We start from the raw sequence: 94,232 nt of genomic DNA on the forward strand, positions 1-94,232 counted from the left end.
AGATGATGGCAGAACTAACGATCAGCCCCGATGAGATCCGCGACGCTCTCCAGGACTTCGTCAAGTCCTACGAGCCGAGCAAGACCGCAACCACCGAGGTCGGCTACGTCACCACGGCGGGCGACGGCATCGCCCACGTCGAGGGTCTTCCCAGCGTGATGGCGAACGAGCTCATCAAGTTCGCCGACGGCACCCTGGGCCTGGCCCAGAACCTCGACGAAGACGAGATCGGCGTCGTCGTGCTCGGCGAGTTCGCCGGCATCGTGGAGGGCATGGAGGTGCACCGCACCGGCGAGGTGCTGTCCGTGCCCGTCGGCGACGGCTACCTCGGCCGTGTCGTGGACCCGCTCGGCGCCCCGATCGACGGCCTCGGCCCGATCGAGACCGAAGGCCGCCGCGCCCTCGAACTGCAGGCCCCCGGCGTCATGCACCGCAAGAGCGTGCACGAGCCGATGCAGACCGGCATCAAGGCGATCGACGCGATGATCCCGATCGGCCGCGGCCAGCGCCAGCTGATCATCGGTGACCGCCAGACCGGCAAGACCGCCATCGCGATCGACACCATCATCAACCAGAAGGCCAACTGGGCCTCCGGCGACGTGAACAAGCAGGTTCGCTGCATCTACGTCGCCATCGGCCAGAAGGGCTCCACGATCGCCGCCGTCAAGGGCGCGCTCGAGGATGCCGGAGTCATGGAGTACACGACCATCGTCGCGTCCCCGGCCTCCGACCCGGCCGGCTTCAAGTACCTCGCCCCGTACACCGGCTCGGCCATCGGCCAGCACTGGATGTACGCCGGCAAGCACGTCCTCATCATCTTCGACGACCTGTCCAAGCAGGCCGAGGCCTACCGTGCCGTGTCGCTGCTGCTGCGCCGCCCGCCGGGACGCGAGGCCTACCCCGGTGACGTGTTCTACCTGCACTCCCGCCTGCTCGAGCGTTGTGCCAAGCTCTCCGATGAGCTCGGCGCCGGATCGATGACCGGCCTGCCGATCATCGAGACCAAGGCCAACGACGTCTCCGCGTACATCCCGACCAACGTGATCTCGATCACCGACGGCCAGATCTTCCTGCAGTCCGACCTCTTCAACTCCAACCAGCGGCCCGCGGTCGACGTGGGCATCTCGGTGTCGCGAGTCGGCGGCGACGCCCAGGTGAAGTCGATCAAGAAGGTCTCCGGAACCCTGAAGCTCGAACTGGCGCAGTACCGGTCGCTCGAGGCCTTCGCGATGTTCGCCTCCGACCTCGACGCGACCAGCCGCCGCCAGCTTGCCCGTGGCGCCCGGCTGACCGAGCTGCTCAAGCAGCCGCAGTACTCGCCGTACCCGGTCGAGGACCAGGTCGTCTCGATCTGGGCCGGCACCAACGGCAAGTTCGACGAGGTCCCGGTCGAAGACGTGCTCCGGTTCGAGCGCGGTCTGCTCGACCACCTCGGCCGCAGCACCGACGTCCTCAAGACGTTGCGCGAGACGAACGTGCTCGACGACGCCACCGTCGCGACCCTCGAGCTCGAGGTCGACAAGTTCAAGCGCGAGTTCCAGACCGGTGAAGGCAAGCCGCTCGCCTCGGTCGGCAAGGAAGAGTTCGAGGCGATCGCCGCCGAAGACGTCAACCAGGAAAAGATCGTGAAGCACCGGCGCTAAGCCACCTGGGGACCTTTCGAGGGCCCCATGCACGGCCGCACCGGCACATTCACCCACAGACAAGGAAGCACAGGAGACACATGGGAGCGCAACTTCGGGTCTACCGGCAGAAGATCAAGGCTGCCCAGACGACCAAGAAGATCACTCGGGCCATGGAGTTGATCTCCGCCTCGCGCATCCAGAAGGCCAAGGCGCGCGTCGCGGCGTCGACCCCGTTCGCCCGCTCGATCACCCAGGCGGTGTCGGCCGTCGCGACGTATTCGAACGTCGCGCACGTGCTCACCACTGAGCCCGAGAAGATCGAACGGGCCGCGGTCGTCATCTTCGCGTCCGACCGTGGCCTCGCGGGTGCGTTCAGCTCGCAGGCCCTGCGCGAAGCCGAGTCCCTGACCCAGCTTCTGCGGGCCCAGGGCAAGGATGTCGTCTACTTCCTGGTCGGACGCAAGGCCGCGGCGTACTTCAACTTCCGTCGGCGCCCGTCCGAGCGGGTCTGGACAGGTTCCACCGACCAGCCCCAGTTCGAGACGGCACGCGAGATCAGCGACGCTCTGCTCGAAGCGTTCCTCCGGGACGCTGACGACGGCGGAGTCGATGAGATCCACGTGGTCTTCAACCGCTTCGTCAGCATGGTCACGCAGACCCCCCAGGTCGTGCGCCTGCTGCCGCTCGAGGTCGTCGAAGGCGTCGAAGAACCCGGTGAAAGCCAGATTCTGCCGCTGTACGAGTTCGAACCCGACGTGGAAACGGTGCTCGACGCGCTGCTGCCCGTCTACATCGAAAGCCGAATCTTCAACTCCATGCTGCAGTCGGCCGCCGCAGAGCACGCCGCACGTCAGAAGGCCATGCAGTCGGCCTCCGACAACGCGGACAAGCTCATCAAGGACTTCACCCGGTTGTCGAACAACGCCAGGCAGGCCGAGATCACCTCGCAGATTTCCGAGATCGTGGGTGGAGCCGACGCGCTCTCATCCGCCAAGAACTAAACCAGAGAAGAGAGAGCAATGACTGACACCGCAACCGCGCCAGTCCACGCACCGGTTGAAACCGTCGCCGTCGGCCGGATCGCCCGCGTCACGGGCCCGGTCGTCGACATCGAGTTCCCCCACGACTCGATCCCGGGCATGTACAACGCGCTGAAGACCACGATCGTCATCGGGGATGTGTCGACCGTGATCACCCTCGAGGTCGCCCAGCACCTCGGCGACGACCTGATCCGCGCCATCGCGCTGAACCCCACCGACGGTCTCGTCCGCGGCCAGGAGGTCCGGGACACCGGATCTCCCATCACGGTCCCGGTCGGCGACGTCACCAAGGGTCGCGTCTTCAACGCCATCGGTGAAGTGCTCAACGCTGAGCCCGGCGAGAAGATCGAGATCACGGAGCGCTGGCCCATCCACCGCAAGCCGCCGCCCTTCGACCAGCTCGAGTCGAAGACCCAGCTGTTCGAGACCGGTATCAAGGTCATCGACCTGCTCACCCCGTACGTCCTCGGCGGAAAGATCGGACTCTTCGGGGGAGCCGGCGTCGGCAAGACCGTGCTGATCCAGGAAATGATCCAGCGCGTCGCGCAGGACCACGGTGGAGTATCGGTGTTCGCCGGTGTCGGCGAGCGCACCCGTGAGGGCAACGACCTCATCCACGAGATGGAAGAGGCGGGCGTCTTCGACAAGACCGCCCTTGTCTTCGGCCAGATGGACGAGCCGCCGGGAACGCGTCTTCGCGTCGCGCTCTCCGCGCTGACGATGGCGGAGTACTTCCGCGACGTCGCCAAGCAGGACGTGTTGCTCTTCATCGACAACATCTTCCGCTTCACCCAGGCCGGCTCCGAGGTTTCGACGCTTCTCGGTCGCATGCCGAGCGCCGTCGGCTACCAGCCGACCCTGGCCGACGAGATGGGCATCCTCCAGGAGCGCATCACGTCCACCCGTGGCCACTCGATCACGTCGCTTCAGGCCATCTACGTGCCTGCCGACGACTACACCGACCCGGCCCCGGCGACCACCTTCGCCCACCTCGACGCGACGACCGAACTGTCCCGCGAGATCGCGTCGAAGGGCCTCTACCCGGCCGTCGACCCGCTCACCTCGACCAGTCGTATCCTCGACCCCCGCTACCTGGGTGCCGACCACTACACCACGGCCGTGCGCGTCAAGGCGATCCTGCAGAAGAACAAGGAACTCCAGGAGATCATCGCGATCCTCGGTGTTGACGAGCTCTCCGAGGAGGACAAGGTCACGGTTTCCCGTGCCCGCCGGATCCAGCAGTTCCTCTCGCAGAACACCTACATGGCGAAGAAGTTCACCGGCGTCGAGGGTTCGACCGTTCCGCTCAAGGACACCATCGAATCCTTCACCGCCATCGCCAACGGTGACTTCGACCACGTGGCCGAGCAGGCCTTCTTCAACGTCGGCGGCATCGCCGACGTCGAAGAGAAGTGGGCGAAGATCCAGAAGGAGAACGACTAACCATGGCTGCGGCCCTCAACGTCAGCGTCGTCTCGGCGGACCAGGAAGTCTGGTCCGGCGAGGCAACCATGGTCGTTGCCCGCACCGTGGAGGGCGAGATCGGCATCCTCGCCGGCCACGAGCCGATGCTGGCCATCCTGGCCAGCGGCGAGGTTCGCGTCACCCTGCCCGATGGGAAGAAGATCGTCGCCGAGGCGGCGGACGGCTTCCTCTCGGTGGCCAACAACCTGGTCACCATCGTCGCCCGCAAGGCGGGGCTCGTCTAACCGATTGCTAGTCCTGCTGCCGCCGTCCGAGACCAAGCGTCTCGGCGGCACCGGCGCACCGCTTGACCTGCGCACCCTCACGTACCCGTCGTTGCACTCCAGCCGGCGGGTACTTGTGCGTTCGCTGGTGGGTCTGGCGAAGCATCCGGATGCCATGATGGCCGCCCTCAAGCTCGGCCGCACCCAGGCGGCGGAGGTCGGTCGCAACCGCACCCTCGCGACGTCGGCGACGATGCCGGTACTCGACCGTTACACCGGCGTGCTTTACGACGCCCTGGACGCGGCGACCCTGACCCCGTCCGCGCGGGCCTGGGCCGGGGAGCATGTGCGGGTGCACTCCGCACTGTTCGGCCCGGTCGGCGCCCTCGACCTGATCCCCGGCTACCGGTTGTCGCACGATTCCCGGCTGCCGGAGCTCGCCCTGAAGAAGCACTGGAGCGGCCCCGTCGAGAAGGCGCTGCGCGGTGACGGGCTCCTGCTCGACCTCCGCTCGGCCGGCTACGCGGCCCTCGGGCCGGCGCCGGTGCGGCCGGACTCGCTCTACCTGCGGGTCGTCACCCAGGCGTCCGACGGTCGCACCCGGGCGCTCAACCACTTCAACAAGACCGCGAAGGGCGCCTTTAGCCGCGCCCTGATCGAGCACGCGGAGTCGTTCGACAGCGTGACCGCGCTGCTCGACTGGGCCGAGTCGGCGGGCTTCACCCTGCGCCCCGGGGTCACCGGAGAACTCGACCTGGTCGTCGACCAGCTGATCGGCGCATCCCGGGGCTGACGGAGGCGGCATCCGGCCATAGGCTGGCATCGTGCCCACACCAGCGATGAACGTCACCGTCACCGGCGCAGCCGGCCAGATCGGCTATGCCCTGCTCTTCCGCATCGCGTCCGGGCAGTTGCTCGGGCCGACGACGCCGGTCAACCTGACCATGCTGGAGATCACCGAGGGGCTCGCCGCAGCAGAGGGCACCGCTCTCGAGCTGCAGGACTGCGCGTTCCCACTGCTGCGCGCCGTCAGAGTCACCGCAGACCCCGTGCGGGCATTCGACGGGGTCAACATCGCCCTGCTGGTCGGCTCCCGGCCGCGAGCCGTCGGGATGGAACGGGTCGGGCTGCTCGAGAGCAACGGGCGCATCTTCGGCCCGCAGGGGGCCGCCCTGAACGCGGGCGCGGCCGCGGACGTGCGGGTGCTCGTCGTCGGCAACCCCGCCAACACGAACGCGCTCGTCGCGAGCGCGTTCGCCCCCGACATCCCGGCCGAGCGGTTCACCGCGATGACCCGGCTCGATCACAACCGCGGGGTCGCGCAACTCGCCGTGAAACTGGCCGTGCACGTCGATCAGATCCGCGGGCTGAGCGTCTGGGGCAACCACTCCGCCTTGCAGTACCCGGACGTCAACCACGCGACCGTCGGCGGCACGCCGGTCAGCGACCTCGTCGACGAGGCCTGGCTGGTGGACGAGTTCATCCCGCGGGTCGCGGGGCGCGGCTACGAGATCATCAAGGCCCGCGGGGCATCGTCGGCGGCCAGCGCGGCCAGTGCCGCGATCGACCATGTCTACGACTGGGTGAACGGCACCGGCGAGCAGTGGACCTCGGCCGCTGTCGTCTCCGACGGTTCCTACGGCGTTCCCGCGGGGTTGTTCTCCTCGTTCCCCGTGCGCGCCGTCGACGGCCGCTGGGAGATCGTCCAGGGCCTGTCGATCAACGCCTTCGCCCGGGCCCGGATCGACGCGTCCGTCGCCGAACTGATCGAGGAGCGCGAACACGTGGCGTCGCTCGGCCTGCTGCCCTGACCGGCCGCGGCCCGGTGCGTGAGCGCCGGTGGTTGAGCCTGTCGAAATCACGCTGACCGGGTCGCCCAAGGCTCGACCACCGTCTCGCCCATTGACTTGGCAGGTGCGATACGTAGTCAGCGCCGCCGACCGCGCCGACCGCGCCGACCGCGCCGACCGCGCCAATTGCGCCGCTGCACGACACGTGCGCCGCTGCGCGACACGTGCGCCTGGTGCGTAGCGGCTGAAGTGGCGCGCTCGCGGTTGGGCGGATGCCGCTTGCCAGTCCCCGCCGATTGGATGCCGCTGACGCGTGCCGCCGACCGCGCCAATTGCGCCGCTGCGCGACACGTGGGCCTGGTGCGTAACGGCGGAAGTGGCGCGCTCGCGGAGGACTGCGCCCGCCGCCGCCGACTGCGCGCCGACCGAGCACGCGCCGCCCATTTGGATGCCGCGGCCGCGACGACGCAGCGGCGCAGCCGAGGCCGGCCGCTCAGCGCTCTGGGAGGACGATCCGAAGTTCAGCCGGCGGCGCGGTGGCAGCCGATGACATGGTCGTCGACCAGCCCGGCGGACTGCATCAGAGCGTAGACGGTGGTCGGCCCGACGAAGCGGTAGCCGCGGGCGCGCAGTTCCCGGCTGAGCGCCGTGGACTCCGGCGTGACCGCGGGGATGTCGCCCAGCCCGGACAGCCTCTCGGTGCGGGGCTCTGGCGCGAAACTCCAGATCAGCGCCGCAAGGCTCTCGCCGAGATCACGGGTGACCCTGGCGTTGCCGATGGTCGCCTCGATCTTCCCCCGGTGGCGGATGATGCTCGCGTCGGTGACGAGCCTGGCGACATCCGTCTCGTCCATCGCCGCGACCCGGTCGACGTCGAAGTCGAAGAAGGCGGTGCGGAAGGCCGGGCGTCGCCGCAGGATGGTGAGCCAGGACAGGCCGGCCTGGAAGCCCTCCAGGGACAGCTTCTCGAACAGGAGCCGGTCGTCCCGCAGCGGGCGGCCCCATTCCTCGTCGTGGTACCGGCGGTACTCCGGGTCGGAGCCGGCCCAGCCGCACCGGGGGACCCCATCGTCGGCCACGGCCGGAGTGGAGGTGGTCACTCGTCGGTCACCGAGGACCCGGTCCCCACGTGCTGGATGCCCTCGTGGTCGAGCAGCCAGGCCTTGGTCCGGATGCCGTTGCCGCCGCTGTAGCCGGTGATCCGCCCGTTGGCGGCGAGCACCCGGTGGCAGCCGATCAGGATCGGCACCGGATTGGCGCCGACGGCGCCGCCGATGGCCCGGCCGGAGCCCGGCCGCCCGATGGACGCGCCCAGCTCGCCGTAGGAGATGACCTCGCCGAATCCGAGTCCGGCCAGTCCCTGCCACACGCTCCGCTGGAAGGCGGTGCCGCCGGTGAGGCGAATCGGAAGGTCGAAGCCGGTGCGGGTGCCGGCGAAATACTCCGCGAGCTCGGTCGCCGCGCGCTCGAGCAGCGGGGACGGCGACTCCGGCGACTGCTCGAGCGGAAGGTGGCCGGCGCGCTCGATCGAGAGCGAGAGGATGCTCTCGGAATCGGCGGTGAGTTCGAGCCGGCCGATCGGGCTGGGGAGGCGAATCAACGAGGGTGCGATGCTGTCCATGTCTCGACTGTAGTCGGCGCCGCCGGCGCGTTCTGGCGGGTTTCGGACACGGCGGGAACGCGCCCGCGCCGGGTCTGGGGAGGGATGGCCGCCGCCGGTAGTCAGGCCAGCCGCGGATGCGGGTAGTCCCCGGAACGCCCCTGGAAGGCCAGGATTGCGGGGTTCTGGATGACGCCCTCGCGGATCTCGATCGCCCGCCGGAGCGTCTCGTTCGCGTCCCAGGCCGCGTCCCCGCCGAGGAGCTCCGGCAGGTAGGGGAGCAGGGCCTCGCTGATCTCCCAGGTGGCGGAGTTCCACAGGTAGGAGGGACTGTGGTCGACGGCGTAGTAGGTCACGTTGTCACCGACCGGGAAGGTCGGGTGGTCGAACGACGTGGGCTTCGCCCAGGAGAAGCCCATGCCGGAGTCGCAGGAGACGTCGATGATCAAGGAGCCGGGCATGATCAGCGCCAGGTCGTCTTCGGTCAGGAAGACGAGCGGGGCGTTCGGGTCCTGGAGCACGCAGTTGACGATGATGTCGTAGCCGGCGAGGTACTGCGGCAGGGGCGCCCGGGTGCCGTCGGGGAGGGCGAAGTTCTCGTGCGGGCCCGACCCGTGTTCGAGCTGCACGATCTGGGCGGAGTGGATCGGGGAACTGACCGCCGTGACGTCGCGACTGGTCAGCACGGTCACGTCGTAGACGCCGAGGGCGTTCAACGCCGTCACCGCGCCCCTGGCTGTTGCGCCGAAGCCGATCACCGCGGCCCGGAGCCGGCGGCCGTAGTCGCCGGTCGACCCGGTCAGCGCCAGTGCGTGCAGCACGGAGGAGTAGCCGGCCAGCTCGTTGTTCTTGTGCAGCACGTGCAGGTGGAAGTCGCCGCCGCCGGTCCAGTGGTTCATCGCCTCGAATGCGATCAGGGTCAGCCGCTTGTCGATGGCCAGCTGGGTGAGCGCGGCATCCTGCACGCAGTGCGGCCAGCCCCAGAGCACCTGCCCGTCGCGCAACTCGGCGACATCGCGCAGCAGCGGCTTGGCCAGGAGGATGACGTCGCAGTCCCGGATGAGCTCGTCCCTGGTGCCCAGCCCGCCCACCAGCGGCGCGAGGTGGGCATCGGACACGCCGAACTGCTCGCCGTAGCCGGCCTCGAGGAAGATCTGCCGGCGCAGGGCAGGGTCGATCCGCTCCAGGTGCTGCGGATGAAGGGGCAGCCGGCGTTCGTTCGGCTTGCCCGAACGAGACATTACTCCGAGCGTGAGTGGACTCACTGGCACCCCTTTGATTGTTTCCTGTCTAGCACAGGCGTGCGGCCCTAGTCTGGGGTGATGGCAGAGATCGAGTACCGCTCCCTCGGGAAGTCCGGACTCATGGTGTCCACGATCGGCCTCGGCTGCAACAACTTCGGCCGGGCCGGGACCGCAACGGCCGGGCAGGCGGGCACCACCGCGGTGATCGATGCCGCCATCGCGGCGGGCGTCACCCTGTTCGACACGGCCGACATCTACGGCGCCGAGCGGGGCCTCAGCGAGACCCTGATGGGCCACGCCCTGCGCGGCAACCGGGACAAGATCGTGCTCGCCAGCAAGTTCGGGATGGACATGAACGGCCTGAACGGGCCGGACTGGAACGCCAGGGGCTCCCGTCGCTACATCCGACGCGCCGTGGAGGGCTCGCTCCGGCGCCTGCAGACGGACTGGATCGACCTGTACCAGCTGCACCAGCCTGACCCGAACACGCCGATCGAGGAGACGCTCGACACCCTCGATGACCTGATCGGCGAGGGCAAGGTCCGCTACATCGGCCACTCCAACCTGGCCGGCTGGCAGATCGCCGAGGCCGAATTCACGGCCAGGCTCGCGCAGCATCCGCGGTTCATCTCCGCCCAGAACGAGTACAGCCTCCTGGTGCGCGACGCGGAGGACGAGGTGCTGCCGGCCGTCAATGCGTACGGCGTCGGTTTCCTGCCGTTCTTCCCGCTCTACAACGGGCTCTTCACCGGCAAGTTCACCCGCGAGGGAGGACCGGCCGACAGCCGGATCATGATGATCCGGCGCCACCTGGTCGACGACGCCCCGTGGGACCTGATCGAGGCTTACCAGGTCTGGTGCGACGAGCGCGGGGTGACGATGCTCGTTGCGACCTTCGCCTGGCTGCTCGCCCAACCCGGGCTCACCAGCGTCATCGCCGGGGCAACCAGGCCGGAACAGATCATCCAGAACGCGGATGCCGCGACCGCCTGGCAGCCCAGCGCGGCCGAGGTGGCCTGGATCTCGAGCCTCTTCGCCGTGCCGGCCGCCTGAGCCGCGTGCACCCGGAGATCCTGATCGAGCAGCATCTTCCACGGGCCGGAGCCGAGCGTCGTCCACCGGCTCCCTCTCCGGACGGACGCGGTGGCCCGGTCCTCCCAAGAGAGGACTTCCGAGTCGAGGGCGTCACGGCGAGACTTGAATAGGACGTTGAGGCACGGAAGGTCGGCCTCCCCGCGGGCGGCCTGTCGGGCTGCCGGACGTCCTGAGAATCGAGGCGAACGTGATGTCGCAATCTTCGGTCAGGTCCGGGTCGATCCACGCCGTGTCCACGGTCCCTTCGCGCTCCGCGGATACCGTGTCGGTGCGTGTGCCGTGCTGGGACGACGTGACCAGGACGCTCCGCCTCGACGTCGTCGACCTCGACGCGAGCACCGACGAGATCCGGTTCCACGGCCACGTGATCGGGTTCATCAGCAGGGACGGCCGGCTCTTCCGGGCCAACGCCGGCACCCGCTTCGAGTCGTCGACGGAGTGTGGACACTACTTCCTCTGGGACGAGGCCGCCGCGATGCTGATCAACGCGTTCGGCATCCCGCTCGACGCCTGACTGTCCTCGTTGCCGGTCCTCCCGACCATTTCGCCTGATCCGATCTTGTGAGTGAGCGCTCACTCATCTAGGATCGAGGGCATGGCCGTCAAACCCGCACGAGCGAAAGCACTGTCCGTCGAGGACCGCCAGGCCATGCTGATCGACGCTGTCACGCCGCTCCTGCTCGAACACGGGCAGGCCGTCACCACCCGGCAGATCGCCGACTGCGCCGGGATCGCCGAGGGCACCATTTTCCGCGCCTTCGGGAGCAAGGACGAGCTGATCCAGGCCGCCGTGGCCCGCCACCTCGACCCCGAGCCGTTCCGTCGGCAGTTGCGGGCGATCGACCCGCTCCTGCCGCTCGAGGACCGGATCCGCGCGATCGTCGCCGTGATGCGCGCCCGGTTCACGACGCTGTTCACCCTGATGAGCGCGCTCGGCCGGCACGGCCCCCCTCCCGGGCACGAGAAGGGGCACCACGTTGCCGGCGAATTCGCCGGGATCCTGGCCGGCATCCTCGCCGACGACCTCGAGCGGTTCCGTGTTCCGGCCGAACGGGTCGGCCAGATCGTGCGGATGGTGACGCTCGCGGCATCCGTGCCCCAGATCCGCGACGGCCCCGACTTCGACGACGCGGAGATCACCGCCCTGATCCTGCACGGCATCATGGGCGCGCCCGTCCAGCACCACTCCATCGCTACCCCGCACCACGCCCCCTAGGAGAGCCCGATGTTGTGGAAACTGCTCGTGAAATACCTGCGGCCGTACCGGCGCCTGCTGGCGGCGGTCGTCGTCTTCCAGCTGGCGCAGTCGATCGCGTCGCTCTACCTGCCCACCCTCAACGCCGACATCATCGACGAGGGTGTCGCGAAGGGCGACACCGGCTACATCCTCCGCGTCGGCGGGATGATGCTGCTGATCACCTTCGCCCAGATCGTCTGCTCTATCATCGCGGTCTACTTCGGCGCGAAGGCGGCGATGGCGCTCGGACGTGACCTGCGCGGCGCGGTCTTCTCCCGGGTCGGCGAGTACTCCGAGCAGGAGGTCACCCGGTTCGGCGCCCCGTCGCTGATCACCCGCTCCACCAACGATGTGCAGCAGGTGCAGATGCTCGTGCTGATGACCTCCACCCTGATGGTCTCCGCGCCCATCCTCTCCATCGGCGGGGTGATCATGGCGATCCGCCAGGACGTGCAGCTCTCCTGGCTGATCGCGGTGAGCGTGCCCGTGCTCCTGATCGCCGTCGGCCTGATCATCGTGCGAATGGTGCCCCTGTTCCGGGTGATGCAGGCGAAGATCGACACCATCAACCGGGTGCTGCGCGAACAGCTCACCGGCATCCGGGTCATCCGCGCCTTCGTGCGCGAGGACCGCGAGCAGGCCCGCTTCGCCGTGGCCAACGAGGACGTCACCGACTACGCGCTGCGCGCCGGCCGGCTGATGGCGTTGATGTTCCCGATCGTGATGCTCGTGCTCAACGTCTCCAGCGTGGCCGTGATCTGGTTCGGGGCGTTCCGGATCCAGGACGGGTCGATGCAGGTCGGCACCCTGATCGCCTTCCTGTCCTACCTGATGCAGATCCTGATGGCCGTGATGATGGCCACCTTCATGGCCGTGATGATCCCGCGGGCGACCGTCTCCGCCGACCGGATCGGCGAGGTGCTCGGCACGGCCTCGAGCGTGGTTCCCCCGGCCAACCCGGTGAACGCGACCGTCGGCCACGGTGAACTCGCCCTGCTCGACGTGGGCTTCGCCTACCCGGGCGCCGAGCAGCCGGTGCTCAGCAATGTGAGCTTCCTGGCCCGCTCCGGCCAGACCACCGCGATCATCGGCAGCACCGGCTCCGGCAAGACCACCCTGGTGAACCTGCTGCCCCGGCTCTTCGACGCCACAAGCGGCTCGGTGCTCGTCGACGGCGTCGACGTGCGCGAGCTGAACCCCGACCTGCTGTGGGGGCACATCGGCCTCGTTCCGCAGAAACCGTACCTGTTCTCCGGCACCGTGCGCAGCAACCTGCAATACGGCAAGCCCGACGCCACCGAAGAGGAACTCTGGCGGGCGCTCACGATCGCCCAGGCGAAGGACTTCGTCGCGGAGATGCCGGAAGGACTCGATTCCCCGATCGCCCAGGGTGGCACCAACGTGTCCGGCGGCCAGCGACAGCGACTCGCGATCGCGCGCGCGCTGGTCAAACGCCCGGAGATCTACATCTTCGACGACTCGTTCTCCTCCCTCGACCTGGCAACGGATGCCCGGCTGCGCGCCGCCCTCAAGAGCGGCACCGACGGGGCGACGATGATCATCGTCGCGCAGCGGGTGTCGAGCATCATCGACGCCGACCAGATCCTGGTGCTCGAAGACGGCCGCATCGTCGGCGCGGGCACCCACCATGAACTGCTCGACAGCAGCAGGACCTACCAGGAAATCGTGTCATCACAGCTCACAGCGGAGGAAGCAGCATGAGCGAGGCAACCAGGGAACGGCCCGCCGCGGACCGGCCGCCGGCCCGCGGACCCGGCGGCGGGCACGGCCCGTTCGGCGGCATGAGCGCCCCCGCCGAGAAGGCGATGACCTTCGGCCCGTCGGCCCGGCGGCTGATCGGCAAGCTCAGGCCCGAACGCCTCTGGCTCCTGCTCGTGCTGGTGCTCGCCGTGGTCAGCGTCACCTTCTCGGTGATCGGCCCGCGGCTGCTCGGCGAGGGCACGAACCTCATCTTCTCCGGCATCGTGTCCAAGGCGCTCCCCGCCGGCGTCAGCCAGGTTGACGTCATCGCCGGCCTCCGCGCGGCGGGGGACACGGCCAAGGCGGACATGCTCAGCGGCATGACGCTCACCCCGGGGCTCGGCATCGACTTCGCCGCGCTGTCCGCCGTGCTGCTCTGGGCGATGATCCTCTACGTGCTGTCCTCCGCGTTCAGCTGGATCCAGGCCTACGTGCTCAACGGTGTCGTGCAGCGCACGGTGTACCGCCTGAGGGACGAGATCGAGGCGAAGATCAACCGCCTGCCGCTGCGCTACTTCGACTCTGTTCAGCGCGGCGAACTGCTCAGCCGGGTCACCAACGACGTCGACAACGTGTCGCAGAGCCTGCAGCAGTCTCTCAGTCAGATCGTCACCTCCCTGCTGACCGTGATCGGGGTCATCGTGATGATGTTCCTGCTCTCGCCGCTGCTGGCCGTGATCGCCCTGGTCACGGTGCCGCTCACCCTGGTGACCACGATGCTCATCGCCAAGCGCTCGCAGAAACTCTTCGTGGGGCAGTGGAAGAACACCGGCGAGCTGAACGGCCAGATCGAGGAGACCTTCACCGGGCACGCCCTGGTCAAGGTCTTCGGCCGCCAGAAGGAGGTCGAAGAACGCTTCAGGGTCAGGAACGAGGAGCTCTTCCAGGCCAGCTTCGGCGCCCAGTTCATCAGCGGCATGATCATGCCGGCGATGACGTTCATCGGCAACCTCGTCTACGTCGGCATCGCCGTCGTCGGCGGGCTCCAGGTGGCGTCCGGCGCGATGCAGCTCGGCGATGTGCAGGCCTTCATCCAGTACTCCCGCCAGTTCACCCAGCCGCTCGCCCAGCTCGGTTCGATGGCCAACCTGCTCCAGTCCGGCGTCGCATCCGCCGAGCGCGTCTTCGACCTGCTCGACGCCGAGGAGCAGAGCCCAGACCCTGAACCGGCCGAGACCCCGGAGGTCGTGCACGGCCGGCTCGCCTTCGAAGACGTGTCCTTCCGCTACACCGCCGACCAGCCGCTGATCGAGCACATCAGCCTGGTCGCGGAACCGGGACAGACGGTCGCGATCGTCGGGCCGACCGGCGCGGGCAAGACCACCCTGGTCAACCTGATGATGCGCTTCTACGAGCTGGACTCCGGCCGGATCACCCTCGACGGCGTCGACGTGGCGACGATGACCCGCGTCGACCTGCGCGGCCGGATGGGCATGGTGCTGCAGGACACCTGGCTGTTCGGCGGCACCATCCGGGAGAACATCGCCTACGGGCGTCCGGACGCCTCGGAGGAGGACATCCAGGCCGCCGCGCGGGCGACCTACGTCGACCGGTTCGTGCACTCGTTGCCGGACGGCTACGACACGGTGCTCGACGACGAGGGCGGCAACGTCAGCGCCGGCGAGAAGCAGCTGCTCACGATCGCCCGGGCGTTCCTGGCCAGGCCGAGCGTGCTCATCCTGGACGAGGCGACCAGCTCCGTCGACACCCGCACCGAGGTGCTCGTGCAGAAGGCCATGAGCGCCCTCCGCGCCGACCGCACCAGTTTCGTCATCGCGCACCGCCTGTCCACGATCCGCGACGCCGACCTCATCCTCGTGATGGAGGCCGGCCGGATCGTCGAACTGGGCACGCACGAGGAGCTGCTCGCGGCCGGTGGTGCCTACCACGCGCTCTACAACGCGCAGTTCGCGGCCCCCGTCGCCGACGAGGTCTAGGCAAGACGAGGTCCAGGCAAGACGAGGGCCAGACGAGACGAGGGCCAGGCGAGACGAGGGCCACGCGAACGGGCTCGCCGGTCAGGCCCGCAGGCGCGCCTCCGCGTCGCGGGCGCAGTCGATGCACAGCTCGGCAGCGGGCCGGGCCTCGAGCCTGGCCCGCCCGATGGGCTCGCCTCCCCGCACGCACAGTCCGTAACTGCCGTCGATGATCCGGGCGAGCGCCCGGTCGATGGTGGCCGCCTTCGCCTCGAACTCGCTGTGCACGCCGGAGATCCGCGACCACTCCATCGTGAGCGTCGGACCCTCCGGATCGTGCTCGTCGTCGGCGGTGCCGTTGTTCCGGGCTTCGATCACATCGTCGAGGGTGTGGGTGATCCGGCCGAGGGCGACGTCAAGGTCGCGGCGCTCCTCCAGCAGCAGTCCCTCGAAGTGCCGCAGGTCAGCGGGGGAGAGCTTCGTCTGGGTGCGCATGGCTGTCCTTTCGAGCGGCTCGCTGCAGGGGCGGAAATGCCACGTCGCGAGGATTGTGCTGTTGAGGATACGCCCAGCCGGCCGCCCTGTCGCGGGGCAGGCGGAGGCCGGTGGACAAATCAGCCGATCGTCACCGGCACCTGGTGCAGCCCGGTGGCACCGTCGGGGATGACATCGCGCACGACCGAGGTCTGCACGAGCCCGGCCGCGTCGGTCGCCCGCACCCGGATGGTGTGCCGGCCGGCGGGGGCCGTCCACTGCCAGCTCCACTGGCGCCAGGTGTCGGCGGAGATCGCGTCGGCCAGGGTCGCGTCGTTCCACGGGCCGTCGTCGACCTGCACCTGCACCGAACGGATGCCCACGTGCTGCGACCAGGCGACGCCGGCGACCGTGACCGGTCCGGCCGGTGCCCGGGTGCCCGCGCGGGGCACGTCGATCCTGGAGGACAGTTTCACCGGGCCGCGTTCGGTCCAGCCGCGGCTGGTCCAGTATGCGCTCTCCCGGTCGAACCGGGTCACGTTCAGCTCGACCACCCATTTGGTGGCCGAGACGTAGCCGTAGAGGCCCGGCACGACCATCCGCACCGGGTAGCCGTGTTCGAGGGGGAGCGGCACGCCGTTCATGCCGACGGCGAGGATCGCGTTGCGGTCGTCGGTGAGCACCTCCAGCGGGGTGCTCGCGGTCCAGCCGTCCTCGCTGCGCGAGAGCACCATGTCGGCGCCGGGCCGTGGTTTCGCCCGGGCGAGCAGCAGCCGGATCGGATAGCCCAGCCAGGTGGCGTTGCCGATCAGGTCACCGCCGACAGGGTTGGACACGCAGGTGAGTGTGGTCGTGCTCTCTTCCAACGGCAGGGCGAGGAGCTCCGCGAAGGTCAGCTCGACCTCGTTCTCAACCAGGCCGGTGACCTTCAGCGTCCAGGTGGCCGGGTCGATCCGGGGCACCTGCAGCGCCGTGTCGATCCGGTAGAAGCCGAGGTTCGGCGTGATCACGGGGGAGAGGCCGTCGATCGCGAGGTCGGCTCCGGGCGGGATCGGGGCCGGCGCGGTGGCCGGGGCAGGCAGGGTGAACCGGGCGCGGGCGGCATCCGTGGCCCGGGTGCCGGCCGACACCAGCTGGCCGCCGATCACGGCCAGGAGTCCGAGGCCGGTGCTCGCGCCGGTCCAGGCCAGGAAACGCCTGCGGTCGACGCCGGAGGAGTCCGGGTGCGGGTCCGCGATGGTGCGCGGCAGCCGGGTGGTGAGCGCCGTGAGCAGCACCGCCGCGACCACCATCGCAGTGACCGAGGGCAGGGCATCGAAGGTGGCGGCGCCGGACCGGGTCAGCACCGCGACCACGGCGAGTGCGCCCGCCGCGACGACGAGCGCCCGGCCGAACGGCGGACGACGGGATTCGAGCACCCCGGCGACGGCGGCCAGCACGAACGCCCCCAGAGCGACGCAGACGATCAGCACCGCCTTGTCGCCCGTGCCGAACAGGCCGATGACCAGCTCCTTGACCCAGCCCGGGACGAGATCGATCACGAGGGCGCCGACGGCCAGGATGGGGCTGCCCGCCGGGGCGAGGATCGCGGCGACAAGCTCGGCCGCGCCCAGTCCGCCCAGCTCCGCGGCGACACCGGCAGCGACGGGGCGCCACAGCCGGGACCCGCGCGAGGCGGTGCGGGATCGGGGAGGAGCGTCGGGGGTGGCCATCCGTTCAGCATAGGTTCGGGGGCTGCGAGGCGCGCCGGTCAAGTCCTTACGATTCGCTGCGGCTTTCGGCCGGCCGAACGCGATCCGCAGCGAAGCGGATGTGTCCTCGCGCGCAGGACGGGCTGGCGCCGGGCCCTGCCGCGGCTCAGGCCGGAGCGGACGCCCAGTGGAATAGGGCAGGATCGAAGGATCATGGCTACTCTCACCGCGCTCCCGCACGTCACCGACCCGGACATCCTGTTCGAGGCGTTCGAACTCTGGGCAGGGGAGCAGGGCCTGGCGCTCTACCCGGCCCAGGAGGAGGCCGTGATCGAGATCGTGTCGGGGGCCAACCTCATCCTGAGCACCCCCACCGGCACGGGCAAGTCGCTGGTCGCCGTCGGAGCGCACTTCGCCGCCCTGTCCGCCGGCAGGCGCACCTTCTACACCGCCCCGATCAAGGCGCTCGTCAGCGAGAAGTTCTTCGCCCTCGTCGACATCTTCGGCGCCGAGAACGTGGGCATGATGACCGGCGACTCCTCGGTGAACTCCGACGCCCCGATCATCTGCTGCACGGCGGAGATCCTCGCCAACCTCGCGCTGCGCAGCGGCGAGGACACCCAGGTGGACCAGGTCGTGATGGACGAATTCCATTTCTACGGCGACCCCGACCGCGGCTGGGCCTGGCAGGTGCCCCTGCTGCTGCTGCCGCGGGTGCAGTTCATCCTGATGTCGGCCACCCTGGGCGACGTCACGGTCATCGCCGACGACCTCTCCCGGCGCACCGGCCGGCCCACCGCGGTCGTCACCGGCGTGGAACGGCCCGTGCCGCTGCACTACTTCTACGAGACCACGCCCGTGCACGAGACCGTGGAGGACCTGCTCAAGACCGGGCAGGCTCCGGTCTACATCGTCCATTTCGCGCAGGCGGCCGCCCTGGAACGCGCGCAGGCGCTGAGCAGCGTGAAGGTGGCCACCAAGGAGCAGAAGGAGGCGATCGCGGAGCTGATCGGCGGGTTCCGCTTCACCACCAGCTTCGGCAAGACCCTGTCCCGGCTGATCCGGATGGGCATCGGCGTGCACCACGCCGGGATGCTGCCCAAGTACCGCCGACTCGTCGAGCAGCTCGCCCAGCGCGGCCTGCTCCGGGTCATCTGCGGCACCGACACGCTCGGCGTCGGCATCAACGTGCCGATCCGCACCGTGCTGTTCACCGCGCTCACCAAGTACGACGGCGTCAAGATGCGCCAGCTGAACGCGCGCGAATTCCACCAGATCGCCGGGCGGGCCGGCCGGGCCGGCTACGACACCGCCGGCACCGTCGCCGTGCAGGCGCCCGACCACGAGACCGACAACCTCAAAGCGACCCTGAAGGCGGGCGACGACCCGAAGAAGAAACGCAAGATCATCCGCAAGAAGGCGCCGGAGGGCTTCGTCTCCTGGGGCGAGCCGTCGTTCCAGCGCCTCGTCGCGGCCGAGCCGGAGACCATGCAGTCGAGCATGCAGATGACCGCGGCGATGCTGATCAACGTGATCGGGCGCGGCGGCGACGCGTACGCCCACGTCCACTCGCTGGTCTTCGACAACCACGAGCCGTGGAAGCGCCAGCTCGCGCACGCCCGGCGGGCGCTGGGAATCTACAAGACGCTCCGCGCGGCGGGAGTCGTGGAGCAGAACGTCGACCCGCGGACCGGGCGCACGGACATCCGCCTCACCGTGGACCTGCAGCCGAATTTCGCGCTCAACCAGCCGTTGTCCCCGTTCGCGCTCGCCGCGTTCGACCTGCTCGACGTGGAAGACCCCGGCTACGCGCTGGACATGATCTCGATCGTCGAGGCGACCCTCGACGACCCGCGCCCGGTGCTGATGGGCCAGCAGTTCGCCGCGCGCGGTGAGGCTGTGAACGCGATGAAGCGGGAGGGGATCGAGTACGACGAGCGGATGGCGCTGCTCGAGGAGATCACCTGGCCCAAGCCGCTCGAGGAACTGCTCACCTACACGTTCGACACCTACAAGGAATCGCAGCCGTGGATCGCGGACTTCGCCCTGCGCCCGAAGACGGTCGTGCGCGACATGTACGAGCGGGCGATGTCGTTCGGCGAGTTCATCGCCTTCTACAAGCTCGCCCGCAGCGAGGGCGTCGTTCTGCGCTACCTGTCGGACGCCTACCGGGCCGCCCGGCAGACCATCCCGGACGAGGCGAAGACCGAGGACCTGCTCGATCTGATCGAATGGCTCGGCGAGCTCGTTCGCCAGGTCGACTCGAGCCTGCTCGACGAGTGGGAGGAGCTCATCCACCCCGACCTCGCTGTGCACGAGGCCGGGGCCCATTCGGTGCTGCCGCCGGCCCCGCGCCGGCTGACGACGAACACCCGGGCCTTCCGGATCCTCGTGCGCAACGAGCTGTTCCGCCGGGTGCAGCTGGCGGCGCTCGAGCACTACGACGAGCTCGGCGAACTCGACCGCGAACACGGTTTCACCGCGGATGCCTGGGCCGACGCCATGGACGGCTACTTCGCCGAGCACGACGAGCTGCTCGCCGGTGCGAATGCGCGCGGGGCGGGCCTGCTGATCCTCGACGAGGGCGCCACCGAATGGACCGCCCGGCAGATCTTCGACGACCCGGCCGGCGACCACGACTGGGGCATCAGCGCCACGATCGACCTGGCCGCCTCCGACGAGCTCGGCGCGGCCGTGCTTCGGGTCACCGGGGTCAACCGGCTGTAAGGCGGCCTCCGGCCTCCGGCATGCGGCGGCACCGGAGTACGGTGGGGGCATGCCAACGACCCACGTTCCTGATGCCCCGATCCGCACCGGCCTGATCGGTTTCGGCACCTCCGGCCGGCTCTTCCACAGCCCCTTCATCGACGCGAACCCCGAGTTCTCCCTCGACCTGATCGTGACGAAGGACCCGGCCCGGCGCGCGGTGGCCGGCGAACGGTATCCGCGGACCCGGCTGGTGGACAGCTCCGACGACCTCTTCGCGGAGGCCGCGAACCTCGACCTGGTCGTGATCGGTTCGCCGTCGGCCACCCACGTGCCGCTCGCGCACGCAGCCCTCGACGCCGGGCTGGCCGTCGTCGTCGACAAGCCGTTCGCGGTGACGAGCAGGGACGGCCGGGCGCTGATCGAGAAGGCCAACCGGCTGGGGCTCCCGCTGACCGTGTTCCAGAACCGGCGCTGGGACGGTGACTTCCTCACCCTGAAGGCCCTGCTGGATGCCGGGAGGCTCGGCACGGTGCGCCGGTTCGAGTCGCGGTTCGAATGGTGGAAGCCCGAGCAGTCGAAGTCCTGGAAGGCCGCCGCGACGATCAAGGAGGGCGGTGGCGTATTGTTCGACCTCGGCGCGCACCTGATCGACCAGGCCCTGGTGCTGTTCGGCCCGATCGACGACATCTACGCCGAAACCCTCACCCGGCGCCCGGGCGGAACCGCGGACGACGACACCTTCGTGGCCCTGCACCACGGCTCAGGGGTGCGTTCACACCTCTGGATGAACGGGATCGCGGCGCAGGCCGGCCCGCGGTTCCACGTGCTCGGCTCGGAATCCGGCTACACCAAGTGGGGCCTCGACGGCCAGGAAGAGGCGCTCAAGGCCGGCGCGCGGCCGACCGATCCCGGCTTCGGCGTCGACGACGAGTCGAACTGGGGAGTGCTCGGGATCGACGGGGCCCTCACTCCGGTGCCCGCCGAGCGGGGCAGCTACGTGTCGTTCTACACCGGGCTGGCGGATGCCCTGCTCCGGGGAGCGCCGGTGCCGGTCGACCCCGAGGATTCGCTCAGGGTGATCAGCATCATCGAACGGATCAACTTGCTCACGCACTAGCTGCTCACGCACTGGCTGCTTACGCACTGGCTGCTCCCGCACTGGGCGCGGGCGCCCCGCCCGGGCGTCAGCGCTTGGCGGTCCAGTCGAGATTGATGATGTTCCTGATGTAGATGTTCTCGCCGAGGCCCGAGACTGACGGGTTCATCCGCAGCAGCTGCTGCACCGGCAGGTCGAAGCGTTGGGCGATGGCGAAGAAGTCGTCGCCCTCGACGACCGTGTACGTGCTCAGGTTGCCGGCGGCATCCGTGGCCGGGGCGCCGCGCGCGCCCGCGGTGGCACCCTGGTCGACTGCCGGCCCGTCCGGGAGCGGCACGGCCGGCCCGGCCTCGGCGTTCGGGGTCGTCTCCGGCGCCGGCGGGTTGGGGATGATCACCTCCGGAACCGTGGGTGTGGGCGTCGGCGTGGGGGTCGGCGTCGGCGTCGGCGTGACGAGCACGGTGGCGGTGACGACGGGCGCAGGGGGAGTGGAGCACCCGGCGAGGGCCGGGAGGAGAACCGCGACGGCGAGGCCGGTCAGCGCAACCCGGCCGAGCCTTCGGGCCGCGGTGCCCGGCCCAGGCTGCGTCCGGCGCGGCCGAACGCGGCCGTGGTCGTGCCTGTCGTGCCTGTCGTGCCTGTCGTGCAACGTCGTGACGGTGCCCATGCTCATCCCCCCGGAAACAGGTCGGCGTCTCGGCCGGCGTCCGGCCAGTTTAGGCCGTCCGGGCCGGCATCGGCTGACTCGGCAGCAAAAGCGGGCTGCCGATGGCTGTTTCAGTCGCTCAGCATTCGATCACGTTGACGGCGAGGCCGCCCTCGCTGGTCTCCTTGTACTTGGTCATCATGTCCAGGCCGGTCTGGCGCATGGTCTCGATCACGGTGTCGAGGGAGACGAGGTGGGTGCCGTCGCCGTGCAGGGCGAGCCGGGCCGCGGAGACGGCGGTCGACGACGCGATCGCATTCCGCTCGATGCAGGGCACCTGCACCAGACCGCCGACCGGGTCGCAGGTGAGCCCCAGGTGGTGTTCCATGGCGATCTCGGCCGCGTTCTCGACCTGGCGGGGGGTGCCGCCGAGCACGGCGCAGAGCGCACCGGCGGCCATGGCGCAGGCGGAGCCGACCTCGGCCTGGCACCCGCCCTCCGCCCCGGAGATGGAGGCGTTCGCCTTGACCAGGGAGCCGATCGCGACCGCGGTGAGCAGGTATCGACGGATGCCGGCGGCGTTCGCCCCCGGCACGAATCGCAGGTAGTAGTGCCCGACCGCGGGGATGATGCCGGCGGCTCCGTTGGTCGGGGCCGTCACGACCCGCCCGCCGGAGGCGTTTTCCTCGTTCACGGCCAGGGCGAACGCGTGCAGCCACTCCGTCGACGTGTCGCGTTCACGCACCGGCTGACTCTCGTATTCCTCCAGCTGCATGCGAACGGCGGCGGCCCGCCGTTTCACCTTGAGACCGCCGGGCAGGATGCCGGTGGCGACGAGTCCGGCCTCCACGCACACGTGCATGGCGTCCCAGATCGCGTCGAGGCCCGCATTGAGGCGGTCGGGGCCGTGGATGGCCTCCTCGTTGGCGCGGGCGACCTCGCAGATGGAGGCGTCGTGCAGGTCACAGAGTGCCAGGAGTTCGGCGCTGGACGCGTACGGCATGGGGGCGGCGGCGAGGGTGCGCACCTGCGGCTGGTCGCCGTCGCGACGGATGAAGCCGCCGCCGATCGAGTACCAGGTCTCGTCGAAGAGGGGCGCGGCATCCGTCTCGCCCCACGCCCGCAGGGTCAGCGCGTTCGGGTGGCCGGGCAGCCGGGTGCGCGGTTCGAAGCTGATGTCGTCGCGCCGGACCGGGATGGGGTGGCTGCCGGCGAGGAGGAGCGTCGCACCCTCGGCGAGGCCCGACCAGGCGTGGCGGACCGCCTCAGGGTCGCAGCTTTCCGGCTCGAGCCCGGCGAGGCCGGCCAGGATCGCGTCCGGCGTGCCGTGGCCGAGGCCGGTGGAGCCGAGCGACCCGTAGAGCGAACAGCTGATCCGGGCGACGTCGCCCAGCTTGCCGGATTCGGCCAGGTGGGTGGCGAAGGTGAGGGCGGCCCGCATCGGGCCGACCGTGTGGGAGCTGGATGGACCGATCCCGATGGAGAAGAGGTCGAGAGCCGACACGTACGCTGTCATCCGACCATCGTACGGCGCGGGTCGGGCTTCGGCGGGAGGCGGTCGCCGGGAGCGGCGCCGGGCGCTAACCGGCTGTGCGTGCCCCGCCGAGGAGCCGGGCGTGCTCGATCTTGATGCAGCGGTCCATCACGACGGTGAGGCCCGCGGCCTCGGCGGCCCTGGCGGCGGCCTCGTTCCAGACGCCGAGCTGCAGCCAGACGGTGGACGCGCCCGCCGCGATGGCCTCGTCGACGACCGGCGGCACGTCGTCGGCGCGGCGGAAGACGTCGACGATGTCGGGGACCTCCGGCAGCGACGCCAGGTCGGGGTAGGCCTTCTCGCCGAGGATGACGTCGGCCCGCGGGTTGACGAAGTAGACCCGGTAGGCGCCGGTGCCCTGCAGGTACGCGCCGACCTCGTTGCTCGGCCGGTCCGGCCGCGGGGACGCCCCGACGATCGCGATCGAGGATGCGCCCCGCAGGATTCGGCCCACGGTGTCGTCGTCGGGTTCGGGCCAGGTGCTCGTGGTCATGGTGTTCCTCCTTGTGCCGGCCGGGACCGGAGCGCTGTCGCCGATCTGCCGTTTCATTATCGGCAACGCCCGCGCCAGGGTCGTCCATTCCCGCACGGGCCGCGCGGCTGACAGGATGGGTGCATGGTGCAGTCAGTGGAGACAGTTGTCGTGGGCGGCGGGGCGATGGGGTCGGCGACCGCGTGGCAGCTTGCTGGGCGGGGCCGCTCGGTGACGCTGCTCGAACGTTTCGCGCCCGGGCACACCAACGGAGCGTCGCACGGCGCCTCCCGCAACTTCAACACGGCCTACTCCGACCCCACCTACGTGGCGATGCTGGCTGAGGCGCTGCCGCTCTGGCGGGAGCTGGAGGCCACCACCGGATCCCGGATGCTGGAGCAGGTCGGTGTCGTCAATCACGGGCCGAACCGCGACTTCGACGCCGTGGCCAAGGCGCTGGCCGGTGCGGGGCTCGGAGCCGGGTTCCTCTCGGTGGAGGCCGCGGCGGAGCGGTGGCCGGGCATCCGCTTCGACGGACGGGTACTGCACACCCCCGACGCCGGCCGGCTGAACGCGGATGCCGCGGTGAGAGCCCTGCAGACCGCCGCGGCCGCCGCCGGCGCCGAGATTAGACACGAGTCCCGGGTGCTGCGCCTCGAGGTGCTCGGGGACGACCGGGTGCGGGTGACCACCGAGGCCGGCACCATCGAGGCGCGGCGCGCCGTCGTGACCGTCGGCGCCTGGACGAGTTCGCTGCTGGGCGGAGTGCTCCCGGTGCCGCGGCTCCGGGTCACCCAGGAGCAGCCGGCACACTTCGCGCTGCGGGACCGGTCGACGGATGCCGCGACCGCCGCCGAGACCTGGTGGCCCGGCTTCAACCACGCCTTCGATCCGGCCGAGGCTCGGTACGGCTACTGGTACTCGCCGGTCTACGGCATGTACACGCCGGGCCAGGGCGTCAAGGCGGGCTGGCACGGCGTGGGGGAGGTCACCGACCCCGATGCTCGCAGCTTCCGGCCAGAGCCGGTTCAGCTCGCGGCCCTGCAACGCTATGTGCGCGACTGGCTCCCCGGCGCCGACCCCGACGTCTGCGACCCGGTCAGCTGCACCTACACGACCACGGTCGACGAGGACTTCGTGCTCGACCGGGTCGGACCGGTCGTCGTCGGCGCGGGATTCAGCGGGCACGGTTTCAAGTTCACGCCGACGGTCGGCCGGATTCTCGCCGACCTGGCCACGGACACTGCCGCGGCCCCAGCCCTGTTCGCTCTGTCCCGGGAGCCCGGCCCCGGCCCGGGCGGCTGGCTCGTGCGGCGCTAGCGCGGATCCGCGCGCATCCGCGCGGTTCTCGCGTGCCTGGGGTCAGGCCAAGTGCACGGCGACCAGGGCGAGGGCCGCGATCAGGGTCCAGGAGAGCAGGCCGACCGCCAGGGCGCGGCCGCCGGTGCGGAGGATCGTGCCGAGGTCCACCGCCGCGCCGAGGCCGAACAGGGCGGTCGCGAGCAGGTAGGTCTGTAGGAGGTCCGCGCCGGCGAGCAGCCCGCCGGGGAGCGGCACGAACGTGCGCAGCAGCACCGCGGCGAGGAAGCCGGCCACGAACAGGGGCAGGATCGGCGGCCGGGCGACCGGGGCATCCGTCGCCGGGCCGCGCGCGTCACGGCGCCGCTCGCGCACCGCCACGGTCGCCACGATCGGCGCGAGCATGAGCACCCGGGTGAGTTTCACGACGACGGCCACGGCGAGGGCGGCCGGGCCGGCCACCTGGGCGGTGGCGACGACCTGGCCCACGTCGTGCACGCCCGCACCGACCCAGTGCCCGAACTGCAGGTCGGTCAGGCCGAGCGGATGCCACAGCACCGGCAGCACGGCAATCGCCAGGGTTCCGCACAGGGTGACCAGGGCGATCGGGGTCGCGGTCTCCTCATCCTTCGCCTTGACCACGCCGCTCATCGCCCCGATCGCGGAGGCGCCGCAGATCGAGAACCCGGTCGCGATCAGGAGCGGCTGGTTTCCCGGCAGGCCGAGCCTCCGGCCGAGCCAGAGGGTGCCGGCGAAGGTGAGCAGCACGATCGCGACGGTGGTCGCGATCGTCAGCCAGCCGAGCCCGAGGATGTCGACCAGGCTGAGTTTGAGCCCGAGCAGCACTATGCCCAGTCGCATGATCCGGGTGGCCGCGACGGAGAGTCCCGGGGCCAGGACGCCGGCCAGGGCCGGGCGCAGTGCCGGCAGCTGGCCGGCCGCAATGCCGAGCACGACCGCGACGGTGAGCAGCGGGAACCCGGGCACGACCGCGTGGATGATCCCGGCGAGGACGGCGGCGGCGGCCGCGACAAGCACACCCGGCAGCCACATTTCTCCGAGCCTACGCCGCCGGGCGGTCCGCCCGGAACCGGCCTGGTGCCCGCGTCCCGCCCGCGGAGCCTCGTCACCGCCCCGTCGATCCCCGCCGAGATGCGAGAAAAGCCGCCTTTTCCTCGAGGAAAAGACGGCTTTGCTCTCAGTTCGGCGGAGTGGTCGGCGGGTGTTGGAGGGCGCCGAGCGGTCAGCGGTGGTGGAAGCGGGCGACCATCGGGCAGTCGAACGGGTCCCTGGCGGAGAGCCCGACCTTGTTGAGGTAGGCGATCACGATGCCGTAGGACTGGAACAGGCCCGTCTCGGTGTAGAGGATGTTGTGCGACTGGCAGTATTCCTTGGTGATCTCCTGCGCCTTTCGCAGGTGCGGGCGCGCCATGTTCGGGAACAGGTGGTGCTCGACCTGGTAGTTCAGGCCGCCCATGAAGGTGTCCATGAACGTGCCGCCGCGGATGTTCCGCGAGGTCAGCACCTGGCGACGGAGGAAGTCCACCTTGCTCTCGTGCGGCAGCTGCGGCATGCCCTTGTGGTTGGGCGCGAAGGACGCTCCCATGTACACGCCGAAGACGGCGAGCTGCACGCCGATGAAGGCGAAGGCCATGCCGAGCGGCAGGAAATAGAAGATCACGGCGACGTAGAGGATGATGCGGGTCGACAGCATGCTGATCTCGAGCCAGCGCTTGTCCACCTTGCCGCGACCGAAGACCGTCTTGAAGCCCTGCACGTGCAGGTTGAACCCCTCGGCCATCAGCAGCGGGAAGAACAGGTAGCCCTGCTTGCGGGTGACGAACGAGCCGAGCCAGCTGACCTTCGCAGCGTCCTCCTCGCGGAAGACGATGAAGTCGGGGTCGATGTCGGGGTCCTTGCCGACCACGTTCGGGTTGGCGTGGTGGCGGCTGTGCTTGTTCATCCACCAGGCGTAGCTGATGCCGACGAACAGGTTGGCGAGGATGCGGCCGGCGCGGTCGTTGGCGGGACCCGACTGGAAGACCTGGCGGTGCGAGGCCTCGTGGGCGAGGAACGCGAACTGGGTGAGGATGATGCCGAGAACCGCGGCGATGATCAGCTGGTACCAGCTGTCGCCGAGCAGCACGAAACCGGTGGCGGCGCCGGCGGTGGCGAGCACCAGCAGGGAGAAGACGAACCAGTAGAACCCGGTCGCGCGCTTCAAGAGCCCCAGGTTGCGCACGGTGTGCAGCAAGGATGAGTACTCGGTCGTGGGATTCTTCGAGTCGCCACCCGGGCGGGTCTTGACGATGCGCACCGTGGGTGCGACGGTTGCTTCCGACATGAGGCCTTTGGTCTGAATCTGGACTTCTCAGTCGGTAGTGGAGCAATTACTCGTAAAACAGATATCGCAAGTGTACGGGCGGGACCCCGGCCGATGGTGTTAATTCACACGTGTTTCCCAGTCGCTATATGCCATCCGAGGCATATCAACGCGGCTTCAATGCGACTTTCGGAACCAAGGATTCGGGATGGAATCCGTTCGCGTCAGCGCCAGCTGGGCAGCCAGATGTGCAGCTGCCAGAACAGGAACGATGTCTGCGTTCCGGTCCAGAGCGGATAGAAGTAGGCGCTCACCAGTGCGGCGGCGACGAGGGAGCCGACGAGGACGCGGATGCCGGTGCGCCGGCCGCTCGCACCGTCCCCCAGCCCGGGCACCAGGCCGAGGAAGATCCCGATCGCACAGGTCAAGCCGAGCAGCAGGTACGGCTCGAACGCGATCGTGTAGAACTGGAACACGGTGCGGCCGAGGTACATCAGCCAGGGCAGGTAACCGGCGACCATGCCCATCAGGATCAGGCCCACCTGCCATTCGCGGTAGCGCGCGAGCCGGTAGACGAGGTACAGGATCGCGGCCGTCGCGGCCCACCAGATCAGCGGGTTGGCGATCCCCGTGATCGCCTCCGAGCAGGTGCTGAAGTCGCAGCCGTTCTCGCCCAGCGACGAGCCCCGGTAGTACATGCTCGTCGGGCGGATCATGAACAGCCAGGTCAGCGGGTTGGCCTGGTACGGATGCGGCGTGGCCAGGCCGACGTGATAGGTGTACGCGGCCACCTGGTAGTGCCAGAAGCTCTGCACCGAATCGGGCACCCAGGCCAGGGCCCCGGTCCAGGCGGCACCGGGGGAGGCCGCCCAGTTGCGGTAGAAACCCGCGGAGGTGACGAACCAGCCGGTCCAGGAGAGCAGGAACGTGGTCACCGCGACGGGCACCAGCAGGAGGAAGGTGGCCGGCGCCTGTTTGAGCACGGCGGCGCTCCACCAGAACGCGACGCCGGCCCGCCGGCGGGCCAGCGCATCCACGACCACCAGGTAGACGCCGAACGCGGCGAGGAAGTAGAGGCCTGACCACTTGACGCTGCAGGTCAGCCCGAACGCGAGGCCGGCGGCGAGCAGCCAGGGCCGCCACCAGAGGGTCGGACCCCAGCCTGGCTCGCGCCCGGCCTCCCGGCGCCGGGCCATCCACTCGTCGAGCCGGCCGGCGTGCCAGTCCCGGTCGAGGAGCACGGCGCCGAAGCCGAGCAGCGCGAAGAACATGACCGAGTTGTCGAGGAGGGCGACCCGGGACATCACGATGGCGTTGCCGTCGATCGCGAACAGGAAACCCGCCAGCACCGCGAGCACCGTCGACCCGAAAAGCTTCTTCGCGATCAGCATCAGGAGCACGACCGCGAGCACGCCGATCACGGCGGTGACGATCCGCCAGCCCCAACTGCTGTCCGGGCCGAAGGCGGCCATCCCGAGCGAGATGAGCCATTTGCCCAGCGGCGGGTGCACGACGAAGGCCGGGTTCATCGTGAAGATGTCGGTGTGCCCCGACGCGAAGAGCGCATCCGCCTTGTCCGGCCACGTCGATTCGTAGCCATTGGTGAAGAGCGTCCACGCGTCTTTCACATAGAAGGTCTCGTCGAAGACGAGGGAGCGCGGGCTGCCGAGGTTCCAGAGTCGCAGGATCGCGGCCAGCGCTGTCACCGCGAGGGGGCCGGCCCAGGAGAACCAGCGGCTATTGAGGAGCACCTGACCATCGTAGTGAGCCGCGACTGCGAGACTGGGAGCATGATCATCCTCGCTGCCACCCCGATCGGAAACCTCGGCGACGTCTCCCGTCGGCTCGTCGAGGCCCTCACGACCGCGACGGTGATCGCCGCCGAAGACACCCGCGTCACCGTGCATCTGCTCAAGGCCCTCGGCATTGAGAACCGGCCGAAACTGATCAGCCTGCACGACCACAATGAACGCGGCAAGGCGGCCGAGCTGGCCGAGCTGGCCCGGGACACGGATGTCCTCGTGCTCAGCGACGCGGGGATGCCCACCGTCTCCGACCCCGGATTCCATCTCGTCGACGCGGCGGTCGCGGCCGGCGTGGTCGTCTCGGCGCTGCCCGGCCCGTCGGCCGTGCTCACGGCGCTCGCCGTGTCGGGGCTGCCGACCGACCGATTCACCTTCGAGGGCTTCCTCCCGCGCAAGCACGGCGACCGGGTCACCGCGCTGCGCGAGGTGGCGGCCGAGCGGCGCACCATGGTCTTCTTCGAGTCGCCCAACCGGCTCGCGGCGTCCCTCACCGACCTCGGAGCCGTGCTCGGCGCCGACCGCCGTGTCGTCGTGTGCCGGGAGCTGACCAAGTTCTACGAGGAAGTGAAACGGGGCACGGCGGCCGAACTGGCCGAGTGGGCCGCGGCGGGCGTCAAGGGCGAGATCTGCATCGTCGTCGCCGGCGCCGAGGCGCGCGTGCTCGATCTGCCGACTGGAGTCGCCGAGGTGCTCGCCCTGGTCGCGGCCGGCGCCCGGCTGAAGGAGGCCGCTGCGGATGTCTCCGCCGCGTCCGGCCTCGGCAAACGCGACCTCTACGAGGCGGCGCTGCAGCAGAAGTCCGGCGGGACCGCGCCCGACAAGCCGGACTACTCGGACCTGCCGCTGGGCTGACCTGCCCCGTCCTGCTGCGTCCTGTCGTGAGGGCCGCCAGGTTCGCACTGGGGAACAAATGAGGGATGCTCATGGTTAACCACGATAGGTGACAGCCTGACAGGCGACACCGGAGGTGACCGATGACACACGCGGTGAGGTTCTCCCAGTATGGCGGCCCGGAAGTCCTCGGGATCGTCGAGATTCCGGATCCTGTTCCCGGCCCCGGCGAGGTCGTCGTCGACGTTGTCGCGGCGGGATTGAACCCGGTCGAGACGGCCATCAGAGAGGGGCGTCTCGACGTGGAATGGCCTGCGCGTTTCCCGGCCGGACAGGGCAGTGACTTCGCCGGAATCGTTCGGCGGCTCGGCACCGGCGTCACCGGATGGAAGGTCGGCGACGAGGTGATGGGGCACACCGTCCGCGGCGCACAGGCCGAACTCATCGCCGTTCCGGTGACCGACATCATCCGCAAGCCCGATTCCCTGGCCTGGGAGGTGGCCGGCAGTCTGTACGTCGCCGCGGCCAACGCGTGGCGGGCCGTGCAGGACGTGAACCCCCGCCCCGGCCGCACCGTGCTCGTGCACGCCGCCGCGGGCGGGGTCGGCGGCATCGCCGCCCAGCTTGCCCGGCTGCGCGGCGCCACCGTGATGGGGACGGCCAGCCCGGAGAGCTTCGACCGCCTCCGCCAGCTCGGGGTCGTGCCGGTCGAGTACGGACCGGGCCTCGCCGAGCGGCTGACCAGGCTCGCACCGAACGGAATCGACGCCGAGTTGGATCATCGCGGCGATGCCTCCCTCGCCAACCTCCGCTCCGCCGACACGACCGACACCGTGCTGCTCGCCAAGATCGCCCGGATGGTGGCCGACCGTCAGATCGTCGTGCCGGTCGCGGCGATCTACCCCTTCGACCAGGTGCAGGACGCCTACCGCGAGCTCGAGGCCGGGCACGCCCACGGCAAGATCGTGCTCGGCCTGCACCCGGTCGGATACACCCGGCAGAAGGTGCGGGGTCTCACCATGCGGGAATCCGAGGCCACCGTGGACAAGCCCGGCCGGGTCGCCGGGCCGCCGGCCCGCGAGGTGCTGCCGCCGGTGTTCGGGCATCCGCGGCATCGCCCCGCCGACCCGGCGACCGACCCGGCGACCGAGTTCACCGGTGTTCCGCTCCGGTGAGGGCCGCCGGGGGCTCGCGCCGTAACAGGGCCGGCGCCATCCGCTGCTCCCAGTAGGCTGGAGGGCATGTCCGACGGCTCATCCTTCTACATCACCACGCCGATTTTCTACGTGAATGATGTCCCTCATATCGGGCACGCCTACACCGAGGTGGCCGCCGATGTGCTCGCGCGCTGGCACCGGCAGGCCGGTGAAGACGCCTGGCTGCTGACCGGCACCGACGAACACGGGCAGAAGATCCTGCGCACCGCCATCGCCAACGGCGTCACGCCGAAGGAATGGGCCGACCGCCTGGTCGAGACCGCGTGGAAGCCCCTGCTGCAGACCGTCGACATCAAGAACGACGACTTCATCCGCACAACCGACGAGCGCCACGAGGTGAACGCGCAGAAGTTCCTGCAGCACCTCTACGACGCCGGGCACATCTACACGGGTGAATACGAGGGCTTCTACTGCGTGGGCTGCGAGGAGTACAAGCAGCCCAGCGACCTCATCGACGGCACCGGCGAATTCGCCGGAGTGCAGGTCTGCGCGATCCACTCGATCCCGGTCGAACTGCTGCACGAGAAGAACTACTTCTTCCGGATGAGCACCTTCGCCGACCAGCTCCTCGCCCTCTACGAGGACAACCCCGATTTCGTGCAGCCCGCCGCCGCCCGCAACGAGGTCATCTCCTTTGTCAAGCAGGGCCTGTCCGACCTGTCCATCTCCCGCTCCAGCTTCGACTGGGGCATCAAGGTGCCCTGGGACGACACCCACGTCGTCTACGTCTGGTTCGACGCGCTGCTCAACTACATCACCGCCGCGGGCTACGGCCACGACGACGAGAAGTTCAGCCGGCTCTGGCCCGCCACCCACATCGTCGGCAAGGACATCCTCCGTTTCCACGCCGTGATCTGGCCGGCCATGCTCCTCGCGGCCGGTATCGAGGTTCCCCGCCGGGTCTTCGGACACGGCTGGCTGCTGGTCGGCGGCGAGAAGATGAGCAAGTCCAAGCTCACCGGCATCGCCCCGAGCCAGATCACCGACACCTTTGGCTCCGACGCGTTCCGCTACTACTTCATGCGGGCGATCAGCTTCGGCCAGGACGGGTCGTTCTCCTGGGAGGACCTCTCCGCCCGCTACCAGTCCGAGCTCGCCAACGGGTTCGGCAACCTCGCCTCCCGCGTGATCGCCATGGTCGTGCGCTACTGCGACGGGGAGATCCCGACCCCCACGGTGTTCTCCGAGGACGACGACCTGATCCGCGCCACCGAGAAGCGGGCCACGGATGCCGCGGGCGAGGCCATCTCCCGCCTGGCCATCCACGAGGCGATCGCCGCGATCTGGGAGCTGGTCGACGAGCTCAACGGCTACATCACCAGCCAGGAACCGTGGGCCCTCGCCAAGGACCCGGCCAACCGGGCCCGGCTCGAGGCCGTGCTGTTCACCGCCGTGCGCGGGCTCGGCACGCTCGCCGTGCTGCTCTCGCCGATCGTGCCCCAGGCCACCGGGAAGCTCTGGCAGGCGCTCGGCGGCAGCGGCGAGCTCACCGACGTGCGCATCGACCAGGCCTGGCAGTGGACCGGCGGCACCCACGTGTCCCCGCTCGAGGCGCTCTTCCCCCGCATCGAGGCCACGGTTGGCTGACACTCCGGGCTTGGCCACCGAACCGGTGCGCCGCCGGGAGCAGACCGCGGGCCGCGACCTGCGCTACCCGCCGCTGCCGGAGCCGCTCGTCGTCCCGGTCTACGACAACCACACCCACCTCGAAATCGCCGACGGCGACGAGGGGCTGAGCGTGGCCGAACAGCTCGACCGGGCCTCCAGCGTCGGCGTCCGCGGCGTCATCCAGGTCGGGGGGGACCTGGCGACGTCGCGCTGGTCGGCGGCGGCCGCGGCAGCCGAGCCGCGCATGCTCGCGGCCGTCGCCATCCACCCCAATGAAGCCCCGGTCTATGAGGCCGCCGGCACCCTGGACGACGCCCTGGCCGAGATCTCGGCCCTCGCCGCGCTGCCCCGGGTCGTCGCCGTCGGCGAGACCGGCCTGGACTTCTTCCGCACCGGTCCGGAGGGGCGCGCCGCCCAGCACCGGTCGTTCGAGGCGCACATCGAGATCGCCAAGCAGCACGGCCTCGCCCTGCAGATCCACGACCGCGACGCCCACGCCGACGTCATCGAGACCCTGCTCCGGGTCGGCGCCCCCGAACGCACCGTGTTCCACTGTTTCTCCGGAGACGCCGAGATGGCGAGGATCTGCGCCGACAACGGCTGGTACCTCTCCTTCTCCGGCACCGTGACCTTCAAGAACGCGGACGACCTGCGGGGCGCCCTCGCCGCGCTACCGCGCCGGCTGATCCTGGTCGAGACGGATGCCCCGTTTCTCACCCCCGTGCCCTTCCGCGGCCGCCCGAACGCCCCCTACCTTCTGCCGCACACGCTCCGCGCCATGGCCGACCACCTCGAAACGGATGTCACCATGCTCGCCGCCCAGATCTCCTCGAACACCGAGCTCGTCTACGGGCGGTGGGACGCCGAACCGGTGACCGCGCCCGACGCCGTGACCTCCACCCGGACCACCCCCCGGGGAGGCATCGCGTGACCGAACCGAGGCACGGCTACCCGGCGGGCGAGGAACCCGCGGCGCCGATGGTCGACCCGCAGGCCGGAACCGCGGACCCGGACGTCGACGCGGACCGCGTCCCGGGGCGTCACGCCGCCCCGGCCGAGCCGGCTCCGGTGGTCGAGGAGCCGGCCGAGCCGGCTCCGATGGTCGAGGAGCCGGTGGTCGAGGAGCCGGTGGTCGGGCGACCCCGCACCCTGCTCGGCCCCGCCGAGATCCGCGACCTCGCGGAGATGCTGGGCGTCAACCCCACCAAGAAGCTCGGCCAGAACTTCGTCATCGACGGCAACACCGTGCGCCGGATCGTCAAGGTCGCCGCCATCAGCGCCGCCGACACCGTCGTGGAGGTCGGCCCCGGCCTCGGTTCCCTCACCCTCGGCCTGCTCGAGACCGGCGCCCGGGTCGTGGCCGTCGAGATCGACGAACGTCTCGCCGAGCAACTTCCGCTCACCGTCGAGCTCATGCACGAGGGCGCGCCGCTGACCGTCATCCGTGCCGACGCGCTCAAGATCACCGAGATCCCCGACGCGCCGACCCGACTGGTCGCCAACCTGCCCTACAACGTGTCCGTGCCGGTGCTGCTGCACCTGCTCGAGCACTTCGCCTCGATCCGCGCCGGCGTGGTGATGGTGCAGGCCGAGGTCGGCGAGCGCCTCGCCGCCCCGCCCGGTTCGAAGGTCTACGGCAGCCCGAGCGTCAAGGCCGCCTGGTACGGACAGTTCCGCACCGCGGGCAAGGTCAGCCGCCAGGTGTTCTGGCCGGTCCCGAACGTCGACTCGATCCTGATCGCGTTCGAACGACGTGCCGTGCCGCTGGAAAGCGAGGAACTGCGCCTGGCCACCTTCGCCCTCGTCGACGGAGCCTTCCAGCAGCGCCGCAAGATGCTGCGGCAGTCGCTGTCCAGCGTGCTCGGCGACTCGGCGAGAGCGTCGACCATCCTGGCCGAGGCCGGGATCGACCCCACCGAGCGCGGCGAACAGCTCACCGTCGACGACTTCCTCGCGATCGCCCGCGCCTGGCGTTCCGGGGCACGAGAAGCCGATGCGGCTGGGCTAGGTTAGTCACATGACCAACGCGGCCGCATCTCCCATGGTGCACGCGAGGGCACCGGGCAAAATCAACGTCTTCCTCAAGGTCGGCGCCGTGCTCGAAGACGGCTACCACGAGGTGGCAACCGCCTACCAGGCGGTCTCCCTCTACGAAGACGTGCGCGCCTACCCGGCCGACGACTTCTCGGTCGAGTTCAGCGGATCGATCGACACCTCCGGCCTGGCCGTCGACGGCAGCAACCTCGCGATCAAGGCCGCCCGGGCGCTGGCCCGCAAGGCAGGCTTCCGCGGTGGTGTGCGCCTGTCCATCGAGAAGAACGTCCCGATCGCCGGCGGCATGGGCGGCGGGTCCGCGGATGCCGCGGCCACCCTCCTCGCCTGCGACGCCCTCTGGGGAACCGAGGCAAGCAGGGACGACCTGCTCGGCATCGCAGCCACCCTCGGCGCCGACGTCCCGTTCTCCTTCACCGGCGGCACCGCGATCGGCACCGGCCGCGGCGACCGGCTCAGCCCGGCCCTGGCCAAGGGCCAGTTCCACTGGGTCCTCGCCCTCGCCGAGTTCGGCATGTCGACGCCCGCCGTCTACAGCGAACTCGACCGGCACCGCGAGCGGCACGCCCAGGACATCTTCCCGGCCCAGCTCCAGCCCACCGTCGACGCCAACGTGCTGCAGGCGCTCCGCGCCGGCGACCCTGCCATGCTCGCCGAATCGCTGCACAACGACCTGCAGGCGCCGGCGCTGCACCTCGCCCCCGGACTGGCCCGGGTGCTCGAACTCGGCGAGGCGAACGGGGCGCTGGCGGGCATCCTCTCGGGCTCCGGCCCCACCGTGGCGTTCCTGGTGCAGGATGCCGACAGCGCCCTGGAGCTGCAGGTCGCGCTGAGCGCCTCCCGGCTGCACGTGGTGCGTGCCACCGGCCCGGTGCACGGCGCGCGCATCATCCACGACTAGCTTCCGTTTGCCGCGCGGGGCTCACAGCCACGCCAGCTAAACTCGAAAGCTATGGCACATTTGCTCGGGGCCGAGTCCCTGCACCTTGAATTTCCCACCCGCGTCATCTTCGACTCCGTCACCGCCGGTCTCAACGAAGGCGACCGCATCGGCGTCGTCGGCCGCAACGGCGACGGCAAGTCCACCCTTATGCGTCTGCTGGCGGGGCGGATGGAACCCGACGCCGGCCGCGTCACCCGTCGTCGCGGCGTGACCATCGGCATGCTCGACCAGGCTGACGACCTCGCCTCCGGCCAGACCGTCGGCCACACCATCGTCGGCGGGATCGACGAGCACGTCTGGGCGGGCGACTCCAAGGTGCGCGACGTCATCGCGGGTCTGGTTCGGGACATCCCCTGGGACGCCCTCGTCGACGACCTGTCCGGTGGCCAGCGCCGCCGGGTGGCCCTGGCCGCCGTGCTGATCGGCGACCACGACGTCATCTTCCTCGACGAGCCCACCAACCACCTCGACGTGGAGGGCATCGCCTGGCTGGCCGGCCACCTCAAGACCCGGTGGGCGACCAACTCCGGCGGGCTCGTGGTCGTCACCCACGACCGGTGGTTCCTCGATGAGGTCTGCAACATGACCTGGGAGGTTCACGACCGCCTGATCGAACCGTTCGAGGGCGGCTACGCGGCCTACATCCTCCAGCGGGTCGAACGCGACCGGATGAGCGCGGCCTCCGAGTCCAAACGGCAGAACCTGATGAAGAAGGAACTGGCCTGGCTGCGCCGCGGAGCCCCAGCCCGCACCGCGAAGCCCAAGTTCCGCATCGACGCCGCCAACGAACTGATCGAGAACGAGCCGCCGCCCCGCGACACCGTCTCGATGCAGTCGATGGCGATGCAGCGCCTCGGCAAGGACGTCGTCGACCTGATCGACATCTCGGTCAAGTTCGGCGCGAAGACCGTGCTGAACGACATCACCTGGCGGATCGCGCCCGGGGAGCGCACCGGCATCATGGGCGTCAACGGCGCCGGCAAGTCCACCCTGCTCAACCTCGTCGCCGGCACGCTCCAGCCGACCACGGGCACGGTCAAGCGCGGCAAGACCATCAAGGTCGCCGTGCTCACCCAGCAGCTCTTCGAACTGGACGACATCCAGAATGACCGGGTCAGCGAGGTCATCGGCCGCCAGAAGACGAGCTACATCGCCGGTGGCAAGGAGATCACCCCCGGCCAGATGCTCGAGCGGATGGGCTTCATGAGCGCCCAGCTGACCACCCAGGTCAAGGACCTCTCCGGCGGCCAGAAGCGCCGCCTGCAGCTGCTGCTGATCGTGCTCGACGAGCCCAACGTGCTCATCCTCGACGAGCCCACCAACGACCTGGACACCGACATGCTCGCGGCGATGGAGGACCTGCTCGACTCCTTCCCCGGCACCCTGCTCGTGGTCTCGCACGACCGGTACCTGATCGAACGCGTCACCGACAACCAGTACGCCGTGACGGAAGGCGCGTTCCGGCACCTCCCCGGCGGCGTCGACCAGTACCTGGAGATGCGCAAGCGCCAGGTCAGCGGCAACGACAAGCCGGCGGCCGCGAACGCGGCGAACACCTCGGGCGGCAAGGCGACCCGCAAGCTCGCCATCGGCGGCGCCGACCTGCGCAACGCCCAGAAGGAGCTTGCGTCGATCGACCGGAAGGTCGCGAAGCAGAACGCGCGGATCGCGGCGCTGCACGAGAGCCTCGCCACCCACGACCAGGCGGACTACGACGGGCTCGGCGCGCTCGGCACCGAGCTGCAGGGACTGGAGACCTCCATCGCCGGCTTCGAAACCCGCTGGATCGAACTCTCTGAGCTGATCGAGGGCTGAATCGCAGATGCTGTTACCGCGTGTGTCGCAGCGGCCCGCGCGGTGCAGCATCCGTCGATAGCCTAGAAGTGTGCCTCGCAATGCAGCGGCACAGACTCCCCACCTCGCCCGACGTGGTTTCCCTGTGCCCGAATTGCCCCGGCAGAAACTCCGAACACAGCAAAAGGGGAACCCATCGTGAAAAAGAAACTTCTGGCCGCCCTCGCGGTCCTTCCGCTCGTCGCCCTGCTCGCCGGCTGCTCAGGCGGCGCAGCGGACGCGTCCGGCTCCGCGGCATCCGGTGACGACAAGGTCGTGAAGATCGGCGTCGTCGGGGCCAGCGACCCGTACTGGGCCGTGTACACCAAGGCCGCCGCGGCCGAGGGGATCAAGGTCGAGGTCGTGGACTTCGCCGTGTTCGAGCAGCCCAACCCGGCGCTCTCCGCCGGCGAACTCGACCTCAACCAGTTCCAGCACATCGTCTACCTGGCCGACTACAACGTGTCCAGCAAGCAGGACCTCGTGCCGATCGGCGCCACCGCGATCTACCCGCTCGGCCTCTACTCGACCAAGCACAAGAAGGTCAGCGAGATCAAGAAGGGCGACACCATCGCCGTGCCGAACGACGCGAGCAACCTGGCCCGCGCCCTGCTCGTGCTGCAGTCGGCCAAGCTCGTGACGCTGAAGGACGGCGGCACGATCTTCTCCACCCTCGACGACATCGACACCGGCAAGTCCAAGGTCACCGTCACCGCGCTCGAGGCCTCGCTCACCGCGACCTCCCTGCCCGACGTGGACGGGGCGGTCATCAACAACGACTTCGTCGAGAAGGCCGGCCTCAAGTTCAGCGACGCCCTCGCTCAGGACGACCCGGCCGACCCGAACTCGCTGCCGTACGTGAACGTCTTCGCGGCCCGCGCCGAGGACAAGGACAACCCGACCTACCAGAAGCTCGTCAAGATCTACCAGACCACCAAGGCCGTGCAGGATGGCGTGCTCGAGGTGTCCGGCGGTTCGGCCGAACTCGTGCAGACCCCGGTCGCCGACCTCGTCTCCTCCCTCGCCAAGGTCGAGAAGGACACCAAGGCTCAGAAGTAGCCCCGCCCGGACCGCGGTCCGGTCGAGCGCCCGTTCCCCGCACGTCAGTTAGGACTCCCATGCCTGCCCCCAGCCCCGTCGTCGAGCTCCGTGACGTGAGCAAGGTGTACCCGCCCACGGTCAAGGGGGGTGCCGAGGTCGTCGCGATCGACGGCGTCAGCCTCACCGTCGACGCCGGCGACGTCTACGGCATCATCGGGTATTCCGGTGCCGGCAAGAGCACCCTCGTGCGCCTGATCAACGCGCTCGAACGCTCGACCAGCGGGGAGATTCTCGTCAACGGGCAGGACATCGCCCGGCTCCCCGAGCGGGAACTGCGCCCGGTGCGACTCGGCATCGGGATGATCTTCCAGCAGTTCAACCTGCTCGGGTCCCGCACCGTGGCCGCGAACGTCGGCTACCCGCTCGAGGTGGCCCGTCAGCCGAAGGACACGCGCAGGGCGCGCGTCGCCGAGATGCTCGATTTCGTCGGCCTCAGCGACAAGGCCCGCGCCTACCCCGACCAGCTCTCCGGCGGGCAGAAGCAGCGGGTGGGCATCGCCAGGGCCCTCGCGACCCAGCCGGGCATCCTGCTCGCCGACGAGGCCACCAGCGCGCTCGACCCGGAGACGACGCACGAGGTGCTCGACCTGCTCGGCCGGGTGAACAAGGAGTTCGGGGTCACCATCGTCGTCATCACGCACGAGATGGATGTCATCCAGACCCTGGCGACCAAGGTCGCCGTGATGGACCAGGGCCGGGTGATCGAACGCGGCGACGTGTTCGACGTCTTCTCGAACCCGCAGCAGCCGGCATCCGCCCGCTTCGTCTCCACCGTTGTGAAGGGTCTTCCCTCGGCGGGGGAACTGGCGGTGCTGCGTCACCGCCACCCGGGCCGGATCGTCACGCTGGCCTTCCGCGACAGCAGCGTCGACCAGGCCAGGGTGTTCGGCGAGTTCGCTGCCGCCGGCGTCACCTTCGAGGTCGTCTACGGCGGGATCAACGAGATCCAGGGCCGCTCCTTCGGGCACCTCACCTTGGCACTGACCAGCGCCGGCGGAGATTCGAGCATCGACGCCGTGCTCGACCGGGTGCGAACGCTCACGACCGTCACGGAGGTGCGCTGATGGATTCCCTGATCGCCCTCATGCCCGAATTCTGGAAGGCCGCGGGGGAGACCCTGTACATCGTCGGCTTCACGCTCTTCTTCGGCGGCCTCGGCGGACTGCTCGTCGGCCTCGGCCTCTACCTGACCCGGGCCGGCAGCATCCTCGCCAACAAGCCCGTCTTCGTGGTGCTCAACCTGTTCGTGAACATCGTGCGCCCGATCCCGTTCATCATCTTCCTCGCCGCGGCGCAGCCTCTGGCCCGGATGGTCGTCGGCACCGGAATCGGCAACAACGCGATCATCTTCACCATCTCGCTCGCGGCCTCCTTCGCAATGGGGCGGATCGTGGAGCAGAACCTGCTCACCGTGACGCCCGGGGTGATCGAGGCCGCCCGCAGCGTGGGGGCCGGTCCGCTCCGGATCATCTTCACAGTGCTGCTGCCGGAGGCGCTCGGCCCGCTCATCCTTGGCTACACCTTCATCTTCGTCGCCCTGGTCGACATGTCCGCGGTCGCCGGCTACGTCGGCGGCGGCGGCCTCGGAAACTTCGCCCTGCTCTACGGCTACCGCCAGTTCAACCCGGTCGTCACCTGGGCGGCGGTGCTGCTGATCATCGTGCTCGTGCAACTCGTGCAGTTCCTGGGCAACTGGCTGGCCCGGAGGGCCTTCCGCCGCTGACGCCCGCGACACCCGAACGAGGGGAGAGCGCCACGGACTGTTCCCTGCCCGGACCACCCTTGTTCACCTCCGCGTCACACGCGTCACCCAGGCCAGACACCCACCGGCTGGACAGTTCTCGCGGGGCAGAACGCCGACCCGTCGGCGCTGCCCCGTCTCCATTTGTCTTCATGCCCTGGGAGTCATCGTGTCACCGAGCCCGCTCATCGTGTTTTCAGCCTTCGAATCCACCGCCGACCCCCGGCTGCAGGGCTGGGCGACCTTCCGCCAGAGTGTCCAGACGGGGTCGTTCGCGACGGCGACCGCGCCGGAAGCCCCGGCCCGGCCTCGGGCACGGGCCCCCGGCGTTCCGACAGGCCACTCCGGGATCTGGCGCCTGCTCGCACCGAACAGCCGCGAATTGGGACGCAGCTCGTCCGTGTACGGTTCGTTCTCGGGCGCGCGCGCACACGTGCTGGAGCTCAAAACCGTGGTGGAGGACATGGTCGCGACGACGGTGACCGGACCGGTCGCCGGCACCCACGGCTGGATGATCGCGGTCGGCGGGGTCGTCGTCATGACGTCCGGGCGCTGGTACGGGGCCGGGTCCTCCAGCCGGGAGGCGGCATTCGGAACGATCGAAGCGTTCCGGAAGGCCGTGGTCGCGGAGGATGCGCGGTACAGCCCCGGCCCAGGGCGACGCGGAAATATGGTGCTCACTGAGGAGGAAAGAGCGTCGCTGTGGTGAGGGATGCCGCGGTGACTGCGAGCGCGGCCCCGCCGGCCGCCGGTCGGAAGCGTGCCCGGCATGCGTGAGCGGCTCGGCGTCTGGGCCTGCGCCCTCTCCATCCTCGCCGTCGGTGGCTGGATGATGGTCGGCGCACACACGCCGGAACCGTCCCCGTTCACCGTCGCTGTCGCAGCGGCGTTACCCGCCGCCGTGATCGTGCCCGGCACCGCACGGCCGGGCGTGGTATCCCCGGCCGCCGAGGGGCTCCAGCCTGCCGCCGCGGGCAGCGCGCCCGTTTCCCTGGAGACCGGCAACGCCGGTCTCGTCTCACCCGAGTGGGTCCGGGATACCGCCGCGGCGACCCTGATCCCCGAGCGGGCACTGCTCGGTTACGCCGGCGCAGCCCTCCGCATCGCGGCCGAAGTACCGTCGTGCCGGCTCGGCTGGACCACCCTCGCCGCCCTCGGCTCAATCGAATCCGGCCATGGCACGAACGCCGGATCCGCGCTCGCCGCCGACGGGGTGGACAGACCCGCAGTCTTCGGCCCGCTCCTCGACGGCGCAAGCTACGACGCCGTTGCCGACACCGACGGCGGCACCTGGGACGCCGCCGCCAACGCCGACCGGGCCGTCGGACCGCTGCAATTCATCCCCTCAACCTGGCGGGCGTGGGGCGCCGACGGCAACGGCGACGAGGTGACGGACCCCCAGCAGATCGACGACGCGGCCCTCGCCGCCGGGCACTACCTCTGCCACTACGGTGACCTGTCGCAGCCCGTCGACTGGCGCGCGGCCGTCTTCGCCTACAACCACGTCGACTCGTATGTCGACAGTGTCGCGGCAGCCGCGAACGCCTACGCAGCGCAGGCAGGGTGAGGAGGTGCCCGGCATGGCGTACGGACTGATCTCAGGACGCTTCCGCCTCGGCGAGCTGCTCGGAACCGGCGGCTCGGCCTCCGTGTTCGCGGCCGTCGACACCGAGAACGAATTCGGACGTCCGGTCGCCCTCAAGATCCTGCACCCGCACCTCTCCAGGGCCGCGTTGAGCAGGGAAGCGTTCTTCGCCGAGGCCACGGCGGCCGCGGTGCTGAGGCATCCGAACATCGTCGCGGTGCACGGCGTCGGCGTTCACGACCCTGACCGGGAACCGCTGGCCTGGATCGCGCTCGACCTCGCGCCGGGGGTGAGCCTGGCCGAATACGTCGAAAAATGGGGAGCGCTGCCCGTCCCCGACGCGCTCACCGTCGCGGCGGGAGTGCTCGCGGCGCTCGAGGCCGCGCACCTGGCGGGACTCATCCACCGGGACATCTCGCCCGCCAACATCATGATCGACCCTCAACACGACGGCACCCTGACAACGGCCGGCGTACTCCTGCTCGACTTCGGGCTCGCGGATGCCGCGGGCCGGCCTGCGCTCGGCGCGGATGTCGTGCGTACCCCCGCATCCGTGCGGGCGGTGCGCGGCGGTCCCCTGGCCGTGCTCGGAAGCGCCCACTACCTCGCTCCGGAGCAGGCCAGGGGAGAGAACGTCGACGAGCGAGGCGATGTCTATCAGCTCGGCGGCGTGCTGCACTTCGCCCTGACTGCCAGGCCACCGTTCCTGCGGGAGTCGACCGCGGCCGTGTTGCGCGCCCACCTGGACGCCCCGCCACCCGTGATGTCGGTGCTCCGGTCCGGCATCCCGCGGGGCGTGGACCGGATCGTCGTGCGGGCCATGCTCAAGGACCCGGCCGCCCGGTTCCAGTCCGCCGCGGAGATGGGAGCGGCTGTCGCCGAGCAACGCTCGGAGAGCGACGGGCGCGGTGACCGGCAGCGCCTGGGCGACCCGACCCGCACGACAGCATTCTCCACGAACAACACGACCGCCTTCGCCACCACGGATTCCGTCTCCGGGAACGACCTCACCCGCACCACCGTGCTCGTCCCTCCGGCGGCAGCGCCCGGACCGCCCCAACCGCCCACGACCCTGCGGCCGACCACGCTGCCGGCCGGGGCGCGTCGAACCGCGGCCCGTGCGCCCGGCGCCCAGGGCAGGGCCGGGCGGTCACGGGCCGGCAGTTTGGTGGCCGGGCTCATCGTCGCCGGCATCATCGCACTCGCGTGGGCCAACGCGTCCGACGACACCGCGCGATCGTCCGTCGCCGTGACCAGCACCCCGTCGGCAACGGCGACCCCGGTGGCAACCACGACCGCTCCGGCCACCCTCGCGCCCCGCGCATCCGTGCGGGTGCCCGAACTCACCTCCATGTCGCTCGCCGAGGCCCGGGCGGCCCTCGCGGGGTCCGGCCTCGAGGTGGGCCGGCTCGCGACCCAGGAATCGGTGCGCGCCGGCGACACGGTGCTTGGAGTCACTCCGGTACCGGGCTTGCGGGTGTCGCCCGGGGCGTCCGTCGACCTCGTCGTCGCCTCGGGGTCGAACGCCGTCCCGGAGGTGTCCGGAATGACATCGGGCGAGGCGATCGCAGCCATCCAGAGCGCGGGCTTCGTGACCCTGACCGAATCGCGCAGCGACGCCGCGAGGGTGCCCGGCACGGTGCTGGGCAGCGCGCCCGGCGCGGGAACCGTGTTGCGGCTCGGCACCGCCGTCACCGTGACCGTGGCGGCGGCGCCCACGCCGAACCCGGCACCGTCGACCTCCTCCCCGGCCCCGACGAGCGACCCCACGAGTACGCCGTCGACACCTCCGGCCAGCCCCGCGCCGTAGGGCTGAAAGCGCCGCCAAGACAACACACGGTGTCCACGTCTCGGTGGCGAAACCGACGCCCAATGTTCACCCGCGGACCCAACCATGTCATTCGGACGCGATGCCCTAGCTCACGTTCTTCCCGCATCGAGTCTGCCCGAGGACAACCATGTCAATCACGACCCTGCCTTCACCGCGCCCGGGGATCTCCCCGGACGGCGTGGAGGCACCCGCCGACCAGGACGCCCCGCGGCGATCCCTGGATTCGCGGCCGTCGGTCTCGGACACCGTCTTCCGCTCGGTCGCCTTCGGCTCCGGCGCGATCACTGTGGCCATCATGCTCGCCGTCGGGGTCTTCCTCTCGATCCGGGCCTCCGATGCCCTCGGCGTCGCCGGCCTCTCCTTCCTGACCGAGCAGGAATGGTCGCCGGAGAGCAAAACCTTCGGCATCGCCTCAGTGCTGTTCGGCACGATCACGATCGCGCTGATCGCCATGTGCGTGGCGGTGCCGCTCGCCCTCGGCACGGCGCTGCTCATCTCCGAGGTGGCGGTGGGCAGGATGCGCGCCACGCTGGTCACCCTCGTGGACCTCATGGCGGCGGTGCCGAGCGTCGTCTTCGGCCTGTGGGGAGTCTTCTTCCTCCAGGCGAACGTCATCCCGGTCGCCACCTGGATCTCGACCTACTTCGGCTGGATCCCGTTCTTCCGGGTCACGGATGCCACCGGCAACGCCCTCACCGAAGCCAGCGCTTTCACGTCGTCGGCCTTCATCGCCGGCATCGTCGTCGGCCTCATGGTCGTCCCCACCCAGACCTCGGTGATGAGGGAGGCCTTCTCCCAGGCACCCGTCGGGGAACGGGAGGCTGCGTTCGCCCTGGGGTCGACCCGCTGGGGGATGATCCGGGCCGTCGTGCTCCCGTTCGGCCGCGGCGGCATCATTGGCGGCACCATGCTCGGCCTCGGCCGCGCACTCGGAGAGACCATCGCGGTGTACATGATCATCTCGCCGATCTTCACCATCAACTGGGAGGTGCTCAAGACGGGCACGAACTCGGTGTCGGCCCTGATCGCCCTGCGCTACGGCGAGTCCAGCGCCTTCGGGCTGTCGGCTCTCATGGCCGCCGGGCTCGTGCTCTTCCTGATCACCCTGGTGATCAACTTCTCCGCGTCGTCGATCGTCGCCCGATCCCGCTCCGGGGCAGAGAGCAGCTGACATGACGCTGACCATGACACCAACGGTCGATGCCGGCGGCCCTGCCACGGACATCCGCCGGGCCGACCCCACCGGTGGGGAACCGGACCCCCGGGCCTCGGCCCAGACCACCCGGATCCACTCCGTTGAGGGCGTCGAGGTCGGCCCGCGGCGCCGGGTACGCTCGGCACGCCTCGACGACCGGTTCAATGTGCTGGGCGCGGCCGCCGCCGGAATCGCCGTCGCCGTGCTCCTCTTCGGATGGTTCACCCCGCTCTCCGGCGGGGTCGGCTGGGTGCTCGTCGCCTTCGTCGCGTTCCTCGGCTTCTACGCCCTGCTGGTGAGCCTCAGCTCGGACTGGCAGGAGGTGAAGGACCGGGTGATGGCGGTCCTGCTCACGAGCGCCGGGGTCATCCTCTTCGGATCCCTTGTCTTCGTGGTCGCCTTCACGATCACCCGCGGCCAGGAGGCGCTGCCGCACCTCAACTTCTTCACCCAGAGCATGGAACTGGCCGGCCCGCTCGACGGCCTGGACCTGGGCGGTATCGCGCACGCCATCCTCGGGACCCTGATGCAGATCACCATGGCACTCATCGTCACGGTCCCGCTCGGTATCGTCACGGCGCTCTTCCTCAACGAGGTCGGCGGTCCGTTCGCCCGTTTTGTGCGCACCATCTCGGATGCGATGACCGCGCTGCCCTCGATCGTCGCCGGCCTCTTCGTCTACTCCGCGATCATCGTGCTGATCACCCACCAGCGCTCGGGTTTCGCCGCATCCATGGCGATCACAGTGATGATGCTCCCCATCGTTATCCGGGCGTCCGACATCGTGCTCCGGCTGGTTCCCGGCAACCTGCGCGAGGCGGCCTATGCCCTCGGCTCGACCAGGTGGCGCACCGTCTGGCACGTGGTGCTGCCGACGGCCCGGCCAGGCCTGGCCACGGCCGTCATCCTCGGCACCGCACGAGGCATCGGGGAGACGAGCCCGGTGCTGCTCACCTCGGGCGTGACCGCAGTGGTCAACCTCAACCCCTTCGAGGGACCGATGATCTCCCTGCCCCTCCAGGTCTTCGACTTCGTCAAGTCGCCGGAGCCCACAATGATCGCGCGAGGGTTCGGCGCGGCGGCCGTTCTCCTTCTCCTGGTCCTCGCCCTGTTCTACATCGCGCGGGTGATCGGCGGTCGCGGCCCAGGCCAGCTCAGTCGCCGCCAGCAGTTGCGGGTCGTCGCCGCGTCGGCACGGGACCACCAGCGCATCACGGTCCGCAGCGCGCGTGGCCGGGCCGCCGGGCCGCCGGAATCCTCGTCCCCCCTCGCCTCACCGCCAGCCGCCTCATCCCCGAGCGCATCCGCACAGAAGGAGACGTCGTCGTGACGCCGCACAACAAGTGGATTCCCGCAATCCGCGCCCTCGCAGTCCTGGCCGTGGTCTTCGCAAGCGTGACGAGTACGGTGCCGGCCCAGGCCGCCAGCTACGACCCCATCACCGGCACCGGATCGACCTGGTCCCAGAATGCGCTCGACCAGTGGCGCAAGAACGTCGCCTCCAACTACGGCATGACCGTCAACTACTCGGGCGTCGGCTCCTCCGCCGGACGCCGCGACTTCGCCGCGGGCAGCGTCGACTTCGCCGTGACGGAGATCCCGTTCCAGACCGCCCCCGAGGACGGTTCGGCTCCCGAGACTCCGACCCGCGGCTACGCGTACATGCCGATCGTCGCGGGCGGGTCCTCCTTCATGTACAACCTCAAGATCGGCGGGGTGCGGGTGTCCAACCTGCGGCTCAGCGGCCCCGTCATCACGAAGATCTTCACCGGCGTGATCACCAAGTGGAACGACCCGGCCATCCAGGCCGACAACCCGGGCCTCGCGATGCCGGACAAGGGAATCGTGCCCGTCGTCCGCTCCGACGGTTCCGGTTCGAGCGCGCAGTTCACGCTGTGGATGTCCAAGCAGCATCCCGACCTGTGGAACGCGTTCTGCGCATCCGTCGGCCGGAAGGTGCCCTGCGGGCTGACCTCGCAGTACCCGACGTTCGGCAACGCCAAGGCGCAGAGCGGCTCCTCCGGCGTGGCGGGTTACGTCAGCCAGGACTACGGGGAAGGAGCGATCACCTACGTCGAGTACTCGTACGCCCTCGAGGCCGGTTTCCCGGTCGTCAAGGTGCTCAACGCGGCTGGTTACTACGTGGAACCGACCGCGAACTCGGTGGCCGTCGCACTGCTCCAGGCACAGATCAAGACGGATGTCCCCGTCACCAGCCCCGACTACCTCACCCAGATCCTCGACGGGGTCTACAACAACCCCGACCCCCGCACCTACCCCCTGTCGAGCTACTCGTACATGGTGGTGCCGACCCAGGTCGGCGGAGTGTTCACGGCGAAGAAGGGCACAACACTCGGGGCCTTCGCCAACTACATGCTCTGCGAGGGACAGCAACAGGCGGCCGACCTCGGCTACTCGCCGCTGCCGATGAACCTCGTGCTGGCCGGCTTCGACCAGATCAAGCGTGTGCCCGGCGCCGACACCAGCGGGGTCGACATCAACAAGTGCAACAACCCGACATTCAAGCCGGGTGATTCGCCCTCGAACAACCAGCTTGCGCTCACGGCTGCCCAGCCGCAGGACTGCGACAAGGTCGGGGCGAACCAGTGCACGACCGGCACGGCAGGCTCCGTCGCCGACACGCCGATCTCGGGCAGTGGCGCGGGCGGCAGCGCCGACGGAGCGGCTGACGCCGTCGGCGCCGCCGACGCCGCGGCAGCTGCGGGCGCTCCCGTTACCGCCGCGAGCTACGACGAAAACGGGGCCCTGATCTCCGGCGGCACGGCCGTCGCCGGCGCGGCCGTCGCCTCACCGTTCACCCTGGCCGACACAGGCTGGAGCGCACAGCAGTCGATCATGCTCTTCGCGGGGATACTGCTCGTCGCCGCCTCCGTGCTTCCGCCGGTGTTCTGGCGCCGGCTCACACCGCGCGGCGCGAAGGCGGCCACGAAATGACGCGGCTGACCTTCAACCAGGACTCGCTCTGGACCCGCGCCGGCGCGAGCGGACTCGTCGTCGGCCTGTTCGTGGGCGTCGGCGTCGCCCTGCTCGGCTCGCTCGCCCCGCAGGCGGCGGTCGCTGACTCCTCAAGCGCGGTCACCGTCACGGCGGCCGCCCAGGACTCCGACGTTGCATCCGCGCCGTTCCCCGCGCTCTCCGTGACGGTGTCCAAGACCGCAGACCTCACCTCGGAGGGGATCCTAGTCAGCTGGACCGGCGGCAAGAAATCGACCGCGCCGCAGGGATCGGTGGGGGGTGCGAACTTCCTTCAGATCGCGCAGTGTTGGGGCGACGACCCTCTGCACCCCGGGCACCCTGACCGCACGACGTGCCAGTACGGAGCGTTCGCGAACGCCGGTCGCGAAGCGGACGTGCACGAGAACACCGAGGAGAATCCGAAGAACATCGCGCAGCAGGACGCGCAGTACACGTCCCCGCGCACTGGTATCTTCACCGGTCCGTACACGGCAATTCCTTTTCGAGCGGTGTCCGGTGAGATGGTCGCACCCGTCCACGAGAAAGACGGCGTCCTCGTCCACGACACGACCGTCGACCTGGTCAACAACCAGTTCTTCACCCAATTCACATCCAATGAAATCAAGTGGGCCGGGTCGGACGATTCCGGCGCCGGCTCGGTGAAGTTCGAGGCGCAGACCTCCATGCAGTCCCCGGGGCTGGGCTGCGGTGCGCCCGTCATCGTGACCGGCCAGCCCACGACCGGCCAGTCGTGCTGGCTCGTCGTCATCCCGCGCGGAACCGGCGACTCCGGTGTCGGCCAGATCCTCCGGCCCGGCCTTTTCTGGGATGCCTGGCAGCACAACGTGGCGGTGAAGCTCGATTTCAAGCCCGTCGGCATCCGCTGCGAAATCGGCAGTGCCGAGAGTCGGCTCTCGGGCAGCGAGCTCATCGCCGGTGCGATCTCTTCGTGGCAGCCGAACCTCTGCGGCGGCAGTGCCGGCTCGGCCTTCGTCCTGGGCACTGGAAACGAAGCCGATGTTCTCGCCGTGGCTGCGAAGACCACTCCTAGCCCGCTCGCGCTGACCTCCCGGCCCCTCGCGACGACCCAGAGGGATCCGCTGCAGTACGCGCCCGTCGGCATCTCCGGCCTGGCGATCTCCTTCTCGATCGACCGTCGAGTTAAACCTGTCGACGGAGTACCGCGGGCTTATCAAGACGCGGAGACCCAGGCTTTCACGACTCTGAAGCTCACACCCCGTCTCGTGGCCAAATTACTCACGGTCTCCTACGTTTCGGCGCTCCCGCCCGGCGCCGACCTCACGCACATCGGCTACAAGAGTTTTTCGGACCCAGGGCCCAACGCCCGCAACATCTCAGGTGACAAGGACTTCCTCGAGGCCAACGACAGGGAGTGGGCGTATCAGGACCTCAACAGCATCTCGATCGCCGACGCGCTTGCCCCGTCTGGCCGTTCGGACATCGCAACGCAGCTCTGGCGCTACGTGATGGCGGATGCCGATGCGGTCGCATTCCTCAACGGAACCCCGGACCCGTGGGGCATGAGAGTCAATCCGTATTACTCCACCAACGCCGCGATCAACCCCACCGGGATCGGACTCATGCTGCCGCGTGACACCTTCCCGAAGGCCGATCCCGTTGAGAAGGCGGCGACCACCGGCGGCAATGGCGTCGGGGCCGTGAACCTCGTCACCTGGCGTCCCTTCACCTCCGACTTCGAAAACGGCGCCTATCTCACGTTGCGCGGCGACGGTCAGTTGCTCGGCGGCTGGGATTCGACGGCTACCCCGCCGAAGTACCTCAAGACCGCACGCAGCCTCGTCGGCCAGCAGGGTGTGATCGGGCTCACCACGACGGCCTCGGCGGCCCGTTACCAGAACGTCACCGCTTCGCTCAGAAACTCCGCCGGCACGTTCGTGGCGCCGAGTTCTGCCTCAATGCTGGCCGCGGCTGCGGCGATGACCCCCACGGCAGCGCAGGCAAAAGTGCTCGAATTCGACCCGAAGTCGACCGCGGCCCTCGCCGCGACCACCGCCTACCCGTTGACTATGCCGGTCTACGCCGCCCTGAATCCGCTGCAGACGGATGCCTCGAACCGTGCGAAGTACGCCGCGCTGATTACCTACGGCGTCACTGCCGGCCAGGTCCAGGGCACGTCCCTCGGCCAGTTGCCCGCAGGATACGCCCCGCTTCCGAAAAGCTGGGTTGACCAGGCGCTCCTGGCCGCCGCGGCGATCAGGGACGGCGTCAGCCCGATCGCGGCGACCGTGCCGACGGTTCCCTTGGCCGTCTCGCCGTCGACGCCGACGACGGCGGGCGTCCGAAGCGCTGCCGCGGCGGTCGCCGATGCTGCCGCGACTGCGGTTGCCGACGCCGCCGACCCCGTTGCCAGCGGTGCTGCCGCCGGGGCGCTCGTCGGGAAGCCCACACCCGCAGACCCGGCCAGCCCGGTGGCAGCGGCTGTTCCGGCCGGACTGCTCTCAGGGCTTCTTGCAGCCGGAGCGTTCCCCCTGTTCTCACGAATCAGAAGGAGATTCTGATGCGTCGCAACTTGACGAGCCGGCCTGGGGCTCTAGCCCAGACCGCTGTCGTCGGGAAATGCGGGCCCGCCCGGGTTCGTTTCGTTTCACCCATCCGAAAGGCTCCACAGTGATTTCGAAGAAGGCTATTGCGCTCTGCGCAACTGTCGGCGTTGCCATCTCCGGCATTGCCATTGCGACACCGGCCAACGCCGAGCCCGTCTCCAACAGCTACTCCATCGTCGGTTCCGACACCCTCGAAGACGTCGTCGGCGCACTCGCCAACGGCACATCCATCACCGGTTCGTCAGTGCGCTCCACGATCAACGGTGCCACGATCGGCTCCTTCGACGCTACAGGGTCCCCTTACATCACGACCAAGAGCGCCGGTGTGCGTTTCGGGCGTCCCAACGGTTCCGGCGATGGAGTCAAAGCGCTCAGCCGTTCGATCGACGGCGCGAGCTACACCGCCGGAACCGCCGGTAGCCCGACGGCGGCGATCACCGGCCAGGTCGACATCGCCCGGTCTTCCAGCGGGGGGACGGCGAACGCCGCAGGCGAGCTCCTGTATGTGCCCTTCGGCCGCGACGCGATCGCCTACGCCTACAAGGGCGCCGCATCCGGAATCGACACCCTGACGGTGTCGCAGATGAAGAGCCTCTACGAGTGCTCCGCCGGCTTCCAGATCGGCGGCGTCACCGTCACCCCGATCATTCCCCAGGCAGGCTCGGGAACCCGCAAGGACTTCCTATCGAAGATCGGCTCGACCGAGGCTCTCATGCTCACCGTTGGTGAGGGCGGCTGCGTCGTCGAAGGCCAGGAACACGACGCCACCACCCTCACTGCCGAATCGGTCATGCCGATGGCCGTGTCCCGTTGGATCGCCATGAACACGGGCGCGAGCTACGACAAGCGTGGCACCGGAACGCTCGGTTCGCTCGTCTCCGGCGTTGTACCGGTCACAGGGACGGGGACGGCCATGGTCCCGAACGCCGTTTACTACGCCGACACCACCTGGGGCCGCGACACGTACCTCGTCGTGGAGTATGCCCGAGTGAACAGCGCCGATGCGAAGTACGACGCCAACCTCGCTGCATTGCTCGACCCGAATCAGTCAACAGCCCTGACCAACACGTCGCCCGTCGTCTCCCGCGCGGGCGCCGTCAAGAAGAAGTTCGGCTTCCTCGCTCCCACGGTCGGCGTCGTCGCCTACCGCGTCGCCAAGACTGCTTAGCCCACCGACTCACCTCTGAGAAAAGGTTCGGAAAATGAAGCTCACTAAGAAAATGCGCTTTGCCGCCGTCGGCATTGTGTCCCTCTCCCTCGTCGCCGGTGCCGCGGCCGTTGCCTCCGCAGCCGTCCAAACCAACGGTTCGGATGGCCCGTTCTACGTCTTCGATAGAAACATTGCCCTCGTCACCGATCCGACAACCGTCTTCCAGTGGAACTCGGACAACTTCGCCTCCGGTGCAGCCACCAGCTATGACGTGCCGACCATGTGCCCGATCGCTTCCACAGGAGCGAGTATCTTCTTGTCAGACGTCGGCAGCGAGCGCACGGTGCTCTCCTGGAAGGCGACCGCACTTAGCGCATTCAACCCTCAGCCGGCAGTCGCCGGCACGAAAGAGGTCATCGCGGCGACCCTGACGCCGATCACCCTCATCAATGGCCTTCCTGGGCAGGCCGCGGTGAAGGCTGCGGGCGGCACCTACAGCCTCGGTATGGCGTGCACCACTAACAATGGTGTGACCGTTGTCGGTGCCTTCTACCGCACGATCCACGTGACGGCCGGTACCGGCGCCTACACGGTCGACGCCCAGGCCGATGTCGCCGTGACCCCGACCCCGACGCCCACGCCAACGGCCCCGGCCGGCACCACGGGCGACGTGGCGCTCGCGCCGACGGTCGCAGCCGCCAGTAACGGCGTGCTCAGCTTCTCTGTTCCGGCGGGCGCTGCGGCAACCTTCGGCGCTCCGACGCTGGTCAACAACAAGTCGACCACCGTGGGCACCCTGGGTGCCGTCACGGTAGCCGACGGCCGCATCGTCACGCGCAACGGCTGGGACCTCACCGCGAACGTCGCTGACTTCAAGAAGAGCACCGACGCCGCCAACACCATCAGCAACAAGCAGCTCGGCTTCGTCCCGACGGTCACCGCCGTCGGCACAGACGCGACCGGCGTCACCGCCGCGGCTGCCCAGACCGCGGGCACGGCCAGCTACCCGGCGGCCTTCGCCTCCGGCGCAGCCGCCAACACGGTCGGAAACACGGTGCTGAACGCCGCACTGACCTTCGTCGCACCCCAGGAGAAGGCGGCCGGTACCTACACCTCCGTCATGACCCTGACGGTCGTCTCGAAGTAACAGCCGGCGGTGGGGGAGGGGCGGCGTCCGCGTCGTCTCTCCTTCACCCCCCCCGTTTCGTCACCACTCTCCACAGGTTTCCCCCGCAGAAATGAGAATGCCCTCGTGACCCCCACCGCCTCCGTCACCCACCGACTGCTCGCCGCCGCGAGCGTGCTCCTGACCCTGGGACTGACCCTGACCCTCGGCGCCACGGGCGCCTGGGCCGAGGATTCCGACGGCATCGCGGCCGCCCCTGCCGCCGATGGCGGCGTCGACCAGTCCAGGTCTCGGTACAGCTACCAGGTCGAACCCGGCCAGCAGGTGGCGGACGAGTACCTCGTCGAGAACACCGGCACCACCGTGCAGTCGGTGACCGTGTACGCCACTGACGCGTTCAACGCAGAGGACGGCAGCTTCGCCCTCCTCGACGGCGGCGTCGAAGCGACGGGCGCCGGGCGCTGGGTCAGTTTCGACGGCGGGGCCGACCGGATGCAGCTCACCCTTCAGCCGGGAGCGTCCCAGGTGGTGCCGTTCACCGTGATGACGCCGGCTGACGCGGGTCCCGGCGACCACGCCGGCGGCATCATCGTCTCGGCGCTCTCGCCGGCCGGCGAAGTGTCCGTCGACCGGCGCGTGGCAATTCGGCTCTACGTGCGGGTTAAGGGGCTGCTGCAACCGGGACTCACGATCAGCAGCATCGCGACCTCCTACCGCCCCGAACTGAATCCCTTCTCAGGGGAGCTGACGGCCACGATCAGCCTGAGCAACACCGGCAACGTCGCCCTCGCGGCCAACACGGTCACGCAGGTGCGCGGCCTGTTCGGCATCCCGCTGTCCGGCCTGACCGACGTCAAGGTTTCCGAGATGCTGCCCGGCAGCAACCGCACGGTGACCATCACGATCCCGGGTGTCGGCCCGTGGGTCTACCTCGCCCCGCACGTCTCCCTCGCGGCGACGGTCGAGCCGGGAGCCCTCGACGCCGGGGTGCTGCCCGCGGCCGAACGCGACGCCACCCTGTTTGTGGTGCCATGGGGCGTCCTGCTCGTGCTGCTCCTCGTGGGCCTGGCCTGGCTCATTGCGCGGCTCCGCCGCCGGCGCAACGCCACCCGGGCGCAGGCCTGGGTCGAGTACACCGAGGCCGAAGCACGACGCAGGGCCCTCGAGGACGCCCCGGCGGAGACAGAATCAGCGGGGATGCCCGTGCACTGACCTTGGCTGGCACTGCCGCCGGTTTGCCTCTCGTTTGCATTCCCTTCAGCTTCACGAAACCTCGGTTGGACTAACTTGACTGTGCTCACCACCCACCCCGCGCTGCGCCTGCTGCTCGTGGCCGTTTTCGCCTTCGTCCCGCTCGCCGGGCTGGTCGGCGGCACCCCCAGCGCACAGGCCGGCAACGATTCAGATGGCGTCGGCCTCACCGTGGACGTAGCCCAACCGACCGCGAGTCCCCGGCCCGACGCCAGCTGCGAGCTGCCGTTCGGTAAGCCAGCCGGCCACGCTCAGGTCCGGGTCCGGGTCAGGCACCTCAAGCTGGGATCCCTGGCGCAGGCCCACGTGCACTCCACGCCGACCCTGCTCGCCAGCGGCACCGCCGACGCCGACGGAAGTGTCGTGCTGAACGGCACCCTCCCGGATGACCTCGTGGTCGGCAGCCACAGTATCTCCCTCACGGGCATCGCGGTGGACGGTCAGGCGTTCACCCAGACCGTGCTGACGTTCACGGTTACCGCGGGCGGACTCCTCGCCGCCGAGGCTCCGCCGTCGGCCGTCGCGGCGTCGGTGCGTACCGCTGCCACGCCGGCACGCGTCGCACAGGCGCCCGTGACCGGGCCGGCCGCCGTCGCCGCGGCGCTCGGCTCGGAGGCCGTGGCGCTGGGCGGCGTGCTCACCGTCAGCGGTCTCACGGTCCGCGCGGTCCCGGCCCTCACCCCGGACGGCGGCGACGTCATCCTCGATTTCACCATCCGCAACGTGTCAGCGGTGCCGATCACATCGAGCCTGAACTTCTGGATCGACAACGCCGTCGGCCTCCCGATCGCGCAGGTCGACGACGTCGCCGTCGCCGACCTAGCGGCGGGGGAGACCCGCACGGCCACCGCGACGCTCTCTGACGTGGGCCAGTGGACCGTATTCAGCGGCCACGTCACGCTCACCCCGCCGGCCACGGTCGGTGGCAACGATCTCACCCCGGTCTCCCGTGATGCCTTCATCATCGTGCCACCGTTCTTCCTCCTGCTTGTCGTAGCCCTCGCCGCGGGACTCAGCCTCGCTGTGCGATTCGTGCTGCGTGCACGCCGCGCCATCCGTGCCGTGCCGGTCGCGGCCGCATCGTGACCGAGCTCAAGCCGTCGAAGGGACGCCGTTCGCGCATGCCGGCGACTCCGGATCGACCGGAGATCGGCCCGAAACCGGCACGGAGTCGGATCCCGCGCGCGGCCGCACCCCCGCGTGGCTGGAAGCCGGGCCAGGTCCCACCCCGGCCGCCGCGCCGCCCCCCGGTCTCCGTCCGGCCCCCGGTCGTCCTGACCGCCCGGGACGAACTCGTGCGCACCTCTCTCGCGATCCTGGCCGCCGTCATCTTCGGGATCCTCGCGAATGTCACGGTGCTCGGCCAACTGCAGCACATCGTGGCCCAGCAGCAACTCACCGACACCCTCCGGGTCGAACTGGCCGCGGGAACGGCACCCGTGAGCGAGGGCACGATCGACAAGGTGCTCCTCACTGACGGCACTCCGCTCGCCGTGGTCGACATTCCCTCGATCGGCGTGCACGAGGTCATCGTCGAGGGAACCGATTCCGCGACGACGCGCACCGGCCCCGGCCACCGGCGCGACACCGTGCTGCCCGGGCAGGCGGGTGTGAGTGTCGTGATGGGCCGTGCGGCGGCGTTCGGCGGCCCGTTCGCACGGATTCAGGAGCTCCGGCCCGGCCAGAAGTTCACGGTCACCACCGGGCAGGGCAGGCAGACGTTCGCCGTGATCGGGCTGCGCTACGCGGGCGATCCGGCCCCGGCGCCCCTGACGGCCGGCCACAGCCGGCTGATCCTCGAGACGGCCCGCGGCCCCGCCTTCATCCCGGGCGGCATCGCCAGGGTCGATGCCGAGCTGACGAGTGAGACGAAGCCCGCGGGCATCCGCCAGACGACGTATGCCACCCTGCCCGCCGCCGACCTTGAACTCGCCAACGACACCTCGACGGCGTGGGCGCTCGTATTCGCCCTGCAGTTCTTCCTCGTGATCGAACTCGCCGCGGTGTGGGCGTTCAGGCGCGTCGGAGGCCGGAAGACGTGGATCGTCTTCATCCCCGTCGTCACTCTCGGCGGGCTCCTGGTCGCCGACCAGGTAGTCAGGCTCCTTCCCAACCTGCTTTAGCCCGGAGGGGCCGTTGACGGCGGCCGCCCAGGAACAAAACACGAACATGAGAAATGAGTGGCCATGATTGACGTGCAACTGGACGACGTGACGCAGCTGCTGCCGGTCCAACGACCGCGGCGGCGGACGCCGTGGCGCAGGGGCGACGCGGCGTCGTCCGCGCCACCGGCGCCGGCCGCGGCACTCGCCCTCAAACCCCTGGCAACGCTCGAGGGTCGCAACGTGTCGGCCTGGTTCGGAACGCACCAGGTCCTCGACCGGGTGTCGCTCACCATGCCCGCCGGAGTCATCACCTCCCTGATCGGGCCGTCCGGGTGCGGCAAGTCGACCTTCCTGCGCATCCTCAACCGGATGCACGAGCTCGTCCCGTCGGCGAGCCTCGCAGGCGAAGTGCTCCTTGACGGCGAAGACATCTACGACCCGGAGCGTAAACTCGTCGACGCCCGCAAGCACATCGGCATGGTCTTCCAAAAGCCCAACCCGTTCCCGGCGATGTCGATCTACGACAACGTCGTCGCAGGTCTCACCCTCACCGGCACTCGCGCGACCGCCGACGAGAAGGACTTCCTCGTCGAGAGCTGCCTGACCAAGGCCGGCCTCTGGAAGGAAGTCAGGGACCGTCTCCGCGCCCCGGGTGGCGGACTGTCCGGCGGCCAGCAGCAGCGTCTGTGCATCGCACGGTCCCTCGCCGTGACCCCGCGCATCCTGCTTATGGACGAACCGTGCTCGGCGCTCGACCCGACATCGACGCGGGTGATCGAGGAGACGATGCTCGAGCTCGCCCACGAGGTGACGATCGTGATCGTCACCCACAACATGCAGCAGGCCCAGCGGGTCTCCCAGAATTGCGCGTTCTTCCTCGCCGCGCAGGGAACCCCCGGGGGGATCGTCGAGCACGGTCCGACCGAGGCGATGTTCGGGGACCCGATCGACAGCCGCACCGCCGACTACGTCAACGGCCGATTCGGCTGACGCGCGGGCGGTCGCACCCTCCGGCTGCGTGACACCCGCGGATAAGATGAGGCATGACTTCCGAGGGCTTTGCCGAGATCGAGCGCAAATTCGACGTGAACCCGGCGACGCCGTTGCCGCCCTTGCACGACCTTCCCGGGGTGACCCACGTCGCCCCGCCCGTCGAGCACCACCTCGACGCCCTCTACTTCGACACCGCCGACCTGGCGCTCGCCGGCCGCCGGATCACCCTCCGGCGGCGCGCCGGCGGCGATGACGCCGGCTGGCACCTCAAGCTCCCCGTCGCTGCCGACGAACGCCGCGAGATGCGCGAACCCGTCGGGGCCGACCCCGACGTGATTCCCGAGGCGATCCTCCGCCTGGTTCGGGTCTACCTGCGCGGCCGGCCGCTGATGCCCGTCGTGCGGCTCCGCACCCTGCGCGTCGTGCACCACCTCGTCGGCCGGGACGACGCCGTGCTCGCGGAGGTCTGCGACGACTCGGTGCAGGCCGAACGGTTCGGCTCCGAACCGCTGAACCAGGCCTGGCGCGAATGGGAGATCGAACTCGTCGACGGGTCCCGAGCCCTGCTCGACGCGGCCCAGGAGCGGTTGTCGACCGTGGGAGTCGAGCCGGCCGCAAGCCCGTCCAAGCTCGCCCGAGCCCTCGGAGACCTCGCCCCAGCCGGCACGCCCGTCGCGCCGGAACGGCCGGGGCCCGACAGCTCGACCGCGGACGTGCTGCTGGCGTACCTGCGGGCGCAGGTGGAGGCGGTCACGGCCGAGGACCCCCTCGTTCGCGAAAGCGATGTTGAGGCCGTGCACCGGATGCGCGTGGCGACCAGGCGGCTGCGTTCGGCCCTGTCCACCTACGGTCCGCTCCTCGACGCGGGGGTCGCCGACCCGCTCCGGGTCGAGCTGCGCTGGATCGCGGGCGTGCTCGGCGGAGCCCGGGACGCCCAGGTGATGCGCCGGCGTCTCACCCACCGGCTGGACCTGGAGCCGACGGGCCTCACCGCCGGACCGGTCGCCCCGCGGATCGACGAGCATTTCTCCACCGTCGTGCGGATCAGCGAGGCGGACACCCGGTCCGCCCTCGACTCGGACCGCTACTTCCGGCTCCTCGACACCCTCGACGAGCTGCTCGCGTCCCCACCGCTGTACCGCACAGCCGACAACCCGGCGCGGAAGGTCGTCCCCGGCCTGGTCCGCGCAGACTGGAAGCACCTCCGCGCGGCGGTGCGCGCGGCCCGCCGCACCGCGACCGGCACCGAACGCGACGCGGCCCTGCACGAGGCCCGCAAACGCGCCAAGCAGCTGCGCTACGCGGCGGAGACGGCCGCACCTCTTCGCAGCAAGCGCGCCGCACGGCTCGTCGCCGCGGCCCGGCAGGTGCAGGAGATCCTCGGAGACCACCAGGACAGTGTCGTCGCGCGCGGCGAACTGCTCGGCCTGGGCATGAAGGCGTTCCTGTTCAACGAGAACGCCTTCACCTACGGGCGGATGCACGCGGTCGAGGAGGCGGGCGCGGCCGGCACCGAGGCGCGCTTCTTCACCGCCTGGAAGGACTTCCCCTCCGCCTCGATCGACAAGTAGAGGCCACGGAACGTCGAGCCGGCCGCCGGCGGGGAGCGGGCTCAGTCGAAGTCGAGGCTGAGCTTGCGCAGCAGCCCGGCCAGCCGGTCCTGGTCGCTCGCCGACAGGGTTGAGAGCAGCTCGGCCTCCGCATCGACCAGTCGGGTGATCGCGGCATCCACCCGGGTCAGGCCGGCCGGGTTCATCCCGACGAAGATGCCCCGCCCGTCATTGGGGTCGGTGCGGCGGGTGACCAGCCCGCGCTCGACCAGACGGTCGATCCGGTTGGTCATCGTGCCGCTGGAGACCAGGGTCTGCTGCAGCAGGGCCTTCGGGCTCAGCTCGTAGGGCGCGCCGGCGCGGCGCAGGGCCGAGAGCACGTCGAACTCCCAGGACTCCAGTTCGGAGCGGGAGAACGCGGTGCGCCTGGCCCGATCCAGGTGCTTGGAGAGCCGGCCGACCCGGGACAGGACCTGCAACGGAGCGAAGTCGAGGTCGGGGCGTTCGCGCAGCCAGGCGTCTACGATCCGGTCGACTTCGTCATGGGCGGGCATCATTCCATTATCCGGCCTCGGGGAGGCCGAGGTTGCTCGCTGCGCGCCGGGCACGATACTTCTGGCAGACTTGACACCGTTGGTCGGCCCCGGGCCGGCGAATTCCGCCGTGGTGTAATGGCAGCACGACAGCCTTTGGAGCTGTTAGGTCCAGGTTCGAGTCCTGGCGGCGGAGCACTGGTTGCAGACCAGTGAAGCTTCTCCGGTCTCCCCGGCCGGCAACACGAAAAGCAAAGAGGAAACCCCGTGACCGATTCCCGACTCGCTATCGTCGTGCTGGCCGCAGGCCAGGGCACCCGCATGAAATCCAGCACCCCGAAGCTGCTGCACGAGCTCGCCGGGCTGCCCATGCTCAGCCATGTCCTCGCCACCTCCCGTGCGCTGGACGCGGCCCACGTGGTCACGGTCGTGCGCCACGAACGCGACCTGGTCGCGGCCCTCGTGGCCGAGGACCTGCCCGAGAGCCTGATCGTCGACCAGGACGAGATCCCCGGCACCGGGCGTGCCGTGGAGCTCGCCGTCGCGGCCCTGCCCGAGGACTTCGAGGGTGACGTGCTCGTCGTCTCCGGCGATGTGCCGCTGCTGAACTCCGCCACCCTGGCCAGCTTCGTCGCCGCGCACCGCGAGCGTGAGGTCTCCGCCACCGTGCTCTCCTCGTTCCCCGAGGACTCCACCGGCTACGGCCGCATCGTGCGTTCCGAGACGGGCGGCTTCGACCGCATCGTGGAACAGAAGGATGCCTCGGCCGAGGAACGCCAGATCGCCGAGACCAACGCGGGCGTCTACGCCTTCAGCGTCGCCGAACTCCGCGAGCAGCTCGCGCTCCTCACCACCGACAACGTGCAGGGCGAGAAGTACCTGACCGACGTGATCGGGCTCCTCCGCGACGCAGGCTCGTCCGTGCGGGCCGTGCCCGTCGCGGATGCCTGGCTCGTCGCCGGCATCAACGACCGCGCCCAGCTCAGCGAGACCGCCCGCCAGCTCAACGGTTTCATCGTGCACGGCTGGCAGCTGGCCGGCGTCACCGTTCAGGACCCGGCCACCACCTGGATCGACCTCAAGGCGCAGCTCGCGCCGGACGTGACCATCCTGCCCGGCACCCAGATCCGTGGCGCGACGGTGATCGAGACCGGCGCCGTGATCGGCCCGGACACCACCCTCGTGGACTGCGAGGTCGGCGAGAACGCGGTGGTGAAGCGCACCGACGCAACGCTCGCGGTGATCGGCGCCGGGGCATCCGTCGGCCCGTTCTCCTACCTGCGGCCCGGCACCATCCTCGGCGCGGACGGCAAGATCGGGGCGTTCGTCGAGACCAAGAACGCCACCATCGGCGCCGGCAGCAAGGTGCCGCACCTGAGCTATGTCGGCGACGCGACCGTCGGCGACCAGTCCAACATCGGGGCAGGCACGATCTTCGCCAACTACGACGGCGTGAACAAGCACCGCAGCGAAATCGGGTCGCATGTGCGCACCGGGTCGCACAACGTGTTCGTCGCGCCGATTAGGATTGGGGACGGGGCATACACGGGAGCCGGCACAATCGTCCGCAAGGACGTACCTGCCGGGGCGTTGTCCCTGAGTGTTGCTCCACAACGCAATATGGAGGGCTGGGTCGAAACCCACCGTCCAGGAACCGACGCGGCGGTGGCCGCGGCAAAGAGCGGAGACTAGGTGTCTGGAATCAAGACCAGCGGCGAAAAGCGACTTGTATTGGTTTCGGGGCGAGCTCACCCGCAACTGGCACTGGACATCGCCACGGAGCTTGGTACCGAACTCGTCCACACGGACGCCCGCACCTTCGCGAACGGCGAGATCTACGCCCGCTTCGACGAGAGCGTACGCGGGAGCGACACCTTCGTCATCCAGTCGCACACCAACCCGATCAATGAATGGCTGATGGAACAGCTGATCATGGTCGACGCGCTCAAGCGGGCCTCCGCCAAGCGGATCACCGTGGTGGCGCCGTTCTACCCCTACGCCCGGCAGGACAAGAAGGGCCGCGGCCGCGAGCCGATCTCGGCCCGCCTCGTCGCCGACCTGTTCAAGGTCGCCGGCGCCGACCGGATCATGGCGGTCGACCTGCACGCCGCCCAGATCCAGGGCTTCTTCGACGGCCCCGTCGACCACCTCTTCGCCATGCCGGTGCTGCTCGAGCACTTCAAAGAGAAGCTCGACCCGGCCACCCTGACCGTCGTCTCGCCCGACATGGGCCGCGTCCGCGTCGCCGACATCTGGAGCGACAAGCTCGGCGCCCCGCTGGCCATCATCCACAAGCGGCGCGACCCGCTCGTGCCCAACCGGGTCTCCGTGCACGAGATCGTCGGCCAGGTCGAGGGCCGCGTCTGCCTGATCGTCGACGACATGATCGACACCGGCCGCACGATCGTGCTCGCCGCGGAGGCGCTGCGCAAGGCCGGCGCCATCGGCGTCGTCGTCGCCGCAACCCACGCCGTGTTCAGCCACCCGGCACTCGAACTGCTGCAGAACCCGGCGATCTCCGAGGTCGTCGTCACCGACACCCTGCCGATCCCGATGGAGAAGCGCTTCCCGACGCTCACCGTGCTGCCGATCGCGCCGCTGCTGGCGCGTGCGATCCACGAGGTGTTCGACGAGGGGTCCGTCACGTCGATGTTCGAGGGCGCCGCATAGGGGCACCGAACGGCTTCCGGCCGGTCGTCGACGGATGTCGGTGGCCGGCCATCGGTCTGTCCGGGCTCGGTCGCGGGTTCGGTCGCGGGGGGAGCCGGAGCCCGTGTTCTGCGCCGCCCCGGCCTACGCCGGGATGCCGGACTCCGGCGCCCGCGGCGCCGAGGGGATGATCCCCAGGGGGACGACGTAGGTCTCCCGTTCGTTGCGGTCGACCGCGTAGCACTGCCAGCCGAGCCCGCCCGGCCCGGTCAGCTCGAAGCGGGCGTCCGACCCGACCGCATACGGGTAGAAGTGCTGGGTTGCCAGCCGGCAGGTGTTCGCGGCGGTCGTCGTCGCGACCTGCAGCGTGGTCAGGATGCCGGGCACGACCAGCGCCACGAGCCCCAGCACGACGACGATGCGCATGAGCGTGAGGGCGCGCCGACTGCGCAGGGGCCGGTCGGCATCCTGCGGTTCGTAGCCGGAGAGTTCGGGGTGCTCGTCGCTCATGTCCGTCCCAGTATCGCAGTCCCCGGACGACCGGAGATGTTGCCGGAGCGGACGACTGTTGCCCGCACACCGGCGACAGTCGTCCGCTCCGGTGAATCGATGAGTCGCGCGGCGATCTTCGAACTGGGTTTCCCCGATCCACTGCTTCAGACGTGCCATCTCAACCCCCGCGGCGGCTTCTACTTCACCGACTTCGAATGGCCGGCCTATCGCCTGATCGGGGAGTTCGACGGGAAGGGCAAGTACGTGAAGGACGAGTACCTGCGGGGTCTGACTCCCGGGGAAGCGGTCCATCGTGAGAAGGTTCGCGAGGACGACCTTTCGCGCGGAAGGCAATGGCGTGGCGCGCTGGGGTCCGTCCGATCTGCGCCGGCGCCAGTCGCTGCTGCGCATCCTCACGACCGCGGGGCTCCCGGTCCTCCGCTGACCGGCCGCTGACAGACAGAACTGTTGCCGGAGCGGACAACTGTTGCCGGGATGCCGGCAACACTCGTCCGCTCCGGCAACAGTTGCCCACCGGAGGTGCTAGTGCGAGGAGCCCTCGGTCTCGACCTCGGTGCGGTCGCCCGACCACAGGGTGTGGAAGGTGCCGGGCCTGTCGACGCGCTTGTAGGTGTGCGCGCCGAAGAAGTCACGCTGGCCCTGCACCAGGGCGGCCGGCAGGCGCTCGCTCGCGAGCGAGTCGAAGTAGCTCAGCGCCGACGCGAACCCGGGAACCGGGATGCCGGAGAGCGCCGCGGTCGACACGACCCGGCGCCAGGCCGACTCGCCGTCGGCGACGGCCTTGGCGAAATACGGGTCGACGAGCAGGGTCGGGATCGACGGGTCGTTCGCGTAGGCGTCGACGATCCGGTTGAGGAACTGGGCGCGGATGATGCAGCCGCCGCGCCAGATCGTGGCGATGGCGCCCTTGTCGATCTTCCAGCCGTACTTCTCGGCGCCGGCGATGATCGCGTCGAAGCCCTGGGCGTAGGCGACGACCTTGGAGGCGTAGAGCGCCTGGCGCACATCGTCCTGGAAGGTGTGGCCGACCACGGCGATCTCCGGGCGGGCGACCAGGGCCGCGCGGAGCGGCACACGCTGCTCCGGGTGGCTGGACACGGCGCGGGCGAACACGGCCTCGGCGATGCCACCGACGGGCACGCCCAGGTCGAGGGCGTTCTGCACGGTCCAGACCCCGGTGCCCTTGGAGCCGGCCTCGTCGAGCACGATGTCGACGAAGGGCAGGCCGGTCTTCGCGTCGACCTGGCGGAGCACCTCGGCGGTGATCTCGATCAGGTAGCTCTCGAGGTCGCCGTCGTTCCAGTCGGTGAACACGTCGGCGATGGCGGCGGGGGAGTGCCCGCCGACCTTGCGGAGCAGGTCGTAGGCCTCGGCGATGAGCTGCATGTCGGCGTATTCGATGCCGTTGTGGATCATCTTGACGAAGTGGCCGGCGCCGTCCGTGCCCACGTGCGTGACGCAGGGCACGCCGTCGACGACGGCCGCGATCGACTCGAGGATCGGGCCGAGGGTCTCGTACGCCTCTGCCGAGCCGCCGGGCATGATGCTCGGGCCCTTGAGGGCGCCCTCCTCGCCGCCGGAGATGCCGGCGCCGACGAAGTTCACGCCGGTGGCGCGGACGGCCTTCTCCCGGCGGATGGTGTCCTGGAAGTCGGCGTTGCCGCCGTCGACGATGATGTCGCCGGGCTCGAACAGGGCGGTCAGCTGGCTGATCACGGCATCCGTGCCCGTGCCGGCCTGAACCATGATGATCGCGGTGCGCGGCTTCTGGAGCGACGCGGCGAACTCCTCGATCGTCTCGGAGGCGACGAAGTTCGCCTCCGGGTGTTCGCCCGTGAGCAGGCGGGTGCGCTCGGGGGAGCGGTTGTACACCGCCACCGTGTTCCCCGCCCGGCTGGCGAGGTTGCGGGCCAGATTCGACCCCATCACCGCCAGTCCTACTACGCCAATGTTTGCCTGTGCTGCGCCGGTTTCGGCCACGTTTGCTCCTTCAGGTGATTGTTCTCAAACCTCCGTCAAGGCTACTGCGTCGGCCCGAACGGTTACGTGGCGTGACCGGCGGCCCTCGGGCGACGGATGCCCGACGCCCGGTTCGCCCCGGCCCGCCCGCTCCGCTAGACTCACTAGTTGAACTTCGGCGAGGGCTGTCGGCGGCGGGAAACCGTCCACCGGCATCCGTTATCGACGCGGCGGGATGCTTCACGGCCTTTCCTCACGCGCACACGCGTTCGAGTTGAACCAGTACCCACGATTCCCGGGCTTCGGTCCGCGAAACCAGACTGGGCCGTCCAGGCCCGCAAGGAGAAACATCATGGCTGAGGCCAAGAAGAAGGTTGTCGCAGACAACAAGATTTCCGCCGACCTGCGCGTCAAGTTCGGCAAGGGCGCTGCCCGCAAGCTGCGCGTGCTGGGCAAGATCCCCGCCGTCATCTACGGCCACGGCACCGACCCGGTGCACGTCGCCCTCCCGGCCCACCAGATCGGCCTGCTGCTGCGCCGCGCCAACGCCGTGCTCGAGCTCGACGTCGAAGGCACCACCCACCTCACCCTGGTGAAGGATGTCCAGAAGGACCCGTTCCTGCAGATCATCGAGCACCTCGACCTCATCGTCATCCGCAAGGGTGAGAAGGTCCAGGTCGAGGTTTCCGTGCACCTGACCGGCGAGGCCGTTTCCGGCACCATCGCCGACCTGGACTCGAAGGTCCTCATGCTCGAGGTCGAGGCCACGAGCATCCCGCAGAACGTCGTCGTCTCCATCGACGGACTCGACGACGGCGCGCAGATCCACGCGAAGGACGTCGTGCTCCCGGGCGGCGCCACCCTCATCTCCGACCCCGACGCCGTCGTGGTCTACGTGCACCTGCCCGCCGCCGAGGAAGAGGAAGAGCCGGCCGAAGCCGAGGCCACCGAGGCTCCTGCCGCCGAGTAGTCTTCCCCACCTGGCTTCGTCGACCGCGGAGGAATTCCCTGGACGAGAATCTCTGGCTCGTAGTCGGGCTCGGTAACCCCGGGCCCGGCTACGCCGGCAACCGACACAACGTCGGCCACATGGCGGCGGCCGTGCTCGCCGACCGCCTGTCGGCGAACTTCAAGAACCACAAAACCAATTCGGCCGTCGCCGAGGGACGCAGCTTCCCCGGCGGACCGAAACTGGTGCTCGCCAAGCCGAGCACCTACATGAACGTGTCCGGCGGCCCGGTCGCCGCGCTCCTGCGCTTCTACTCGCTCGAGCCCGACCGGCTGATCGTCGTCCACGACGACCTCGACCTTCCCTTCGACACCATCAAGATCAAGGTCGGCGGCGGCCACGGCGGCCACAACGGCCTCCGCGACATCATCGCCGCGACCGGCACGAAGGAGTTCGTGCGGATCCGGATCGGCATCGGCCGCCCGCCCGGGCGCCAGGACGCCGCCGACTTCGTGCTGCACGATTTCAGCAAGGACGAGCGGGCGGTCCTGCCCAACCTGTTGACGGATGCCGCCGACGCGATCGAACTGATCGCGGCCGAGGGCGTCACCGCCGCCCAGCAGAAGGTCCACTCCCCGTAGCTCTTCGCCCGTTCCGCTGCCCGTGCCGGCGCTGCGTAGACTTGACCGGTGACTCTCCAGGGCTTAATTGCCACACTTTCGCGCGCCTCCACATTCGACAACGCCCTCACCTTCGCGAACCGCGACGCGGACTTCTCGCTCACCGAGGGCCTGCGGGCGCCGCTGATCGCGGCCATGCTCGAGCAGCGCGGCCGGCTGGAGAAGGCCCAGGCCCTGCTCGTCATCACCGCGACCGGGCGTGAGTCGGAATCCCTGCACGAGAACCTGGCCTGCTTCGCCGACGGCGCCGAGATCGTCGACTTCCCCGCCTGGGAGACCCTCCCGCACGAACGGCTCAGCCCCGGCGCGGAGATCGTCGGCAAGCGGCTCTACGCGCTCCGGCGGATGCGGGACTGGGAGGAGTTCGACCCGGCCGCCCGGCGCCCGCTGATCGTCATCGCCTCGGTGCGGGCCGCCCTCCAGCCGGTGGCCGACAACCTCACCGACTATGAGCCGATCGAACTGGCCGCCGGTGGCCGCGGCCACGACCTCGGCGCCATCGCCCGGGAACTGGTCGGCCTCGCCTACACCCGGGTCGACATGGTCACCCGCCGGGGCGAGTTCGCCGTGCGCGGCGGCATCCTCGACGTGTTCCCGCCGGTGGCGCCGCATCCGTACCGGGCGGAGTTCTTCGGCGACGAGGTCGAGCAGATCCGCGCCTTCTCGGTCGCCGACCAGCGTTCCCTGCCCGAGCCGATCGAACGGGTGTCCCTGCCGCCGAGCCGCGAGCTGCTGCTCAGCCCGGCCGTGCGCCAGCGAGCCAGGGAGATGCAGCACGAGTTCCCGAGCCTGGCCGGGCTGCTCGCCAAGATCGCCGAGGGAATCCCCGTCGAGGGGATGGAGAGCCTCGCGCCCGCCCTCGTCGACCGGCTCGTGCCGATCACCCACTACCTGCCCCGAGAGGCGGCCGTGGCCGTGATCTCGCCCGAACGGGTCGCCTCCCGGGCGATCAGCCTCGCCGAGACGAACCGCGAGTTCCTCGGCGCCGCCTGGAGCGCCGCGACCGCCGGCGCGGAGGCGCCGATCGACCTCGAATCGGGGGACTTCCTCACCCTCGGCCGGCTGCGCGAGTCGGTCACGTTCAGCGCCCCCGGTGCCCCGCCGTCCGCGCACGTGTGGTGGACGTTCAGCTCATTCCAGGCGGCGCCGACGGATGCCCCGGTGCTCCCCGAGCACCGCGAACTCGATGAGCTGCTCACCGTGCGCGTCGACGGCGACGCCGTGCCGAGCTTCCAGGGCAGTGTGGAGGGCGCCGTTGGGCACCTCGCCGCCCGGCTGAAGGACGGCTGGACCGTCGGGATCGTCGCCCAGGGCGCCGGGCTGGTCGAACGCGCCGCCGACGTGCTCGCCGAGCGCGAACTCCCGGCCCGGATCGTCTCCGAATGGCCAGGCGTTCCGGAACCCGGCATCGCCTACCTGCTCAAGGCATCCGTCGACCACGGCTTCGAAATCCCAGAGACCAGACTCACCCTGGTCAGCGAGTCCGAGTTCTACGGCCGGGTCGTCGGCTACGACGCCCGCCAGGTCAAGAAACTGGCCAGCCGGCGCAAGAACGTCGTCGACCCGCTCCAACTGAAAGCCGGCGACCACGTCGTGCACCAGACCCACGGAATCGGCCGGTTCGTCGAGCTGACCCAGCGCGAGGTCTCCAGCGGCGGCCGCAACCCGGTCAAGACCAAACGTGAATACCTGGTGCTTGAATACGCCCCGTCGAAGCGCGGCCACCCCGGGGACAAGCTCTACGTGCCGACCGACCAGCTCGACCTGGTCAGCCGGTACGTCGGCGGGGAGGCCCCGGCGCTCAGCAAGATGGGCGGCAGCGACTGGTCCGCCGCGAAGACCAAGGCCCGCAAGGCCGTGCGCGACATCGCCGTCGAACTGGTCAAGTTGTACTCGGCACGGATGGCCAGCAAGGGCCACGCGTTCGGGCCGGATACCCCGTGGCAGCGCGAACTGGAGGAGGCGTTCCCGTTCGCGGAGACCCCCGACCAGCTCACCACCATCGACGAGGTGAAGGCCGACATGGAACGGCCCATCCCGATGGACCGGCTGCTCTCCGGCGACGTCGGCTTCGGCAAGACCGAGGTGGCCGTGCGGGCCGCGTTCAAGGCGATCCAGGACGGCAAGCAGGTCGTCATGCTCGTGCCGACGACCCTGCTCGTGCGCCAGCACATGGAGACCTTCCAGGAGCGCTTCGCCGGGTTCCCGGTGCACCTGCGCGCGCTCAGCCGGTTCCAGACCGAGAAGGAGTCCCGCGAAACCATCGCCGGGATGCTCGACGGCACCGTGGACCTCGTGATCGGCACCCATCGGCTGCTCTCCGAGTCGATCGTGTTCAAGGACCTCGGCCTCGTCATCATCGACGAGGAGCAGCGGTTCGGGGTGGAGCACAAGGACGCGCTGAAGAAGCTGAAGACCAACGTGGACATCCTCGCGATGAGTGCCACCCCGATCCCGCGCACGCTGGAGATGGCGGTCACCGGCATCCGGGAGATGTCGACCCTGGCCACGCCGCCGGAGGACCGGCACCCGATCCTCACCTTCGTCGGCCCGTACTCCGACCGGCAGGTGGCGGCGGCGATCCGCCGCGAGCTGCTCCGGGAGGGCCAGATCTTCGTCGTGCACAACCGGGTGTCGAGCATCAACCGGGTCGCCGCGAAGCTGGCCGAGCTCGTGCCCGAGGCGCGGATCGCCGTGGCGCACGGCCAGCTGCCGGAGACCCAGCTGGAACAGGTTGTCGTGGACTTCTGGGAACGCAAGTTCGACGTGCTCGTCTCGACCACGATCATCGAGACCGGCCTGGACATCGCCAACGCGAACACGATCATCATCGACCGCGCCGACAAGTTCGGGCTCAGCCAGCTGCACCAGCTGCGGGGGAGGGTCGGCCGCGGCCGGGAGCGCGCATACGCCTACTTCCTCTACGACGAGAACAAGCCGCTCACCGAGATCGCCCACGACCGGCTGTCGACGATCGCCGCGAACAACGAGCTGGGCGCCGGCATGCAGGTGGCGCTCAAAGACCTCGAGATCCGCGGAGCCGGCAACCTGCTCGGCGGCGAGCAGGCCGGGCACATCGCCGGGGTCGGCTTCGACCTCTACCTGCGGATGATCGGCGAGGCCGTGAGCACGTTCCGCGGCGACGTCGCCGAGGGCCAGACCGAGCTGCGGCTCGAACTGCCCGTCGACGCGCACATCCCCGAGGACTACGTCGACAGCGAGCGGTTGCGCCTCGAGGCCTACCAGAAGCTGTCCGCCGCCAGCTCGCCGACGGCGGCGAAGGACCAGATCGACCTGGTCCTCGACGAACTCACCGACCGCTACGGCGAGCCGCCGCAGCCGGTGCAGAACCTCATTCTGGTCTCCCGGCTGCGCTGGCTGGCGCAGCAGGCCGGCCTCGGCGAGGTCGTCGCCATGGGCTCGAACCTCCGCGTCTCGCCGGCGAACCTGGCCGATTCGATGCAGGTGCGCCTGCAACGGATGTACCCGGGCTCGCGCTACTTCACCCAGAACGGGTCGATGACGGTGCCGATGCCCCGGATCAACGGGGAGCCGCTCGGCGACGCGGCCCTGATCGCCTGGGCCGGCTCACTGCTGGACGCGATCTTCCCCCGGCCGGTCGACGCGGTCGCGGCGCCGTCCGCGTGACGCCCGGACCCGCCGCCTACGATGAGACCGAACCCCAGGAGGCCCGCATGACCCCGCCCAGCCAGCTCGACATCCTGATCGAGACCGTCGCCCGGCTCCGTGCGCCCGGCGGCTGCCCGTGGGACGCGGACCAGACCCATGAATCCCTCGTGCAGTATCTGATCGAGGAAAGCCACGAGCTGATCGACGCGATCGAGGCGGGCAGCCGCGAGGAGATGATCGAGGAACTCGGCGACGTGCTCTACCAGGTGCTCTTCCACGCCGACCTTGCCGCGCACACCAGCGGCGAGGACTTCGACATCCAGGACGTGGCCGCGCAGATGACCGCGAAAATGGTGGGGCGGCATCCGCACGTCTTCGGCGACCTGTCGCTGGAGACCGCCGATGACGTCGTCGCTGCGTGGGACGACTTCAAGGCCGCGGAGAAGCCGCACCGCACCAGCGTGCTCGACGGGATCCCGCAGGGGATGCCCGCCCTCGCCCTCGCCGACAAAGTGCTCGGGCGGGCGCAGAAGATCGGCCTGCTCGGCACGGAGTCCGCCTTCCCCCTCCCGATCGAGAGTGAGGACGAGCTCGGACCGCTGCTGCTGGCCGTCGTGTCCGCCGCCAAGGCCCAGGGGCTCGACTCGGAGCGTGCTCTCCGCACCGCGCTCCGCGGCTTGCAGGACGAGATCCGTGTGGCCGAGGGCGTCGGGCCGGATGCCGTCGGGCCTGATGCCGTCGCCACGGACGGGACCGACGTCTTCGACGCCGGCATCATCGGCCTGCCCGGCTGACCGGCCGGGTCGCGCGTGCGGGCCCGGCGCGCGGTCAGGCGATGCGCCGGCCCGCGGGGAGCCGCCGGGAGGGGGTGATCGTGCGGCGCCAGGCCCAGAGCAATGCCGCGGCGCCGAGGGCCAGGTGGATGCCCAGGCCGACAAACCAGGACGGCACCGCGCTGTCGTAGACCTCCCGTGCCGTCGGCCGCTTGTCATCGTCGCCGTAGTAGACGCCCGTCGAGTTGCAGTACGGGGTTTCGCCCTGCAGGTCGGGCGCAACCTGTGCCTGCCGAACTCCGACCGCGATCCAGCCGAACAGGTCCTGCGGGTTGCCGGTGGGGTCGAAGACTCCGGGGGAGGCATCCGCGACGACGACGTACGGATTCGCGGCGAGCACCCACCAGTAACGGTCGAAACGGGGAACGTCCATCGTGGTCGCGGGATCGTCGCAGCCGGCCGGCGGCATGAGGGTCTGTTCCGACTTCGTCGCGGTGCCCAGCAGGGCGAAGGCGATGGGTGTGCCAACGCTGAGCGCCGCGACGATGAGGTAGGTGACGACGATCGAGAACAGGGGACGGGTGACGATGCCGGAGAGCCCGACGCCGAGCATGGCGATCACCCCGAGCTCGGCGGCGAGCACGAGCACGGAGACGGCGATCGTGGACAGCGAGACCTGGCCGAGGGTGACCGCGAAGAGCAGGAACGGCACCGCGGTGGCGAGGAACGCGAGGGCCGTGATCCAGGCCGCGACGAACTTGCCGAGTATGAGCTGGCCCGTGCTGATCAGGGTGACCTGCGTCGTGGCGAGGGTGCCGATGTCGCGGTCGCCGTTGACGGCGTTGCCGCTGAGCGCGGGCGAGACGAGAGTGCCGAGCAGGAGCACGAAGAAGATGACGGCCGAGAAGACCGCGCCGCCGCCTGTCTCCCAGGCCGCGGTCGACAGCCAGAGCAGCACCGTGACCGCTGCGACGAGCAGCACGAAGATGCCGAGCAGCACGTACCAGGCGACCCCGCGCACGCGCTGGCGCAACTCGAGGGTGACGATGAGCCACAGCCCGGCGAGGAAGTCCCGAGCGGGTGTGCGGTCGGGGACCGGGCTGATACGGGCGGTGGCGTCCAGGTCACTGCTCATGCTGCTGCCCCTCCAGTGGATTCGGGTCGGGACAGGTCGAGGAAGGTGTGTTCGAGGTCGCCGACCGCCGGACCGAAGGCGCTCACCCGCACGCCGGCGCCGACCAGCCGGGCCAGCAGATCGGCCGCCGCCGCCTCGTTGTCGACCTGCACGAGCGTGCCGAGGTGGTCGGTCCGGGTGCCGGCCACGCCGGATGCCTGGAGGCCGTCTTCCAGGGCGACCGGGTCGAGTGAGCGGATCCGCCAGGACCTCGCGCTGGCGCCGGCCCGCGCGACGCGCTCGGCGCTCGCCGTGACTCCGTCGGCGAGGTACACGGCGGCATCCGCCATCTCGTCGAGTTCGGAGAGCACGTGGCTGGAGACGAGGATCGCCGTTCCCTCACCCGCGAGGCGGCGGACGAGCACGCGAAGCGCCACCCGGGCGGCCGGGTCGAGACCGGATGCCGGCTCGTCGAGCAGGAGCACGGAGGGAGAGTGCACGAGGGCCCTGGCCAGGCTCAGCCGCTGCTTCTGCCCGCGGCTGAGCACCCGGGACGGCCGGTCGGCGAGGGCCTCCAGGCCGGTCAGGCCGATCAGTTCATCCGCGCGGGCGGCGGCGGCCGGGCGGCTCATCCGGTACATCCGCCCGGTCACTTCCAGCGAGGCGCGAACGCTCAGGCTCGGCCAGGAGCCGAGCACGTCGGGCATCCAACCCATCGCGGCGCGCACTGCCTGCGGGTCCGCCACCGGGTTGTGCCCGGCGATCGTGATTGTGCCGGTGTCGGGGGCGAGCAGGCTCGCCAGCATGAGCAGCAGTGTCGTCTTTCCGGCGCCGTTCGGCCCGATCAGGGCCGTCACCGAGCCCGGTGGCACGGTGAGCGTGGCGTCCCGCACGGCATGCACGCTGCCGAACGAACGGCGCACCCCCGTGACCGTGATTCCCCGTGCTGCGTGTGATTCCATCGTTGCCCCCTCCGGCGTGATGATCGAAGTCTAGGGGGATGGCGTTCGGTGGCGGCGGATGTCGGTGGCGAGTACCGTCAGAGCATGAGCCAGACTTCCTTCAGCGAACTCCTTTCCCTTCAGATCGGCAACGAGTTTGCCGCGTCCCAGCAGTACATCGCCATCGCCGTCTGGTTCGACAACCAGGCCCTGCCCCGGCTCGCCGCGCACTTCTACGCCCAGTCGATCGAAGAGCGCAACCACGCCATGATGCTGGTGCAGTACCGGCTCGACCGCGACCTCGGCGTCGAGATTCCGGGAATTCCGGCCGTGCAGAACGACTTCACCCTCGCCGTCGAGCCGATCGCGCTCGCCCTGGCCCAGGAGAAGCAGGTCACCTCCCAGATCGAGGCGCTCTTCCGCGCGGCCCGCGCCGACGGGGACGCCCTCGGCGAGCAGGCGATGCTGTGGTTCCTCAAGGAGCAGGTCGAAGAGGTCGCGTCGATGTCCACCCTGCTGACGATCGCGCAGCGGGCCGGCGACAACCTCTTCGACATCGAGAACTACATCGCGCGGGAAACCGTCGCCGGCGGCCCGGTCGACTCCGATGCCCCCCCTGCAGCGGGCGGCGCCCTCTAGCCTCGGTTTGTCCTGCCCTCCCCAGCCTGCCCTCCGGGCGGAACGGCGTCGGAGCAGGACCTGACACAATTGGAGGCATGGCAGCACCTGTGACCCCGCCGCGCGGCATGCGCGATTTCCTCCCCAACGAGAAAGCGGTCCGGGAGCACGCGCTGGGCACCATCAGGCGGAGCTTCGCCGCGCACGGGTTCGACGAAATCGAAACCCCGGTGATGGAGGATTCGGCCCGCCTGCACTCCGGCCTCGGCGGCGACAACGAGAAGCTCGGGTTCGCCGTGCTCAGACGCGGGCTGTCCCCGGCGGATGTCGCGGCCGCCGCCGAGTCCGGGGACCTCCTGTCACTGGCCGACCTGGGCCTCCGCTTCGACCTCACCGTGCCGCTGGCCCGGTTCTACGCCAGCCACCGGGCCGAACTGCCCGCCGTGTTCCGGTCCATCCAGATCGCCCCCGTCTGGCGGGCCGAACGCCCGCAGAAGGGGCGCTACCGCCAGTTCGTCCAGTGCGACATCGACATCATCGGCGAGGCCGGACCCCTCGCCGAGATCGAGCTGATCGCCGCGACCACCGCTGCCCTCGACGCCCTCGGCCTGACCGGCTGCTCCGTGCGGATCAACGACCGGCGCATCCTCGCCTCCCTCCTCGCGCACTGGGGCGTGCCGCCGGAACTCGCCGAACGGGCGCTGATCACCATCGACAAGCTCGACAAGATCGGCGTCTCCGGAGTCGTCACCGAGCTCGGCACCCTCGGCGTCGACACCGACGGCATCGCCGACACCCTCGAGGGGATGCCCGGCCTCGGCTGGGACGCCGACGCACCGGCCTGGCTCGACCCCGCCGCCCACGCCGACCTCCGCGCCCTGCGCGACGCCCTGCCGGCCACCCGACTGGTCTTCGACCCCACCCTCGTGCGCGGCATGGGCTACTACACGGGCACGATCTTCGAGATCGCCCACCCGGAGCTGGGCTATTCGCTCGGCGGCGGCGGCCGCTACGACGGGATGATCGGCCGGTTCCTCGGCACTGACGTGCCCGCCTGCGGATTCTCGATCGGCTTCGAGCGCATCGTCGACCTGCTCGGCCAGGCCGGGACGGCCGACACCGACGCGGTCGTGCTGGTGCACGAGAAGGATGCCGATCCGGCCGCCCTGGTGGCGCTCAAGGCGTCCCTCGTTGCCACGGGGCTGCGCGTGCGCCTCGAACGCCGCACCAAGAACCTCACCGCGCTGCTCGACCGGGCGGCCGCCGCCGGGTACGGGCGATACGCGTTCGTCAGCCCCGAAACCGCCCCGGCCGCCTCGCTCCAGTTCCGTCCGCTGGGCGAATCAGCCCACCATCACTAGACTGTTATGGGATTGGAACACAGCGAGGTCTTCCGAGATTCCCCCAGATCCCCACCCCCAATTAAAGAAAATAAAAGGAAACAGGAGATAGCTGTGGCTCTCATTGAGGCAGTAGTAGCGCGCGAGATTCTTGACTCCAGAGGCAACCCGACCGTTGAGGTCGAGGTATTGCTTGACGACGGTTCGGTTAGCCGCGCTGCGGTTCCGTCCGGCGCATCGACCGGTGCGTTCGAAGCTTATGAACTGCACGACGGCGACAAGTCGCGTTACCTGGGCAAGGGCGTGCTCAAGGCCGTTGACGCCGTCATCGACGAGCTCGGCCCGGCAGTCGAGGACCTCGACGCCACCGACCAGCGCATCGTCGACGCGGTCCTGAACGAGACCGACGGCACCGACAACAAGCACCGCGTCGGCGCCAACGCCATCCTCGGCGTCAGCCTCGCCGTCGCGAAGGCCGCCGCCACCTCGGCCGGCCTGCCCCTGTTCCGCTACCTCGGTGGCCCGAACGCGCACACCCTGCCGGTGCCGATGATGAACATCATCAACGGTGGCTCGCACGCCGACAACGACGTGGACATCCAGGAATTCATGGTCGTCCCGCTCGGCGCCGAATCCTTCGCCGAGGGCCTCCGCTGGGGCACCGAGACCTACCACGCGCTCAAGGCGCTCCTCAAGTCCAAGGGCCTGTCCACCGGCCTCGGCGACGAGGGTGGCTTCGCCCCCAACCTGCCCAGCAACCGTGCGGCCCTCGACCTCATCGTCGAAGCCATCACCAACGCCGGCTACACGCCCGGCAAGGACATCGGCCTCGCGCTCGACTGCGCCGCCTCCGAGTTCTACAAGGACGGCGTCTACCACTTCGAGGGCAAGGAACTCACTGCCCAGGAGCTGTCCGCGTACTACGTCGAGCTCGTCGCCGCCTACCCGCTCGTCTCGATCGAGGACCCGCTCGAGGAGGACGACTGGGAAGGCTACGTGCACCTCACCGCCGAACTCGGTGACAAGGTGCAGATCGTCGGCGACGACCTGTTCGTGACCAACCCGGTTCGCCTGGCCAAGGGCCTCGAGCTCGGCACCGCCAACTCGATCCTGGTCAAGGTCAACCAGATCGGCACCCTCACCGAGACGCTCGACGCGGTCGCCCTCGCCCAGCGCGCCGGCTACACCACGGTCATCTCCCACCGCTCCGGTGAGACCGAAGACACGTTCATCGCCGACCTCGCGGTCGCCGTCGACGCCGGCCAGATCAAGACCGGAGCGCCTGCCCGCAGCGAGCGCGTCGCCAAGTACAATCAGTTGCTGAGGATTGAAGAAGAGCTGGGCGAGGCCGCGGTCTACGCGGGCCGTTCCGCTTTCCCGCGGTTCAAGGCCTAGCTGTTCCGGAGCTCTCGAGGCCCGGGTCGTCCGGGCCTCGAGAGCTCCATTTTTTTGTCCGGATTCGGTTAGGGTTCGAGTAGCCTCCCGAACCCGACGAGTGCGAGAGGGGTGAGCCATGGGCAGGAAACGCGCGGAGCGACACCCCGTCGCCCTGACAACCACGGAAACGGCCACCAGCAACTGGCTGCGCGGGCTGCGGCTGTCGGGCTTCTCCTTCATGATGATGGGAATCCTGATCCTCGCCGTGATCGTGCTGGCCCCCGGCATCCGCACCTACGCCGAGCAGCAACAGCAGATCGAGCGGCTGACGAAGGCCGTAACGGCCCAGCAGGGCAGCGTCGACGAGCTCAAGTCCGAACGCGAGCGCTGGAACGACCGCACCTTCGTCACGACCCAGGCCCGCGACCGGCTCTCCTACGTCCTTCCCGGCGACGTCAGCTTCCTGGTGATCAACGACCTCGCCCTGCCCGTCGCGGGCGGCACGGAGCCGCCGCCGGCGAGCTCCGTCATCCAGAACACCAACGTCGATTGGCTCTCCTCCATGTTCGCCTCCGTCATGACAGCCGGCCTTGCCCCGGAGGCCACGAAATGACGCGGCCACCCTTCGCCCCGGTCAGCCAGGCCGACATCGATACGGTTTCCGCGCAGTTGGGCCGGCCGGCCCGCGACGTCGTCGGCATCGCCGGTCGGTGCGTCTGCGGCGCCCCGACCGTGGTGGCCACCGCGCCGCGGCTGAGCGACGGCACGCCGTTCCCCACCTTCTATTACCTCACCCACCCGGCCGCCACCGCCGCGCTGTCCTTCCTCGAGGCCACCCAGGTGATGAACGAGTACAACCAGCTGCTCCAGGACGACGAGGACATCCGCGCCCGCTACCGCCGCGCGCACGAGGGCTTCCTCTCCGACCGCGAATCGATCGGCGTCGTCCCCGAGATCGCCGGGATCTCCTCCGGTGGCATGCCGGAACGGGTCAAATGCCTGCACGCCCTCGCCGCGCATTCCCTCGCCGCCGGACCGGGCGTCAACCCGATCGGCGACCTCGCCCTGGCCAGGGCGGCCTGGTCGCCCGCGGTCTGCGAGTGCCTCGACTACACCGCGGCGGACGCGTGACCTCACCCTGGCGACGGATCGGGACGGGCGTCGGCCTGAGCCTGGCCCTGGCGCTGGGCGGGGCATCCGTGGTCATCGACGCGCCGCCGGCCCACGCCGACCAGGTGCGCGACCTCGAGTACTGGCTGAACGACTACGGTTTCACCCAGGCCTGGGCGACCACCCGCGGCGCCGGCGTCAAGGTGGCCGTGATCGACACCGGGGTGGCCCCCAACATCACCGAACTGGCCGGCGCCGTCGTCGGCGGCACGGATGTCTCCGGTCTCGGCTCCCCGAACGGCCAGACCCCGGTGGGCGACCGGAGCGAACACGGCACCCTCGTCTCCTCGCTGATGGCAGGTCGCGGCACCGGCGAGGGAACCGGAATCATCGGCGTGGCCCCGGCCGCGTCGATCCTGGCCGTGTCCGTCGCGTTCGGCACCAACGGCGCCACCCTCAGCAACGACGAGCAGATCGCCGCCGGCATCCGGTGGGCCGTCGACAACGGGGCGGACGTGATCAACATGTCGTTGACCCGCAACACCCTGGACTGGCCCACCAGCTGGGATGACGCGTTCCTCTACGCGTTCGAGCATGATGTCGTCGTCGTCGCGGCCGCCGGCAACCGGGGCAGCGGCACCACCGAGGTCGGCGCGCCGGCCACCATCCCCGGCGTGCTCACGGTCGGCGGTGTCGACCGCAACAAGGCCGCCAGCTTCGACGCCTCCTCGCAGGGCATCACCATCTCGGTGGCGGCCCCGAGCGAGCAGCTTGTCGGCGTGGTGCCGGGCGGCGGCTACGTGCAGTGGGACGGGACCAGCGCGGCAGCGCCGATCGTTTCCGGCCTGGTCGCGCTCGTGCGCTCCGCCTACCCGAAACTCGACGCGGCCGAGGTGATGAACCGGGTGATCGCCACGGCGAACCCGAACGGCCACGAGGTGCCCAGCCCGATCTACGGGAACGGGCTGATCGACGCGGCGGCCGCCGTGACGGCATCCGTGCCGGCCTCCACCGCGCCGACGCCGACGCAGCTGCTCGAGGAGTGGATCCGGGTGCACCGCCGCGCCGACACCGCCCCGACACCGGAACCGGAGACCACGGCGGTCGCGCCGGTCCCGCCGAAGAAGGACCCCGCCCTCCCCGCGCACAACCTGGCGGCGGCGTGGCTGCCCGGTCCGCTCAGCCTGACCTATGTGACGGTGCCGCTCATGGTTCTGGTCGGGTTTGGTATCCTAGTAACGCTGTTCGGCGTAGGGGCCACTCGGCACTTCAAGCGATTACGATCAAAACGCTGAGTTTTCGCGCATCCAATCTGTAGGAGGACCTCTAATCGTGCCCAAAATTCTCATTGTCGGCGGCGGCTACGCGGGGTTCTACACCGCTTGGAAGCTGGAGAAATGGCTGCGAGCCGGCGAAGCCGAGGTCACCATGGTCGACCCGCTTCCGTACATGACGTACCAGCCGTTCCTGCCTGAGGTCGCGGCCGGTTCCATCGAGGCCCGCCACGCCGTCGTCGCCCACCGGCGCCACCTCTCCAAGACCAACGTGCTCACGGCCAAGGTCACCCACATCGACCACGCCACGAAGACCGCGACCATCACGCCGCCGGTCGGCGAGCCGTGGGAATTCGTCTACGACGTCGTCGTGGTCACCGCCGGCGCCGTCTCGCGCACCTTCCCGATCCCGGGCGTCGCCGACCAGGCCTTCGGCCTGAAGACCATCGAGGAGGCCGTCGCCATCCGCGACCGCGTGCTCACCAACTTCGACAAGGCGGCTCAGCTGCCCGCCGGCCCCGAGCGCGACCGCCTGCTGACCTTCGTCGTCATCGGCGGCGGCTTCGCCGGCATCGAGGTGTTCGCCGAGTTGCGCTCGTTCGCCACCTCGCTGCTCAAGTCCTACCCGGAGATCGGCTTCGACGACACCCACTTCCACCTCGTCGAGGCGATGGGGCGGATCATGCCTGAGGTGTCCGTGCCGACCAGCCTCTGGGTGATCAAGAACCTCGATCAGCGCGGCGCACAGATCCACCTCAACACCCAGCTGACCAGCGCGGTCGACGGCAAGATCGAACTGTCCACCGGTGAGAGCTTCGAGACCGACCTCATCGTCTGGACCGCCGGTGTCATGGCGAACCCGGCGATCGTGCGCCACACCGACCTGCCGATCGAAGAGCGTGGCCGCCTGCAGGTTCGCACCGACCTGCGGGTCGGCACCGAAGACGAGATCATCGCGGACGCCTGGGGTGCCGGCGACGTCACCGCCGTGCCCGACCTCAGCGGCGGGGGAGTGGGCGGCTTCTGCGTTCCCAACGCCCAGCACGCGGTGCGCCAGGGCAAGCTCCTCGCGAAGAACATCGTCGCCGTGCTCCGCGGCGAAACGCCCAAGGAATACCTGCACAAGAACCTCGGCGCCGTCGCGGGCCTCGGCGTCGGCCACGGTGTCTTCCAGTCGGGGAGGATTGCGATCACCGGCCTTCCGGCCTGGTTCGCGCACCGCGGCTACCACGGCCTCGCCATGCCGAGCTGGGAACGCAAGCTCCGCGTCGTCTGGGGCTGGCTGAACAACTTCTTCCTGGGCCGCGACATCGTCTCCCTCGCTGCCGTGGAAAACCCGCGCGCCGTGTTCGAGGAGTTCGCGTCGCGCCCGAAGCCGCCGGCGGAAGCCTCCGCACCGGCCAAGGCTGCTCCCGCCAAGGCCGCCCCGGCCAGGACCGCCGCCGCTGCTGTCACGACAGGTGCTGCAGCGGAGAAGGCCGCGCCGGCAGCCCGAGCACCGCGGGCGCCGCGGAAGACCTCCGCGAAGCCGGTCGTCACCGCCGATGCGGCCGTGGAGACCGTCGACGTCGAGGACACCGTTTCCGTGTCGAAGTAACACCGGCGCTCTCGGCAGCACCTACGCTTGAAGCGTCCGGCCTCGGCCGGGCGCGCCCCCGTAGCCCAATGGCAGAGGCAGACGACTTAAAATCGTCACAGTCTGGGTTCGAGTCCCAGTGGGGGCACCATGATCCGTCACCGAACTTCCGCGTGATTCCGCGGAAGTTCGGCCCTCCAGAGGTCCGTTTGAGGGCTCTTGGCCACTCCGTGCCCACATTTTGCCCACACCGATCGCCACAGCAACGCCTCGGCGTGCTCTCTGAACGTTGGCCCACACTCTGTCGGCTCGACGTCGAAAAGGCATTACCGACTCATGCTCCTGGTGGTGAAGTGCTCAACCGACGGATGTGTGTCCTCCCGCTCGACCCTGCCGCGTCGTACTGGTGTAATTGTCCTCGACAGGAAGTGGAACATCCGTGCGCTACATGATCCTCATTCATTCCAACAACATCGCCGAGACGGCGTGGGCTGACGGCGAGAAGGCCGCGCTCGACCTGACGCACGGCGCCGTGGTCGGCGAGCTGATCGCGTCCCGCGAGCTCGTCGACACCAACGAGCTTGACGTGGAGGACGTCACCGTGATCGGTCACCACAATGGCGAGCCCGTGGCAACGCGCGGTCCGTTCACCGAGGGCACTGAGTGGATCGGCGGCTACTACATCGTCGACGTCGTCGACCGGGAGCGTGCTGTCGAGATAGCAGGTCGGTTCACTGAGAACCGGTACTCACCGATCGAGATCCGGCGGGTCGTGCACACGCCGCCCACGAGCTGACCGGCTCGGGCTCGCAGAATGGCCCCCAGCTTGCGGCCCTTCTTCGCCGAGGACCTAAAGGACCCCAATCCGACACCGACCAAATCAAGGAGATCTCATGGAGTACCTGCTGTTCATCGTTAGCGACCCGGCTGCGCCCACTTACATCCCCGAGGAGGACAACATCGAGGAGTGGGTCGCCGACCTTGAGAGCCGTGGGGTCGCCCGCGGCGGCAACCGGCTGCGTCCGGTCTCCGATGCGACGACCGTGACCGTGCGCGACGGCAAGACGATCGTCACCGATGGTCCATTCACCGAGGCCAAGGAGTGGATCGCCGGCTTCGACCTCATCGACGTCGAAAACCTCGACGAGGCGATCGAGATAGCCGCAAAACATCCGATGGCAAGGTTCGGACGCGTCGAGGTCCGTCCGGTCTGGCCATTCGAGTGATCGTAACAACTCGACTCGGATGACCAGTCCCGACGCTGGCCACGGCGCCACCGAGGTGAGCCGCGTGCTCGCCTCGGTGGCGTCATCCGAGCGCCTGCGAATCGTCTCGACACTGATCCGCATCACGGGCGACTGGGACCTTTCGGAGGACTGCTTCCAAGATGCCGTCGCCCGCGCGCTGACATCGTGGCCGGAGTGCGGCCTCCCCGATAACCCCGGTGCGTGGCTCACCACCGTCTCGAAAAATCTCGTGATCGACGCGCTACGGCGCGCGTCGACTGAACGGAACACCACCAGGCGCTACGCCCTCGAGACCGAGATCGACGCGCAGGAGCGCCTGACCGCGGCATCCGGAGGGGAAGGCATGGAAATGCTGACTGGCACATCCGATGACGCCCTGGACGACGACCGCCTCCGCTTGATCTTCACCTGCTGCCACCCGGCGCTCGCGATGGATGCCCGCGTCGCGCTCACTCTCCGCACCGTGGTGGGGCTAAGCGTGCGCGAGACCGCGCACGTGTTCCTGGTGACCGAACAGACCATGCAGAAGCGTCTGGTTCGGACGCGGGCGAAGATCCGCGCGGCGGGTATCCCCTATCGAGTGCCACCCGCGGAAATGCTGCCCGAGCGGACTTCAGGAGTGCTCTCCGTGATCTACCTTCTGTTCACCGAGGGATACTCGTCAGGGAGCGGCGCCGAGCTCGTGCGCTCCGCCCTCGCGGAGGAAGCGATCCGGTTGAGCCGCCTCATGGTTACCCTGACGCGGCACTCCACGCAGCTGCCCGAGGTGCTCGGATTGCTCGCACTCGAGCTGTTCCAGCAGTCCCGTGCGGGCTCTCGCATCGACGACGACGGCGATCTGGTGCTGCTCGAAGATCAGGACCGGCGGCTCTGGGACGGAGCCGCTATCTCGGAGGGCATTGCGGTGCTTGCCTCAGCCGAGGAAGAGCCCCAGCGACTCGGCGGAGTGGCCGGCACCTACCAGCTCCAGGCGCAGATCGCCGCGCAGCACGCGACTGCTCCGACTGCGGCGGCGACGAACTTTCACCGCATCGCCGAACTTTACGCCCGTCTCGGGCGGGTCTCTCCGTCGCCGATCATTGACCTCAACCGCGCGATCGCCGTGGCACTGGCGGAGGGGTCGGAGGCTGGGCTCGAACTGTTGGACATCCTGGACCGCAACGCACATCTCGCCGACTACCACCTACTGCCCGCAGCCCGCGCCGACCTCCTCCGCCGCGGCGGGCGGTTCGCCGATGCCCTGCCGCACTACCTGCGCGCCCTCGAACTCGCACCCTCCGATCCGGAGCGTCGATTCCTCCAGCGGCGGATCGACGAGATGCGGACAACCGCACAAACTCCGTCGTCGACGGCCCCGCCTGGCGGGCCACCTACGCAGGTTGATGCCACCTGACCTCATGTCGGGAATCATCCAACGACCAGGTTCTGATGACCGTCGATGAGCTCGCGCACGATGTCGAGGTGGCCCGCGTGCACGGAGGTCTCCGCAAGGACGCGAAAGATGACCGCGCGCCCGTTCCGCATCGGTGGCCCATCGTAAACGCTGGCTGGGGGCACCCAGAGCGGAGGAGCGTCGAGATCGATCCTCCTGAGCACCTCGTCACTGCGGGCTATCTGCCGCTCGTACACGTTGATTGCTTCAGCACCCGCCATCGGGTCCGACGACCAGCCGTCATGAACGGCTTCGATCGCTTCCGCGTCACCACCAAGAATGGCTGATATCCAGAACATTTCGTCGTCGTATGCGAGGTGATTGAGAAGCCGGGTGATCGTCCAACCCGACGGGACGAATGCGCGATGCATGTCGTCCTCCGCCAGCCCCCTCACCGTTCTCAGCACATGTTGTCGTTCATTCGCCAGCTGCGCGAGCAGGGGTGCATCACTCATGATCAGCACTGTTTGCTCCATCGTGCGTTCTCGTCGGTCGGCGGAGGAGACCGGTGGTGATGGCAGTGCTGTGTGCAACTCGGGCGATGGTGGCGCTCCATCCATCGCGGGTGCCGCCCTCGATGAGGTTGCGTACATCATCATCCGCCAACTGGTCGGGAAAGGTAACCGTGAGCGCGAGGCGAGTGCCTTCTGCGACGTCGTGGAGGTCAACGGTCACGATCGGCGCTTCGTCCTCGCGGTTTCCGGTGAGCTCAGGCCATCCTCCAGTCGCTCCCCACCGAAAGACCAACCGCTCGTTGGGTACGACCTCAAGGTATACGCCGCCGGTGGGGTATTGGAGGTCGTCATCGACCACCATCTGTTGACGCCACACGCCGCCCACCCTGAGGTCTACCTGGATAGGCGTCGAGGGAGTGGGCATAGCGGGGTTGTAGAACCAGGCGAGGTGTTCCGGCTCGGTCCACGCCGTAAAAACTACATTGCGCGGCGCGGGCACGACGCGGGACAGGGTGAAGCTTCGTTCAGTTCGTGTCTGAGACATCATCGCGCTCCTTCAGATTGTCAGAGGTGTAATTCGTGGCTGGGGCCAATCATGAGGTGCTTTTCGAGACCGCCTAAACGCGATTCGAAGAACTGGCGTAAGGCACCATACATTGTCCACTGCTGGAAGCGACGACGGATTCAAGCGGCAGTACCGCCATTGAGCGGTCCAAGTCTGGCCGACCGTCGAGTTGCACCGACGGATTCCGAGGGCAGGGCGCGGACAGGCTCGAGGGCATGAACCGTTGGGTGAGGCACTGGCCCAGATCTCTCGCGCCTGGCGCGTCCCCGTTGGGGCGAGATCCGCTCCACCAATGGCCCATGTGATCCAACCGCGCCTGTGCCATTCTCAGGAGATGGATTGGCCTCAACCTGAACCGGTCTGCTCTGAGCGGCTCCTGCTTGAACCACTCGCGGTGGACCATGCAGCTTCGATGGTCGACGTTCTGGCCGACCCGTCGCTATACGAGTACACCGGCGGCGAAGCCCCGTCATTAGACCTGCTCCACAGCAGATATGCCGCACAGATCGTGGGGCAGTCTGATGACGGTTCCCAATGGTGGCTGAACTGGATAGTCACATACCGAGACACCGGTGAGCCGGCCGGTTTCGTGCAGGCAACCGTCGCGAACGTTGAAAATACGAGGAAGTTGGCCCGGACTGAGGCCTCGACTGGGGTGGAACTAGAGTTCGAGTCCCAGTGGGGGCACCACGCAAGCCGGCGTCAGCGCGCCGCGACCTCGCCGGGGAGGGCGAGGTCGACGAAGGCGCGCACCGCCGCCGACACCCGCCTGCTGCGGGACGCCGCCAGGTAGACGGTGAACTCCGGCACGTTCGCGACCGGGAGCCGCCGCACGCCGCGGGCGTCGCGTGCGGCGAACTCCGGCAGCAGGGCGACGCCGAGGCCGTTGGCGACATATTCGGCGGCGGTGCCGATGTCGGAGACCTCGATCATCACCCTCCGTTCGACGCCGGCCACGGTGAACGCGTCGTCGACGATCCCGCGGCTGGCATAGCCGGGGGGAAGGTCGATGAACTCCTCCCGGGCGAGACCGTCGAGTTCGACCGGGCGGGCGGAGGCGAGCCGGTGGTCGTCCGGCACGACCAGCACCATCGGCGACGACGCGATCGGCCGGGCGATCAGCGCCCCCGGCACCGGTCCGCTCAGGGCGAGGAAGGCCAGGTCGAGCTCGCCGGAGGCCAGGTCGTCGACCAGCCCGGCCGACCCGCGCCGGGCGGCCCGCAGGCGCACGCCGACGCCCGGATGCCCGGTGCGGAACAGGCCGAGCAGCCCGGGGACGTCGACGAGGGTGACCGAGGTCATCAGCCCGATCACGATTGAGCCGGTGATGGCGTGCGTGCTCTGCTGGGCGGCGTCGCGCACCTCGTTCACTGCGTCGAGTGCCTCCCGCACCTTGGGCAGGAGCAGGTCGCCCGTGGAGGTGAGCCGGATCTGACGGCGGCTGCGGTCGAAGAGTTCGACGCCGAGTTCGCTCTCGAGCGACCTCACCCCGGCCGACACGGCGGACTGGGCGATGGTGAGCCGGTCGGCGGCGCGGGTGAAGTTCAGTTCGGCGGCGACGGCGCTGAAGAATTCGAGCTGGCGGAGGTCCATCCGCCAATCATCTCACTCGGAGATTGATGGCATCCGTCATCGGCGTTGTTTCCTATCGGTCGGCGAGGGACGATTAATGCAGGCGCCGGACTTTCGGCGCCAGGAGGCAGGCACCATGACGAACCCATCCGTACGCAACGACGAAGCGACGGATGCCGCGCATGCGCCGGCAGACCCGGTCACGCCCTACGGCGCCGGCACCGCTGCCCTGTCGCGCCGTTCCGCCGACCGGGTCGTCGAGTGCCTCACGGCCTACGGCGTCAAGTGGGTGTTCGGAGTTCCCGGCGCCAAGATCGACCCGGTCTACGATTCCCTCGTCGACGCCGGCCCCGAGCTGATCGTCTGCCGGCACGAGCAGAACGCCGCGTTCATGGCCGCGGCGGTCGGCCGCCTGAGCGGCCACCCCGGCGTCGTGCTCGTCACGAGCGGCCCGGGCACCTCCAACCTGGCGACCGGCCTGCTCACCGCGACGACCGAGGGCGACCCGATGGTCGCCCTCTGCGGCGCCGTCCCTCGCGCCGACCGTCTCAAGCGCACCCACCAGTCGATGGACGCCGTCGGCATGCTCTCCGCCGTGACGAAATCCGCCGGCGAGGTCAGCGTCGCGGACAACGTGCCGGAGGCCATCGCCAACGCTTTCCGGCAGGCGACCCAGGAGCCCAAGGGCGCCGCCGCGGTCGTGCTGCCCTACGACGTGCTCGTCGACTCGACCACGGTCACGATGAAGAACCCGCACTGGGTGCCGCAGCTGGGCGCCGCCCCGGCCGAGAGCGTGCAGCGCGCCGCAGCCCTGCTGCAGAACGCGACCTTCCCCGTCATCCTCGCCGGCGCCCGCTCGGGCTCCGACCGCGCCACCGCCGCCGTGCGCCGGCTGCTCGGCGTGGCCGGACTGCCCGTGGTCGAGACCTTCCAGGCTGCGGGGGTCATCTCGCACGAGCTCGAAGAGCACTACCTGGGCCGGGTGGGCCTGTTCCGCAACCAGCCGGGGGACATCCTGCTGCACAAGGCCGACGTGATCCTGGCCGTCGGCTACGACTTCGTCGAATACGAACCGTCCAAATGGAACAAGGACCACCAGCGGGTGATCATCCACCTCGACGAGCTCACGGCCGACCTCGACGACTACTACCGCCCGACGGTCGAGCTCCGCGGCGATGTCGCCGAGACCCTCGACGCGCTCGCCCGCCAGATCGACGGGCTCAGCCTGCCCGCGGCGGCGGCCGCTGTGGTCGCCGAACAGCGCTCTCGCCTCGCGCAGGCCGACCAGGCGACCGGCCACGACGAAACCGAGGGCGTGCACCCGGCCGAGCTGACCCTGATGATGCGCGAGCTGCTGCCCGACAACACCACGGTGCTCTGCGACGTCGGCTCGCACTACATCTACATGGCCAGGCATTTCCGCACCTACCACCCGCGCACCCTGCTGTTCTCGAACGGGCAGCAGACCCTCGGCGTCGCCCTGCCCTGGGCGATCGCGGCCACCCTGGTGCGGCCGGGCACCCCGGTGGTGTCCGTGTCGGGCGACGGCGGCTTCCTCTACTCGGCGATGGAGCTCGAGACGGCCGTGCGGCTCGGTTCGACCTTCACGCACGTGATCTTCAACGACGGAAGCTACGACATGGTGGCGTTCCAGCAGCAGGGCAAGTACGGTCGCACCTCCGGGGTGCAGCTGGGCGACTACGACGTGGTCGGCTACGCCGAGTCGTTCGGCGCGCACGGCTACCAGGTGACCCACCTCGCCGACTTCGCCGCCGTGCTGGCCACGGCCATGGCCGAACCGGGCCCGAGCATCATCGACGTGCGGGTCGACTACCGCAACAATAGAGACGAACTGATGGCCGACCTGGAAAGCGATGTGCTGCAATGAGCGAGATGACCGTGTCCCGGCACGAGATCTTCCAGACGAGCCTGATGAGCGCCCTGCTCGACGGCGTGTACGAGGGCGAGATGACCGTGCGCGACCTGCTCGGCCACGGCAGCTTCGGCATCGGCACCTTCAACGGGCTCGACGGCGAAATGCTCATCGTCGACGGCAGCTGCTACCAGCTGCGCGCCGACGGCGGGGTGACGAAGGCCGACCTCGGCGCCCACACCCCGTACGCGGTCGTCACCAACTTCGTGCCGCACATCGAGAGCGAGCTGCCGCCCGGCGTGCTGCGCGCCGAGGCGTCGGACGTGATCGACCGGTTGACGGCATCCGAGAACTACATGTACGCGCTGCGCATCGACGGCGACTTCGAATGGATCCGGATGCGCACCGTCGTCAAGCAGCAGAAACCGTACCGGCCGATGGTCGAGGCGACCGATGAGGACAGGGTCGTCGAGCTGCACGACGTCACCGGCGTCGTCGTCGGCTTCCGCACCCCGCTCTACGAGCAGGGCATCGGCGTGCCCGGCTGCCACGCGCACTTCATCACCGACGACCGCACGGCCGGCGGGCACGTGCTCGACTTCAAGCTGCGCACCGGTCGCGCGGCCCTGTGCCTCGGCACCGACCTCCGGCTGCAACTGCCGCTGACGGACGCCTTCCGCGACGCCAATCTCGCACCGGAGGACCTCGCCAGGCAGCTGCTCAAGACCGAGTCGCACGCGTAGGGCAGGAATGTCGCCCCGTCAGCCGGGGAGCGCGAGCGGTAGGGCGGCGAGCACGGTCCGACCGCCCCTGTCCGCCCGGGGTGCCATATCGACCAGCGCGAGCTGGGTCAGGGAGAACACGTCGCCTTCGTTGACCCGCCCTGAACGCTTGACGGTCACATGCGCCCGGAAGCCGGGGCCGGTGAATGCCGGCTCGTCGGGTGACGCGGCGAACGGCCGGACCGCATCGATCAGCCTCCGGTGCAGCGTGGTCAGGGCTGGGTTCGGGGTGATGACCGTCACCGGAATGTCTTCGCGGCGGCCGAACAACTCGTCGAGGCCGGCAGTCACGGTCAGGGCAGCCTGGCCGGCGGTGGCTGCGGCGATCACGTCGGCGATCTGGGCGGCCAAGGCATCCGTGTAGAACGGCGGCAGCACGGTGATGTGCGGCGGCCAGTCCGGCACCAGGAAGCTCTCACCGGGGGTGAGCGGTGTGAGCGGGAGGACGACGACGAGCCGGGACATGGGCCGAGTCTAGGCGGCGGGCGCGGCGCAGCCGCCCGGGGTGGGACGTGCGGCGCCTCTCCCCGCGCCCGAAACCGCACGCCGCGACCGCGGCCGCGGGGGCGGGCTGCCGAAACCGGCGCGGGCTGGGATCTGACTAGCCCAGGTGGTCGAGGTAGCGCAGGATGATGCCCTCGCGGAGCGCCCACGGCGACACCTCGAGTTCGGTCACGTCGAAGGCGGCCATCGCCGCGCCGAGCACGATCCCGCCGGCGACGATCTGGAACGTGCGGTCGGCGGTGATCCCGGGCAGGGCCGGGCGGGCCTCGGCCGGGATGCGGGCCAGGCGCGGCACCCAGTCCGCGAGCTGGGCGCGGCCGAGCAGCATCCGTTCGCCGGAGCCGAAGCCCTCGGAGGTCGAACCGGCCAGCCTGGCCAGGGACCGGATCGTCTTCGAGGAGCCGACCACGTGGTGCGGTGCGGGGAGCCCGGCGAAGGCGTCGACGGCATCCGCGAGCACGGCGGCCGCGTGCTTCCGAAGCGCGCTGACCTGCTCGGGCAGCGGAGGGTCGTTGTGCAGGAAGCCGATCGTGGAGCGCCCGGCGCCGAGCGGGAGCGACACGGCGACGGTCGGGATCTCGTTGCCGCCGGCGGCGATCTCGAGCGAGCCGCCGCCGATGTCGAAGAGCAGGATGTCCCTGGCCGACCAGCCGTACCAGCGGCGCACGGCGAGGAAGGTGAGCCGGGCCTCGTCCTCGCCGGAGAGCACCTGCAGGGCGACGCCGGTCTCGCGTTCGACCCTGGCCAGCAGTTCGGCGCCGTTGGTCGCGTCGCGGAGCGCGGAGGTGGCGAACGGGAGCAGATCGTCCACGTTGTGACGCCGGGCGATGCCTGCGGCGTTGCCCACGGCCTCGAGCACGGCCGTGCAGCCTTCCTCGGTGATCTCGCCCGCCGGGGTGAGGTAGCGCATCAGCCGGAGCACGGCCTTGTCGGAGGCCATCGGCACCGGTTGCGCGCCCGCGTGCGCGTCGACGACCAGCAGGTGGACGGTATTCGAACCGACGTCAAGAACTCCGAGGCGCACGCTCCGACGATAGCGCCTCGCGGACGGTCACGGTCACCGCGTGCCTGCGCACTCGGTCACGCGGTGACGGTGTGCCGGCTCGCCCGCAGGGTGCCGTCGACCATGGTGTGCACCGAACTCATCAGCGGCAGCAGGCGCTGGTCGTGGGTGACCAGCACGGTGGCGGTGTCGTGCTCCCTCGTCAGCCGCAGGATCAGGTCGAGGATGCTCGCGCCCCGCTCCTGGTCGAGCGCGCTCGTGGGCTCGTCGATGACCAGCGCGGTCGGCTCGTTCATCAGCGCCCGGGCGATGTTCACCCGCTGGCGCTGCCCGCCGGAGAGCTGGGCCGGCCGTTTGCCGGCCTGGTCGGCCAGGCCGACGGCATCCAGCAGCTCCAGGGCACGGATGCCCGCGGCCCGCCGCCCGCGCCGCCCGCGCGCCCGGCCGCCGAGTTCGCCCATCACCACGAGCTGCTCGGCGGCCGTGAGCGCCGGCAGCAGGTTGGACTGCTGGAAGATGATCCCCAGGCGGTCCCGGCGCAACTCCGCCCGCTCGGGCATCGAGAGCGCGGTCGCGTCGACCCCGCCGATCCGCACGGTTCCGCTGTCGGGGGTGATCAGCGTCGACGCGACGGCGAGCAGGCTCGACTTGCCGGAGCCGGACGGCCCGGTCACGCCGGCCACGGTGCCCTGCCGCACGGTGAGGGTGACGTGGTCGACCGCGGTGATGCGGTTCTCGCCGTCGGGGAAGGTGAGGGTGACATTGTCGAGCTGGATCATCGGTTGCTCCCGAGGGCGGTGAGGGGGTCGGTGGTGGTCACGGAACGGAGGGCGAACGCGGCGCCGGCGAGGCCGAGGACGATCATGGCGGCGGCGGGCACCAGGGTGGTCAGCGGGCTGAGCACGAACGGCAGCACGGTGCCGGCGACGGCCCCGAGGAGGGCGGTCAGGATGATGCCGACCCCGACGCCCGCGACGAGCACGAGCACCGCCTGGCCGAGCGCGTCGCGGACGAGCATCGGGTTGGAGGCGCCGAGCGCCTTGAGAATGGCGACATCCGGTTGGCGCTGGATGCTCCACACGGTGAAGAAGGCGCCGACGACGAGGGCGGAGATGCCGAACAGCATCGCCACCATCAGCAGCAGGGACCCGATCTCGGACCGGAACGCGCCGAGGGCGGTGAGCGAGGCGAGCACCCCGGCCGAGGAGGTGCCCGTCGCGGCATCCGCGGCCGGGTAGTCGACGCCCGGGCCGGTCACCGCGAGAACGGTGGCGTAGGCGTCCGTGCGGCCGGTCGCGGCGGCGATCGCCTGCCAGTCCGCCAGCTGCAGCCACACCACGGGAGTGTGCGAGTACCAGGTGTCGGCGCTGACCGTGTCGACGAGGTAGCGCGAACCGGCCAGGTCGACGGAGTCGCCGGCACGCACGGAGAGGTCCTCCGCGACGGTCTCCGGGAGGCTCAGGTGGCCGGCCCGGGAGGGGACGTCGCCGGATCGGTCAGCGCCGGATCCGGCCCCGAACAGGGCGACGGCGGCCGTTCCCCCGCCGGCCGACAGCCGCAGCTGGCTGATCCCGAGCGGGCTCACCCGTTCGACCCCCTGGCGCTCGCGCCACGCCTCGGCGTCGGCGGCCGTAACCTCGGAATCGGAATAACTGACCGCTGCGTCCCCCTCCGGCGCGGAGAAGACGATCCGGTCGGCGCTGAGGCCGGTCACCGCCGAGATGTTCTGGTCGGCCAGGCCGGCGGTCAGGCCGGACAGGAAGCCCACCAGCAGGGTGATCAGGGCGACGACGGTGCCGATCAGCACGAACCGTCCCCTGGCAAATCTGAGGTCACGCCAAGCTACGAACACGAAAAGGGCTCCTTCATCGGGATGAGCGTCCGGATTGCCGGACAGGTCAACTCTCGTCCGGGCGGCGTTTGCCGTCATCGTGCGGGTTGACCGCCTTCTCCGGCCCGAAGGTGGAAGATCCTTTCCACCTTTCGGCGGATGCCGGCCGGGCCGGCTCGGCGTAGCCTGAGGAAGTGATCACAGCGTGACCGGGCCTCAGGGTTCCGCCCTCAACCCCGTCTTCCTCGGCCTGCGGATCGGGCTGCACTCGCTCGTCCTCGGACTGGTCGTGCTCGTCATCGCGACGGCCGGCGCCGCAGGCTTTCCGGGGGCGATGGTGCTCACCATCGTCGCCGTCGTCTTCCTCGGCAGCTACGCCTTCGGCGCGATGCTCGGCCGCAGCCTGGCTGGTACGGGGAGAACGGGCGGCGCGGTCGGCGCCATCCGCTCCGGTGCCTGGGCGGCCCCGGCCTGGCTGGGCGTGCTCACTGCCGAATGGCTGGTCCTCGCCGCGCTCAGCGCCGAAGCGATGTACCTGGTCTTCCCTCTGTTCTTCCTCTACCTGCACGTCCTGGCCGGCTGGCGGGGCCCGGTGGCCGTGCTCGTCACGACCCTGCTAGCGATCCTCGCCTTCGGCAACCAGCGCGGGTTCAGCGTCGGCGGCGTCGTCGGCCCGCTGCTCGGGGCCGCCCTCGCGGTCGCCATCGGGCTGGCCTACCGCTCTCTCGCCCGCGAGGCGCAGGAGCGCGAGATCCTGATCGGCGAACTCCTGACGGCCCGCAGCCGGCTCGCCGCCGCCGAGCGGGCCGCCGGCGTTCAGGAGGAACGCGGCCGGCTCGCCCGGGAAATCCACGACACCGTGTCCCAGTCCCTCTCGAGCATCGTGATGCTGCTGCACGCGGCCGAGCGAAGCGACCCGGCCGGCGGCGCTGCGGCCGTGCGGATGAGGCAGGCGCGGGACGCCGCCACGGCGGCGCTCGCGGAGACCAGGCAGTTCATCGACGAGCTGGCGCCGCCGATGCTCCGGCAGGGCACCCTGGTCGAGGCCCTGGAGCGGCTCGCCGCCGAGACCGGCCGCACCAGCGGCATCCGGATCGGCGTCACCGTCGCCGGCGAGTTCGAGCCTCTGCCGACCCGGTACGAGACCGCGCTGCTGCGCATCGCCCAGGGGGCGCTGTCGAACGCCGTGCAGCACGCCGGAGCCACCCGGATCGACCTGACCCTGAGCACCCTCGACACCGAGGTCATCCTCGACGTGGTCGACGACGGTGTCGGCTTCGACACCGCGGCGGCAGGCCCGGCCCCGGGAACGGCCGGGACCGGGCGCACCTCGTTCGGCCTGCGCGCGATGCGGGAACGGGTGGCCGAACTCGGCGGCACCCTCACGGTCGAGAGCGCGCCGGGAACCGGAACGAGCGTCGTGGCCGGCTTCGAGGTGGGCGAATGAGCATCCGGGTCCTGATCGCCGACGACCACCCGATCATGCGGTCGGGCCTGGAAGCACTGTTCGGCACCGAGCCGACGATCAGCGTCGTGGCCGCCGTCGGCACACCGGACGAGGCCGTCGCGGCGGCGGAGCGCCTCCGACCCGACGTCGTGCTGATGGACCTGCAGTTCGCGGGCGAGTTCCGGGGTGCCGACGCGACCCGGCGCATCCGTGCCCTGCCGAACCCGCCGAGCGTGCTCATCTTCACCAACTACGACTCGGACAGCGACATCATCACCGCGATCGAGGGTGGGGCCGCCGGCTACCTGCTCAAGGACACGCCGCCCAACGACCTGATCGCCGCCGTCACCGCCGCTGCCGCCGGCCAGTCGGCGCTCGCCCCCGCGGTGGCGACCCGGCTGCTGTCGCGGGTGCGCAACGCGAGCCCGGCGCTCAGCGCGCGCGAGCTGGAGGTGCTGGCCCTGGTCGCCGAGGGGAGCAGCAACACCGACATCGCCGCCCACCTGCACGTCAGCGAGACCACGGTGAAGTCGCACCTCGCGCACATCTACCCCAAGCTCGGGGTGTCCTCCCGCACGGCCGCGGTGGCGGCGGCGCGCCGGAGCGGGCTGCTGCGCCGGCAGTAGCGGCCGTCGCGGCGGCTCGCGCCCACCCGGATCAGTCGACCGCGGGGGCGACGAAACGCTGCCACGCCCATGCCCCCGTGCTCAGCGCCGCGAAGGCGCCGGCCGCCACCCAGAGCAGAGTGATGGTCCCATTGCCATGCCACGTGGTCATCGCCGGCGCCAGCACCGCGAACAAGATCGTGAAGGCGAGCACGGTCAGGCCGGCCCAGACCGGCGGCGACCAGGCGAGGATGCTGCGCCCGCTGGTGCTGCCGATCGGCACCAGCACGATGGCGGCCGACCCGATCGCGGCGAGAACGACGCTGTTGGCGATCTCGGCGCCGAAGGCGCTGGCGAAACCGGTGGCGTGAGGCAGCACCCCGAGCGCCAGCCAGCCCGCGACGGCGAGCAGGATCAGGCTCCCTGCCCGCACGGCCGCGAGCTGGCCGCGGCGTTCCGGCCGGGCGTCGGCCGCGATCGTGACGCTGCCGAGCAATCCGAACAGCAGGGCCGGGTGGATCTCGAACACCCGCGACGCGAGCGCGCTCACCCCGACGAGGAGCAGGTAGCGCGGCAGGAAGGTGACGGATGCGTTCAGCCGCAGCACCTGCCGGCCCCACCACCGGGGAACGAGGGCGCCGACCCCGTTGACCACGAGCAGGGCGATCATGACGGCGACCAGCAGCCTGAGGTAGGCCGGCCGGCTGCCCACCGGCCCTGACAGCATCACCAGGGTCGCGGCGGAGACCAGGGCCGCCCCGGCCACGAGCCAGCGGTTCACGAGCACGGTCGGCGCGGTCTCGAAGTCGTCCCGCGGGTGGTTGCGGCCGGCGATCGGGGCCCCAGGCCAGAGCGGGCGCCCGGCCCGGGCTCGGGAGATGGTGCCGCTGAGCAGGCGGGCCGGGATGGCCAGGAGCAGGAGGCAGCCGAGGGCGAAGAGCGCGGCCTGCAGCCAGGAGAAGCCCGAGCCGGGCGGAAGCACCGCCGTCGTGAACTGGGTCGGGTCGTTCCAGCCTCCGGCGAGCCCGGTCGACGGAACGACGGCGTCCGGGTGGGGAACCGGGGGGAGCGCCTGCGGGGCCGGCGGTGCCGCGTCCGGCGGCCGCGCGGGCTGTGCCGGCGGGGCAGTCGTCGCGTCGTCGCCGGCCCCGGTCGGCGGTGC

At 69.6% G+C, this 94,232-nt stretch carries 82 protein-coding genes, 2 tRNA genes and 1 pseudogene; 61 read left to right on the forward strand and 24 right to left on the reverse strand.

Features of this window, described 5'->3' with window-relative positions:
* The first annotated feature begins 5 nt into the window (after nucleotides 1-5).
* From atpA to E3O32_RS15905, 6 genes are all read left to right on the forward strand, one after another.
* A complete protein-coding gene (gene atpA / locus E3O32_RS15880; RefSeq protein WP_134510802.1) occupies nucleotides 6-1,643 on the forward strand; it encodes a F0F1 ATP synthase subunit alpha in 1,638 nt (545 codons plus the stop codon).
* A gap of 80 nt (nucleotides 1,644-1,723) precedes the next feature.
* The gene (locus E3O32_RS15885; protein WP_134510803.1) at nucleotides 1,724-2,626 is read left to right on the forward strand and encodes a F0F1 ATP synthase subunit gamma; all 903 of its coding nucleotides are present in this window, start codon (nucleotides 1,724-1,726) and stop codon (nucleotides 2,624-2,626) included.
* 18 nt (nucleotides 2,627-2,644) lie between these two features.
* On the forward strand, nucleotides 2,645-4,108 hold the full coding sequence (gene atpD, locus E3O32_RS15890; protein WP_134510804.1) for a F0F1 ATP synthase subunit beta: 1,464 nt from the start codon (nucleotides 2,645-2,647) through the stop codon (nucleotides 4,106-4,108).
* A 2-nt stretch (nucleotides 4,109-4,110) separates the two neighbouring features.
* Entirely contained in the window at nucleotides 4,111-4,374 is a 264-nt protein-coding gene (locus E3O32_RS15895) for a F0F1 ATP synthase subunit epsilon (protein ID WP_134510805.1), read from the forward strand.
* 4 nt (nucleotides 4,375-4,378) lie between these two features.
* Nucleotides 4,379-5,146, forward strand: a complete 768-nt coding sequence (locus tag E3O32_RS15900) for a YaaA family protein (RefSeq protein ID WP_134510806.1) — start codon at nucleotides 4,379-4,381, stop codon at nucleotides 5,144-5,146.
* Nucleotides 5,147-5,192: 46 nt separating this feature from the next.
* Nucleotides 5,193-6,164, forward strand: coding sequence for a malate dehydrogenase (locus E3O32_RS15905; RefSeq protein ID WP_134510884.1), 972 nt, complete (start codon nucleotides 5,193-5,195; stop codon nucleotides 6,162-6,164).
* 500 nt (nucleotides 6,165-6,664) lie between these two features.
* Here E3O32_RS15905 and E3O32_RS15910 read toward each other — a convergent pair whose 3' ends face one another.
* From E3O32_RS15910 to E3O32_RS15920, 3 genes are all read right to left on the reverse strand, one after another.
* Nucleotides 6,665-7,243: a DNA-3-methyladenine glycosylase I gene (locus E3O32_RS15910; protein ID WP_134510807.1), complete on the reverse strand. Its 579-nt coding sequence runs from the start codon at nucleotides 7,241-7,243 to the stop codon at nucleotides 6,665-6,667.
* Nucleotides 7,240-7,764, reverse strand: coding sequence for a methylated-DNA--[protein]-cysteine S-methyltransferase (locus E3O32_RS15915; protein ID WP_134510808.1), 525 nt, complete (start codon nucleotides 7,762-7,764; stop codon nucleotides 7,240-7,242). The genes E3O32_RS15910 and E3O32_RS15915 overlap by 4 nt, the downstream gene beginning before the upstream one ends.
* Nucleotides 7,765-7,865: 101 nt before the next feature.
* Nucleotides 7,866-8,984, reverse strand: a complete 1,119-nt coding sequence (locus E3O32_RS15920; RefSeq protein ID WP_134510809.1) for a N(5)-(carboxyethyl)ornithine synthase — start codon at nucleotides 8,982-8,984, stop codon at nucleotides 7,866-7,868.
* A gap of 81 nt (nucleotides 8,985-9,065) precedes the next feature.
* Between E3O32_RS15920 and E3O32_RS15925 the strand changes: the two genes are divergently transcribed.
* From E3O32_RS15925 to E3O32_RS15945, 5 genes are all read left to right on the forward strand, one after another.
* Nucleotides 9,066-10,040, forward strand: coding sequence for an aldo/keto reductase (locus tag E3O32_RS15925; RefSeq protein WP_134510810.1), 975 nt, complete (start codon nucleotides 9,066-9,068; stop codon nucleotides 10,038-10,040).
* 232 nt (nucleotides 10,041-10,272) lie between these two features.
* The gene (locus tag E3O32_RS15930; protein WP_134510811.1) at nucleotides 10,273-10,596 is read left to right on the forward strand and encodes a hypothetical protein; all 324 of its coding nucleotides are present in this window, start codon (nucleotides 10,273-10,275) and stop codon (nucleotides 10,594-10,596) included.
* Between the two features lie 81 nt (nucleotides 10,597-10,677).
* Nucleotides 10,678-11,298, forward strand: a complete 621-nt coding sequence (locus E3O32_RS15935) for a TetR/AcrR family transcriptional regulator (protein WP_134510812.1) — start codon at nucleotides 10,678-10,680, stop codon at nucleotides 11,296-11,298.
* Between the two features lie 9 nt (nucleotides 11,299-11,307).
* Nucleotides 11,308-13,041: an ABC transporter ATP-binding protein gene (locus E3O32_RS15940; RefSeq protein WP_134510813.1), complete on the forward strand. Its 1,734-nt coding sequence runs from the start codon at nucleotides 11,308-11,310 to the stop codon at nucleotides 13,039-13,041.
* Complete coding sequence (locus E3O32_RS15945) at nucleotides 13,038-15,017, forward strand: ABC transporter ATP-binding protein (protein ID WP_134510814.1); 1,980 nt, start codon at nucleotides 13,038-13,040, stop codon at nucleotides 15,015-15,017. The genes E3O32_RS15940 and E3O32_RS15945 overlap by 4 nt, the downstream gene beginning before the upstream one ends.
* Nucleotides 15,018-15,098: 81 nt before the next feature.
* Here E3O32_RS15945 and E3O32_RS15950 read toward each other — a convergent pair whose 3' ends face one another.
* Together E3O32_RS15950 and E3O32_RS15955 are read right to left on the reverse strand one after the other, a co-directional pair.
* A complete protein-coding gene (locus tag E3O32_RS15950; RefSeq protein WP_134510815.1) occupies nucleotides 15,099-15,491 on the reverse strand; it encodes a TraR/DksA family transcriptional regulator in 393 nt (130 codons plus the stop codon).
* Nucleotides 15,492-15,610: 119 nt separating this feature from the next.
* Nucleotides 15,611-17,182, reverse strand: coding sequence for a molybdopterin-dependent oxidoreductase (locus E3O32_RS15955; RefSeq protein WP_134510816.1), 1,572 nt, complete (start codon nucleotides 17,180-17,182; stop codon nucleotides 15,611-15,613).
* 192 nt (nucleotides 17,183-17,374) lie between these two features.
* On the opposite strand from E3O32_RS15955, the gene E3O32_RS15960 reads away from it, so the two are divergent.
* Together E3O32_RS15960 and E3O32_RS15965 are read left to right on the forward strand one after the other, a co-directional pair.
* Nucleotides 17,375-19,888: a DEAD/DEAH box helicase gene (locus tag E3O32_RS15960; protein ID WP_134510817.1), complete on the forward strand. Its 2,514-nt coding sequence runs from the start codon at nucleotides 17,375-17,377 to the stop codon at nucleotides 19,886-19,888.
* A gap of 49 nt (nucleotides 19,889-19,937) precedes the next feature.
* Nucleotides 19,938-20,987 (forward strand): Gfo/Idh/MocA family protein, encoded by a 1,050-nt coding sequence (locus tag E3O32_RS15965; RefSeq protein WP_134510818.1) that lies wholly within the window; start codon nucleotides 19,938-19,940, stop codon nucleotides 20,985-20,987.
* A 67-nt stretch (nucleotides 20,988-21,054) separates the two neighbouring features.
* Here E3O32_RS15965 and E3O32_RS15970 read toward each other — a convergent pair whose 3' ends face one another.
* From E3O32_RS15970 to E3O32_RS15980, 3 genes are all read right to left on the reverse strand, one after another.
* Entirely contained in the window at nucleotides 21,055-21,633 is a 579-nt protein-coding gene (locus tag E3O32_RS15970) for a LysM peptidoglycan-binding domain-containing protein (RefSeq protein ID WP_134510819.1), read from the reverse strand.
* A gap of 118 nt (nucleotides 21,634-21,751) precedes the next feature.
* Entirely contained in the window at nucleotides 21,752-23,128 is a 1,377-nt protein-coding gene (locus tag E3O32_RS15975) for an L-serine ammonia-lyase (protein ID WP_134510820.1), read from the reverse strand.
* Between the two features lie 64 nt (nucleotides 23,129-23,192).
* Nucleotides 23,193-23,639 carry a CoA-binding protein gene (locus tag E3O32_RS15980; protein ID WP_241975043.1) on the reverse strand — a complete coding sequence of 149 codons (447 nt, stop codon included), beginning with the start codon at nucleotides 23,637-23,639 and terminating at the stop codon, nucleotides 23,193-23,195.
* 123 nt (nucleotides 23,640-23,762) lie between these two features.
* Between E3O32_RS15980 and E3O32_RS15985 the strand changes: the two genes are divergently transcribed.
* Nucleotides 23,763-24,938 (forward strand): FAD-dependent oxidoreductase, encoded by a 1,176-nt coding sequence (locus E3O32_RS15985; protein ID WP_134510822.1) that lies wholly within the window; start codon nucleotides 23,763-23,765, stop codon nucleotides 24,936-24,938.
* A gap of 42 nt (nucleotides 24,939-24,980) precedes the next feature.
* Here the strand turns inward: E3O32_RS15985 and E3O32_RS15990 are convergent, their stop codons facing one another.
* The 3 genes from E3O32_RS15990 to E3O32_RS16000 all read right to left on the reverse strand — a co-directional run bounded on the left by E3O32_RS15990 (nucleotide 24,981) and on the right by E3O32_RS16000 (nucleotide 28,991).
* Nucleotides 24,981-25,970 (reverse strand): YeiH family protein, encoded by a 990-nt coding sequence (locus E3O32_RS15990; RefSeq protein ID WP_134510823.1) that lies wholly within the window; start codon nucleotides 25,968-25,970, stop codon nucleotides 24,981-24,983.
* Between the two features lie 190 nt (nucleotides 25,971-26,160).
* Nucleotides 26,161-27,261 carry a fatty acid desaturase family protein gene (locus tag E3O32_RS15995; protein ID WP_134510824.1) on the reverse strand — a complete coding sequence of 367 codons (1,101 nt, stop codon included), beginning with the start codon at nucleotides 27,259-27,261 and terminating at the stop codon, nucleotides 26,161-26,163.
* Between the two features lie 203 nt (nucleotides 27,262-27,464).
* Nucleotides 27,465-28,991, reverse strand: a complete 1,527-nt coding sequence (locus E3O32_RS16000; RefSeq protein ID WP_241975055.1) for a dolichyl-phosphate-mannose--protein mannosyltransferase — start codon at nucleotides 28,989-28,991, stop codon at nucleotides 27,465-27,467.
* A gap of 39 nt (nucleotides 28,992-29,030) precedes the next feature.
* On the opposite strand from E3O32_RS16000, the gene rsmI reads away from it, so the two are divergent.
* The 24 genes from rsmI to E3O32_RS16120 all read left to right on the forward strand — a co-directional run bounded on the left by rsmI (nucleotide 29,031) and on the right by E3O32_RS16120 (nucleotide 58,739).
* Nucleotides 29,031-29,897: a 16S rRNA (cytidine(1402)-2'-O)-methyltransferase gene (gene rsmI, locus E3O32_RS16005; protein WP_134510826.1), complete on the forward strand. Its 867-nt coding sequence runs from the start codon at nucleotides 29,031-29,033 to the stop codon at nucleotides 29,895-29,897.
* A gap of 122 nt (nucleotides 29,898-30,019) precedes the next feature.
* Entirely contained in the window at nucleotides 30,020-31,051 is a 1,032-nt protein-coding gene (locus tag E3O32_RS16010; protein ID WP_134510827.1) for an NADP-dependent oxidoreductase, read from the forward strand.
* Nucleotides 31,052-31,117: 66 nt separating this feature from the next.
* The gene (metG, locus tag E3O32_RS16015) at nucleotides 31,118-32,680 is read left to right on the forward strand and encodes a methionine--tRNA ligase (RefSeq protein ID WP_134510828.1); all 1,563 of its coding nucleotides are present in this window, start codon (nucleotides 31,118-31,120) and stop codon (nucleotides 32,678-32,680) included.
* Between the two features lie 10 nt (nucleotides 32,681-32,690).
* On the forward strand, nucleotides 32,691-33,632 hold the full coding sequence (locus E3O32_RS16020; RefSeq protein WP_134510829.1) for a TatD family hydrolase: 942 nt from the start codon (nucleotides 32,691-32,693) through the stop codon (nucleotides 33,630-33,632).
* 167 nt (nucleotides 33,633-33,799) lie between these two features.
* The gene (gene rsmA / locus E3O32_RS16025) at nucleotides 33,800-34,714 is read left to right on the forward strand and encodes a 16S rRNA (adenine(1518)-N(6)/adenine(1519)-N(6))-dimethyltransferase RsmA (protein WP_134510885.1); all 915 of its coding nucleotides are present in this window, start codon (nucleotides 33,800-33,802) and stop codon (nucleotides 34,712-34,714) included.
* Between the two features lie 4 nt (nucleotides 34,715-34,718).
* Complete coding sequence (locus E3O32_RS16030) at nucleotides 34,719-35,654, forward strand: 4-(cytidine 5'-diphospho)-2-C-methyl-D-erythritol kinase (RefSeq protein ID WP_134510830.1); 936 nt, start codon at nucleotides 34,719-34,721, stop codon at nucleotides 35,652-35,654.
* A 51-nt stretch (nucleotides 35,655-35,705) separates the two neighbouring features.
* Nucleotides 35,706-37,511 (forward strand): ABC-F family ATP-binding cassette domain-containing protein, encoded by a 1,806-nt coding sequence (locus tag E3O32_RS16035; protein ID WP_134510831.1) that lies wholly within the window; start codon nucleotides 35,706-35,708, stop codon nucleotides 37,509-37,511.
* A 177-nt stretch (nucleotides 37,512-37,688) separates the two neighbouring features.
* Nucleotides 37,689-38,588, forward strand: coding sequence for a MetQ/NlpA family ABC transporter substrate-binding protein (locus E3O32_RS16040; protein WP_134510832.1), 900 nt, complete (start codon nucleotides 37,689-37,691; stop codon nucleotides 38,586-38,588).
* Between the two features lie 59 nt (nucleotides 38,589-38,647).
* Nucleotides 38,648-39,694 carry a methionine ABC transporter ATP-binding protein gene (locus E3O32_RS16045; RefSeq protein WP_134510833.1) on the forward strand — a complete coding sequence of 349 codons (1,047 nt, stop codon included), beginning with the start codon at nucleotides 38,648-38,650 and terminating at the stop codon, nucleotides 39,692-39,694.
* The gene (locus tag E3O32_RS16050; protein WP_134510834.1) at nucleotides 39,694-40,353 is read left to right on the forward strand and encodes a methionine ABC transporter permease; all 660 of its coding nucleotides are present in this window, start codon (nucleotides 39,694-39,696) and stop codon (nucleotides 40,351-40,353) included. The genes E3O32_RS16045 and E3O32_RS16050 overlap by 1 nt, the downstream gene beginning before the upstream one ends.
* A gap of 187 nt (nucleotides 40,354-40,540) precedes the next feature.
* Complete coding sequence (locus E3O32_RS16055; RefSeq protein ID WP_134510835.1) at nucleotides 40,541-41,080, forward strand: hypothetical protein; 540 nt, start codon at nucleotides 40,541-40,543, stop codon at nucleotides 41,078-41,080.
* 60 nt (nucleotides 41,081-41,140) lie between these two features.
* Nucleotides 41,141-41,938: a lytic transglycosylase domain-containing protein gene (locus tag E3O32_RS16060; RefSeq protein ID WP_134510836.1), complete on the forward strand. Its 798-nt coding sequence runs from the start codon at nucleotides 41,141-41,143 to the stop codon at nucleotides 41,936-41,938.
* 13 nt (nucleotides 41,939-41,951) lie between these two features.
* Complete coding sequence (locus E3O32_RS16065) at nucleotides 41,952-43,766, forward strand: protein kinase domain-containing protein (protein ID WP_166790880.1); 1,815 nt, start codon at nucleotides 41,952-41,954, stop codon at nucleotides 43,764-43,766.
* A gap of 148 nt (nucleotides 43,767-43,914) precedes the next feature.
* Nucleotides 43,915-44,958 (forward strand): phosphate ABC transporter permease subunit PstC, encoded by a 1,044-nt coding sequence (pstC, locus tag E3O32_RS16070; RefSeq protein WP_134510838.1) that lies wholly within the window; start codon nucleotides 43,915-43,917, stop codon nucleotides 44,956-44,958.
* 1 nt (nucleotide 44,959) lies between these two features.
* Nucleotides 44,960-46,312, forward strand: coding sequence for a phosphate ABC transporter permease PstA (pstA, locus tag E3O32_RS16075; RefSeq protein ID WP_241975056.1), 1,353 nt, complete (start codon nucleotides 44,960-44,962; stop codon nucleotides 46,310-46,312).
* Nucleotides 46,309-47,937, forward strand: coding sequence for a phosphate ABC transporter substrate-binding protein PstS (pstS, locus tag E3O32_RS16080; protein ID WP_241975057.1), 1,629 nt, complete (start codon nucleotides 46,309-46,311; stop codon nucleotides 47,935-47,937). The genes pstA and pstS overlap by 4 nt, the downstream gene beginning before the upstream one ends.
* Nucleotides 47,934-50,498, forward strand: a complete 2,565-nt coding sequence (locus E3O32_RS16085) for a hypothetical protein (RefSeq protein ID WP_134510839.1) — start codon at nucleotides 47,934-47,936, stop codon at nucleotides 50,496-50,498. Before pstS ends, E3O32_RS16085 begins: the two co-directional genes overlap by 4 nt.
* A 109-nt stretch (nucleotides 50,499-50,607) precedes the next feature.
* A complete protein-coding gene (locus tag E3O32_RS16090) occupies nucleotides 50,608-51,711 on the forward strand; it encodes a hypothetical protein (protein ID WP_134510840.1) in 1,104 nt (367 codons plus the stop codon).
* A gap of 34 nt (nucleotides 51,712-51,745) precedes the next feature.
* Nucleotides 51,746-52,840 carry a hypothetical protein gene (locus E3O32_RS16095; protein WP_134510841.1) on the forward strand — a complete coding sequence of 365 codons (1,095 nt, stop codon included), beginning with the start codon at nucleotides 51,746-51,748 and terminating at the stop codon, nucleotides 52,838-52,840.
* Nucleotides 52,841-52,945: 105 nt separating this feature from the next.
* Nucleotides 52,946-54,031: a COG1361 family protein gene (locus E3O32_RS16100; RefSeq protein ID WP_134510842.1), complete on the forward strand. Its 1,086-nt coding sequence runs from the start codon at nucleotides 52,946-52,948 to the stop codon at nucleotides 54,029-54,031.
* 75 nt (nucleotides 54,032-54,106) lie between these two features.
* Nucleotides 54,107-55,156 carry a hypothetical protein gene (locus tag E3O32_RS16105; RefSeq protein WP_134510843.1) on the forward strand — a complete coding sequence of 350 codons (1,050 nt, stop codon included), beginning with the start codon at nucleotides 54,107-54,109 and terminating at the stop codon, nucleotides 55,154-55,156.
* A 209-nt stretch (nucleotides 55,157-55,365) separates the two neighbouring features.
* The gene (locus tag E3O32_RS16110) at nucleotides 55,366-56,193 is read left to right on the forward strand and encodes a sortase (protein WP_241975058.1); all 828 of its coding nucleotides are present in this window, start codon (nucleotides 55,366-55,368) and stop codon (nucleotides 56,191-56,193) included.
* Nucleotides 56,194-56,256: 63 nt separating this feature from the next.
* Nucleotides 56,257-57,165: a phosphate ABC transporter ATP-binding protein gene (locus tag E3O32_RS16115; protein ID WP_134510844.1), complete on the forward strand. Its 909-nt coding sequence runs from the start codon at nucleotides 56,257-56,259 to the stop codon at nucleotides 57,163-57,165.
* Nucleotides 57,166-57,218: 53 nt separating this feature from the next.
* Nucleotides 57,219-58,739 (forward strand): CYTH and CHAD domain-containing protein, encoded by a 1,521-nt coding sequence (locus E3O32_RS16120; RefSeq protein WP_134510845.1) that lies wholly within the window; start codon nucleotides 57,219-57,221, stop codon nucleotides 58,737-58,739.
* Nucleotides 58,740-58,780: 41 nt separating this feature from the next.
* On the opposite strand, the gene E3O32_RS16125 is transcribed toward E3O32_RS16120, so the two are convergent.
* Nucleotides 58,781-59,275, reverse strand: coding sequence for a MarR family winged helix-turn-helix transcriptional regulator (locus E3O32_RS16125; RefSeq protein WP_134510846.1), 495 nt, complete (start codon nucleotides 59,273-59,275; stop codon nucleotides 58,781-58,783).
* 100 nt (nucleotides 59,276-59,375) lie between these two features.
* Here E3O32_RS16125 and E3O32_RS16130 point away from each other — a divergent pair.
* The 3 genes from E3O32_RS16130 (at nucleotide 59,376) to E3O32_RS16140 (ending at nucleotide 61,921) form a co-directional block, all read left to right on the forward strand.
* Nucleotides 59,376-59,447: transfer RNA gene (locus E3O32_RS16130), tRNA-Gln, on the forward strand.
* Nucleotides 59,448-59,518: 71 nt separating this feature from the next.
* Nucleotides 59,519-60,943, forward strand: a complete 1,425-nt coding sequence (gene glmU, locus E3O32_RS16135; RefSeq protein WP_134510847.1) for a bifunctional UDP-N-acetylglucosamine diphosphorylase/glucosamine-1-phosphate N-acetyltransferase GlmU — start codon at nucleotides 59,519-59,521, stop codon at nucleotides 60,941-60,943.
* On the forward strand, nucleotides 60,944-61,921 hold the full coding sequence (locus E3O32_RS16140; protein ID WP_134510848.1) for a ribose-phosphate diphosphokinase: 978 nt from the start codon (nucleotides 60,944-60,946) through the stop codon (nucleotides 61,919-61,921). It abuts the gene before it with no gap.
* Nucleotides 61,922-62,044: 123 nt separating this feature from the next.
* Here the strand turns inward: E3O32_RS16140 and E3O32_RS16145 are convergent, their stop codons facing one another.
* Nucleotides 62,045-62,410 (reverse strand): hypothetical protein, encoded by a 366-nt coding sequence (locus E3O32_RS16145; RefSeq protein ID WP_134510849.1) that lies wholly within the window; start codon nucleotides 62,408-62,410, stop codon nucleotides 62,045-62,047.
* Nucleotides 62,411-62,509: 99 nt separating this feature from the next.
* On the opposite strand from E3O32_RS16145, the gene E3O32_RS16150 reads away from it, so the two are divergent.
* Nucleotides 62,510-62,848, forward strand: coding sequence for a hypothetical protein (locus E3O32_RS16150; protein ID WP_134510850.1), 339 nt, complete (start codon nucleotides 62,510-62,512; stop codon nucleotides 62,846-62,848).
* Nucleotides 62,849-62,935: 87 nt separating this feature from the next.
* On the opposite strand, the gene gndA is transcribed toward E3O32_RS16150, so the two are convergent.
* Nucleotides 62,936-64,339, reverse strand: a complete 1,404-nt coding sequence (gene gndA / locus E3O32_RS16155) for an NADP-dependent phosphogluconate dehydrogenase (protein WP_241975062.1) — start codon at nucleotides 64,337-64,339, stop codon at nucleotides 62,936-62,938.
* Nucleotides 64,340-64,724: 385 nt separating this feature from the next.
* Between gndA and E3O32_RS16160 the strand changes: the two genes are divergently transcribed.
* Genes E3O32_RS16160 through E3O32_RS16175 form a run of 4 tightly spaced genes read left to right on the forward strand, consistent with a single transcriptional unit; the run spans nucleotide 64,725 to nucleotide 70,425 of the window.
* The gene (locus tag E3O32_RS16160; protein WP_134510852.1) at nucleotides 64,725-65,342 is read left to right on the forward strand and encodes a 50S ribosomal protein L25/general stress protein Ctc; all 618 of its coding nucleotides are present in this window, start codon (nucleotides 64,725-64,727) and stop codon (nucleotides 65,340-65,342) included.
* Nucleotides 65,343-65,380: 38 nt separating this feature from the next.
* Complete coding sequence (gene pth / locus E3O32_RS16165; RefSeq protein ID WP_134510853.1) at nucleotides 65,381-65,962, forward strand: aminoacyl-tRNA hydrolase; 582 nt, start codon at nucleotides 65,381-65,383, stop codon at nucleotides 65,960-65,962.
* A 48-nt stretch (nucleotides 65,963-66,010) separates the two neighbouring features.
* Nucleotides 66,011-69,649, forward strand: a complete 3,639-nt coding sequence (gene mfd / locus E3O32_RS16170; RefSeq protein ID WP_134510854.1) for a transcription-repair coupling factor — start codon at nucleotides 66,011-66,013, stop codon at nucleotides 69,647-69,649.
* A 47-nt stretch (nucleotides 69,650-69,696) separates the two neighbouring features.
* Nucleotides 69,697-70,425 (forward strand): nucleoside triphosphate pyrophosphohydrolase, encoded by a 729-nt coding sequence (locus E3O32_RS16175; RefSeq protein WP_134510855.1) that lies wholly within the window; start codon nucleotides 69,697-69,699, stop codon nucleotides 70,423-70,425.
* Between the two features lie 34 nt (nucleotides 70,426-70,459).
* On the opposite strand, the gene E3O32_RS16180 is transcribed toward E3O32_RS16175, so the two are convergent.
* Together E3O32_RS16180 and E3O32_RS16185 are read right to left on the reverse strand one after the other, a co-directional pair.
* A complete protein-coding gene (locus E3O32_RS16180; RefSeq protein ID WP_241975059.1) occupies nucleotides 70,460-71,539 on the reverse strand; it encodes an ABC transporter permease in 1,080 nt (359 codons plus the stop codon).
* Complete coding sequence (locus tag E3O32_RS16185) at nucleotides 71,536-72,480, reverse strand: ABC transporter ATP-binding protein (RefSeq protein WP_134510856.1); 945 nt, start codon at nucleotides 72,478-72,480, stop codon at nucleotides 71,536-71,538. The genes E3O32_RS16180 and E3O32_RS16185 overlap by 4 nt, the downstream gene beginning before the upstream one ends.
* Nucleotides 72,481-72,564: 84 nt before the next feature.
* Here E3O32_RS16185 and E3O32_RS16190 point away from each other — a divergent pair, with 84 nt between their 5' ends.
* The 11 genes from E3O32_RS16190 to E3O32_RS16240 all read left to right on the forward strand — a co-directional run bounded on the left by E3O32_RS16190 (nucleotide 72,565) and on the right by E3O32_RS16240 (nucleotide 82,394).
* Nucleotides 72,565-73,098 (forward strand): ferritin, encoded by a 534-nt coding sequence (locus tag E3O32_RS16190; protein ID WP_134510857.1) that lies wholly within the window; start codon nucleotides 72,565-72,567, stop codon nucleotides 73,096-73,098.
* A 77-nt stretch (nucleotides 73,099-73,175) separates the two neighbouring features.
* Entirely contained in the window at nucleotides 73,176-74,438 is a 1,263-nt protein-coding gene (gene hisS / locus E3O32_RS16195; protein WP_134510858.1) for a histidine--tRNA ligase, read from the forward strand.
* Between the two features lie 93 nt (nucleotides 74,439-74,531).
* On the forward strand, nucleotides 74,532-75,812 hold the full coding sequence (gene eno / locus E3O32_RS16200) for a phosphopyruvate hydratase (RefSeq protein ID WP_134510859.1): 1,281 nt from the start codon (nucleotides 74,532-74,534) through the stop codon (nucleotides 75,810-75,812).
* A 118-nt stretch (nucleotides 75,813-75,930) separates the two neighbouring features.
* Nucleotides 75,931-76,407 (forward strand): FtsB family cell division protein, encoded by a 477-nt coding sequence (locus E3O32_RS16205; protein ID WP_134510860.1) that lies wholly within the window; start codon nucleotides 75,931-75,933, stop codon nucleotides 76,405-76,407.
* On the forward strand, nucleotides 76,404-76,925 hold the full coding sequence (locus E3O32_RS16210) for a DUF501 domain-containing protein (protein ID WP_134510861.1): 522 nt from the start codon (nucleotides 76,404-76,406) through the stop codon (nucleotides 76,923-76,925). Before E3O32_RS16205 ends, E3O32_RS16210 begins: the two co-directional genes overlap by 4 nt.
* Entirely contained in the window at nucleotides 76,922-78,199 is a 1,278-nt protein-coding gene (locus E3O32_RS16215) for a S8 family peptidase (protein ID WP_420898115.1), read from the forward strand. The genes E3O32_RS16210 and E3O32_RS16215 overlap by 4 nt, the downstream gene beginning before the upstream one ends.
* A gap of 37 nt (nucleotides 78,200-78,236) precedes the next feature.
* Entirely contained in the window at nucleotides 78,237-79,775 is a 1,539-nt protein-coding gene (locus tag E3O32_RS16220) for an NAD(P)/FAD-dependent oxidoreductase (protein ID WP_134510862.1), read from the forward strand.
* A gap of 54 nt (nucleotides 79,776-79,829) precedes the next feature.
* Nucleotides 79,830-79,905: transfer RNA gene (locus E3O32_RS16225), tRNA-Leu, on the forward strand.
* A gap of 297 nt (nucleotides 79,906-80,202) precedes the next feature.
* The gene (locus tag E3O32_RS16230; RefSeq protein WP_241975063.1) at nucleotides 80,203-80,550 is read left to right on the forward strand and encodes a YciI family protein; all 348 of its coding nucleotides are present in this window, start codon (nucleotides 80,203-80,205) and stop codon (nucleotides 80,548-80,550) included.
* Nucleotides 80,551-80,647: 97 nt separating this feature from the next.
* Nucleotides 80,648-80,980: a YciI family protein gene (locus E3O32_RS16235; RefSeq protein ID WP_134510864.1), complete on the forward strand. Its 333-nt coding sequence runs from the start codon at nucleotides 80,648-80,650 to the stop codon at nucleotides 80,978-80,980.
* 19 nt (nucleotides 80,981-80,999) lie between these two features.
* Nucleotides 81,000-82,394: an RNA polymerase sigma factor gene (locus E3O32_RS16240; RefSeq protein ID WP_134510865.1), complete on the forward strand. Its 1,395-nt coding sequence runs from the start codon at nucleotides 81,000-81,002 to the stop codon at nucleotides 82,392-82,394.
* Between the two features lie 14 nt (nucleotides 82,395-82,408).
* Here the strand turns inward: E3O32_RS16240 and E3O32_RS16245 are convergent, their stop codons facing one another.
* The 3 genes from E3O32_RS16245 to E3O32_RS16255 all read right to left on the reverse strand — a co-directional run bounded on the left by E3O32_RS16245 (nucleotide 82,409) and on the right by E3O32_RS16255 (nucleotide 85,046).
* Nucleotides 82,409-82,888, reverse strand: coding sequence for a mycothiol transferase (locus E3O32_RS16245; RefSeq protein WP_134510866.1), 480 nt, complete (start codon nucleotides 82,886-82,888; stop codon nucleotides 82,409-82,411).
* Nucleotides 82,881-83,432, reverse strand: coding sequence for an SRPBCC family protein (locus tag E3O32_RS16250; RefSeq protein WP_166790881.1), 552 nt, complete (start codon nucleotides 83,430-83,432; stop codon nucleotides 82,881-82,883). Before E3O32_RS16250 ends, E3O32_RS16245 begins: the two co-directional genes overlap by 8 nt.
* 723 nt (nucleotides 83,433-84,155) lie before the next feature.
* Nucleotides 84,156-85,046, reverse strand: coding sequence for a LysR family transcriptional regulator (locus E3O32_RS16255; RefSeq protein ID WP_134510868.1), 891 nt, complete (start codon nucleotides 85,044-85,046; stop codon nucleotides 84,156-84,158).
* Nucleotides 85,047-85,161: 115 nt separating this feature from the next.
* On the opposite strand from E3O32_RS16255, the gene alsS reads away from it, so the two are divergent.
* Nucleotides 85,162-86,913: an acetolactate synthase AlsS gene (alsS, locus tag E3O32_RS16260; RefSeq protein WP_134510869.1), complete on the forward strand. Its 1,752-nt coding sequence runs from the start codon at nucleotides 85,162-85,164 to the stop codon at nucleotides 86,911-86,913.
* Nucleotides 86,910-87,641, forward strand: a complete 732-nt coding sequence (budA, locus tag E3O32_RS16265; protein WP_241975060.1) for an acetolactate decarboxylase — start codon at nucleotides 86,910-86,912, stop codon at nucleotides 87,639-87,641. The genes alsS and budA overlap by 4 nt, the downstream gene beginning before the upstream one ends.
* A gap of 18 nt (nucleotides 87,642-87,659) precedes the next feature.
* Here budA and E3O32_RS16270 read toward each other — a convergent pair whose 3' ends face one another.
* The 4 genes from E3O32_RS16270 to E3O32_RS16285 all read right to left on the reverse strand — a co-directional run bounded on the left by E3O32_RS16270 (nucleotide 87,660) and on the right by E3O32_RS16285 (nucleotide 91,039).
* A complete protein-coding gene (locus E3O32_RS16270; protein WP_134510870.1) occupies nucleotides 87,660-88,145 on the reverse strand; it encodes a 2'-5' RNA ligase family protein in 486 nt (161 codons plus the stop codon).
* Nucleotides 88,146-88,281: 136 nt separating this feature from the next.
* Nucleotides 88,282-89,208, reverse strand: a complete 927-nt coding sequence (locus E3O32_RS16275) for a Ppx/GppA family phosphatase (protein ID WP_134510871.1) — start codon at nucleotides 89,206-89,208, stop codon at nucleotides 88,282-88,284.
* Between the two features lie 56 nt (nucleotides 89,209-89,264).
* Nucleotides 89,265-89,966, reverse strand: coding sequence for an ABC transporter ATP-binding protein (locus E3O32_RS16280; RefSeq protein ID WP_134510872.1), 702 nt, complete (start codon nucleotides 89,964-89,966; stop codon nucleotides 89,265-89,267).
* Nucleotides 89,963-91,039, reverse strand: a complete 1,077-nt coding sequence (locus E3O32_RS16285; protein WP_134510873.1) for an FtsX-like permease family protein — start codon at nucleotides 91,037-91,039, stop codon at nucleotides 89,963-89,965. The genes E3O32_RS16280 and E3O32_RS16285 overlap by 4 nt, the downstream gene beginning before the upstream one ends.
* 184 nt (nucleotides 91,040-91,223) lie before the next feature.
* On the opposite strand from E3O32_RS16285, the gene E3O32_RS16290 reads away from it, so the two are divergent.
* Both E3O32_RS16290 and E3O32_RS16295 read left to right on the forward strand, forming a co-directional pair.
* The gene (locus E3O32_RS16290; protein WP_134510874.1) at nucleotides 91,224-92,465 is read left to right on the forward strand and encodes a sensor histidine kinase; all 1,242 of its coding nucleotides are present in this window, start codon (nucleotides 91,224-91,226) and stop codon (nucleotides 92,463-92,465) included.
* A complete protein-coding gene (locus E3O32_RS16295; protein ID WP_134510875.1) occupies nucleotides 92,462-93,091 on the forward strand; it encodes a response regulator in 630 nt (209 codons plus the stop codon). Before E3O32_RS16290 ends, E3O32_RS16295 begins: the two co-directional genes overlap by 4 nt.
* A 31-nt stretch (nucleotides 93,092-93,122) precedes the next feature.
* Here the strand turns inward: E3O32_RS16295 and E3O32_RS17350 are convergent.
* A pseudogene (locus E3O32_RS17350) lies at nucleotides 93,123-94,232 on the reverse strand (hypothetical protein); the annotation flags it as partial.

The organism is Cryobacterium mannosilyticum, assembly GCF_004402705.1.
In the GTDB taxonomy this organism is placed as follows: domain Bacteria; phylum Actinomycetota; class Actinomycetes; order Actinomycetales; family Microbacteriaceae; genus Cryobacterium; species Cryobacterium mannosilyticum.

Bases quoted from the DNA above. Each gene is read 5' to 3' on its own strand.
- atpA (WP_134510802.1), top strand. From the start codon at position 6: ATGGCAGAACTAACGATCAGCCCCGATGAGATCCGCGACGCTCTCCAG.
- E3O32_RS15885 (WP_134510803.1), top strand. From the start codon at position 1,724: ATGGGAGCGCAACTTCGGGTCTACCGGCAGAAGATCAAGGCTGCCCAG.
- atpD (WP_134510804.1), top strand. From the start codon at position 2,645: ATGACTGACACCGCAACCGCGCCAGTCCACGCACCGGTTGAAACCGTC.
- E3O32_RS15895 (WP_134510805.1), top strand. From the start codon at position 4,111: ATGGCTGCGGCCCTCAACGTCAGCGTCGTCTCGGCGGACCAGGAAGTC.
- E3O32_RS15905 (WP_134510884.1), top strand. From the start codon at position 5,193: ATGAACGTCACCGTCACCGGCGCAGCCGGCCAGATCGGCTATGCCCTG.
- E3O32_RS15915 (WP_134510808.1), bottom strand. From the start codon at position 7,764: ATGGACAGCATCGCACCCTCGTTGATTCGCCTCCCCAGCCCGATCGGC.
- E3O32_RS15920 (WP_134510809.1), bottom strand. From the start codon at position 8,984: ATGTCTCGTTCGGGCAAGCCGAACGAACGCCGGCTGCCCCTTCATCCG.
- E3O32_RS15925 (WP_134510810.1), top strand. From the start codon at position 9,066: ATGGCAGAGATCGAGTACCGCTCCCTCGGGAAGTCCGGACTCATGGTG.
- E3O32_RS15930 (WP_134510811.1), top strand. From the start codon at position 10,273: ATGTCGCAATCTTCGGTCAGGTCCGGGTCGATCCACGCCGTGTCCACG.
- E3O32_RS15935 (WP_134510812.1), top strand. From the start codon at position 10,678: ATGGCCGTCAAACCCGCACGAGCGAAAGCACTGTCCGTCGAGGACCGC.
- E3O32_RS15940 (WP_134510813.1), top strand. From the start codon at position 11,308: ATGTTGTGGAAACTGCTCGTGAAATACCTGCGGCCGTACCGGCGCCTG.
- E3O32_RS15945 (WP_134510814.1), top strand. From the start codon at position 13,038: ATGAGCGAGGCAACCAGGGAACGGCCCGCCGCGGACCGGCCGCCGGCC.
- E3O32_RS15950 (WP_134510815.1), bottom strand. From the start codon at position 15,491: ATGCGCACCCAGACGAAGCTCTCCCCCGCTGACCTGCGGCACTTCGAG.
- E3O32_RS15955 (WP_134510816.1), bottom strand. From the start codon at position 17,182: ATGGCCACCCCCGACGCTCCTCCCCGATCCCGCACCGCCTCGCGCGGG.
- E3O32_RS15960 (WP_134510817.1), top strand. From the start codon at position 17,375: ATGGCTACTCTCACCGCGCTCCCGCACGTCACCGACCCGGACATCCTG.
- E3O32_RS15965 (WP_134510818.1), top strand. From the start codon at position 19,938: ATGCCAACGACCCACGTTCCTGATGCCCCGATCCGCACCGGCCTGATC.
- E3O32_RS15970 (WP_134510819.1), bottom strand. From the start codon at position 21,633: ATGGGCACCGTCACGACGTTGCACGACAGGCACGACAGGCACGACAGG.
- E3O32_RS15975 (WP_134510820.1), bottom strand. From the start codon at position 23,128: ATGACAGCGTACGTGTCGGCTCTCGACCTCTTCTCCATCGGGATCGGT.
- E3O32_RS15980 (WP_241975043.1), bottom strand. From the start codon at position 23,639: ATGACCACGAGCACCTGGCCCGAACCCGACGACGACACCGTGGGCCGA.
- E3O32_RS15985 (WP_134510822.1), top strand. From the start codon at position 23,763: ATGGTGCAGTCAGTGGAGACAGTTGTCGTGGGCGGCGGGGCGATGGGG.
- E3O32_RS15990 (WP_134510823.1), bottom strand. From the start codon at position 25,970: ATGTGGCTGCCGGGTGTGCTTGTCGCGGCCGCCGCCGCCGTCCTCGCC.
- E3O32_RS15995 (WP_134510824.1), bottom strand. From the start codon at position 27,261: ATGTCGGAAGCAACCGTCGCACCCACGGTGCGCATCGTCAAGACCCGC.
- rsmI (WP_134510826.1), top strand. From the start codon at position 29,031: ATGATCATCCTCGCTGCCACCCCGATCGGAAACCTCGGCGACGTCTCC.
- E3O32_RS16010 (WP_134510827.1), top strand. From the start codon at position 30,020: ATGACACACGCGGTGAGGTTCTCCCAGTATGGCGGCCCGGAAGTCCTC.
- metG (WP_134510828.1), top strand. From the start codon at position 31,118: ATGTCCGACGGCTCATCCTTCTACATCACCACGCCGATTTTCTACGTG.
- rsmA (WP_134510885.1), top strand. From the start codon at position 33,800: ATGGTCGAGGAGCCGGTGGTCGAGGAGCCGGTGGTCGGGCGACCCCGC.
- E3O32_RS16030 (WP_134510830.1), top strand. From the start codon at position 34,719: ATGACCAACGCGGCCGCATCTCCCATGGTGCACGCGAGGGCACCGGGC.
- E3O32_RS16035 (WP_134510831.1), top strand. From the start codon at position 35,706: ATGGCACATTTGCTCGGGGCCGAGTCCCTGCACCTTGAATTTCCCACC.
- E3O32_RS16045 (WP_134510833.1), top strand. From the start codon at position 38,648: ATGCCTGCCCCCAGCCCCGTCGTCGAGCTCCGTGACGTGAGCAAGGTG.
- E3O32_RS16050 (WP_134510834.1), top strand. From the start codon at position 39,694: ATGGATTCCCTGATCGCCCTCATGCCCGAATTCTGGAAGGCCGCGGGG.
- E3O32_RS16060 (WP_134510836.1), top strand. From the start codon at position 41,141: ATGCGTGAGCGGCTCGGCGTCTGGGCCTGCGCCCTCTCCATCCTCGCC.
- E3O32_RS16065 (WP_166790880.1), top strand. From the start codon at position 41,952: ATGGCGTACGGACTGATCTCAGGACGCTTCCGCCTCGGCGAGCTGCTC.
- pstC (WP_134510838.1), top strand. From the start codon at position 43,915: ATGTCAATCACGACCCTGCCTTCACCGCGCCCGGGGATCTCCCCGGAC.
- pstA (WP_241975056.1), top strand. From the start codon at position 44,960: ATGACGCTGACCATGACACCAACGGTCGATGCCGGCGGCCCTGCCACG.
- E3O32_RS16085 (WP_134510839.1), top strand. From the start codon at position 47,934: ATGACGCGGCTGACCTTCAACCAGGACTCGCTCTGGACCCGCGCCGGC.
- E3O32_RS16095 (WP_134510841.1), top strand. From the start codon at position 51,746: ATGAAGCTCACTAAGAAAATGCGCTTTGCCGCCGTCGGCATTGTGTCC.
- E3O32_RS16115 (WP_134510844.1), top strand. From the start codon at position 56,257: ATGATTGACGTGCAACTGGACGACGTGACGCAGCTGCTGCCGGTCCAA.
- E3O32_RS16120 (WP_134510845.1), top strand. From the start codon at position 57,219: ATGACTTCCGAGGGCTTTGCCGAGATCGAGCGCAAATTCGACGTGAAC.
- E3O32_RS16125 (WP_134510846.1), bottom strand. From the start codon at position 59,275: ATGATGCCCGCCCATGACGAAGTCGACCGGATCGTAGACGCCTGGCTG.
- E3O32_RS16145 (WP_134510849.1), bottom strand. From the start codon at position 62,410: ATGAGCGACGAGCACCCCGAACTCTCCGGCTACGAACCGCAGGATGCC.
- E3O32_RS16150 (WP_134510850.1), top strand. From the start codon at position 62,510: ATGAGTCGCGCGGCGATCTTCGAACTGGGTTTCCCCGATCCACTGCTT.
- gndA (WP_241975062.1), bottom strand. From the start codon at position 64,339: ATGGGGTCGAATCTGGCCCGCAACCTCGCCAGCCGGGCGGGGAACACG.
- E3O32_RS16160 (WP_134510852.1), top strand. From the start codon at position 64,725: ATGGCTGAGGCCAAGAAGAAGGTTGTCGCAGACAACAAGATTTCCGCC.
- E3O32_RS16175 (WP_134510855.1), top strand. From the start codon at position 69,697: ATGACCCCGCCCAGCCAGCTCGACATCCTGATCGAGACCGTCGCCCGG.
- E3O32_RS16180 (WP_241975059.1), bottom strand. From the start codon at position 71,539: ATGAGCAGTGACCTGGACGCCACCGCCCGTATCAGCCCGGTCCCCGAC.
- E3O32_RS16185 (WP_134510856.1), bottom strand. From the start codon at position 72,480: ATGGAATCACACGCAGCACGGGGAATCACGGTCACGGGGGTGCGCCGT.
- E3O32_RS16190 (WP_134510857.1), top strand. From the start codon at position 72,565: ATGAGCCAGACTTCCTTCAGCGAACTCCTTTCCCTTCAGATCGGCAAC.
- hisS (WP_134510858.1), top strand. From the start codon at position 73,176: ATGGCAGCACCTGTGACCCCGCCGCGCGGCATGCGCGATTTCCTCCCC.
- E3O32_RS16205 (WP_134510860.1), top strand. From the start codon at position 75,931: ATGGGCAGGAAACGCGCGGAGCGACACCCCGTCGCCCTGACAACCACG.
- E3O32_RS16210 (WP_134510861.1), top strand. From the start codon at position 76,404: ATGACGCGGCCACCCTTCGCCCCGGTCAGCCAGGCCGACATCGATACG.
- E3O32_RS16230 (WP_241975063.1), top strand. From the start codon at position 80,203: ATGATCCTCATTCATTCCAACAACATCGCCGAGACGGCGTGGGCTGAC.
- E3O32_RS16235 (WP_134510864.1), top strand. From the start codon at position 80,648: ATGGAGTACCTGCTGTTCATCGTTAGCGACCCGGCTGCGCCCACTTAC.
- E3O32_RS16240 (WP_134510865.1), top strand. From the start codon at position 81,000: ATGACCAGTCCCGACGCTGGCCACGGCGCCACCGAGGTGAGCCGCGTG.
- E3O32_RS16245 (WP_134510866.1), bottom strand. From the start codon at position 82,888: ATGAGTGATGCACCCCTGCTCGCGCAGCTGGCGAATGAACGACAACAT.
- E3O32_RS16250 (WP_166790881.1), bottom strand. From the start codon at position 83,432: ATGTCTCAGACACGAACTGAACGAAGCTTCACCCTGTCCCGCGTCGTG.
- E3O32_RS16255 (WP_134510868.1), bottom strand. From the start codon at position 85,046: ATGGACCTCCGCCAGCTCGAATTCTTCAGCGCCGTCGCCGCCGAACTG.
- alsS (WP_134510869.1), top strand. From the start codon at position 85,162: ATGACGAACCCATCCGTACGCAACGACGAAGCGACGGATGCCGCGCAT.
- budA (WP_241975060.1), top strand. From the start codon at position 86,910: ATGAGCGAGATGACCGTGTCCCGGCACGAGATCTTCCAGACGAGCCTG.
- E3O32_RS16270 (WP_134510870.1), bottom strand. From the start codon at position 88,145: ATGTCCCGGCTCGTCGTCGTCCTCCCGCTCACACCGCTCACCCCCGGT.
- E3O32_RS16280 (WP_134510872.1), bottom strand. From the start codon at position 89,966: ATGATCCAGCTCGACAATGTCACCCTCACCTTCCCCGACGGCGAGAAC.
- E3O32_RS16295 (WP_134510875.1), top strand. From the start codon at position 92,462: ATGAGCATCCGGGTCCTGATCGCCGACGACCACCCGATCATGCGGTCG.